Annotated in this window: 94 protein-coding genes, 2 tRNA genes, 4 pseudogenes, 2 riboswitches and 1 other annotated feature (1 of these 103 running past the window's edge); of the genes and pseudogenes, 17 read left to right on the forward strand and 83 right to left on the reverse strand. The window is 34.6% G+C overall.

Annotated features, from left to right (window positions below; translation table 11 throughout):
* Positions 1-219 precede the first annotated feature (219 nt).
* The 10 genes from GX308_07190 to GX308_07235 all read right to left on the reverse strand — a co-directional run bounded on the left by GX308_07190 (position 220) and on the right by GX308_07235 (position 7,147).
* Positions 220-311, reverse strand: a tRNA-Ser gene (locus GX308_07190).
* A gap of 14 nt (positions 312-325) precedes the next feature.
* Positions 326-414: transfer RNA gene (locus GX308_07195), tRNA-Ser, on the reverse strand.
* A gap of 73 nt (positions 415-487) precedes the next feature.
* Entirely contained in the window at positions 488-1,201 is a 714-nt protein-coding gene (ispD, locus tag GX308_07200; GenBank protein ID NLK21856.1) for a 2-C-methyl-D-erythritol 4-phosphate cytidylyltransferase, read from the reverse strand.
* A gap of 37 nt (positions 1,202-1,238) precedes the next feature.
* Positions 1,239-2,315, reverse strand: a complete 1,077-nt coding sequence (locus GX308_07205) for a TRAM domain-containing protein (GenBank protein NLK21857.1) — start codon at positions 2,313-2,315, stop codon at positions 1,239-1,241.
* Between the two features lie 83 nt (positions 2,316-2,398).
* Positions 2,399-3,424, reverse strand: coding sequence for a tRNA (adenosine(37)-N6)-threonylcarbamoyltransferase complex transferase subunit TsaD (gene tsaD / locus GX308_07210; GenBank protein NLK21858.1), 1,026 nt, complete (start codon positions 3,422-3,424; stop codon positions 2,399-2,401).
* 13 nt (positions 3,425-3,437) lie between these two features.
* The gene (locus GX308_07215) at positions 3,438-3,977 is read right to left on the reverse strand and encodes a hypothetical protein (protein ID NLK21859.1); all 540 of its coding nucleotides are present in this window, start codon (positions 3,975-3,977) and stop codon (positions 3,438-3,440) included.
* A gap of 4 nt (positions 3,978-3,981) precedes the next feature.
* Positions 3,982-4,998 carry a polymer-forming cytoskeletal protein gene (locus GX308_07220; protein ID NLK21860.1) on the reverse strand — a complete coding sequence of 339 codons (1,017 nt, stop codon included), beginning with the start codon at positions 4,996-4,998 and terminating at the stop codon, positions 3,982-3,984.
* On the reverse strand, positions 4,995-5,561 hold the full coding sequence (locus GX308_07225) for a zf-HC2 domain-containing protein (protein NLK21861.1): 567 nt from the start codon (positions 5,559-5,561) through the stop codon (positions 4,995-4,997). The genes GX308_07220 and GX308_07225 overlap by 4 nt, the downstream gene beginning before the upstream one ends.
* Positions 5,551-6,105 (reverse strand): sigma-70 family RNA polymerase sigma factor, encoded by a 555-nt coding sequence (locus GX308_07230; protein ID NLK21862.1) that lies wholly within the window; start codon positions 6,103-6,105, stop codon positions 5,551-5,553. Before GX308_07230 ends, GX308_07225 begins: the two co-directional genes overlap by 11 nt.
* Positions 6,106-6,208: 103 nt before the next feature.
* Positions 6,209-7,147, reverse strand: coding sequence for a ribonuclease Z (locus tag GX308_07235; protein NLK21863.1), 939 nt, complete (start codon positions 7,145-7,147; stop codon positions 6,209-6,211).
* 243 nt (positions 7,148-7,390) lie between these two features.
* Between GX308_07235 and GX308_07240 the strand changes: the two genes are divergently transcribed.
* The 3 genes from GX308_07240 to GX308_07250 are packed head-to-tail and all read left to right on the forward strand — an operon-like array spanning position 7,391 to position 9,926.
* Complete coding sequence (locus tag GX308_07240) at positions 7,391-8,323, forward strand: zinc ABC transporter substrate-binding protein (GenBank protein NLK21864.1); 933 nt, start codon at positions 7,391-7,393, stop codon at positions 8,321-8,323.
* 2 nt (positions 8,324-8,325) lie between these two features.
* On the forward strand, positions 8,326-9,075 hold the full coding sequence (locus tag GX308_07245; protein NLK21865.1) for a metal ABC transporter ATP-binding protein: 750 nt from the start codon (positions 8,326-8,328) through the stop codon (positions 9,073-9,075).
* A gap of 23 nt (positions 9,076-9,098) precedes the next feature.
* On the forward strand, positions 9,099-9,926 hold the full coding sequence (locus GX308_07250; GenBank protein ID NLK21866.1) for a metal ABC transporter permease: 828 nt from the start codon (positions 9,099-9,101) through the stop codon (positions 9,924-9,926).
* On the opposite strand, the gene GX308_07255 is transcribed toward GX308_07250, so the two are convergent.
* The 8 genes from GX308_07255 to GX308_07290 all read right to left on the reverse strand — a co-directional run bounded on the left by GX308_07255 (position 9,923) and on the right by GX308_07290 (position 18,229).
* On the reverse strand, positions 9,923-10,372 hold the full coding sequence (locus GX308_07255; GenBank protein NLK21867.1) for a transcriptional repressor: 450 nt from the start codon (positions 10,370-10,372) through the stop codon (positions 9,923-9,925). The two genes, GX308_07250 and GX308_07255, sit on opposite strands and share 4 nt — an antisense overlap.
* Before the next feature lie 44 nt (positions 10,373-10,416).
* Entirely contained in the window at positions 10,417-10,644 is a 228-nt protein-coding gene (locus GX308_07260; protein NLK21868.1) for a hypothetical protein, read from the reverse strand.
* Between the two features lie 160 nt (positions 10,645-10,804).
* Positions 10,805-13,234 (reverse strand): AAA family ATPase, encoded by a 2,430-nt coding sequence (locus tag GX308_07265; GenBank protein ID NLK21869.1) that lies wholly within the window; start codon positions 13,232-13,234, stop codon positions 10,805-10,807.
* Positions 13,235-13,379: 145 nt separating this feature from the next.
* A complete protein-coding gene (gene rimI, locus GX308_07270; GenBank protein NLK21870.1) occupies positions 13,380-13,820 on the reverse strand; it encodes a ribosomal protein S18-alanine N-acetyltransferase in 441 nt (146 codons plus the stop codon).
* Positions 13,817-14,551 carry a tRNA (adenosine(37)-N6)-threonylcarbamoyltransferase complex dimerization subunit type 1 TsaB gene (gene tsaB / locus GX308_07275; protein ID NLK21871.1) on the reverse strand — a complete coding sequence of 245 codons (735 nt, stop codon included), beginning with the start codon at positions 14,549-14,551 and terminating at the stop codon, positions 13,817-13,819. The genes rimI and tsaB overlap by 4 nt, the downstream gene beginning before the upstream one ends.
* Positions 14,548-14,985 (reverse strand): tRNA (adenosine(37)-N6)-threonylcarbamoyltransferase complex ATPase subunit type 1 TsaE, encoded by a 438-nt coding sequence (tsaE, locus tag GX308_07280; GenBank protein NLK21872.1) that lies wholly within the window; start codon positions 14,983-14,985, stop codon positions 14,548-14,550. Before tsaE ends, tsaB begins: the two co-directional genes overlap by 4 nt.
* 177 nt (positions 14,986-15,162) lie before the next feature.
* Entirely contained in the window at positions 15,163-15,789 is a 627-nt protein-coding gene (locus tag GX308_07285; GenBank protein NLK21873.1) for an ECF transporter S component, read from the reverse strand.
* Positions 15,790-15,889: 100 nt separating this feature from the next.
* Positions 15,890-16,006, reverse strand: a riboswitch (FMN riboswitch).
* A gap of 81 nt (positions 16,007-16,087) precedes the next feature.
* Positions 16,088-18,229, reverse strand: a complete 2,142-nt coding sequence (locus GX308_07290) for an RNA-binding transcriptional accessory protein (protein NLK21874.1) — start codon at positions 18,227-18,229, stop codon at positions 16,088-16,090.
* A 420-nt stretch (positions 18,230-18,649) separates the two neighbouring features.
* Between GX308_07290 and GX308_07295 the strand changes: the two genes are divergently transcribed.
* The gene (locus GX308_07295; protein ID NLK21875.1) at positions 18,650-20,383 is read left to right on the forward strand and encodes an ABC transporter ATP-binding protein; all 1,734 of its coding nucleotides are present in this window, start codon (positions 18,650-18,652) and stop codon (positions 20,381-20,383) included.
* 74 nt (positions 20,384-20,457) lie between these two features.
* Here the strand turns inward: GX308_07295 and GX308_07300 are convergent, their stop codons facing one another.
* From GX308_07300 to GX308_07355, 12 genes are all read right to left on the reverse strand, one after another.
* Complete coding sequence (locus GX308_07300) at positions 20,458-21,906, reverse strand: tryptophanase (GenBank protein ID NLK21876.1); 1,449 nt, start codon at positions 21,904-21,906, stop codon at positions 20,458-20,460.
* Positions 21,907-21,979: 73 nt separating this feature from the next.
* Positions 21,980-22,252, reverse strand: a binding site (T-box leader).
* 151 nt (positions 22,253-22,403) lie between these two features.
* Complete coding sequence (locus GX308_07305; protein ID NLK21877.1) at positions 22,404-23,618, reverse strand: aspartate kinase; 1,215 nt, start codon at positions 23,616-23,618, stop codon at positions 22,404-22,406.
* A gap of 19 nt (positions 23,619-23,637) precedes the next feature.
* The gene (locus tag GX308_07310; GenBank protein NLK21878.1) at positions 23,638-24,846 is read right to left on the reverse strand and encodes a cofactor-independent phosphoglycerate mutase; all 1,209 of its coding nucleotides are present in this window, start codon (positions 24,844-24,846) and stop codon (positions 23,638-23,640) included.
* Positions 24,847-24,872: 26 nt separating this feature from the next.
* Positions 24,873-26,111, reverse strand: coding sequence for a homoserine dehydrogenase (locus tag GX308_07315; GenBank protein ID NLK21879.1), 1,239 nt, complete (start codon positions 26,109-26,111; stop codon positions 24,873-24,875).
* Positions 26,112-26,116: 5 nt separating this feature from the next.
* Positions 26,117-26,560 (reverse strand): ACT domain-containing protein, encoded by a 444-nt coding sequence (locus tag GX308_07320; GenBank protein NLK21880.1) that lies wholly within the window; start codon positions 26,558-26,560, stop codon positions 26,117-26,119.
* A gap of 143 nt (positions 26,561-26,703) precedes the next feature.
* Positions 26,704-27,168: a purine-binding chemotaxis protein CheW gene (locus tag GX308_07325; protein NLK21881.1), complete on the reverse strand. Its 465-nt coding sequence runs from the start codon at positions 27,166-27,168 to the stop codon at positions 26,704-26,706.
* Between the two features lie 34 nt (positions 27,169-27,202).
* Positions 27,203-28,304 (reverse strand): peptide chain release factor 2 gene (gene prfB, locus GX308_07330; protein ID NLK21882.1). Its coding sequence is split into 2 segments (ribosomal slippage): positions 27,203-28,228 and positions 28,230-28,304, totalling 1,101 coding nucleotides; the frame shifts between segments, so codons are not numbered across the junction.
* Between the two features lie 35 nt (positions 28,305-28,339).
* On the reverse strand, positions 28,340-30,916 hold the full coding sequence (gene secA, locus GX308_07335) for a preprotein translocase subunit SecA (protein NLK21883.1): 2,577 nt from the start codon (positions 30,914-30,916) through the stop codon (positions 28,340-28,342).
* A 148-nt stretch (positions 30,917-31,064) separates the two neighbouring features.
* Positions 31,065-31,601, reverse strand: coding sequence for a ribosome-associated translation inhibitor RaiA (gene raiA / locus GX308_07340; GenBank protein ID NLK21884.1), 537 nt, complete (start codon positions 31,599-31,601; stop codon positions 31,065-31,067).
* Between the two features lie 283 nt (positions 31,602-31,884).
* The gene (locus tag GX308_07345; protein ID NLK21885.1) at positions 31,885-32,607 is read right to left on the reverse strand and encodes an amino acid ABC transporter ATP-binding protein; all 723 of its coding nucleotides are present in this window, start codon (positions 32,605-32,607) and stop codon (positions 31,885-31,887) included.
* Positions 32,600-33,310, reverse strand: coding sequence for an amino acid ABC transporter permease (locus GX308_07350; protein NLK21886.1), 711 nt, complete (start codon positions 33,308-33,310; stop codon positions 32,600-32,602). Before GX308_07350 ends, GX308_07345 begins: the two co-directional genes overlap by 8 nt.
* Positions 33,311-33,464: 154 nt before the next feature.
* Positions 33,465-34,223 (reverse strand): basic amino acid ABC transporter substrate-binding protein, encoded by a 759-nt coding sequence (locus GX308_07355; GenBank protein NLK21887.1) that lies wholly within the window; start codon positions 34,221-34,223, stop codon positions 33,465-33,467.
* A gap of 570 nt (positions 34,224-34,793) precedes the next feature.
* Between GX308_07355 and GX308_07360 the strand changes: the two genes are divergently transcribed.
* The 5 genes from GX308_07360 (at position 34,794) to GX308_07380 (ending at position 38,864) form a co-directional block, all read left to right on the forward strand.
* On the forward strand, positions 34,794-35,414 hold the full coding sequence (locus GX308_07360) for a GntR family transcriptional regulator (GenBank protein NLK21888.1): 621 nt from the start codon (positions 34,794-34,796) through the stop codon (positions 35,412-35,414).
* A gap of 147 nt (positions 35,415-35,561) precedes the next feature.
* Positions 35,562-36,683, forward strand: coding sequence for a betaine/proline/choline family ABC transporter ATP-binding protein (locus GX308_07365; GenBank protein NLK21889.1), 1,122 nt, complete (start codon positions 35,562-35,564; stop codon positions 36,681-36,683).
* A gap of 35 nt (positions 36,684-36,718) precedes the next feature.
* A complete protein-coding gene (locus tag GX308_07370) occupies positions 36,719-37,324 on the forward strand; it encodes an ABC transporter permease (GenBank protein NLK21890.1) in 606 nt (201 codons plus the stop codon).
* A 1-nt stretch (position 37,325) separates the two neighbouring features.
* Complete coding sequence (locus tag GX308_07375; GenBank protein ID NLK21891.1) at positions 37,326-37,925, forward strand: ABC transporter permease; 600 nt, start codon at positions 37,326-37,328, stop codon at positions 37,923-37,925.
* A gap of 12 nt (positions 37,926-37,937) precedes the next feature.
* Positions 37,938-38,864 carry a glycine/betaine ABC transporter substrate-binding protein gene (locus tag GX308_07380; GenBank protein ID NLK21892.1) on the forward strand — a complete coding sequence of 309 codons (927 nt, stop codon included), beginning with the start codon at positions 37,938-37,940 and terminating at the stop codon, positions 38,862-38,864.
* A 25-nt stretch (positions 38,865-38,889) separates the two neighbouring features.
* On the opposite strand, the pseudogene GX308_07385 reads toward GX308_07380, so the two are convergent.
* From GX308_07385 to GX308_07410, 6 genes and pseudogenes are all read right to left on the reverse strand, one after another.
* Positions 38,890-41,070: pseudogene (locus tag GX308_07385) on the reverse strand (DNA topoisomerase III).
* Positions 41,071-41,237: 167 nt separating this feature from the next.
* A complete protein-coding gene (locus GX308_07390) occupies positions 41,238-42,023 on the reverse strand; it encodes a transposase (GenBank protein ID NLK21893.1) in 786 nt (261 codons plus the stop codon).
* Between the two features lie 167 nt (positions 42,024-42,190).
* A complete protein-coding gene (gene tkt / locus GX308_07395; protein NLK21894.1) occupies positions 42,191-44,164 on the reverse strand; it encodes a transketolase in 1,974 nt (657 codons plus the stop codon).
* A gap of 22 nt (positions 44,165-44,186) precedes the next feature.
* Entirely contained in the window at positions 44,187-45,578 is a 1,392-nt protein-coding gene (asnS, locus tag GX308_07400) for an asparagine--tRNA ligase (GenBank protein NLK21895.1), read from the reverse strand.
* Between the two features lie 137 nt (positions 45,579-45,715).
* Positions 45,716-46,738 (reverse strand): aspartate--ammonia ligase, encoded by a 1,023-nt coding sequence (locus GX308_07405; GenBank protein ID NLK21896.1) that lies wholly within the window; start codon positions 46,736-46,738, stop codon positions 45,716-45,718.
* A gap of 98 nt (positions 46,739-46,836) precedes the next feature.
* Positions 46,837-48,350 (reverse strand): annotated as a pseudogene (locus GX308_07410) (FAD-dependent oxidoreductase).
* 110 nt (positions 48,351-48,460) lie between these two features.
* On the opposite strand from GX308_07410, the pseudogene GX308_07415 reads away from it, so the two are divergent.
* Positions 48,461-48,980, forward strand: a pseudogene (locus GX308_07415) (methylase).
* On the opposite strand, the gene nagB reads toward GX308_07415, so the two are convergent.
* The 3 genes from nagB to GX308_07430 all read right to left on the reverse strand — a co-directional run bounded on the left by nagB (position 48,977) and on the right by GX308_07430 (position 52,003).
* On the reverse strand, positions 48,977-49,738 hold the full coding sequence (gene nagB, locus GX308_07420) for a glucosamine-6-phosphate deaminase (protein ID NLK21897.1): 762 nt from the start codon (positions 49,736-49,738) through the stop codon (positions 48,977-48,979). The pseudogene GX308_07415 and the gene nagB sit on opposite strands and share 4 nt — an antisense overlap.
* Positions 49,728-50,870, reverse strand: coding sequence for an N-acetylglucosamine-6-phosphate deacetylase (nagA, locus tag GX308_07425; GenBank protein ID NLK21898.1), 1,143 nt, complete (start codon positions 50,868-50,870; stop codon positions 49,728-49,730). Before nagA ends, nagB begins: the two co-directional genes overlap by 11 nt.
* 404 nt (positions 50,871-51,274) lie before the next feature.
* Positions 51,275-52,003 (reverse strand): 4Fe-4S binding protein, encoded by a 729-nt coding sequence (locus GX308_07430; protein NLK21899.1) that lies wholly within the window; start codon positions 52,001-52,003, stop codon positions 51,275-51,277.
* A gap of 164 nt (positions 52,004-52,167) precedes the next feature.
* On the opposite strand from GX308_07430, the pseudogene GX308_07435 reads away from it, so the two are divergent.
* Positions 52,168-52,927, forward strand: a pseudogene (locus GX308_07435) (AzlC family ABC transporter permease).
* On the forward strand, positions 52,924-53,226 hold the full coding sequence (locus GX308_07440; protein NLK21900.1) for an AzlD domain-containing protein: 303 nt from the start codon (positions 52,924-52,926) through the stop codon (positions 53,224-53,226). The pseudogene GX308_07435 and the gene GX308_07440 overlap by 4 nt, the downstream one beginning before the upstream one ends.
* 111 nt (positions 53,227-53,337) lie before the next feature.
* Here GX308_07440 and GX308_07445 read toward each other — a convergent pair whose 3' ends face one another.
* Positions 53,338-55,173 carry a family 10 glycosylhydrolase gene (locus tag GX308_07445; protein ID NLK21901.1) on the reverse strand — a complete coding sequence of 612 codons (1,836 nt, stop codon included), beginning with the start codon at positions 55,171-55,173 and terminating at the stop codon, positions 53,338-53,340.
* Between the two features lie 180 nt (positions 55,174-55,353).
* Here GX308_07445 and GX308_07450 point away from each other — a divergent pair, with 180 nt between their 5' ends.
* Together GX308_07450 and GX308_07455 are read left to right on the forward strand one after the other, a co-directional pair.
* Positions 55,354-56,592, forward strand: coding sequence for an extracellular solute-binding protein (locus GX308_07450; protein ID NLK21902.1), 1,239 nt, complete (start codon positions 55,354-55,356; stop codon positions 56,590-56,592).
* Positions 56,585-58,504, forward strand: a complete 1,920-nt coding sequence (locus GX308_07455; protein NLK21903.1) for a diguanylate cyclase — start codon at positions 56,585-56,587, stop codon at positions 58,502-58,504. Before GX308_07450 ends, GX308_07455 begins: the two co-directional genes overlap by 8 nt.
* A gap of 110 nt (positions 58,505-58,614) precedes the next feature.
* On the opposite strand, the gene GX308_07460 is transcribed toward GX308_07455, so the two are convergent.
* A complete protein-coding gene (locus GX308_07460; protein NLK21904.1) occupies positions 58,615-62,385 on the reverse strand; it encodes a phosphoribosylformylglycinamidine synthase in 3,771 nt (1,256 codons plus the stop codon).
* A 107-nt stretch (positions 62,386-62,492) separates the two neighbouring features.
* Between GX308_07460 and GX308_07465 the strand changes: the two genes are divergently transcribed.
* Positions 62,493-63,377, forward strand: a complete 885-nt coding sequence (locus GX308_07465; GenBank protein ID NLK21905.1) for a LysR family transcriptional regulator — start codon at positions 62,493-62,495, stop codon at positions 63,375-63,377.
* 91 nt (positions 63,378-63,468) lie between these two features.
* Positions 63,469-64,545 carry a nitronate monooxygenase gene (locus GX308_07470; protein NLK21906.1) on the forward strand — a complete coding sequence of 359 codons (1,077 nt, stop codon included), beginning with the start codon at positions 63,469-63,471 and terminating at the stop codon, positions 64,543-64,545.
* 21 nt (positions 64,546-64,566) lie between these two features.
* Here GX308_07470 and GX308_07475 read toward each other — a convergent pair whose 3' ends face one another.
* From GX308_07475 to GX308_07565, 19 genes are all read right to left on the reverse strand, one after another.
* Positions 64,567-64,758, reverse strand: a complete 192-nt coding sequence (locus GX308_07475) for an aspartyl-phosphate phosphatase Spo0E family protein (GenBank protein ID NLK21907.1) — start codon at positions 64,756-64,758, stop codon at positions 64,567-64,569.
* 240 nt (positions 64,759-64,998) lie between these two features.
* Positions 64,999-66,258, reverse strand: a complete 1,260-nt coding sequence (gene purD, locus GX308_07480; GenBank protein ID NLK21908.1) for a phosphoribosylamine--glycine ligase — start codon at positions 66,256-66,258, stop codon at positions 64,999-65,001.
* Between the two features lie 18 nt (positions 66,259-66,276).
* A complete protein-coding gene (locus tag GX308_07485) occupies positions 66,277-66,906 on the reverse strand; it encodes a phosphoribosylglycinamide formyltransferase (GenBank protein NLK21909.1) in 630 nt (209 codons plus the stop codon).
* A complete protein-coding gene (locus GX308_07490) occupies positions 66,900-67,925 on the reverse strand; it encodes a phosphoribosylformylglycinamidine cyclo-ligase (GenBank protein ID NLK21910.1) in 1,026 nt (341 codons plus the stop codon). The genes GX308_07485 and GX308_07490 overlap by 7 nt, the downstream gene beginning before the upstream one ends.
* Positions 67,922-69,325, reverse strand: a complete 1,404-nt coding sequence (locus GX308_07495) for an amidophosphoribosyltransferase (protein NLK21911.1) — start codon at positions 69,323-69,325, stop codon at positions 67,922-67,924. Before GX308_07495 ends, GX308_07490 begins: the two co-directional genes overlap by 4 nt.
* A gap of 212 nt (positions 69,326-69,537) precedes the next feature.
* Positions 69,538-69,639: riboswitch (purine riboswitch) on the reverse strand.
* Positions 69,640-69,722: 83 nt separating this feature from the next.
* Positions 69,723-70,241 (reverse strand): 5-(carboxyamino)imidazole ribonucleotide mutase, encoded by a 519-nt coding sequence (gene purE, locus GX308_07500; GenBank protein NLK21912.1) that lies wholly within the window; start codon positions 70,239-70,241, stop codon positions 69,723-69,725.
* Positions 70,242-70,256: 15 nt separating this feature from the next.
* Entirely contained in the window at positions 70,257-71,414 is a 1,158-nt protein-coding gene (locus tag GX308_07505) for a 5-(carboxyamino)imidazole ribonucleotide synthase (protein NLK21913.1), read from the reverse strand.
* A gap of 56 nt (positions 71,415-71,470) precedes the next feature.
* On the reverse strand, positions 71,471-71,923 hold the full coding sequence (locus GX308_07510) for a hypothetical protein (protein ID NLK21914.1): 453 nt from the start codon (positions 71,921-71,923) through the stop codon (positions 71,471-71,473).
* 14 nt (positions 71,924-71,937) lie between these two features.
* Positions 71,938-72,579 carry a hypothetical protein gene (locus tag GX308_07515; protein NLK21915.1) on the reverse strand — a complete coding sequence of 214 codons (642 nt, stop codon included), beginning with the start codon at positions 72,577-72,579 and terminating at the stop codon, positions 71,938-71,940.
* A 129-nt stretch (positions 72,580-72,708) separates the two neighbouring features.
* Positions 72,709-74,973 carry a glycoside hydrolase family 95 protein gene (locus GX308_07520; GenBank protein ID NLK21916.1) on the reverse strand — a complete coding sequence of 755 codons (2,265 nt, stop codon included), beginning with the start codon at positions 74,971-74,973 and terminating at the stop codon, positions 72,709-72,711.
* 79 nt (positions 74,974-75,052) lie between these two features.
* The gene (locus GX308_07525) at positions 75,053-75,802 is read right to left on the reverse strand and encodes a TIGR02206 family membrane protein (GenBank protein ID NLK21917.1); all 750 of its coding nucleotides are present in this window, start codon (positions 75,800-75,802) and stop codon (positions 75,053-75,055) included.
* 181 nt (positions 75,803-75,983) lie between these two features.
* Positions 75,984-76,568, reverse strand: a complete 585-nt coding sequence (locus GX308_07530; protein NLK21918.1) for an orotate phosphoribosyltransferase — start codon at positions 76,566-76,568, stop codon at positions 75,984-75,986.
* A 95-nt stretch (positions 76,569-76,663) separates the two neighbouring features.
* Complete coding sequence (locus GX308_07535) at positions 76,664-77,575, reverse strand: dihydroorotate dehydrogenase (GenBank protein ID NLK21919.1); 912 nt, start codon at positions 77,573-77,575, stop codon at positions 76,664-76,666.
* The gene (locus GX308_07540) at positions 77,568-78,341 is read right to left on the reverse strand and encodes a dihydroorotate dehydrogenase electron transfer subunit (protein ID NLK21920.1); all 774 of its coding nucleotides are present in this window, start codon (positions 78,339-78,341) and stop codon (positions 77,568-77,570) included. Before GX308_07540 ends, GX308_07535 begins: the two co-directional genes overlap by 8 nt.
* Positions 78,328-81,549: a carbamoyl-phosphate synthase large subunit gene (gene carB, locus GX308_07545; protein ID NLK21921.1), complete on the reverse strand. Its 3,222-nt coding sequence runs from the start codon at positions 81,547-81,549 to the stop codon at positions 78,328-78,330. The genes GX308_07540 and carB overlap by 14 nt, the downstream gene beginning before the upstream one ends.
* Complete coding sequence (carA, locus tag GX308_07550; protein ID NLK21922.1) at positions 81,528-82,595, reverse strand: glutamine-hydrolyzing carbamoyl-phosphate synthase small subunit; 1,068 nt, start codon at positions 82,593-82,595, stop codon at positions 81,528-81,530. The genes carB and carA overlap by 22 nt, the downstream gene beginning before the upstream one ends.
* A 2-nt stretch (positions 82,596-82,597) precedes the next feature.
* Positions 82,598-83,518, reverse strand: a complete 921-nt coding sequence (gene pyrF / locus GX308_07555; GenBank protein NLK21923.1) for an orotidine-5'-phosphate decarboxylase — start codon at positions 83,516-83,518, stop codon at positions 82,598-82,600.
* Positions 83,515-84,801, reverse strand: coding sequence for a dihydroorotase (locus GX308_07560; GenBank protein ID NLK21924.1), 1,287 nt, complete (start codon positions 84,799-84,801; stop codon positions 83,515-83,517). The genes pyrF and GX308_07560 overlap by 4 nt, the downstream gene beginning before the upstream one ends.
* Positions 84,725-85,723, reverse strand: a complete 999-nt coding sequence (locus GX308_07565; GenBank protein ID NLK21925.1) for an aspartate carbamoyltransferase catalytic subunit — start codon at positions 85,721-85,723, stop codon at positions 84,725-84,727. The genes GX308_07560 and GX308_07565 overlap by 77 nt, the downstream gene beginning before the upstream one ends.
* A gap of 447 nt (positions 85,724-86,170) precedes the next feature.
* Here GX308_07565 and GX308_07570 point away from each other — a divergent pair, with 447 nt between their 5' ends.
* Positions 86,171-87,037, forward strand: a complete 867-nt coding sequence (locus GX308_07570; protein NLK21926.1) for an AraC family transcriptional regulator — start codon at positions 86,171-86,173, stop codon at positions 87,035-87,037.
* A 31-nt stretch (positions 87,038-87,068) separates the two neighbouring features.
* Here the strand turns inward: GX308_07570 and GX308_07575 are convergent, their stop codons facing one another.
* The 23 genes from GX308_07575 to GX308_07685 all read right to left on the reverse strand — a co-directional run.
* On the reverse strand, positions 87,069-89,375 hold the full coding sequence (locus GX308_07575; protein NLK21927.1) for a glycoside hydrolase family 31 protein: 2,307 nt from the start codon (positions 89,373-89,375) through the stop codon (positions 87,069-87,071).
* A 106-nt stretch (positions 89,376-89,481) separates the two neighbouring features.
* Positions 89,482-89,835: a hypothetical protein gene (locus tag GX308_07580; GenBank protein NLK21928.1), complete on the reverse strand. Its 354-nt coding sequence runs from the start codon at positions 89,833-89,835 to the stop codon at positions 89,482-89,484.
* A 27-nt stretch (positions 89,836-89,862) separates the two neighbouring features.
* Positions 89,863-90,273, reverse strand: a complete 411-nt coding sequence (locus tag GX308_07585) for a hypothetical protein (GenBank protein NLK21929.1) — start codon at positions 90,271-90,273, stop codon at positions 89,863-89,865.
* 19 nt (positions 90,274-90,292) lie between these two features.
* Entirely contained in the window at positions 90,293-91,516 is a 1,224-nt protein-coding gene (locus tag GX308_07590) for a cation:proton antiporter (GenBank protein NLK21930.1), read from the reverse strand.
* 188 nt (positions 91,517-91,704) lie between these two features.
* The gene (locus GX308_07595; GenBank protein NLK21931.1) at positions 91,705-92,745 is read right to left on the reverse strand and encodes a LacI family transcriptional regulator; all 1,041 of its coding nucleotides are present in this window, start codon (positions 92,743-92,745) and stop codon (positions 91,705-91,707) included.
* 94 nt (positions 92,746-92,839) lie between these two features.
* On the reverse strand, positions 92,840-94,294 hold the full coding sequence (locus GX308_07600; GenBank protein ID NLK21932.1) for an extracellular solute-binding protein: 1,455 nt from the start codon (positions 94,292-94,294) through the stop codon (positions 92,840-92,842).
* 68 nt (positions 94,295-94,362) lie between these two features.
* Complete coding sequence (locus tag GX308_07605; GenBank protein ID NLK21933.1) at positions 94,363-95,313, reverse strand: carbohydrate ABC transporter permease; 951 nt, start codon at positions 95,311-95,313, stop codon at positions 94,363-94,365.
* Between the two features lie 33 nt (positions 95,314-95,346).
* A complete protein-coding gene (locus GX308_07610; GenBank protein ID NLK21934.1) occupies positions 95,347-96,216 on the reverse strand; it encodes a sugar ABC transporter permease in 870 nt (289 codons plus the stop codon).
* A gap of 32 nt (positions 96,217-96,248) precedes the next feature.
* Positions 96,249-98,831, reverse strand: a complete 2,583-nt coding sequence (locus GX308_07615; GenBank protein ID NLK21935.1) for a hypothetical protein — start codon at positions 98,829-98,831, stop codon at positions 96,249-96,251.
* A gap of 12 nt (positions 98,832-98,843) precedes the next feature.
* A complete protein-coding gene (locus GX308_07620; protein NLK21936.1) occupies positions 98,844-99,461 on the reverse strand; it encodes a YIP1 family protein in 618 nt (205 codons plus the stop codon).
* Positions 99,454-100,875 carry a gluconolactonase gene (locus GX308_07625; protein NLK21937.1) on the reverse strand — a complete coding sequence of 474 codons (1,422 nt, stop codon included), beginning with the start codon at positions 100,873-100,875 and terminating at the stop codon, positions 99,454-99,456. The genes GX308_07620 and GX308_07625 overlap by 8 nt, the downstream gene beginning before the upstream one ends.
* 42 nt (positions 100,876-100,917) lie before the next feature.
* Positions 100,918-101,766 (reverse strand): carbohydrate ABC transporter permease, encoded by an 849-nt coding sequence (locus GX308_07630; protein ID NLK21938.1) that lies wholly within the window; start codon positions 101,764-101,766, stop codon positions 100,918-100,920.
* A 16-nt stretch (positions 101,767-101,782) separates the two neighbouring features.
* Entirely contained in the window at positions 101,783-102,739 is a 957-nt protein-coding gene (locus GX308_07635; GenBank protein NLK21939.1) for a sugar ABC transporter permease, read from the reverse strand.
* A 29-nt stretch (positions 102,740-102,768) separates the two neighbouring features.
* Positions 102,769-105,618 carry an extracellular solute-binding protein gene (locus tag GX308_07640; protein ID NLK21940.1) on the reverse strand — a complete coding sequence of 950 codons (2,850 nt, stop codon included), beginning with the start codon at positions 105,616-105,618 and terminating at the stop codon, positions 102,769-102,771.
* Between the two features lie 644 nt (positions 105,619-106,262).
* Complete coding sequence (prfA, locus tag GX308_07645; GenBank protein ID NLK21941.1) at positions 106,263-107,333, reverse strand: peptide chain release factor 1; 1,071 nt, start codon at positions 107,331-107,333, stop codon at positions 106,263-106,265.
* 10 nt (positions 107,334-107,343) lie between these two features.
* A complete protein-coding gene (gene prmC / locus GX308_07650; protein ID NLK21942.1) occupies positions 107,344-108,210 on the reverse strand; it encodes a peptide chain release factor N(5)-glutamine methyltransferase in 867 nt (288 codons plus the stop codon).
* Positions 108,194-109,111, reverse strand: coding sequence for a DUF1385 domain-containing protein (locus GX308_07655; GenBank protein NLK21943.1), 918 nt, complete (start codon positions 109,109-109,111; stop codon positions 108,194-108,196). The genes prmC and GX308_07655 overlap by 17 nt, the downstream gene beginning before the upstream one ends.
* A gap of 63 nt (positions 109,112-109,174) precedes the next feature.
* Positions 109,175-109,384: a 50S ribosomal protein L31 gene (rpmE, locus tag GX308_07660; protein ID NLK21944.1), complete on the reverse strand. Its 210-nt coding sequence runs from the start codon at positions 109,382-109,384 to the stop codon at positions 109,175-109,177.
* A gap of 159 nt (positions 109,385-109,543) precedes the next feature.
* The gene (locus GX308_07665) at positions 109,544-110,845 is read right to left on the reverse strand and encodes a transcription termination factor Rho (GenBank protein NLK21945.1); all 1,302 of its coding nucleotides are present in this window, start codon (positions 110,843-110,845) and stop codon (positions 109,544-109,546) included.
* Between the two features lie 19 nt (positions 110,846-110,864).
* Positions 110,865-111,563 (reverse strand): LysM peptidoglycan-binding domain-containing protein, encoded by a 699-nt coding sequence (locus GX308_07670; protein NLK21946.1) that lies wholly within the window; start codon positions 111,561-111,563, stop codon positions 110,865-110,867.
* Positions 111,564-111,661: 98 nt separating this feature from the next.
* The gene (locus GX308_07675) at positions 111,662-112,285 is read right to left on the reverse strand and encodes a hypothetical protein (GenBank protein ID NLK21947.1); all 624 of its coding nucleotides are present in this window, start codon (positions 112,283-112,285) and stop codon (positions 111,662-111,664) included.
* Between the two features lie 122 nt (positions 112,286-112,407).
* Positions 112,408-113,244: a DegV family protein gene (locus GX308_07680; GenBank protein ID NLK21948.1), complete on the reverse strand. Its 837-nt coding sequence runs from the start codon at positions 113,242-113,244 to the stop codon at positions 112,408-112,410.
* 153 nt (positions 113,245-113,397) lie between these two features.
* Positions 113,398-115,343, reverse strand: the 3' portion of a protein-coding gene (locus GX308_07685; protein ID NLK21949.1) for an EAL domain-containing protein. 166 nt of this gene lie beyond the right edge of the window; only the last 1,946 of its 2,112 coding nucleotides appear in the window; its start codon lies beyond the right edge, outside the window; it ends in the stop codon at positions 113,398-113,400.

Below are 115,343 nucleotides of genomic sequence, written 5' to 3' on the forward strand. Positions count from 1 at the left end.
CTGAGCCAGGATCAAACTCTCATGTTAATATCCTTTGCAAGATGATGCTTGCGTTTTGAAATCTTTTATACAATTCTTTAAGAATTGATGGGTTTGGTTTGTGCTGTTTAGTTTTCAAGGATCAATTCGCTATTTTGTTGACAGCGAAATCCATGATATCATATATTAAGCCACCTGTCAATATATTTTTTAAAATATTTTAAGGTTGATATCATAAATTGGCGGAGAAGGAGGGATTTGAACCCTCGCGCCGCTATTAACGGCCTACTCCCTTTCCAGGGGAGCCCCTTCAGCCGCTTGGGTACTTCTCCATATCTAAATATAATGGCGGAGAAGGTGGGATTCGAACCCACGGCCCCTTGCGGAGTCACTGGTTTTCAAGACCAGCTCCTTAAACCACTCGGACACCTCTCCACTTATTTTACCGCTCTTTCGGAGCGCTAATATAAAGTAACATATCTTAATCCTTATGTCAATATCTTTTTTGTTATTTTGTCGTAAGAAAAAATTGTAATATTGATTCCCCAATTATCAAATCGCTTGCTGTAGTGATTTTAATGTTTTCGTATTTTCCTTCTATAATCTTTACTTTATTCCCTAATCTCTCTACTAATATACCATCATCTGTTCCTAAAAAAGTATCTTCCTTAGCCTTATTATGTGCTTTGGTTATTATGTCTTTTTTAAATCCTTGAGGGGTTTGAATTGCCCATAATTTGTTTCTTTTAGGGGTGGCCTCTATATATCCATCCTCATCACTTACTTTAATTGTATCTTTTACTTTTACCCCTATGGCACAGGCTCCATATTTTCTTGCTCCCTCTATGGATTTTTTAATTTCCTCTTCTGATACAAAAGGTCTTGCTCCATCATGAATTAAGATAATATCTGTTTCATTAGAAATATTTTTCAACCCATTATATACGGATTCCTGTCTTTCTCTTCCTCCTACAACCAGCTTAATCTTTTTATTGAAGTCATATTGAAGAAGAATTACATCCTTGAAGTAATCCAAATCTTCTTTAGATATTACAACAATAATTTCATCTATTAATTTCGATTGATCAAATCTATCTATAGTATGAACAATAATAGGCTTATTCCCTATCATTAGATATTGCTTGCTGATTTTTGTGCCCATTCTTTTCCCCTGACCTGCCGCCGGGATGATAACTGAAGTATATTCTCTATCTTTCCCCATATCTCTCCCCTTTATATCTTGAAAAAACCCCAGAGTGTTACTCCAGAGTTCTTTCATCCCTTGTTTTAGTAAAAATCATTCTTCCTGCTGCTGTCTGAAGAACACTTGTGACTAAAACCTTAACTGTTTCACCAGTATAACGCCTTCCACCCTCCACTACAATCATAGTCCCATCGTTAAGATATGCAATACCCTGTCCATCTTCTTTTCCGTCTTTTATCACAGTTACCTCCATATCCTCCCCAGGAAGAACTACGGGCTTAACGGCATTAGCCAGCTCATTAATATTAAAAACAAATACACCTTGAAAATCTGCAACCTTATTTAGATTAAAATCATTTGTTACAATGATAGCATCCATTTGTTGAGCCATCTTCAGCAATTTACTATCAACTTCATCAATATCTTTGTAATCTGCTTCTACAATCTCTACAGTAATTTTAAGCTGCTTTTGTATTTCATTTAGAATATCCAATCCCCTTCTACCCCTATTTCTTTTAAGGGCGTCTGAAGAGTCTGCAATATGACGAAGTTCTTCCAAAACAAAGGTAGGAATCAATATTTTGCCCTCAATAAGTCCTGTTTTCAAGATATCTAAAATCCTTCCGTCTATAATCACACTAGTATCTAAAATTTTAGGTTTTGCAAACCCATGTTCATTGGTGGCGCAAAACTCAAACATCTTTATTTCTTCTTTTTTCCTTTGAACTATCGCATATCCTAGATATCCCAAAATGATATTAAGTCCTAATACAATCAGTGTACCTATAATACCATACTGAAGTACAGCAATCCCTAATAAATTAGCTACAATTAGTCCTATAAAAATGCCCCCAATATTAACGACTATTTCTTTTAAGGGCATATTAATGAAAAGGTCTTCTAGTACTTTCAATCTTCTTAGTATTCTTTCAGTAACCATAGATGATATTGTAATATAAGAAAAAATAATTACTAATAAGGTAATTCCTAAAGGAAAAATAAACCCTAGTTTCTGAGGTACTTGTCCAAAAAAATGTATCGGTTCTAGATATGCAGTATATAAAAAATCAAATAATAAGTAAAATAGACTTCCTAATATTGCAGAAAAAATTATTCTTAGTATTTTTTTCATTTTTTCACCCCCTCTTAGTATAAACAAATATTTACCATTTTAAACAGAGCTTATTTTAAAGAGTTTTTTAAAGTATAATATTATCATTCTTCTAATTTTAAACCCGGTACAGCATTTAAGTCAAGTCCATGGCGAATTCCTTTTATATATTTAAAGTATGCCGCAGAACCTATCATTGCAGCATTATCAGTACATAAAATATGGGATGGATATTGCAAAAATATGTTTTCTTTTCGACATACTTCATCCATGGCTTTTCTAAGGCCATTATTTGCAGAAACCCCTCCTGCTAATGCAATTTTATTTATCCCCTTTTCTTTTGAGGCTCTAACTGTTTTAGAAACCAAAACATCAATAACAGCCTGCTGGAAGCTAGCTGATATGTCCTTTTTGTTTATATCTTCCCCCATCATTTTGCAGCGATTTAAATGGTTTAATACGGAAGACTTTAATCCACTGAAGCTAAAGTCATAAGACCCCCCCTCTAGGTATGTCCTGGGAAAATCAATAGCACTGGGATTCCCTTCTTTTGCTAAACTATCAATTTTAGGTCCCCCGGGATAACCCAATCCGATTGCCCTTGCAACCTTATCATAAGCCTCCCCTGCAGCATCATCCCTCGTTTTTCCTATTATCTCATACTCACCGTAATTTTTAACATAAACCAAATGAGTATGACCCCCTGATACAATCAGGCATATAAATGGAGGTTCAAATTCTTTGTTTTCGATATAATTTGCGGATATATGGCCTTCTATATGATTTACTCCTATTAAAGGTTTTTTAACGGCAAAAGACATCGCTTTTGCTGCTGATAATCCTACTAACAATGCTCCTACCAATCCAGGACCATAAGTGACACCTATGGCATCTACACCATCCAAAGATATATGGGCCTGTTCTAAAGCCTCATGTACTACAGGATTAATCTTTTCCACATGTTTTCTAGAAGCAATTTCAGGTACTACCCCTCCATACTGCTTATGAAGATTGATTTGCGATGAAATTACATTGGATAAAACTTCTCTGCCGTTTTTTACAATTGATGCTGCAGTTTCATCACATGAAGTTTCTACTGCTAATATATATATATCCTTTTTAACGTTCATTTCGCAGCTCCTTTTAAATGTCAAATTCATCTATTGTTTCCCAGCCTAGGATTTTCCATGTATCATTAACTTGCTTCCTTAGGTAATACTCTAGATAATTATCTGTTTCCCCATTTGTATATTGAATCACTCTAATCCTAGATATGTTTGGATTTTCATCCTTATATTGTGCTGGAGTCTGTTTAATATCGATAATTCTAAATCCTTTTTCTTTATAATCCTCTACAAATACCTTCACTTTTTCTTGTTGAAGTTCTAGGGGATTGATATTCAAAAGTTCTGAGTCAAATAAATTTCTCTGAATATTTATTAGGGTTTCAACCTCCTCTAGTTTTGCTTTCCCCCCATATAAATATGATATAATCCTATTATTCCTTATTATTAGTTCATCTGGATTCTCAAATTCCTTGTTTTCAGAAGCCAATTCTATAATTTTATCGAATTCATTTAGCTTCTTTTCTTTTGAAATACTGTTGTTTTTATTAATATTAATATAGTAATAGTATGCACCTATACATATAAAAATAGCAACTATTGCCAACGTCTTCCTCATGTTTTCAACCTTTCCCCTTTACACCTTTTGTTATTATATTATAAAGTTCCGATTGCCGGTATGAACTTGCTCTATATTTATTATCGTCTTTTGTAGAAATATAAGTAGCGTTAAGTAATTTATTTATTAAGACTTGTGAAAGCATTCCCAAACTAATAAGCGGTATAAGAAACTTACTGCCAACCCACCCTAAAATAGGGGCATTCTTAATCAACTGGACCAATGATAAACCTACCCAAAATTCTATATATATATCCTTTTTTCCTTTCTTAAAAATCATATCTAGAATCCAATCCCCAATCGTAACAGCTAAGGCTGCCTCTCCTAGGGATGAGAATATCCAAATAATTAACATTAGAAGAATGGCAAAAGGAAAACCCACTATGGATAGGGTAAATATCAAAATAAGCGCAATGCCCATTAAATATATTACTAATCCCCTATATAAAACCTCCTTACTTTGACGAACTAAAAAAAATCCCTCTAAGAGAACCGTTCCCCTAAACAGAGATAAGAACAATAAACTTACTAACATCTGCAGAACAATTTTTATTAAGTTAAGTATAAACGGTGGAATATCATCTGTATAGTGAAGGAACAATGCCTTATTCCATTGTTTCTTAAAAATATTCAAGGTATTAAACATAGGCCCTACAAAACCCTTTATATTTGCATCTTGATGATATGCTGTTTTCGATGATATGGTTTTGATATCTCCTGTTATAATGGCATTTTCTCTTATATATACTTCCGCCCCATATGCATAGATATTACCATGGACTTCTCCATCTATCTTTATTTTACCATTAACAATATATAAACTTCCAGTATGTTCGCCTCGTATATGCACATTAGAGAACAAAAGGAGGGATTCTCCTTTTGTTCTCTTCTGCTGCACAATTTGTTTCATGAACTGCAACCCCGAAAGTTGCTCCTCTTCATCATCTAAAACTGAACCATATACAATAGATGCGGTTATTAATAAAAATAGAATCCCATATAGAATTCGGAACTTCCTCATAATTCTACCTTTTTCCTTCGGTAAATATAGTATTGAATACCTAAAAGAACAGTTAAAATAGATATTACAACTACCCTTAATGATGAAATCAGCGGCTTACTATAAATTAAAATGTCTCCTATCTCGTTTTTAATTTGATCAATGTAAGAAGATAAAACATAAGCCGTGGGTACTATAACTTTAGCCCAATGCCCTATATAAGGATTTTGTAGCATATATTCTAAAAAGGATTCTCTGTAAATAAACAATAATACCCCTATACCAAACATTAATGAGAATATTCCCCATACCATTGCTTTTATGGTTTCTAATGATGTTGTTTTTTTAGGCCTATAGTCTATTTCTATATTTTTAATTTTTTCCATTACCCCTACTTCAAAGTCTACTGGAGCCTCTATTGCCTTATCATTTTCCATTCCCTCAATAACCCTTTGATAAATAAAAAATTCTTCTTTACAAGAACTACATCCCACAATATGAGAATTTAGGTCTTTAGCCTCTCCCTTAGTCAGGGTGCCATCCATATATTTCATTATTAAATGATCTACCTTATTACAATTCATATGCTCCACCCTCCTTTGATTGAGTCAGATAATCCCTTAACATTCTTCTTGCTCTAAATATACGATTTTTGACCTTAGATAAAGGTTCATTTATTACATCAGATATTTCTTGATAAGACAAACCCTGCTGATGAAATAAAATAATTGGTATTTTGTACATATCAGGTAGGGAATTTAATGCATTCATCACTTCATTTGATTTTTCTTGTCTTATATATCCGTCTTCCGGCCCCTCCTCTGTGGAAGGCTCATAAATCATATCATCTATACTGACTGCAGTATATTTTTGCTTTCTTCTAGAATCTATAACTAAATTAGTAGTAATTCTTATAATCCAAGTAGAAAATTTATAAGTAGGCTCATACTTATCGAGATTGCGATACACTTTAATAAATACATCCTGTGCCAAATCATTAGCTTCCTCTGAATCATTAGTCATCCTGAGAATTATAGAATAAACTAAATTTTTATAGCGGGATACTAATTCTTCGAATATTTCTTTTTCACCTTGAAGGCAGCACTGAATAATTTCATAATCTTCCATACCATCACCGCCCATAAACAAACATAATATTAATTCACATACAGTATTTTGTAATAATAAATACGAATTTTATTGGTTAATGTCTGAAATAATTATACCATAGTCATTCGATTATTTCTTCACTAAATATCAGGTTCTTAACCATACCATCTTTGCCCAATCTTGTATTTGTAAAGATATTTAGTGCTATATCTAAGTATTCATATGGATTAGTTAGGGAAGGACTGTAATGAGTAAGCCATAACTCCTTTACATCCGCCTTATATGCTAATGTTGCAGCCTCAGAAAAAGTCATATGCTTATTTTTTTGTGCCTGAATTTTATCTTCTTCTGCCCCATACATTCCTTCACATATAAATAAATCTGCCTTGCAAATAGAGCCTATAAGATTTAAAACTGGTCTGCTATCTGTGCAGTAAGCAATTTTAATACCTTTCCTCTTATCTCCTAAAACCAAATCCGGTGTATAGATATTATCATTTACTTCCACATTCTTTCCCTGTTGAAGGTTTTTCCAAAGATAGGCGGGAATATTTAATTTAGCCGCCTTTTCCGGAATAAATCTAGGACGTCTTTCCAACTCTACAACATAGGCAAAGCAAGTAACCGTATGCTTAACTGGAACAGCTTTTATAAAAAGTCCTTTCATAATCTCAATTCTAAACTCATTTTGTAAAATCTCTTTTTCCGATAACTCTATATATTCTATTTCGAATGGTAATTCCTGTGCTATCACGGTTAATCCCTCTACAACTCTTTTAAGTCCCGTAGGACCAATAAGAGTAAGAGGCTTTTTTCTGCCTGAATTTCCAATAGTCAGGAGAAGCCCCGGTAATCCAGTAATATGATCCCCGTGATAATGGGTAAAACAAATAACATCGATTGTTTTAAATCCCCATCCTAACATTTTTAAACTTATTTGAGTTCCCTCACCACAATCTATTAAAATCTTTCTCCCATTATATCTAATAAGTAAGGCTGTAAGCCATCTATTTGGTAGGGGCATCATTCCTCCCGTGCCCAAAAGACAAACATCTAACATAAACTTTCTCCTTTTCACAAAGAATTAATATATAGTTTCTTTATAAATATTATAACCATAAATAGCTCTTAATTAAAGGCTCCTATAGAATTATAGATTTTTAATGAAGTAATCCTATATTTATGGTTGCTGCCCTTAAAAGATTACCCCTTGCATCTTCTTGTTTTTTATGATATTAAATAAGTAGTCTAAATGCAATGTGTTTGCATTTAGAAAATGATTTTTAACAAGGAGACTTTTATTATGAAAAAACTTCTGCCTATTATCATCTTAACTATTTTAACCTTATCTTTATATGGATGCTCAGCAAAAGATGCCCCTCCTAAAAATCAAACGGGAATCACAGTATATACTAGCATATATCCACTATATGATTTTGCTTCAAAAATTGGTCAAGATAAAGTTCACATCTATCTTATGACCCCTCCTGGAGCCGAACCACATGATTGGGAACCCTCTGCAAGACTCATGGCCCAAATGGAAAATGCAGATATCTTAATCTATAATGGTTTGGATATGGAACTCTGGATAGAAAAAGCTATCGCATCAATAAATAATCCTAATTTAACCATTGTAAATGCATCAAATAATGCAAAGCTATTGAAATTAGTTAAAGACAATCATGAAGATGGACGCAACCCTGTTCACGGAAATTATGACCCTCATATTTGGCTTAATCCCATTAATGCTATAGTTCAAGCTGAAAATATTAAAAATGCATTGGTTGAGGTAGATAGCGATCATAAGGACTTTTATGAAAATAACTTTGATGAACTGAAATCTCGTCTTGAGGACCTAGATGAAAGGTATAGCACTACGCTTTCACAACTTTCCAAAAAGGATATTGTAGTATCTCACGCAGCCTTTGGGTATTTGGCAAATAGATACGGATTAAACCAGTACCCTATTTCCGGCTTATCTCCTCAGGCAGAACCTACGCCTTCGCAAATGGCTGCGCTTTCAGATTTTATCAAAGAAAATAATATTGAATATATCTTTTTCGAATCTTTATCAAATCCTAAATTGGCTAATGTTATTGCTAAGGAAACGGGGACTAATATTTCTATTTTAAACCCTTTAGGGGGACTAACTCAAGAAGAAATTGATTTAGGAGAAGATTATTTTAGTATTATGGAAAAAAACCTAGTTTCTATAAAAAATGCTTTAGGAGAATAAATATGAGCCCTATACTAGAACTTACGAATGTATCCTTTGGATATGATAATAATTTAATATTAGAAGATATATCCCTATGCATCAATACGGGGGATTACCTGGGCATAGTAGGTCCAAATGGTTCTGGGAAAAGTACCTTAATTAAAATAATATTAGGATTGCTAAAACCAACTAGAGGAAGCGTTAAGTTGTTCGGGCAAGATATAAACCTATTTAAAGATTGGGGTAAAATAGGATATGTAGCACAAAAGGCTGCCTCTTTCAATGCTAGTTTTCCCGCCACAGTAGAAGAAGTCATAGCTGCTAATATGTACCCCCAAATTGGCTTGTTTAAACGAATTAAAAAAGAACATCTCCAAAGGGTTTATGATGTCCTTGAAGTCGTAGAAATGAAAGCTTACGGTAAGAGATTAATTGGAAACCTCTCCGGCGGACAGCAACAAAGGGTTTTTATAGCAAGAACTTTAGTAAGTTCCCCTAAAATTATCCTCCTAGATGAACCTACTGTGGGAATCGATATACAGTCACAAGACAGATTTTATAATCTTTTAAATGAATTAAGCACAAAAATGGGTATCACCATCGTAATCATTTCCCATGACATAGGTGTAATCACACAAAAAGTTAAGCAAGTAGCCTGCATGGGGGATAAAAAACTCATAGTACATAATAAATCCTCCGGTGAACCTCTCCCTAAAGTACTGACTAAAGTATATGGGGAAGGAATGGATCTGCTTCATCATCATCATTAACTTTTTTATAAGGAGTCGATACAATGTTAGAGCTATTACAATATGGTTTTATGCAAAGAGCTATGGTAGCTGGGATAATTGTAGGATTTTTATGTCCGCTTATCGGAATCTTCGTTGTTTTAAGAAGAATGTCCTTAATAGGTGATTGTCTATCCCACGTTGCCCTTTCCGGAGTTGCTGCCGGTATGCTTCTTAATATCTCACCTTTGGCAGTGACCCTTGTTTTTTCAGTTACTGCTGCCTTGGCAATTGAAAAGCTAAGAAAAAGCTATGAGAAGTATGCTGAACTTTCCATATCCATAATCATGTCCTTAGGAATCGCCCTAGCAGTTATCTTAATTAGCCTTGCTAAATCTATGACCTTTGATTTATTCGGCTATTTATTTGGAAATATAACAACAGTACTTCCTGCTGATTTGTGGTCAATTATAGGGCTAGGTATTGTTGTTATTGCAGCAATTTATCTTTTATATAAAGAATTATTTTATATATCCTTTGACGAGGAAGCCGCCTATCTATCAGGAATACCCGTAAAAGGTGTTAATTTATTTTTTGTAGTTTTGACAGCAATTACAATAACACTTTCCATGAGAATTGTGGGAATTCTTCTTGTATCTTCCCTAATGGTTCTCCCCGTTGCATCGAGTCTTCAAATTGCTCATAGTTTTAAACATGCTACTTTGCTGTCTATCCTGTTTGCACAGATTTCCGTTATCCTTGGAATTATTATATCCTATTATTTTGATTTAGCTTCTGGTGGAACTATCGTTATGATAGCTGTATTTATCCTTTTATCCACCTTCTTCATTAAAAACCTCAAAAGCCACTATATAAAAAGGAGCAAGGCCTAAATATTGCCTTGCTCCTTTTTATTCCTCTCAATGCACTTTTTGCAGTAACCATACAATTCAAAGTTATGATCCGTTAAAATAAAATCCTTGTTAACTAACTTTTTATCTATATTTTCTAAGGGACAAAAATCAATTATCTCTGACTTTCCGCAGTCCTTACATATAACATGGTGGTGGTGGCCGTGATTACAGATTACCTTATATTTCGAAGCCCGTCCATTCATATTAATTCTATGAATAAACTCAGTTTTTTCTAATATTTCCAGGTTTCTATAAATTGTAGAAAAATTGGTTTTGGGATACTTCTCCTTAGTCTTTTCATAAATTTGTTCTGCAGATAAGACGTGACCTTTATAACTTGCCAAGACCTCTAATATTGCCTTTCTTTGATTGGTCAATTTATAACCTCTTTGTCTTAAACTGTCCTTCATTTTATCCATATCCATCTTCTAACTCTCCTAAAAACAATGATACATTATATTAAACCACATTAAATAGGAAGTTTAAAGGTTTTAATCCACTTCTTATAACAATGCTGGCAAACGTCAAAGTCATCTTTTTGTCCATCTCTTTCTGAATTATAACCCCAAGTTTTTTCTATGTGAAGGTAATCCTCAAAATGATTGTGTATATCTTTCTCTATTTTTTCTCCGCATATATTGCAATATACTTCTTCTATCATCTCTTTTTCGACCGATATCATCTTATATTTTCTCATGCTTGCCCTCCAAGAAATCAATTTAATGCTGAAAAATCTTATTAATTGTCGAATTCCCTTATGTACATTATACCCTCCCCCCCTCTAACATGTATAGAGGTAAATTTTGATTTGATTTGTGGTTTTTGTAAAGAAAAAAGAAATACCCCAAAGGGCATTCCTATTTTCTTCTTGAACCTAACTTTTTACTTTCATGGATACTTCCTTTATGAAATCGATTTAATTTATTATATACTTTACCATGGATGGTATCCCCATCATATCTGCAATTTTTTTGTTTCTCCCCTGCCGGAACCCCTGTGAGTATTTCTATTCCTTCATCTATATGCCTTATGGGATATATATGAAAAAGCCCTTCTTTTACAGCTTCTATCACTTCATCTTTTAATACTAAATCCTTAATGTTTTGATAAGGTATTATTACCCCTTGATTTCCTGTTAATCCCCTAGCTTTGCAAGTTTTAAAAAAGCCCTCTATTTTATAGGAGACCCCTCCTATAGGTTGAATTTCACCTCTTTGATTTATTGAACCCGTTACTGCAATTCCTTGTTTTATCGGAACCTCACTCAAACTTGATAAAATTGCATATAATTCCGTACTAGATGCGCTATCTCCATCCACCCCATTATAATTTTGCTCAAAACATATTCTGCAAGAAAGGGAAAGTGGAAATTCCTGAGCGTAGGTTTGACCTAGATATCCTGCTAATACATGAACTCCTTTATCATGGATACTACCGCTCATCTCGGCCTCTTTTTCAATGTTTATTATTCCTGACTCTCCCATATAAGTTGTTGCCGTAATCCTAGAGGGTTTAGCAAATTTGTAATCTCCTGTATCTAATACTGCAAGACCATTAATCTGCCCTATTTTTCCCCCATCACAATCTATCATAATCAAATTATTCTTCATCATTTCTTCCATTTTCTCTTCATATAGATTGGAGCGTTTTTCTTTTTCTATAATAGCTTTCCTAACATCCTGAGATGTTACAACCTTTTTTTCTTCTATTTTTGACCATGTACTGGCCTCACATAATATTTCTACTATATTATTAAATCTAGTTGTCATTTTATTTTGATTTTCTGCTAATCTAGAAGCATATTCTGCAACCTTAGCAATAGCACCCGCATTAAAAGGAGGGGTTTTTTCCCTTTTACAAAAAGAATGAATAAATCTAGCTAGCATCTTAATATTTTCTGCTTTGTTTTCCATTTCTGAATCAAAATCCGCTCTGATTTTAAATAGCTTTTTAAAATCTTCATCATATTCATATAGCACATTGTATAAATAACTGCTACCCACTAAAACAACCTTCACATCTACTGGGATAGCTTCCGGCTTTAAAGAAGAAACTGCCGTAAGTCCAACAAGCTCTCTTAAGTTCTCTATACTGACCTCTTTAGTTTTTAGAACTCTTTTTAATGCCTCCCAGGACTGGGTATTATTTAGCACATCTGTCACTTGTAAAATCAAATACCCGCCATTTGCCTGATGGAATAATCCGGGTTTAATCTTAGTAAAATCAGTTCTCAGATTTCCAAACTCATTATCATATTCTATTTGACCTATTATTTTGTTATATGTCGGGTTAAAGTCTATAATGACAGGGGCACCTTTTGTTTCAGTATTATCTACAAAAAGATTGACCCTATATTTTACCACTACATCTTCTATATCTTTTTTTATTACAAAAGGTAATATAGATGCTACTTGCTGTTCCTCCACATCCTCCTCGTGATCTAGGAATTCTTGAATGTTTTCCAGTACATCTTCTTGAACAGCTTCTAAATGCTTTATCACCCTATCATATTCCTTATATCTTTCTTTTAAACAGCTAATATGATGACCTACTGCAAATAATCCTATTTTATAATCCAGGTCTTCTATCTTTTGCTTTGCCTTTTTTTCTATATCCCTTAATACTTTCATCGTCTCCGAAACTTCATCTTGTATTTCATCCGTAACTTCCGATAATTGTTCTTTTAATTCATCATCCAAACTTTCCAAATTTTCATCTTCGATGGCTTCTCCATCGACCACGGGCACAAAGTATATACCAGAATTAGTCATCTTGACCGCAAAACCTAATTCTTCTGCTTTATCCTTCATATTTTTTATTAATTCATCTCTTTTACTCTGATAAGATTTTATGATTTCAGTTTTTTCATTTTCATATTCCTCTGAACTAAAGGCCTTTGGAATATCTACTAACAAGTATTCTATAAGTTCATTCATATCATCTCTAAATTCTTTTCCTAATCCTGGTGGAAAACGAAGGGCTATCGGGTTGCCCGGTTTATTATAGTTATATACATAACACCAATCATAAGGAACTGCCTCATTAGCAGCAACCTTTTTAATATAAGATTTACCATAGCTGGTTTTACCTGAGCCCGTGGGACCCGACATATAAATATTATAGCCCCTCATTTTAATGTTAAGCCCAAACTCCATCGCCTTTACAGCTCTTTCCTGACCTATGATTCCTTCCATATAATCTAGTTCTTGGGTAGTTTTGAAATCAAATTCAGAGGGGTCGATAGTTTTTTTAAGTTCGGTATATTTTAATTCGGGAAACTTCCTCATATTTCCACTCCTTTCTCCATATTATTATATTCAATAAAACTATTTGATTTCCTTTTATTTTAGATTTATTTGCATTTTTTAGAGATATAGATAAAACGCCTTCTATGTTTAGAAGACGTTTTATCTAATAGGCTTGGCTAATTTTCTACAGGTTTTTCCACATTATAACCCCATCTTCCCCTGTATCCCGATAATATCCTTTTCTTACCCCTTCTGGTGTAAAACCTACTTTGGTATACAACTTTTGCGCCTTTATATTGCTTTGCCTTACTTCTAGGGTAAGACCTATAAGATCCCTCTTTTCTGCTTCTGTAATGATATTATCTATTAGATTAGTACCTATTCCCCGGTTCCAGTAGTTAGGATGTACTGCAATATTAGTTATATGACCTTCATCTATAATAATCCACATTCCTGCGTATCCCACAATATCAGTACCTGAAATTGCAACAATATAATATGCTAGGGGATTTTCATTCAATTCCTTTTTAAAGGAGTCTTTTGACCAGGGTATTTTAAAACATACTTTTTCTATCTCGCAAATTTTATCTATATGACTTTGGCCCATGGGTATGATCTCTATCATAAAAGCCCTTCCTCGGATAGGGAATGATTATTTAATTTAGCTTCGTATTCCCTTTCTGCTTGTGATTTTCTCAAATAAAATGGTATAAATTCCATGGGATTTTTCATTTTTCCCTCTTTTGCAAACAATAGTGCTAAAGCGCCTATAGAAGAGGCTTTTTGCATATCCGAAGATGGGGGGACAAACAAATACTCGTCTTGTTCCATTTTTTCTTCGATGTTTTCTTTATATGCCGATACCCCATCTCCCAAAAAAACTACCCTTTTTCCGTATTCCCTAGATTTTTTTATGCATTCATCAATTTCAATCGCAAGATATTCAGATTGTCTTTTTAAAACACCATTTTCCCATAAATAGAAGGCTGTATAAACTTGTTTTCTTCTTGCATCCATAATGGGGCAGATTAGGTAATCAGTATATGTAATATTATATGCCAACCCATCTAAAGTCGGAACCCCTATAATGGGTTTGCCTAATGCATAAGCCAATCCCTTTGCCGTAGATACTCCTATCCTAAGCCCTGTAAAAGAGCCCGGTCCACTTGAAGTAGCAATACAATCTAAAGATTTTAAATCTATATCAATCATATTGCATAAAGTATCTATCATAGGAAGCAATGTTTGGGAGTGAGTCTTCTTATAATTTGTTGTAATCTCCCCTAATAATTTATCACCCTCTATAATAGCGACTGATGCTACATTCCCCGATGAGTCCAATGCCAGTATCCTCAATTTTCTCCCTCCTTTTTATTGCAAATCATAATTTTTCGATAGTTTTCATCTTTATTTAAATCTTTTTGTATATTAACCCAAATTGCAGACTCAGGAATTAAATCTTCAATCATATTAGCCCATTCAATCAGGCATACACCGTTTCCATAAAAATATTCTTCATATCCGATTTCATCCATCTCATCGATATCAGTAATTCTATACACATCAAAATGATATAGGGGGAGTATTCCCTCATATTCATTTATCACCGTAAAGGTAGGACTTGTAATATGTTCTTTTATATTTAATCCTTGGGCTAATCCCTTGGCAAAAGCAGTTTTACCAACACCCAAGTCACCGATTAAGCAGTATATCTCCCCAGCATTGCTGTTTTTACCTATTTTTATGCCTAGTCTTTTAGTTTCCTCTTCGGAATAAGTCTCATATATCATTGGTATTTTCTTCCCTTTCAAAGTTAATTGTATATTAATTTATTCTAGGTATGCATATATTATTTCGCATAATAATATATTTATGAGTTGATATATCAATGTTTTTACCCTACACAATTGTATTATTTTTTATAATATTATGCAAGAAAAAAGAACGGCTTAGCCGTCCTCCTTACATTATTTCTTATGAAAAAGTGGTTGTAGTGCTTTATATGTTCCATAACTTAAAATAGAAATTACACTGGCCTTTAATAAATTAAAAGGAACAATAGAATATAAAATCAAGGTCTTTAAATCAGTAATATTTGAATTAATTTTAGTTCCCATACTAACGATACTATCTACTGTCATTCCAAACAATACTGCGTAAAATGGTATCATGACAAAATAATTCATTATTCCTGCAATAAGGGCCATAAATAATGTTCCAGCAAAACACCCTATAATAAATCCCTTTAAATTGCTTTTGTATTTATATATCAAACCTAGGGGAAGTACATATGCTACTCCTACAACGAAGTTTGCTGAAGATCCTACAACCCCTGTATTTGTACCGGAAATCATATACATAAGTACTTTAAGAAGCTGAATCATTACCCCTGCTGCAGGGCCTATTGCTAGTGTCCCAATAACTGCCGGCATATCACTAATGTCCATTTTTAGGAATGGTGGAAATCCGGGAATAGGGAAATCAAAAAATTTCATAATTACAAATGATAGCCCCGATAATAATCCCATTTTAACTAAATTACTTGTTTCAAATATCCGTTTCTTTTGTCCTGATACTGTCTGAACGTTTTGCATTTTGCATCCTCCTTAAAATAATTGATATTTTATCGGCTGCATAAAAAAACAGCCTGAGTATTCTTCAGACTGCTTGAATGTACAAAAATAAATGTATTCTAGCATTCTTCTCTCATCCAGACTGTACTGTCGGTTTTGGAATTTCACCAAATCAATGCTTTCGCACTCGCGGACTATCACCGCCGGTCGGGAATCTCACCCTACCCTGAAGAATTCTCTTATTAAATTTGTTATTATTATACTATATGCCCTTAGGACTGTCAACTTGCATACAATTTAAAAATTCTTCTTAAATATATTAAATACCTTTCATGGTCAATGCAATCCTTTTTTTGTTAATATCTATGCCTAATACTGCTACTTTTATAATATCTCCCACACTTACCACTTCCAAAGGATGTTTTATAAATTTATTTGCCATCTCCGATATATGAACCAGTCCATCTTGATGGACCCCTATATCTACAAAAGCTCCAAAATCTGTAATGTTTCTAACTGTCCCCATCAAAATCATTCCTTGTCTTAAATCCTTAAGGTCTAATACATCATTTCGTAAAATAGGTTTTGGCATATCTTCTCTGGGGTCCCTTCCGGGCTTTTCTAATTCCTTTATGATGTCTTTCAAGGTGGGGACTCCTACTTTTAATTTTTCTGCCAATAAACTTATCTCATTTATACTTCCTCTTATATTTTTTATTTTTTCTTCTTCTATGTCTTTTTTGGTATATCCTAACTGCTTAAGAAGCTCCTTCGTCACGTCATAGGATTCCGGATGAACCCCTGTCCTATCTAGGATATCATCGGACTCTGGAATCCTTAAAAATCCCGCACATTGTTCAAATACCTTAGGTCCTAGCTGTTTTACCTTTAATAGTTCTTTTCTTGATTTAAACTTACCATTGGTTTCCCTGTATTCTACAATATTTTTAGCTACGGTATTTCTAATCCCCGCTACATATTGAAGAAGGGAAACTGAGGCTGTATTCAGATCCACCCCAACACGGTTTACACTATCTTCAACGACCCCACCAAGGGTCTCTTCCAGTCTTTTTTGATTCATATCATGTTGATATTGTCCTACCCCAATAGATTTGGGATCAATTTTAACTAATTCCGCTAAGGGATCCTGGAGTCTTCTCGCAATGGATGCAGCACTTCTTATACCTACATCATATTCAGGAAATTCCTCTGAACCTAGGGGAGATGCGGAATATACAGAGGCTCCTGCTTCATTGACTATAATATAATGAACTTCTCGGTCTATCTCCTTTATCATTTCAACAACGAACATTTCTGATTCCCTAGATGCAGTTCCATTTCCAATAGAAACTATATCTACCTTATGTTTTTTTATCAATCCCTTTAGGACCTTCTTTGCTTCCTCTACTTTATTTTGAGGAGCTGTCGGGTATACCACCGTAGTAGCCAATACCTTTCCAGTCTCATCTACCACTGCAATCTTACAGCCTGTCCTAAAAGCAGGATCAAGACCCAGTACGATTTTATTTTTGATAGGGGACTGCATTAAAAGCTGCGAAAGGTTGCTTTTAAAAACAATCAATGCTCCACTTTCGGCTTTTTCTGTCAATTCATTTCTTACTTCCCTTTCGATGGATGGGGCAATTAACCTCTTATAACTATCTTCTATTGCATTTTTTAATATTTCTATAGCAGTATGCCTATTGTTTTTAAGAATTTGCCTTTCTAGAAATTCTATAATCCTTTCAACAGGAGCTTCCACCTTAACAGATAGGTTTTTTTCTTTTTCTCCCCTATTAATAGCTAATATCCTATGACTTGGAATACTTTTTACGGCTTCGCTGTAGTCATAGTACATTTCGTATACGGATTCTTCGCTTTCATCCCTTGCCTTTGTAAGCAAAACACCCATTTTAAAAGTTTCTTCTCTTATATGCTTACGATAATCGGCATTATCAGATATCCATTCTGCTATGATATCCATAGCCCCCCCTATGGCATCCCCTATGGTATTTACTTCTTCTTCGTCTATGTAATCCTTGGCAATTTCTTCTGGCGATACCTTCAAGTTTTGTTCCCATATAATTTGCGCAAAAGGTTCTAATCCCCTTTCCTTGGCTATGGTTGCCCTAGTTCTCCTTTTCGGCCTAAAAGGTCTATAAAGATCATCTAATTCTGTTATCGTTTCAGCCTTTTCGATTTGCCTAATCAATTCTTTGCTTAATTTACCCTGCTCTTCTATGGTCCTTGTAATTTGTTCCTTCTTTTCTTCTAAATTACGAAGATAGTTTAATCTCTCATACAAATTCCTAAGCACCACATCATCTAAAGAACCTGTAGCTTCCTTCCTGTACCTAGCAATAAAGGGAATTGTATTTCCTTCATCAATAAGTTTAATGGTACTTTCTACCTGAAAAGATTTAAGGTTAAGTTCTTCTTGCAACTTTTTTATAATATCCATTTTACCCACCATTTCATTTTTCTATTTGCACCGATATTATTATATATGATTTTTCTGGTTGTAACAACATTAAATCAACCGCCTAATTCATAGAGTTGTCCCTACTAAACTCAAGTTTCTTCCATGTGCTTAAAGTAACAAAATTAGTCCTTAATGGCAAAAAGGACTTTTTTTGAATGAATGCTGTAACATAAATACGCAATATACATATTATAGTATTATATAAAAATGTAGTTACAATAACGCCATTGTATGATCAAAAACAAGTAGGATAAAACCTACTGTTTATATAAAAACGGCTCCATGGATTTATATATGTCTATGGGGCCGCTGTGTATTTATTATTATTTAAAAGATTGACAAGCACTTATATTATATTGTACAATTATTTGTTCAAGAAAATATAGAAAAGGTGAAGATATGAGTAGTAAAGCAAAAGCATTTTTATCGTATTATAAACCATATATGGGGATTTTTATAGCAGATATGGTTTGTGCATTTATAGCTGCAGGGATTAATTTGGTATTTCCCCTCATAGTAAGGTATATAACGGGTGATGTACTTAATGCCAATTCTTCAATAGCAGTTGGACTAATTGTAAAAGCAACATTACTGATGTTATTTTTAACATTGGTGGAATACCTATGTAATTACTTTATTTCATCCTACGGACATATCATGGGTGTCAGAATGGAACATGACATGCGTAATGATATCTTCAGTCATCTGCAAAAACTGTCCTTTAGCTATTTTGATGACCAAAAAACTGGTCATATCATGTCCCGTATAACCAATGATTTATTTGATATCACCGAACTTTGCCACCATGGTCCAGAGGACCTCTTAATTTCTGTCACTAAACTTGTCGGTTCTTTCATTATTTTAATGAATATTAATTTAAAACTCACTTTAATTGTTTTTGCATTTATTCCTGTTATGTTTTTATTTGCTTATTATTATAATGGGAAAATGCATAGGGCATTTAAGAAAAACAGGGAAAAAATCTCAATCATTAATGCTGGAATAGAGGATAGCCTCTCTGGAATTAGGGTAGTTAAATCCTTCACTAATGAGGATATTGAGATGGAAAAATTTGAAGAAAACAATCTTCAATTCGTCCATACCAAAAGCAACAGTTATCATTATATGGCTAAATATCACAGTGGTATTAATGCCTTTGGCTCTTTGATTTATGTTGCTTTGATTCTTGGAGCTTCCCTGCTGATTAATAAGAATCAAATCAATACAGTTGATCTAATTACCTTCTTATTATATATAGGTTCATTCTTAGAACCTGTTAGAAAGCTGGTCAATTTTGCCGAACAATTTCAAAATGGAATTACCGGCTTTGAAAGATTTTACGAAATATTATCTATTCATCCAGATATCGGAGATAAAAAAAATGCTATATCTATAAAAAATGTAAAAGGAGACATTGCCTTCGAACAAGTTTCCTTCCAGTATCCTGGAACATTAAATAATGTTTTCTCAAATATTAATCTTAATATTAATGCCGGGGATTATATTGCCTTAGTGGGTCCTTCAGGGGTAGGTAAAACTACCCTGTGCAGTCTTATTCCTAGATTCTATGAGGTGTCTAGTGGATCCATCAAAATAGATAATAAGGACATTAAAGATATTAAACTGAAATCCTTAAGAAAAAATATAGGGATTGTTCAGCAAGATGTGTATTTATTTACCGGTTCAGTTATGGATAATATCCGTTATGGTAAACCGAATGCTACGGAAGAAGAAATTATTGCTGCGGCCAAAAATGCCAATGCCCATGAATTTATTATGGAATTACCCGATGGATATGACACTGATATCGGTCAAAGGGGAGTAAAGCTTTCCGGGGGACAAAAGCAAAGATTAAGCATCGCTCGAGTGTTTTTAAAAAATCCACCGATTCTTATATTTGATGAGGCTACCTCAGCTCTAGATAATGAAAGTGAAAAGGTAGTGCAAAATTCCTTGGAGAAATTAGCAAAAAATAGAACTACTTTTGTAATTGCCCATAGGCTTTCAACGATTAAAAATGCCCAAAAAATTTTAGTTTTGACAGAAGACGGAATAGCTGAAGAGGGCAATCATAAAGAACTATTAACCTTAAATGGCCTATATTCTCAGCTATACAATATGCAGTTTAAATAAAATGATGGCTCTATAAATTTATAGAGCCATTTTATATTCAATGGGGCAATCCAAAGTCGGATGACTATACTGGTTTAGAGACTCTTTGGAAAGGTCTTTCTAAATTTCTCAACCAATTTTTCTTGCCAGTTGGATACCGGCTCTAGACGTCCTACGAAGAAACGCAAGGTCTTAGGCTCCTCAGTAAATCTAAGTCCTTCTATGAGATTCCTATTCTCCCAAAGCCAATGAATTCTATCCACTGCATAATCCACCTGACTTAAGGTAAATACCCGTCTTGGCATCGCACATCGTACTAGTTCCATGGCTGCAATATGTTCGGTACCATCTGGATTTCTATCTTCACTCAGGGTGCCCCTTTCCATGGAGCGAATGCCTCCTGCTAGGTATAAGGCAGAACATAGGGCTGCTGCAGGATACGCCTCCCCCGGAACCTGCGGAATAAACTGCATTGCATCGATATGGCAACCCAAACCACCAGCAGGTTTTACCACTGGGATGCCTCTTTTATCCAGCTCATCTACCATATACTTTATAAATTGTGGCCCCTGTGAAATCATATCCATATCCAAGGTTTCATCTAATCCTACTACCATTGCTCCCATTTCACGAACAGACATCCCTCCATATGTGAGGAATCCTTCATATAAAGTAACTAGTTCTTTCATAGAATCCCAAAGTTCTTTCGTTCTAAGGCAAATTCCGCCTCCTCTTACAAAACCAAATTTTCTAGCAGAAAAATAAATAATATCAAAGTGTGAAGCTACTTTAAGTATAATTTCCTTTATACTTAAATCCTTACATTGCTCTTCTCTCATCTTCATGAAATAGGCATTATCTTGTAATAAACTGGCATCTAATAATGTCATAATCCCATAGGTTCTACAAATCTTTGCCACTACCTCTATATTTTCTAGGGAGATTGGCTGTCCACCGATGAGGTTTGTGCCTGCTTCCACTCTAACAAAAGGGATATGCTCCGCGCCCACTTCTTTAATAGTGTTTTCTAATTTATCTAAATCAAAGTTTCCCTTAAATAATTCTGTGCTATCTGAAATCAAACTATCATCGCTTAGTACCTCAACAACTCTCCCCCCATTTTCTACAATATGAGCTTTGGTTGTCGTAAAATGATAATTCATCGGCACTACATCACCAGGTTTAACAAAACATTGTGAAATAAGGTTTTCGCAAGCCCGCCCTTGATGGGCCGGTAAAAAATAATCCATTCCGAAGATTTCTTGGAGTTTTTCTTCTAATTCATAGTACGTCCTAGATCCTGCATAGGCATCATCAGAATTTAACATAGCGGCAACCTGGTTATCACTCATGGCATTGACACCACTATCTGTAAGCATATCTAGAAATATATCCTCGTTTTTTAATAGATATAGATTGTTGCCTGCCCCATTTAAGGCATTTAGTCTTTCTTCTATCGGAGGTAAAAATAGCTTTTGTATTACTCTTACCCTGTGCATTTCCAAGGGGACTTCTTTTCCACTAAAAAATTCAATACGGCTCATATTGCTCTCTCCTTTTTAAATAATATATTTCATTCGAACAAGAGGAGCATTAAAAAACGTCCTCTTGCTTTCACAAGAGGACGATCAAATATCGTGTTACCACCTCAATTTACATTTACCTCACAGTAAATGCCTCAGCAGGTACACCTAAAGCTACTTCTTTAAGGATACCCTGTCGCTATAACGGGCGAATTCCCGTAATCCTCTACTCGAAAAAACCTCATTTCTTTCAAGATTCTACTCCCAAGATGTATTCAATCATCTATATTTTCTTCTACCTTGCACCAACCGGCAGTTCTCTGACAAAATGACAGATGACCTACTTCTTCTTAATCATCATATTTATTTAATCTATTTGCTTTTTTTTAATAGTATCACTATATATTTTATATGTCAACTTTTATTAAAAAATTAAATGAAAGCGTTTGTATTTAGTTTTAGCCGAGATTACCTATGATATATAGTAACTTCATAAGGGTAAAGAAAATCAATATTCCTTATCTTTCTATTGCAAGCCTAAATTGTTCATGGATTGCATTCATTGCATCCTCTGTATATTTTTCATCAATCAGCACGGAAATTTTAACCTCCGATGTGGAAATCATACTTATATTGATTCCCGCATTATACATTGCTTCGAACATTGTTGCTGCTACTCCAGGGTTTGTAGCCATTCCTGCTCCTACTATGGAAACCTTTGCTACATCTTCTTTAAATACAACATCTTTTATTTGCATCCTTTCCTGGTTGTCTTTTATTACTTCTATTGCATCATGCAAATCATCTTTAGCTACTGTGAAAGAGATATCCTTTGAACCGTTACGGCCTATTGATTGTAGTATAATGTCTACACTAATTTTGTTTTTTGATAGTAAGGAAAATAGTTCAAAAGCCTTACCAGGGGTATCTGGTATTCCAACAACTGAAATTCTTGCTACATCTTTATCTCCTGCAACTCCGCTTACCAACATTTTTTCCATATTACATACCTCCCTAACGAATGTTCCTTCCGAATTGTTTAAACTAGACCTTACAACTAATTCTACATTATATTTTTTTGCTATTTCCACAGAGCGGTTATGGAGAACTCTTGCACCTAATGTGGCTAATTCTAACATTTCGTCATAGGTTATTTCACTTAGCTTCCTTGCATTTTTAACTATTCTAGGATCCGCTGTATAAACTCCATCTACATCAGTGTAGATTTCACATTTATCCGCCTTTAGAGCTGCGGCTATAGCCACTGCTGTAGTATCAGAACCGCTTCTTCCTAAGGTTGTAACATCATCATATCTATTGATACCTTGGAATCCTGTAACCAATACAATATTTTTTCTATCTAATTCTGTTTCGATTCTTTCCGTATTAATCTTTTTAAGCCTCGCATTGCTATGGGTACGGCTTGTATGCATTCCCACCTGAAAGGCATTAAGGGATACTGCAGGATACCCTAGTTTATTAATTGCCATTGCCATAAGTGCAACTGATTGCTGCTCCCCTACAGATATAAGCATATCCATTTCCCTTCTAGAAGGATGTTCATTGATTTCATGGGCTTTAGCAATTAAGTCATCGGTTGTATCTCCCTGAGCAGATAAAATTACTACAACATTATTTCCCTGCTTATAGGTTTCAATTATTCTTTTTGCAACATTTAATACTCTCTCAGCATTGGCAACGGAACTTCCTCCAAATTTTTGTACTATTAACAAGTCTGTTTCCCTCCTTAAATTATCCTAAAAAATAATCCATTAATTCATGACCTTTTGAAAAGCTATTATTATTTATATTCATATTAATTTCATCATAAACTTGCTTAGGGTTTAGTTTTTCCTTTTTTTTGTGATAAATGAGATAGGGTACCGGTTCGGATGTATGAGTCCTTAATCTAATAGGAGTAGGATGATCCGGCAAAATCATAAGTTTATAATCCTCTTCCAACAAGTCCAATTGTTCCTTTATAACTTTTATAACCTTTTTATCAAGAAGCTCAATAGATTTTATCTTATTTTCTAGTTCATTCCTATGCCCACATTCATCTGGCGCCTCTACATGAACATATACGAAATCCTGACCATTTTTTAATTCATTAATGGCTGCCATAGCTTTACCTTCAAAATTCGTATGGATATTACCTGTGGCTCCTTCTACATCAATAGATTTTAGTCCGGCACAAAGCCCTATTCCTTTAATCAAATCCACGGCAGAAATCACTGAGCCCTTTAGTCCATATTTTTTTTCAAATGAAGGCAACTTGGGTTTACTTCCTTCCCCCCAAATCCAAATTGAATTAGCCGGTTTTAAACCTTTTATAATTCTTTCTTTATTAATAGGATGTTGACTTAAAAATTTGTAACTTTCTTTCATCATCTTAAATATTATATCACTTTGTTTTCCTTCTGGGAGATAGTTTTTAATACTTTTGCCCAATATATCATGGGGGGGAGTTAAGTTAAATTCTTTACTACCCCCATGCCATACCATTAAGTGTCTATAACTAATTCCTGGGAAAAACTCTATCTCCTTAGTTTTAAAATGCTCATTAACATCTTTAATTAATATTTTTGCCTCTTCCGTAGAAATCTCGTCGGAACTATGGTCTAATATGACTTTTTCTTCATATTCGCCATCGTCAGTAACTGTCACCAAATTACACCGAAAAGTTACATCTGTATCCATAATTTCCACTCCCATACTGACTGCTTCTAGCGGAGACCTACCCGAATAATATCTCATGGGGTCATACCCCATTACAGATAGATTAGCCGTATCACTTCCAGGATTCATACCTTTTGGTATTGTATGAACTTTTCCCACTTCTCCATGTTCAGCCAAATAATCTATTGTAGGCTTTTTCGCATATTGAAGAGGTGTCTTGTTTCCCAACTCTTTTATAGGCTCATCTGCCATTCCATCTCCAAGGATTACAACATATTTCATTTTTCTCGCCCCTATTTCTATATTGCCTATTTTTCGATTCTAATTATACTTATTATCTCTTTTATACCCTCTTTTTCTTTTAATAAGTTAACCTTTTCACTAAGGGTTCCTTCTGCCTCATTTTTAGTAATAAACGAAAGTTCTTTTTCACTATTATCTAATTGTATAATTTCTTTCGTTTCAAATATCCTTTCTATCTCTTTTTTTGCTGATTCGAAATCGTCATATTCAATTCTAATAAAATAACGACTATGGACATCTTTTAAGTCCATTAAATTTACCTTTTCTGTACTCCAATGGGATACTATGTTGCAATTTAGATGTTTTATGGCATCTACAATATCTGCAACCACTGCGCTGGCGGTTGGGAGTTTTCCTGCTCCTTTTCCATAAAACATTACATCTCCTATTACATTTCCCTTAATAAATATTGCATTAAAGACCCCATTTACGGTTGCTAAGGGATGCTTTTTACTTATCATAACAGGGGATACCCTAGCAAAAATACAATGTTCAACCTTTTTGCTAGTAGCAAGAAGCTTAATCGTGTAGCCAATTTTTTCAGCATAGGCTATATCTTTTCTTGTTATCTTTGCGATTCCCTCTGTATATATGTCCTCATAATCTACATGCATACCAAATGCCAAAGAGGATAATATAGCAATTTTCCTACATGCATCGTGGCCTTCTACGTCGGCCCTAGGGTCCCTTTCTGCATATCCTTTATCCTGGGCCTCCTTTAAGACTTCTTCAAAATTCCCACCTTCATCAGCCATCTTGGATAAGATGTAGTTTGTTGTTCCATTTAGGATTCCTGTAATCTCATAAATCTCATCAGCAGTAAGGGATTGGTTAAGAGGGCGGATAATAGGGATTCCACCTCCGACACTGGCTTCAAACAAAAAATTAATATCTCTTTGTCTAGCAATCTCTAAAAGTTCAGCCCCATGTTTTGCTACTAATTCCTTATTGGAGGTCACAACACTTTTCCCCTTAAGTAGTGCCCTTTTTACAAATGTGTAAGCAGGCTCGACCCCTCCCATTACCTCTACTATAACCTTAACCTCATCGTCATTTAGGATATCTTCTATATTATCTGTTAAAATTTCTTCAATAGGATCTCCCGGAAATCTTCTTAAATCTAATACATGTTTGATACGGATGGGACTTCCTGCTCTTTTATCAATACTAAACTTATTAGTATTGATAACTTCCACCACACCGGACCCAACCGTTCCATATCCTAATATAGCAATATCTACCATAAAATTCACTCCCTAGCTAAAATTTTAAAGTTTAAAACACCTTCAACTTCCTCTACTTTATTAATGAGTTCCTTTATATCATCTTTTGTAGGATCTGTTTCCATAGTAATAGTTACATTAGCGATCCTATTAACGGGTATCGTTTGATTTATCGTTAATATATTTGCCCCCACAGTGGCAATAAGATTTAGTACATGGGATAAAAGCCCGGCCCTATCCTCTAGCTGAATGGATATGGTAATTGTTCTTCCCCTAGAATTTTCAAAGAATGGGAATACCGAGTCCTTATATTTATAAAACGAGCTTCTGCTAATACCAATAGCGTCAGCTGCCTCTTGAACTGTTTGAACTTTATCTGACTCTAGGAGCCTTTTTGCCTCTACAACTTTTATAAATACTTCTGGAAGCACAGTTTGGTCAACTATAAAATATGTGGCCTTTTCCTTCATAATATACCCCCTTGTATTTATATGATAGACATTTGTTCTTGTTACAAGGAATATATCATATTTTTATAAAATTTGCAAGGGAATGCGATTAAAATATCAAATAAAAAAATGCGGCTTTTGCCGCATTTTTTAGTAAAAATAACTTATGCATTTTCCTCTAGTACCTGTGACATTTCCTTTTTTTCTTCTTCTTCTAAGATTAAATCTACATCTAGAAGTATAACCATTCTATCATCTATTTTGGCTACTCCTGTAATATACCGTCTATCAATACCTGATATAAGTCTAGGTGCTGGTTTTATGTTTTCTTCTTCTATATGCCTTATTTCTATTACTGCATCAACTATAAATCCAATCATCATTTCATTGGAATTAACAATAATCATTTTTGTTTCATCGTCTATCGGTTTCTCAGGCATTTTAAACTTTTTTCTCAAGTTATAAATAGGGTGAACTTCTCCCCTTAGGTTTATAATACCTTCAATGTATTCTGGTGTATTAGGTATCTTTGTAACTTGATGATACTTTTCAATTCCGTATACCTTCATAATATCTAAGCCATACTCTTCCCCGCCTAATTTAAAAATAACCTCTTGTCTTGTTGCCATATCCTTTCCTCCCCTCAAAATTTGCCATCTAGGATTAATGAATCCATTTAAGATATGCATTGATAAATCTATCAATATCCCCGTCCATAACTGCTGAAACATTTCCTGTTTCTTCGCTGGTCCGGTGATCCTTAACCATATTATAGGGATGAAAAACATAGGATCTTATTTGACTTCCCCAACCGATTTCTTTGACTTCGCCCCGAATACCCTGTAGCTTTTCCAGTTGCTCTTCTAGCTTTCTTTCATGCAACTTTGCCCTTAGCATTTTCATCGCTCTATCTTTATTTTTATGCTGTGAACGTTCATTTTGACATTGAACTACTATATTAGTAGGTACATGGGTAATGCGAACAGCGGAATCCGTCGTATTAACATGCTGCCCACCTGCTCCGCTGGATCTATAGGTATCAATTCTTATTTCCTCTGGATTGATTTCTATATCCACATCATCATCTATTTCTGGAAGTACATCACAGGATGCAAAGGAAGTATGCCGTCTCCCAGAAGAATCAAAAGGCGAAATTCTAACTAGACGATGGACACCCTTTTCTGATTTCAAATACCCATAGGCATTTTCACCATTTATCTGAATAGTAACCGATTTAATCCCTGCTTCATCTCCCGGCAAATAGTCTAAGACTTCTACCTTATATCCTTTATCTTCTGACCATCTTATAACCATCCTGTAAAGCATGGATACCCAATCACAAGCCTCTGTTCCCCCTGCTCCAGAATGAAGAGTAAGTATTGCATTGTTCTTATCATATTCCCCATCTAATAAGGTGCCAATCCTCATATCTTCATAGTGCTTTATAAATTCTTTACTTAGACCTTTTGCTTCCGGAATTAATTCTTCTTCTTTTTCTTCTAGGGCCATTTCAATAAGCGTAATTATATCTTCAAATTCCTCATAGAGTTCTTCGAACTTTTCTATTTTTGTTTTTAAAAATTTTATCTCTTGAAGGATTTTTTGAGCTCCCTCCATGTCATTCCAAAAATCTGAATCCGATGACTTTTTTTCTAAAATTATGAGCCTTTTTTTAGCAGAAGCAATGTCAAAGTGAATCCCTCATTTCTTCTAGTCTATCCTTATAAGGCTGGAGCTCTAATTTTAATTGCTCAAGCTCTAACAACTATCTCAACTCCTCTATCTTTACTATACGATATATTATGCATTTTTTCCACAACAATGTTTATATTTTTTTCCACTACCACAGGGACAAGAATCATTTCGTCCTATTTTCCCCTCTTTTCTCTTATAAGGGGTTCTTACACTGGATTCTTCTCCCCTATTAGTCGAAGTCGGTTCTGCAACTCTTTCCCTTTCAGGTTTATATGCAACCTTCACATGGAAAAGCGCACGAACTGTATCTTCTTGAATATTAGCACTCATCTCTTCAAACATATCATAACCAACAAATTGATATTCTACCAATGGATCTCTTTGTCCGTAAGCACGCAGGCCTATACCCTGACGCATTTGATCCATATTATCTATATGATCCATCCATTTTTGGTCAATTACTCGAAGGAGAATCACCCGCTCAATCTCACGCATTTGTTCTTCTCCGATTTCCTTTTCCTTACTGTCATATAATTTTAATGCTTTTTCTATTAACTTATCTTTTAGGGTTTCTTTTGTTATATCTTCTCTTTCTTCCTTCGATACTTCTACTTCTTCTATCGGGATTATTCTCACTAGGTAATCCCCAAGCCCTGCTATATTCCAATCATCTGGATGTGGACTTTCTCCCGTGTTTATCTCTACTGCATGTTCCACGGTGTCTTTTATCATCTTTATGATATTACCTTTTAGATTATCTCCTTCTAACACCTTACGACGTTCCCCATATATGATTTCTCTTTGTTCATTCATAACCCTATCATATTCAAGTAAGTGCTTACGAATGGAGAAGTTATTACCTTCCACCTTTTTTTGTGCATTTTCTATGGCTTTAGTGAGCATTTTATGCTCTATGGGTTCATCTTCTGGCATATTTATGGTTTCAAATATCTTTGCTATCCTATCTGAACCAAAAAGCCTCATTAAATCATCTTCAAGGGAAATATAAAAACGTGATTCCCCGGGGTCTCCTTGACGACCAGAACGACCTCTTAACTGATTATCAATACGTCTTGATTCATGTCTTTCTGTACCAATAATCTTTAGTCCCCCTAATTCTACTACCCCTTCTCCAAGTTTAATATCTGTACCACGGCCTGCCATATTGGTTGCAATGGTAACTGCACTCCTTTGTCCTGCCATAGCAACTATTTCGGCTTCTCTTTCATGATATTTTGCATTTAATACTTCATGCTTTACGCCTCTTTTTCTAAGAAGTTGGCTAAGCATTTCGGATGTTTCGATAGTTATAGTACCTACTAAAACTGGTTGTCCTTTTTCATAAGATTCTTCAATTTCGTTAACAACAGCATTAAACTTTGCTTTTTCTGTTTTGTAAACTACATCTGAATGGTCAATACGGGCAACTGGTTTATTAGTAGGAATAACGATTACATCCATACCATAAATTTGGCGGAATTCCTCTTCCTCTGTTAATGCAGTACCCGTCATACCACATTTTTTGTTGTATTTGTTAAAGTAATTCTGGAAAGTAATTGTTGCTAGAGTCTTACTTTCCCTATTTACCTCTACGTTTTCTTTAGCCTCTATAGCTTGGTGAAGCCCATCCGAATATCTTCTACCTGGCATTAGCCTTCCTGTAAACTCATCAACTATTACGATTTCCCCATCATTAATGACATAATCTTTATCCAAATGCATAAGGTTATTGGCTTTAAGGGCTATGTTTATATGATGTTGTATTTCCATATTCTCAGGATCTGCCAAGTTATTTAGTCCAAAATATTGCTCTGCTTTTTTAACCCCTTCAGCTGTTAGGGTAACTGTTTTTGCCTTCTCATCAACTACAAAGTCTCCTTCTTCTTCTACCTCTTGGCGCATTAGGTTATTTAAGGATGATTCTTCTGTTAATGTTTTTCCCTTAATTAATCGTCTAACTAAGGTATCCGCTGCCTTATACAAATGAGTAGATTTAGAACTACTACCTGATATAATCAGTGGAGTTCTAGCTTCGTCTATTAATACTGAGTCCACTTCATCTATGATTGCATAGTTAAGTTCCCTTTGAACCATTTCCTCTTTGTATATGACCATGTTATCTCTTAGGTAATCAAAGCCATATTCATTATTTGTTCCATAGGTAATATCACAGTTATAAGCCTCTCTGCGTTCTTCAGGATCCATATCGTTCAGAATAACTCCTACACTAAGTCCCAAAAATTCATGGACCTTCCCCATCCATTCTGCGTCACGTTTTGCCAGATAATCATTAACCGTTACAATGTGAACACCTTTTTCTTCTAGGGCATTCAAATATGCAGGAAGGGTGGAAACTAGGGTTTTACCTTCCCCTGTTTTCATTTCAGATATTCTTCCTTGGTGCAAGATTACTCCCCCAACCAACTGAACTCTAAAATGTCTCATTTTTAATACTCTTGTAGCAGCCTCTCTTACAACTGCATAAGCCTCCGGTAGTATATCATCTAGGGTTTGTCCTGCGGATAATCGTTTTTTGAACTCATCTGTTTTAGCCCTTAGCTCATCATCTGTTAGTTTTTCCATCTGTGGAGCCAACTCTTCAATATCATTAACAATGTCTTCTATTCTTTTTAGTTCACGTTTGCTATGACTTCCAAATATCTTTTCTAAAAAACTTTTCACAGATTCACCTTCTTCATTATCTTGATATTAATCTATTATCATTCTTTCCCAAAATAGTATATCAAACATTAGGTTCATTTACAATACTACAGTATATTCTTGGATAGATTTGGTCATTAAAAAACCCACGAAATATCGTGGGAGTTTTCTAAAATTCTGGTTCAATTAACCCGTAGGTGCCATTTTTTCGTTTGTATACTACATTTACTTCTTCTGTTACCGCGTCTCTAAATACAAAAAAATCATGTCCTAGTAAATCCATCTGCATTGCCGCTTCTTCCACATCCATAGGCTTGATTGCAAAACGTTTGGTTTTTTCTATAATGATTGATTCTTCATCCTCATTATCTTTTTCAATATTTTTTATGAATTCTTTTTTAAACGGGCTATTCCCCCTATGTTTATCCTTAAGACGGTTTTTAAATTTTAGTAACTGCTTTTCTAATACATCTACAACCTCATCAATTGCAGCATACATATCCTTTCCTTCAACTTCAGCCCTTAATATTGTTCCTTGAAAAGGGATCGTTACTTCCACAATATGTCTTAACTTCTCAACACTAAGGGTAACCTGTGCTTCTGTTTCAGCTATAAAAAACTTTTCTAATTTAGTTAGTTTATCCATTACTTTTTGCTGAAGGGCATTGGTAATTTCTATATTTGTTCCACTAATAATATAACGCATAACGACCAACTCCTTTTATATAGTACTTTCCCAAAAAGGTTTTATCTTTTTGTATATATAATATATTCTACAAATTATATCATAATCCTTTTTTAAAATAAACATTTTCTTAATTGTAGTTTTATCATTTAATATTTCATAATACAATGTAAAATTATCCACAAAATATTATAATCTGCACTATATATAGTCATAGGACAGAAAAACAGCCTTATTCTTCTAAAAAAATGAAAACTCTTCAAATCAATAATAAAACAGGATTAGATTAAAATAAACATTTGTTTTACAAAACCTTACCCAAGAAAATCTTAGTTCTTTCTTCCTTAGGACTAGAGAATACCTTCTTTGGTCCTCCCTGCTCAATGATTTTTCCCTCATCCATAAAAAGCAGCCTTGTTCCTACTTCCTTTGCAAAACCCATTTCGTGGGTTACAATAACCATAGTCATACCTTCATTAGCCAAATCCTTAATTACCTCTAGCACTTCTTTTACCATTTCGGGGTCTAGAGCTGATGTGGGTTCATCAAACAACATAATCTCCGGGTTCATGGCAAGAGCCCTTGCTATAGCAATTCTTTGCTTTTGTCCCCCGGATAATTTATTAGGATATTCTTTGGCCTTTTCCCTAAGCCCTACCTTATCTAGTAATTTATAGGCAATATCTCTTGCCTGCTCCTTGCTGTAACCTTTTAATTTAATAGGTGCTAAGGTTAAATTGCTAATAACATCCATATGGGGAAATAGATTAAAGTGTTGAAAGACCATTCCTACCTTCTGGCGAACAAGATTAATATTGGTTTGCGGTGATGTTATGTCTATTCCTTCTACTTTAATCTGTCCTTTTGTGGGCTGTTCCATTAAATTGATGCATCTTAAAAAGGTGGATTTACCTGAACCGCTAGGCCCTATTACAACCACAACTTCTCCCTGCCTAATACACTCATTAATTCCCTTTAGCACTTTTAGGTTTCCGAAGTTTTTATACAAATCAATAACCTCAATCACTTTTTCTCATCCCCCTCTCTACAATACGCATAATCTTCGTAAATATTCCTGTCAGTATTAAATAAATAATTGCAACTGCCATCAATGGTTCAAATCCCCTGTATGTCTGGCTTGTAATTATATTAGCGGAACGAAGTAAATCCGAGCCTCCAATAAATCCAACAATAGATGTTTCCTTAAGTAAAATTATAAATTCACTTACCAATGTAGGTAAAATATTTTTTATAGCTTGTGGAATAATAATATGATACATTGCCATTCCATATCCCATACCAAGGGAACGAGCTGCTTCCATTTGCCCCTTATCAAGGCCTTGTATCCCTGCTCTAACTATCTCAGCAACATAAGCCCCACTATTAATACCAAAAGCTATCCCCGCCACCAATAATTTAGGGGCATTAATCCCTCCAAATATCACTGTATGCATAATCATAAGCTGCACAACCGCTGGAGTCCCTCTAATGATATCAATATACATTGTTGCCAAAAATGAAAGGGGATTAAACTCTGCTAGCTTTCTACATCCCTTCTTCCCCCTTAAGAATTTAAATGGTTTAAATTCTGTTACTCGAAACAAAGCAATTACAACACCTATAAAAACCCCAATAATAGCGGCAAATGCAGTTACTGCTAAGGAAAATCGAAGCCCATCTAAAATATATTTATATCTTTTATTCCCAAAGAATATTTCCCATACCGACATACTCCCACCTCACATTACTTTTATTCCTATATTATTGAAGAAGTCTAAAAATAATCAATGCCCATTTTTGTCATTCCTCTGACTTTTACATTCTATATTGTATCACAGAAAAAGGTCAGCAGTATATACTGCTAACCTTTTTAATTATTATTTTTTACTCATGAACAAAATATTTTTCTACCAGTTCATCGTACTCACCATTAGCTTTCATCTCTTCTAGTACAATATTTATAGTATCGATTAGTCCTTGGTCTCCCTTCCTAGCGGCTATTGCATACTCTTCTTGAGTTAGTTCCAGAGGCAAAATCTGTATTTTGTCATTTTGAGAACTAAAGTTTCTAGCTGGTTCAGAATCTAAAACAACCGCATCTACCTTACCATTTTGCAAATCCATAATGGCAGCAAACGCCGCGTTAAACTGGACAACTTCTGCTCCTTCTATGGTTTGTGCTTCTTTATCTCCCGTTGTTCCTAACTGAACACCAATTTTTTTATTTTTAAGTTCTTCAGGGCCTTTTATTTCCGTATTGTCTTTCATAGTAACAATTACTTGGCTTGCTTCATAATATCCACTTGAGAAATCGACATTCTTCTTCCTCTCTTCGTCAACACTCATTCCAGCAGCAATAAAATCAATTTTGCCAGCTTGTAGGGCTGGTATTAAGCCGTCAAATAACATGTCTTCAATTTGTAGTTCTACCCCTAATTTTTTTGCTACTCTCTTTGCAATTTCGACATCAAAACCCGCTACTGTATCCCCTTCCCTGTATTCAAAAGGAGGAAACTCCGCATTCGTCCCCATGACAATGACACCTTTTTGCGTAATATTTTTTAGAGTATCTATTTTTTTTCCACATCCAACCAATCCTACTAAAACTACTATTGTTAATATAAAACTTATTATTTTCTTCATTATATCCTCCCCTTCTGTTTTGTATAATTATACAACCTGCTGTATAAACAGTCAACTGTTTTTATTATTTAGTTTTATTATTTTTTGAGATATGTAAAAGAAATTTCCCTTGCAAAATTAAAACGATTAAAACTAAATATACATCTTTCATTCTCATTTTGTGAATAACTTTCTTAGTTTCCACAAAACATTTGTTTTGTGTACATAAAATCTGTGGATAATGTGGATAGTTTTGTGCATAACTATATTCATAGTACTTATAAGGTTTCTTTATGTGGATAAACTTGTGAGTTTTTTATAATTGTAAAAGATTATGTTAATCTCAGCCGTTTTTTAAATAAAAATACCTTAACTAATGAATATGATTATTAATTAAAATTATTATTGATGCATCAATTTATCCTTCTATATTTTAAATTGTGTCAAATTTCTCTACATTTTATTACAAATCAAACTAAAATATAAAGGTTGTCTGTTGTTAACACAAATGCTACAATTAAATCTAAGTTTTATTAGATGCTTTCAAATACAATATCCAATATAATTAAAGTGAAAATCCGAGGTGAAGATATGCAAAGCCGTGCAGGAGTTCCTGTGTATATGAAAATTGCAGTAGATATGGCAGGTAGAATTTATAAAGGAGAATTTTTAGAAGGAAACAAATTAAGGGGTCGCTCCACTTTAGCAGGGGAATATAATGTATCCCCTGAAACTATAAGAAGGGCTATGAGACTTCTCGAAGATATGGAAGTTGTTACTGTTACCCAAGGAAGTGGCATCTATGTAAAATCAAAAGAGAAAGCCTATAGATTTATGGAGCGTTTTAAACAAAAAGAAAGCATTGATGAATTGAAAATTAGTGTAAAAAATCTGTTAGAACAGAAAAAGAAAATAGAAATTGATATCTTGGATAAATTAAATACCATTATAGAGTATGCCGATAAATTAAAACATAGTAATCTTATTACCCCTATGGAAATTGTTATTCCTTTTGATTCTCATACCATAGGTAAAAATATTTATGATACAAAGTTTTGGCAAAATACAGGAGCAACCATAGTAGGAATAAAAAGAGGGCAGGAACTTATAGTCTCCCCAGGACCCTATACTGAATTCCAACAGGGTGATATACTTATAATAGTCGGGGACCCCTACGTTAGAAATCGAACCAAGGAGTTTTTATCCGAATGATTTACAAATTCATATATTAAAATCTCCCAACCTAATAGAAAATCTCTATTAGGTTTTTTATTGTGATTTGACACCTGACAACTTTGGTGTTAGTATAGGTTGTTGGTTGGCAAAGTTATCATAAAAATAAAGATAGGAGGATTGAATATGATTGTTTATGAAAATGTCACTAAAAGATATGATGATATAACTATTGTGGATAACCTTAACTTAACTATAAATAATGGAGAGTTTGTTGTTCTCATCGGCCCTTCCGGTTGTGGTAAAACTACAACTCTAAAAATGATTAACAGATTAATAAAGACAAATGAGGGAAACATTTATATCGATGAACAAAATATTATGGAAATGAATGCCGTTGAACTCCGTAGAAAAATAGGTTATGTCATTCAACAAATTGGCCTTTTCCCTAATATGACCATAGAAGAAAATATATCCGTTGTTCCAAAACTATTAAAGTGGAGCAAAGAAAAATGTAATAAAAGAGTTCATGAACTTCTAGAAATGGTTGATTTACCCTATGATGAGAATGCTAAAAAATACCCTAACGAGTTAAGCGGGGGGCAACAACAAAGAATCGGTGTCTTAAGAGCATTGGCTGCAGAACCCCCCATCATTTTAATGGATGAACCCTTTGGGGCTTTGGATCCAGTAACAAGGGATGGTCTTCAAGATGAATTGAAAACTTTACAAAAGAAATTAAATAAAACTATTATTTTTGTAACTCATGATATGGATGAAGCTGTTAAGATGGCAGATAAGATTGTCTTTATGTCTAAAGGTAAAATCTTACAAGCTGCCACTCCTGAAGAAATGCTTAATAAACCTGCCGACCCAATTATCAGTGACTTTATGGGAAGATTGTCTTATTCCCGTAGTGGCAGTGATTTAACCTGTGCAGATGTTATGAAAACCAGAGTTTTAACCCTCCCTGAAACTAAAAAAACCCTAGAATGCATTGAACATATGAAGCAAAAAGAACTTGATTCAGCCATAATAATCGATAATAATGATAAATTCAAGGGAATTGTCACTATAGAATATATAAGAGATCATGGAAATCCCGGTGAAATGATATCTAAATTAGTTAATTCTAAAGTTCCTACAGTTACTTTAAATACCAATGCAAAGGAAGCCTTTGATTTGTTAATTGAAACTAAGGCTAGTTATCTGGTTGTTTTAAATAGAAACAAAACAATAGCAGGTATTATAACAAAAACCAGTATGACCAAGTCCCTAGCAAGTGTAGTTTGGGGTGAAGCAAATTGAAGATGATTATAACCTTTCTAGAAAGATATGGAGATATGCTCATTAAATCAATACTTATTCATTTACAATATGTTTTTATCTCAGTAAGTATAGGATTTGTCGTTGCTTTATTTCTCGGAATATTATTATCTAGAGCACCTAAGGTTTCAAAAATAGTAATTCCCTTAATAGGGGTTTTTCAAACGATTCCCGGGTTGGTTTTTATCGGCGTGCTTTTTATATACCTAGGAATGAAACCTCTAACCGTTATCACAGCACTTTCTATATATGCCCTGTTTCCCATCCTTAAAAACACCTATACAGGTATTGTTAATGTTGATAAAAACCTGAAAGAAGCAGCTCGGGGCTGTGGGATGACCAAAATGCAAATTTTATTCAAAGTGGAGCTGCCCCTAGCAATGGGTTCGATATTTAACGGTTTAAGAATGTCTACCATATATACGGTAAGCTGGGCCGTATTGGCTGCCATGATTGGTCTTGGAGGATTGGGAGAATTCGTATATCGTGGAATTGAAACCAATAATCAAACCTTAATTATTGGTGGTGCCCTACCCTCTGCTATTCTAGCGATGGTTCTTGGATATATTATAGATACTGTTCATAAAAAAATAACCCCACGGGGTCTGCAAGGGAGGATGTAGTATGGAAATATCAAGAGTATTTGAACATTTGTACTTGGTAGCTATTGCTTCATCTATAACAACCTTATTCGGATTAATTCTTGGGGTTTTATGTCATATTTTTAAACCTACTAAAAAAGTTATTCTTTGGATAGTGGATGTGTTGCAGACTCTTCCAGTTTTAGCCCTACTTGGCTTAATAATGATTGTTTTTGGTGCCACAAGTACCACTGTAATAGTAGGACTTGTGCTTTATTCCTTGCTCCCCATTGTTAGAAATACCTATGTAGGTCTAGAAGATATCGAGCCTGGAATAAAAGAAGCAGCCAAAGGGATGGGAATGACCAAAATCCAAAGATTGTTCAAAATCGAGTTGCCCTTAGCCTTTCCTATGATTTTTACGGGAATAAGAATTGCTGTAGTCACGTCTATCGGTACTGCTGTATTTGGTGCAATCGTAGGTGGTGGTGGCTTAGGATCAACTATAAATAGAGCTATCCTTATTCAGGATATGACTACTTTAATGGAAGCAACCATAGCCCTTATGCTTATGGCAATTCTTTTTGATCTTGGTATGGGGTATATGGAAAGCCGATTAAAAACTCGACAATTCAAAAATTAAAAGGAGATTAACATGTTTAAATTCAAAAGAATGATTTCTGCTTTAATAATTATGTCTATACTTATGGCATCATCTACAGCGTGCAATTCTAGAGGGGACTCTAAAAATGAAATAATATTGCTTAGGGGGTATTTTTCTGAAATTGAAATTTTGATACAAATGGCAGGTATATTAATAGAAGAAAACACCGATTTAAAGGTTATCTTCCATGATTCCATGCAAACTATTCCAGCTTCAAAAGCTAATCGAGCGGGGGAAGTCGATCTCTTTGTATCTTATGATGGTACCCATCTTACAACCTTAATGGGCCGTGATACAAAAGATGTGCCGGAGGATGAAGAGCTTTTTGAATGGGTAAGAAAAGAAGGCGCTAAAGAATTAGGCCTTACATTAACTGATAAATTTGGATTTGAAAACACCTATGCCATAGCCCTTAAGAAGGAATTTACTGAGGAAAACAATATTGAAACTATCAGTGACTTAGTACCTTTTTCAAAAGACTTGGTATTTGGTGCTGAACATGAATTTTTCGATGATGAAGCCTCCATGCGTTTTAATCCGTTTAATGAATACTATAATACCCAATGGGCTGATAGTAAATCCATCGATATCGGTCTTAAATATGCTGCAATAGACAATGGTAATATTGATGTAACGATAGCTTTTTCAACGGATGGTTTAAATAGAAAGTCTGGTTTAAAGACTCTTATTGATGATAAATCCTTCTTCCCGCAATATTACGGGGCCTTTCAAATAAGAGATTCTTTATTCGAAGAATATGCCGAAACCGCACCGAATCTAGAGAAGGTATTAAATAGCTTGGCCGGTCTTATAGATAATGAAACGATGACCGAAATGAATTATCAGGTAGATGCAGAAGGTCGCAACCCCACTGATGTTGCTAAAGAATTTTTAGTAGAAAATGGCTTGTCTAAATAATAGCATAAGAAAAACTTTTGCAATTTCATTTTTTGAGTTTTAAAAGTTCGCTAAAGAGTCCCGAATTAATAGGTTCATCAGCCTCCTTCTTTTGTTTTTTCAAATAACTTGATACTTCTCTTTTTGAAAGGCTACTCTTCTCATTTTTCTTTCTTTTATTAAATGAGGAGAGTTTTTCTCTATATCCACAGATACATACAAATATCTGTCCCTCCCCTTCCCCACGAAGTTCCATCCTTTTGTGACAATTTGGGCATCTAGCATTGGTCTTTTTTGCAATGCCTTTACGATATCCACATTCTCTATCTTGGCAAACATACATCCTGCCCTTTTTACCATTGACTTCTAGCATATACTTTCCACATTCTGGACATCTAGTTCCTGTGATATTATCATGTCTAAATTTTACTTCACTATTTTTTATTTCACTGACAATCTCCTTGGTATACCCTTTCATTTCATTAACAAACTGCTACTTTGAAAGATTCCCCTTAGAGATATCATTTAATTTTTGTTCCCATTGTGCCGTTAGCTTGGGGGATTTCAAATCCTTCGGAGCCAAATCTAGAAGCTGTTTGCCTTTAGAGGTTATATAGATATCTTTTCCTCTTTTCTCAATTAAGAAACCACCGTATAACTTTTCTATAATATCGGCTCTGGTGGCTACTGTACCAAGACCCCCCGTTTCTCCTATGGTCTTTATTAAGTCCTTGTTTTTGCTATCCATATACCTTACAGGATTTTCCATGGCTTGTAGTAGGGTGCCTTCATTAAAATATGCTGGGGCCTTAGTTTGTCCTGTGGTTTCTAGTATAGAAGATAACTTTAGGATGGCCCCTCGTTCTATATTAGGAAGGACTTGTTCTTCTATATTTTCATTATCTTCCTCTTCTTGATAATGGTATACTGCCTTCCATCCTTCCTTTATGACTACTTTTCCCTTTACTATAAATACCCCATTCCCTGCTTTTGCCTTTATAAGAGTTTGTTCATATTCAAAGGGAGGAAATAACACTGCTAAAAACCGTTTTACCACCAAATCATATATTTTTCTTTCATTTTCAGATAAAGCATTCAAAGACGCCCTTTGTTCTGTTGGGATAATGGCATGGTGATCGGAAACCTTATTATCATCCACAAAGGATGGATTTCCTTTGATTGTAGTCTTTAGAATCTGGTTTGTAAGTTTATTGTAAGCTCCCACAGTACAGGCCTGAACTCTATCCCTTAGTGTCTCTACTATGTCCTTGGATATATATTTAGAATCTGTCCTAGGGTAAGTTAAAACCTTATGATTTTCATACAATCTCTGCATGATGGATAAAGTTTCTTTTGCAGAATAGCCAAAAATCCTATTAGCATCCCTTTGAAGCTCCGTCAAATCATAAAGCCCTGGGGGGTAACTTTTCTTATAAGCTTTTTTAACTTCTATCACTTTTGCACTTTTATCTTTAATTGATTGTATGACATTATCCCTGTAGTTTTTATCAAAGGTACTAGTGCTATTTGTTTTATCATCTTGCCATAGGAACTTTATGCCATGAGCCTGTGCGCTGATTCCGTAATAAGTTTTTGGCTTAAAGCTTTTTATTTCCTCTTCCCTTTGTGCAATCATGGCTAAGGTAGGGGTCTGTACTCTTCCACAGGAGAGTTGGGCATTGTGTTTACAGGTTAGCGCACGGGTGGCATTAATGCCTACAATCCAGTCCCCTTCTGCTCTGGCTATGGCAGAAGCATAAAGATTATCATAAAATTTCCCATCCTTTAGTTTATTAAATCCTTCTTTTATTGCCTTATCAGTAACCGAGGAAATCCATAACCTTTTTATTGGCTTTTTAATATATACCTTTTCGATAATCCATCTGGCAACCAATTCCCCTTCTCTTCCAGCATCTGTTGCTATTATGATTTCTTCCACATCTTTTCTTTCCATCTGTTCTTTTACAGCATAAAACTGTTTGGATGTTTTTTTGATAATTTCTAGCTTTAATCTAGAAGGCAGAAGGGGCAAATCTTCCATATTCCATGACTGATACTTATTATCATACTTTTCTGGTTCCGCCAAGGTAACCAAATGGCCTAGAGCCCAGGTAACAATATATTTATTTCCTTCTAGTGCACCATTTATCTTTTTAGAACAATTAAGGACTCTTGCTAAGTCCCTGCCTACGGAAGGCTTTTCTGCTAATACTAATGTTTTTCCCATATGTCCAATCCTCTCAAAATCATTTCGTCTTAATAGTAGCATACTATAACTCCTGTACCATTGGGTACCATTGGGTACCATTGGGGACGGTTCTTTTTTACCATTGGGGACGGTTCTTTTTGATTTGTCTTTGATTTATTTAGACTTTTAGACTTTAACCTCATATTTTATTTACCATCTCTCTGGTTTAAAGCTTGCACCACATTATAAGATATTTCTAGAAGATTAGCAACTTTCCTTAAGGATAACTTGCTTCCTTTTATTAGTCTTATGATAAGTTCCTTCATATACATATTATTGGCCTTTATCTGTCTTAAATCAATGATTCCTTTTTCATTACAGTATTTAGAAATAATGTATTGTGCATTTTCAAGTCTATACTGTTCGAGGTCTTCTATAATTTCCAAATATTCATCTCCATCTGATTTCAAGTGAAATTTGGCAAGTTCTTTGATATCATAGTTAAAATAACTAAGTATCAATTTCATCTGCCTAGATTTGTTTACACTTTCTTCATTAAGATAATTTTTATAACTACTCCACTTATAATCGCCTACTTCTTTTACTATCTTTGCTTTAACTGGATTATTATGAACATATCTCACTACTTGAAGCAAATATTTCTCTGTTTCAATAGGTTCACTCTTAAAACGATCTTGAAACACATGCCCCGTATTCTTTCCTTTTTGATTATATTTCATTGCAAATTTGATATTAATCTTCTTTATTGCTAATGACATTTCTTTAATTCTTGATTTCAATACTATATGTACATGATTATCCATAATGCACCATGCTACTGTTTCTATTAAATGATCTTCTTCTTGTTCTTTAAGCATGTTTAAAAATTCTGTTTTATATACTTCACTAGAAAAAATCCAACTTCTATTGTTTCCGCGCATTATAATATGATAATATCCTGTACTGCTTTCTTTTCTTGCCTCTCTTGGCATAAAATCACCTCCTGTCAAATTATTGACAAAAGGTATAATTTAATACACAAAATAATCAAAAAGAACCGTCCCCGATGACTAATATTAAAATAGGCTCTTTGTCAATAGTTGGAGTAAGATTACAATCAATCCTACCCCAACTATTGACAAAGAGCCTATTTTTTTATTTACATGATGCTTTCTACTGTTTTTACTACGTTATCTACAGTAAAGCCGAACTTTTCAAATAGTATTTCCGCCGGTCCAGAAGCTCCAAAGGTATCTATGGAGATTACTTTTCCCTCCAATCCTGTGTATTTATGCCAACCAAAGGAGGAGGCTGCTTCTACAGCAACTCTTTTGGTAATATTTTTTGGAAGAACGCTGTTTTTGTATTCTTCACTTTGTTTTTCGAACACTTCCCAAGATGGCATGCTAACTACTCTAGCATTAATACCTTTTTCTTTTAGGATTGTATAAGCTTCATTGATTAACTGTACTTCTGAACCTGTTGCCATAAGAAGAACATCTGGATTTTCTGAATCCTTTAAGATATAAGCACCCTTAAGAGCATCCTTTCCGTCTGTGCCTAAATCAGGTAGATTTTGCCTTGTAAGTACCAAAGCCGTTGGTCCATCATTAGTTAATGCCGTATACCATGCTGCTGCAGTTTCTTTTCCGTCTGCTGGGCGATATACTGTAAATCCTGGCATACTTCTAAGCGCTGCCAAATGTTCAATAGGTTCATGGGTAGGACCATCCTCTCCAACCCCTATGCTATCATGGGTAAGCACATAAGTAACAGGAAGGTTCATTAGGGAAGATAGTCTCATAGCACCTTTCATGTAATCACTAAATACAAAGAAGGTCGCTCCGAATGCTCTTAAGCCGCCATGAACAGCCATTCCATTAACTATGGCAGCCATAGCATGTTCTCTTACCCCAAAGTGAAGATTGGCACCTGTTCTATCTTCTGCAGAATAGTCTCCTTTCCCATCCATATAAGTCTTAGTGGAAGGAGAAAGGTCAGCAGAACCACCAATAAGGTTAGGGATAATCTTTGCCAGACGGTTAATTGCTTTACCTGAAGCTTGTCTCGTGGCTACAGAACCAGTTATATTCCATAGTTCTTCATCGTTTAGAAGATCTACTGGAAGTTCTTTGCTGTTCCAGATATCCCACTCTTTTGCTAACTCAGGATACGTTTCTTTATAAGAAGCAAATAATTTATTCCAAGCTTCTTCTTCCGCTTTACCTTTTTTAATAATATCATCCATGTGATTTCTTACTTCTTTAGACACATGGAATTCTTCTGCAGCATCCCAGCCTAAGAACTCTTTCATTGCAGTAATGTTTTCTGCTCCTAAAGGTTCCCCATGCGCTGAGGCTTTCCCTTGTTTTGCAGGAACTCCATAACCGATTTGAGTCTTGATTTCGATAAGGGTTGGTTTCTTTGTTTCTTTTTTAGCTTGTACTATTGCCCTATTGATGGCTTCTACATCTGTTCCATCTTCAACGGTTAAAACCTGCCATCCGAAAGCATCAAAGCGCTTTCCTACATTTTCTCTAAAAGCAATATCGGTGCTTCCTTCTATGGAAATATTATTAGAATCGTATAATACAATCAGTTTTCCTAACTCTAATGTACCCGCTAAGGATGCTGCTTCTGATGAAATACCTTCCATCATACATCCGTCCCCAGATAAAGCGTAGGTGTAGTGGTCAACTATCTTGTGTTCTGGTCGGTTAAAGTGAGCTGCTAAATAGCTTTCTGCCATCGCCATACCCACTGCAGTAGCAATCCCCTGCCCAAGAGGGCCTGTTGTAACTTCAACCCCTCTTGTATGACCGTATTCAGGATGACCTGGGGTTTTACTGCCATATTGCCTAAAGCTTTTTAAATCATCCATGGTAAGACCATATCCAAATAAATGAAGTAAAGAATATAAAAGCATAGAGCCATGTCCTGCGGATAGAACAAATCTATCTCTATCCATCCATTCCGTATTGTTTGGGTTATGCTTCATTTGTTTTGCCCATAGGCTATAGGCCATGGGTGCTGCACCAAGGGGTAGTCCTGGATGTCCTGAATTAGCCTTTTGAATCCCTTCAGCTGCTAAAACTCTAATGGTGTTTACACTCATTCGCTCGATATTATTCATTTTTAAATCCTCCTTATTTTGATTAAAATTCTGCATTCCTTACTGTTCTAGGGAAGGAAATAACATCCCTTATGTTGCCCATTCCTGTTATATACATAATTGCTCTTTCAAAACCCAAACCAAAACCTGCATGCTTCGTTCCGCCATATCTTCTTGTATCAAGGTACCACCAATAATCCTCTTGCTTCATGCCTAATTCCTGAATTCTACTTTCTAGTACTTCAAGTCTTTCTTCTCTCTGGCTTCCCCCGATAATTTCTCCTACCCCTGGGACTAATAAGTCCATGGCGGCAACAGTTTTACCATCATCGTTTTGTCTCATATAGAAAGCTTTTATTTCTTTAGGATAGTCGGTAACAAATACAGGCTTATTAAATACCTTTTCTGTTATATATCTTTCATGTTCTGTTTGAAGATCAATCCCCCATTCCACGGGATATTCAAATTTATTGCCAGACTTCTTTAATATATCGATGGCTTCTGTATAAGTAATCTGCCCAAAATCAGAATTTACAATATTGCTTAGTCTATCAAATAATGTCTTGTCCACAAATTGATTGAAGAATTCCATTTCCTCAGGAGCATGCTCCATAACAAATTGAATTATATATTTTAACATATCTTCTGCCAATTTCATATCATCTTTCAAGTCTGCAAATGCCATTTCAGGTTCAATCATCCAAAACTCTGCTGCATGCCTTGCTGTATTAGAATTTTCCGCACGGAAGGTAGGTCCAAAGGTATATACATTTCTAAAGGCCATAGCATAAGTTTCAGCAGATAGTTGTCCACTAACTGTAAGATTTGTTTCTCTTGCAAAGAAATCTTTTTTAAAGTCGACATTTCCCCTATCATCCTTTGGGATGTTGTTAAAATCCAGATTAGAAACCTTAAACATTTCTCCTGCACCCTCAGCATCACTTCCTGTGATTATTGGAGTATGTACATAAACAAATCCTTTTTCTTGAAAGAATTGATGAATAGCATAAGCCGCTAAAGATCTTACCCTAAAAACTGCTGAAAAAGTGTTGGTCCTTGGGCGAAGATGGGCTATATTTCTTAAAAACTCAAAAGTATGCCTTTTTTTCTGTAATGGATAATCTGAAGAGGAATTTCCTTCCACTGTAATGGTTTCCGCTTTAATTTCGAAGGGTTGTTTTGCTTCGGGGGTTTTGACCATAATCCCTTCTACTGTAATGGAAGCTCCTATATTTAGTTTTGTAATCTCGTTAAAGTTATTCATGCCTTCTTCAAACACAATCTGAACACTTTTAAAAAACGAACCATCATTTAGTTCAATAAATCCGAATGTTTTGGAGCTACGGACTGTCCTAACCCATCCTCCTACCGCAACTTTACTATGGGCATATTCTTCTGTATTCCTGTAAAGTTCTTTAACTAATGTATATTCCACCTGTTTTTCTCCTCTCTTTTAAAGCCTATGCATTAAAATTCTTCATGACCTTCAAAAGGGCAAGTTTTATCTTCGTTCATGTAGTGGTAGGTGACACATGGCCCCTACCATAACTAAAGAAGTACTTTCATACATCCTTATAGTAAATAAATATTAGCTTTTTGGCAAGCTTCTATCATTTCATCAGACCACACTGTTGCTTGTACTTCTCCAATATGAGCCTTTTTCAAAAAGAACATGCATAACCTTGATTGGCCAATGCCTCCCCCTACGGTATAGGGCAGCTGACCCTTAAGTAGCTGTTTGTGAAAGTTCAGCTCTTTTCTATCCTCGCACCCCGTTATGACAAGCTGTTTTAAAAGGGCATTTTCATCTACTCTTATTCCCATCGAGGATAATTCCATAGATTTTTCTAGTATGGGATACCAAAAAAGTATATCTCCATTTAAAGTCCAATCATCATAATCTGGGGAGCGACCATCATGCTCCTTGCCCGATGCCAGTTTTTCTCCAATACCTATGATGAATACGGCCCCTCTTTCTTTTGTAATAGCATCTTCCCTTTGTTTAGGAGATAAGCTGGGGAATCTATCTTCCAGTTCTTGGGTGGTTATAAAGGTAATTTCTTCAGGTAAAGCTGGTTTGATGTTGGGGTATAGCTTTTCTACATACCCTTCGGTCTTTTTAAAAACATTATATATTTTCTTAACTATCTCTTTTAATGTCTCTATATTTCTTTGTTCCTTTGTTATAATTTTTTCCCAATCCCACTGATCCACGTAGATAGAATGAAGATTGTCTAATTCTTCATCTCTTCTTATGGCATTCATATCGGTATATAAACCTTCTCCTACAGAAAAATTATATTGTTTTAGGGCCATTCTCTTCCATTTAGCTAGGGAATGTACTATTTCTACAGTTTTTCCTCCTATGCCATAAACATCAAAGGTTACCGGCCTTTCCACTCCACTTAAATTATCGTTTAATCCTGTTTCACTTTTAACAAATAAAGGTGCAGATACCCTCGATAAATTTAGCTCTTCCGCCAATGCTTTTTCAAAATAATCCTTTAATTTTTTAATTGCATCTATAGTTTCTCTAATGGAGAGAGGAGATACATATTCATTAGGTATTATTAAGGCTTTTATTGCGTCATTCATTAATTTTCCCCCTGACTTCTTTTTGCTTGCTTTAATTTTATCATTATATCATACTCAAAGTGAATTTTAAAATAGTTAATGCATATTTTTGCTACAATCTAGAAGTTTAATTCCAATCGTTGTAGGGGTTTTACAGCAGGCCCATCTAAAACTTCCCCCGTATAAGTAAACCTTGAGCCATGGCAGGGGCAATCCCAAGACTTTTCCGCATCATTCCATTTTAACTCACAGCCTAGATGAGTACAGGTTGTATCTACAAGATACACTTTCCCGTTTTTATCTTTGTAAGCTCCTATTCTTCTTCCCCCTATCTCAATTGTTGTCCCTTCTTCTTCTTTTATATCGTTAAGGGTATCTCGCGGAATATCTAGTTTCCCAGAAATCAGTTCCTTTGCAACATCTGCATTGATTTGCATAAACCTTTTGGCTGATTGTGTTAAAGTAACCCTCGAAGGGTTAAATACTTCTTCACAGGAATTTTTTTGTTTAAAATAATATCCCTAATAAGGGCCCCTGCTACTACACTATGGGTCATTCCCCATTTCTTAAAACCCGTAGCCACATACATATTATTTGCAGCCTTTGTAATTTTCCCAATATAGGGGATATCATCTAAAGGCATACAATCCTGAGTGGACCAATGGTATAATATTTTTTCTACGTTATAATTTTCATTGGCAAATTCTTCTAACCTTCGGTAATGTTCTGCCGCCTCCTTATGATGCCCAGTCTTATGTTCCTCCCCAACAAGAAGTACCAATTCTCCATTTTCATAGGGCTGTGAACGGAGAGAATGGCTGGGACTTTCTGCAGAAAGATACATCCCACCAGGAAACTTTTCCTTGATTTTCATTCCGAGGGCATAAGTCCTTGATTCATACATCCTAGCAAAATAGAACCCGTAATGATCATGCACTGGAAAATGTGAGGCAATAACAACATGTTTGGCAGTTATTTTACCCTTATCGGTAATTATGATATAAGGATCTTCACCCGTGATTTCTTTCATTCTCGTATTCTCAAATATAAAGCTACCTTCTTTAGAGATGGTTTCTGCTAAGGGGAGTAAGTATTTTCTCGGATGAAATTGGGCCTGATTATCGAATCTTATGGCACCCTTAATAGGAAAGGGCAGAGGCAGCTCCTTATCGTAAAAAGCATTTATACCTAATCTTTGGGCTGCTGCTACTTCTTTTTCTACCTTAATTATGTATTCATCGGATTGAGCATAAACAAATGACGGTTGCCTCGTAAAGTCACATTTTATATTGTTTTCATTTATAATTTTATTAATCTCTTCTATGGCCCATAGATTAGCGTCAGCATATAGTTTTGCCTTTTCTTCTCCAAATTTATTAATTAGAGTATCATATATAAGGTGGTGCTGTGCTGTAACCTTGGCAGTGGTATGCCCTGTTACCCCTTCTAGAATTCTTCTTGCTTCTATCAAACAAACTTTTAATCCTTCCTTTTTTAAATAGTAGGCAGTCTTTATCCCTGCCATCCCCCCACCGATAATAGCCGCATCCACCGATATATCTTGCGATAGCTCCGGGTAATTAGTCGGTGGAGTTGAAGAAATCCAATAAGATTTAGATTTTTCTTTTATCATCTTTTTTATCTCCTTTAAATAATATATTTCTAATTAGTTTGTGTAGGAATTCTTTCAGTTATGTATGCATACATTTAAAATGAATTAAATATATAAATAAAGGTGATTTTATGAGCAAAATATATAATCGCAAAGCAGCTTCTGAATATGCTATTAAATATGGTCTATCTCCAAATCCACAGTATGTGTATTATCAAGGGGATGATTGCACAAACTTTATTTCCCAATGTCTTGCAGCTGGAGGCGCAAAAAAATCATTACCATCCTACCCATCCTTGGTGGTATCAAAATGGAAGAACTTCTATCTGCTGGGCAGTAGCTGCTTCCTTATACTGGTATATTAAAGTAATGACAAAAGAAAATCAGCTAGGCATAAAAGCAAAAACCATCTCCATAAAGGGAGATGGTTTATATGACTCCTCCATTGCTGATTTATTAGAAATGGGGGATATTATTCAATATAGAAACAATCAAGATAGGATACAACATTCTGTTATTATTTCTGGATTTAATGTTGTTAATGGTATAAAAGAACCCCTTATATGTCAGCATACCTATGAGGCTATAAATATTCCTTGGAGAAAAAACTTCAAGGAAACCATATTTCATCATATTGTATCAATTAGTTAAATAAGTAAACTAATGACTTCAGAGGCCGCCGCCTTATCTAATACAATTGTTGTATCGTGATGAAGCTGTAAAATCGATGCAGGAACCTCGGGGGTAATATCCCCGGCAATAGTCCTTTTAATTATTTCTGCCTTCTTGGATCCATTGGCTAAAAGAACAATTTTTCTAGCCTGCATAATCGTCTTAATTCCCATGGTAATAGCTTTTTGGGGCACTTCTTCGATGGAATCAAAGAACCTACTATTTATTTCAATAGTATTTTCATCTAAGTTCACTAAATGGGTTAAGGCTTCGAATTTTTTACCCGGCTCATTAAATCCTATATGTCCATTTTCACCTATTCCTAATATTTGAAGGTCAATTCCACCGGCTTCTTTGATCTTATTTTCATAAGATTCACATTCCTTATTGATATCTTCTGCCATGCCATTAGGAATGTGGATGCGTTCCTTTGGTATATTGATATGGTTAAATAAATTATCTGCCATGAAATAATAATAACTTTGTAAATTATCCCTGGTGATAGGATAATATTCATCTAAGTTAAATGTGGTAATCCCTGATAGGTCTAGCCCCGCCTCTTTATGCATACGTACCAATTCCTTATACATACCCACAGGGGTTCCCCCCGTTGCAAGTCCTATGGTACCCTCTGGTTTAAGATGAACCTGGCTTGCCAGTATATGCGCTGCTCTCTTGCTCATTGCTTCATAATTCTCTTCTACATAAACTCTTAGATTGTTAAACTTAAAATTCATATAATATCTTCCCCTTTCCAAATGTCAAATAAATATCTACTGCTTCATCGAATATGGTGATATCGGCGTCTTTCCCTACTTCGATACTTCCCTTTTTCTTATCAATACCAAGAGCCTTTGCTGGGTTGATTGTAACAGTAGAAATAAGTTTGGGAAGAATCCAAGGAGTGTACCTACTAAAATTATATACCGCTTTATTTAATTTGAGAATACCCCCAGCCAAAGTTCCATCTTCTAATTTTGCATAACCATTCTTTACGAACACCCTTTGACCCCCTAAGGTGTATTCCCCATCTTCTTTTCCAGCTGCTCCCATACTGTCTGTCACTAAGATTATATTATCAAGGCCCTTCACCTTTAGAATCATTTCAAATAGCTCTGGGTGAATATGGATGGTATCTGCTATCACCTCACAGGTAATATCCCTCGTTAATGCCGCCCCTACTCCTCCAGGACTTCTATGATGCAGACCTGTCATAGCATTGAACAAATGAGTAACATGGCTAATACCACAGGAAATACCCTCTAGCGCCTCCTCATAGGAGGCATTTGTATGTCCCATGGAAAGTACAATATGGGTTTCATTTTTAACTTTTTTAATAAATTCCAAGGCTCCTTCAAGTTCAGGTGCTAAGGTAATTAAAGAGATGATATCTTTATACTCCCTAATGATTTCAAAATCAGGTGCTCTAATATACTGCTCATCTTGAGCCCCTTTAAACTTCCTATTTATAAATGGCCCCTCCATGTGAACGCCTAAAACCTCTGCTCCATTAACCCCCCTTTGCTTTACCTGACGTACCCTATAAAGGGCGTTATATATTTTGTCTAAGGGCATGGTCATGGTAGTGGGTAGGAAAGCTGTTACTCCATTTCTTGCTATCCCTTCACTTATTCTTTGTATAGCTTCCTCACATCCATCCATTGTATCGTATCCGTCATATCCATGAATGTGTAAATCAATAAATCCTGGGGAGATATATCTACCCCCTACATCTATTTTGTCCATATGGGCCATGGCATATATCTCTTTTTCATCAACAATAGCTCTAATCTGCTCATCAAAAATAACTGCTTTGTTTCGATATATTTCTCCCTTTATAATTAGTCTGCCATTATATAAACATTTCATATTTATTCCTACTTTCGTGTCTAAATACTTAACTGTTCATCAATGTCTTTGGTTAGAATCCCGTGGCAATTATAACCACTAATCATTGTAATAGACACAATTTCCTTACATTTTACCATATACCTTTTTCCTTTACTATATAAAAAAGAGTAAAATAAAAAACCAACTAAAACAGTTTATCCTAGTTGGCTTCTATTATTCTTTTTCTTTATTTTAAAACTAAATGCTGCCTATCAGATGGCGAAATCTAAACTCAATGAAAATATTCAAAAACACAAACTACCAATTTTGTCATTCTTGTTGTAGCGAATAGTCTCATTATTTACGGGTCTTCCAAGATTCTTCATTCCGCTTCATTCTATTCAGAATAGGATAACTTAGTTTCGAAACCTCCCCCTGATTCCCTACAATATCTCTCCTGTTGTGGTGATAATCACTTCCTTATAGTTTACAATCTTCTGTGAACTTAGCATTGCAGTCTTAACAGCGGATACAATTCCTCCACAGCAAGGTACTTCCATTCTGACTACGGTGATGCTTTTTGGATTATGAATTTTTAGCATCTCAGTAAGCTTATTTGTATAGTATTCATTGTCATCTAGTTTAGGACAGCCTATCATGGTAATATGATTTTTAATAAAATCTTGATGGAAATTGGCATAGGCAAAAGGAGTACAATCTGCAGCAATAAGCCAATCTGGATTATTAAGATATGCTGCACTTGGATTAATTAGTTTTAACTGTACAGGCCACTGCATTAACTCAGATTGAAGATCTTCTTTAGGTTCAGATTTAACTTCAACCTTTTCTTTAACTGCAGGCTGCTTTCTTTCTATGGTTTTTGCCATGGTTCCCGGACAGCCGCAAGGCATAGGTGAGGCTTTAGCTTTTTTTCTTTCTGCCATTTTCTTTTGAACCAGTTCTTCATCGTAGGGCTTACTTTCCCTTTCGATGATTTCTATAGCATTGGTAGGACATTGGGGTAGACAATCTCCCAAACCGTCACAGTATTCATCGGATATGAGTTTTGCTTTCCCATCAATAAGTTCTATGGCTCCTTCATGGCAAGCTTCAATACATAATCCACATCCATTACATTTTTCTTCGTGTATATGAATAATTTTTCTTAACATTTGAACTCCTCCCTTGTGATTATGGCCTCATTATAGCATTATTAAAATATAAATCTGTGATATATATTACAAAAATACCCCATTTGTTATATCTTTCTTCTAACTTGACTAATCATATCCATAAGTTATAATAATCTAAATGAAGTAGTGAAATGAGGATATCCATGGATTCAATAGAAAAAATCTATAAGAAAAACAGTATTATAAAAACCGAAAACCCCTCTCCTAATCATTATTTTTATAAGGGCTTTAAACTAGGTATTCCTATTGCCCTAGGGTATTTTCCCGTGTCTTTTACCTTCGGTCTAATGGCAGTTAATGGGGGTATTCCTGTTTGGCTTTCTATTTTTATTTCTTTTTCAAATCTTACCTCTGCCGGGCAATTTGCAGGTGCCTCCTTAATAATTCATAATGCCTCCCTGTTTGAAATTGCTCTAACTACCTTTGTAATAAATATTAGATATATGTTAATGTCTCTTTCTTTATCGCAAAAGATTGTTCCGGGGATGCCTCTAATTAAAAAATGTGTTATGGCCTTTGGAATTACCGATGAAACTTTTTCTGTTGCTTCCCTTGAAAAGGATGATATAACCTTTTCATATATGCTAGGCCTTATTATTGGACCTTTTTGGGGCTGGGTTTTAGGTACAGCCACCGGAGCCATAGCCTGTAATTTACTGCCAAGCCAATTACAAAGCTCTATGGGAATCGCCCTATATGCTATGTTTATAGCTTTGGTAATTCCAACAACAAAAAAAATCAAAAGCTGCTTTAATCGTAGTGCTTTCGGGGATATCTATAAGTTCCATGTTTAAATGGCTTCCTTGCATAAATCAAATATCTAGTGGCTTTAGAATCATTATCTCTACCATTATTGCCTCCACTATAGGCGCATTATTATTTCCGAAAGGAGAGGAAATATGAGTTATGCTTTTATCTCTGTCATAACAATGGCCCTAGTAACCTATATTCCTAGAGTCTTGCCTCTTGCAGTTTTTAATCGGAAATTGAAATCAAGATTTCTTCAATCATTTTTATCCTATCTCCCTTTTGCTGTTTTGGGTGCAATGACTTTTCCAGATATTCTTTATTCCACAAGTCATTTATCCTCTGCAATTGCTGGCATGATTACTGCCCTTGTTTTAGCCTATTTTGAAAAAGGGCTTATGACTGTCGCCATCAGTGGTATTATTATGGTATATCTTTGGGAATTATTTATTTAAATTTTGTTAAGTATGAATATTTATTTTGTATTTGGTAATACTACAAACACCTCCCTTTTTTATACATAAAAAAGGCGTCGACTCTCCCTTAGCCGACGCTTTTTTGATTATTCATTTTTTTATTTCATTCATTTCTAAATCTATTTGCTCCTTTAATGATGAAGGAGGATTAAATAAAGAGTCATACCTAAACAATATGAATCCAAGATAATTATCTTCTTTTCTTCCATCTTCAATCATCCTTTGAAGTATACTTGTAGCCTTCATCCATTCTGCCTTTCCGCTCCCCGCCCAGGAATCCTCACGGCCTACCTTATAAGCAGCGAGCCCTACATATAACTGAATATCCGGATTTTTCATCAGATTCACCCATTGTTTAACCACTTTATCGTAGGGGTAGGTAGAATGTTCATACCCAAAGTAAATTTGTGGGCATATATAATCAACATATCCCGGATTTGACAACCATTTATAAATGTCAGTATACTGCTCATTATAACTTTTTGAAATGATGGCCTGTGGGCTTATGCCAAATTTAATTCCCGGGTTATTGTCTTTAATCCCCTTATATACCGCTCTAACTAGCTGATTTACATTTTCTCTTCTCCAATCCGAAAGGTTTAAGATGCCCCCGTTTAATTTGTATCTTTCATAATCAACTTTATCAAAGTTAGCATCTGTTGTAGGATAAAAATAATCATCAAAATGTATCCCATCTACATCATATTTCTCTATTATTTCAATAACTCCATCCGTAATTAATCTTTGTACATCCATACTTGCAGGATTATAATATATACCATTGCCAACTTTAATCACTTTGTTACTTCCGTCTTCTAACCATTTTAGGGCTTTATTGTCTGCACTTAGAGGTTTTGTATTGTTCCTAATACGGTAGGGGTTAATCCATGCCTCAAAGTCTAGGCCTTGGGCATGGGCCTCTTCCACCATAATTCCAAGAGGATCGTAGCCCGGATTTATTCCTTCTATTCCTGTTATAATATAGGACCATGGGAAAATTTCCGAAGGATATATAGCATCCCCAAAGGGCCTTACCTGAACTATTACCGTATTTAATCCTGCTTCCTTAATATTTTTAAACATCCCCTTTATGGCTTCTTTGAATTGGCCTTCCGTTTTATTAGGAAAGATTGTCTGCAATTCTAAATATGAAATCCAAACTCCTCTTACCTCCCCATTCTTATGGCTTTCTTTTTCCGGATACCCTTCATCTAAGTAACCCTCCACTAACAAATTTAACCTTAGGAGATTATCGATTTTGCAGGCTTTTTCAACACTAATACCTGATATTGCTCCTCCTTTAACCAAAGTATAAATTAAACTATTATCCTGATTTTGTATTTTAGCATAAAGTGAATTATAAGATACCATAACTATGTAATCTCTTAAAAAATTATTATTCCCTATGGATTTTAGTACAGAAACTTCATTGTCATCTAGTATGTCTATCTTATTAGCAAAATCCAAGGCATTATTTATATTAAAATCTCCATCTTCATCACTATAACCTAGGGCCCTTAGAACCATAGTTGTATATTGGGCTGGGGTTATATCATTCTTCGAACCAAATAATATGGGGCTTACGCCATTGGTTAACCCGTTTTTATATAAGTAACCAACATATGAACTAGCCCAGGCAGGTACATCTATAAAGGGGTGGGCATGGGTATAAATCTCTTTAGAAGCTTCCTTTTCCTCCCCTAATAATCGCACCAGCATTATTGCTCCTTCTACACGATTGGCCTTTCTATTCAATTCAAAACCCCTATCGCTTCCCTTGAAAAGTCCCAATTCCTTTAAAATTTGAGCCTTTTCGTGGTAAATTCCTTCCTCATATCCATACACTAATGTTATGCCCGAAGAAGCAGTGACTACAATCATAATCACCATTAAAAATGTCTTTACTTTATTAGATAGCCCTTCCAAAATTTTTCCCCCTTAATCCAAGTAATTATATTTTTTAGTTATGCTTATAACATTATATCATGTTATATTAACTTGTTATTTTACATATTTATTAAATTATTTCTTTCACGATATGGTATAGACAGATGCCCATTAAAATATGGTATAATATTCTTAATAAAAACCTGAGGGTGATACAAAATGAATTCAAAATCTATTAAAGTATGGCTTTTATCTACCTATCAAAATAATGAAGTTTTTGTTTATAATGATGAGTTAAAAAGACTTGAAAAATATCTTGGTATAAATATCGATGTTAAAACGATTCCATGGAACAGGGCCTATGATATTATGATAAAGGCATTTAAAAATGGTTCTCCCCCAGACGTGCTTGAATTAGGCTCCACTTGGATCAGTATTTTTGCCCACTTAGGTTACCTTAAAGAGGTGCCTTCATATTTTAAAATTCGCCCCAGCCTTAGTAAATGGATGGATGATTGCTCCATATATAAAGGAATCCGTTATAGTATACCTTGGTTTATTGAACCGGTTGTCTTGGCAACTAACCAAGATTTTCTTGAAAAACATAATATAGATTATACCGATATTTGTAGTAGGGATATCCTTTATGACATCTGCCGGGAAATTTTCCTAAAAGAAAATACATCCAGTACTCAAAACGAGCATATTCCTTTTGGCTTTACTGCTAGACCTGATCCAGGAACCCTCCATTTTTATATGGCATGGTTATATAAGGAAGGATATGTTTTTCCTAATTTGACTAAGTATGAAAATAACCTCATTGACTTAAATTCTTTTGTCGAAACCTTTAAATATATTGTGAAGTTAATGAATATCAGTTCAACGAATATCAATGACCCTAATATATATTCAAGAATTCTTCACGAAAAATTTTATAATAAAAATAAATGTACTTTCCTTATGGATACGACGAATCGCTCTGTTGTAAACACACTAAAGTACAAAAAAAATCATACCGTAATCCCCGTTCCCGCTAAGTCTCCCGATATGAAGGCATATGCTGGGGGCGCACTCCTTAATGTGTCTTCAACAACAAAATACCCTAATGAATCTTGGGAAATAGTAAAACATCTAACTTCAGATTCTTTCATTGAAAAATGGGCCCCAGAAAGCGGAAACCTTCCGGCTTTTCATTCTCCTTTTTGGGATAAACATTTAGATAACCAAGCCATTAGGACCATTTATTCGGAAATCATCAATTCTAAATCCTATTCTTTTCATCCCTTATGGCGAAATATAGAATTGGTACTTTCTGAGGGTATTTTTAATATTTTTTGGTTTATAAAAAACTCTAATCCCGATTCGTCTTATAATAAATTATACAAAATCCTAAATAGGATCAATAAAAATACCTCTAGCATACTCAATATTGCATGGGAGATGAAATATTATGATTAAAGATTTAAAAGAAGAAATACTTTTAATAAGTATGGAAATCTGCAATATTTTGTCAAATCACAAGGATTATACCCTAGTCTATGAGCATGTGGGGGAATATATTTTAAACGAGCTCAATAAATCACTTGGGGACATCAGTTTTCTAAGCATATATATTATGGATGATTCAGGGAAGTTTTTGAAAGAAGAAGTTGTCTGTTCAAAAAATTCAACGACTCAGGGAAATAATTTACTTCCCATTTACCAAGTATCCCAAGAATTTAATGATACTTTAAACATACTTCAAATCGAAAATGGTGATGAATACTATATAAAACTACTTTTAAGAAATGCTGACCATTTAATTGGATTGTTACAAATTATAAGTAAAAAACAATTGACTACCGGGACATTAGATGTTCTGAACTATTTAGGCACCTCCATTTCCATAGGAATACTTCAAATTATTTTATCAAACAAAAATATCGAAAGTAAAAAACTTCTTAACGTAACCATAGACGTTTCTAGAAATCTACAACCCCTAGTGAGTATAGATGAAATTATTTCTACATTTGCTCATTTAGTAACTAAGCATCTTAATTTTGATCGTATTACACTGTTTCTATACGATGAATTTGATAAAAATATATCAATAAAACGCTGTATTGATTTTAATGGCAATACTTTTGATTTAGAAACAATTCCTAAAATACCTAATTTAAATAAGGGTCCAAAATCCCTTGATTATTTAGTTGGATATTGGGTTCCACTAATAAGTAATACACGAGTTGTCGGGGCCGCTCTTTTTGATAATATTTATTCCTCGTATCCAATATCTGATTTAATCCTTGAAATCCTTAGTCCTTTATGTAATCAATTTGCTTCTACGGTTGAAAATATTCGCCTTTTTAAAAACCTGCAGTATTCTGCCCAAAGGGATACCCTAACAGACCTATACAATAGAAGGTTTTTTGAAGAACAAATGATTAATCTAGATAAAGAAGATTTTCTTCCCCTTTCTCTTATTATCGGAGATGTTAATGGACTAAAAATAACCAATGATATCTTTGGTCATTATGAAGGAGATAAATTGCTTGTGCAAATTAGTAAAATCCTTAAAACTGTTTGTCCTTCTAAAGGAATTATTGCTAGGTGGGGTGGAGATGAATTTATTATCTTGCTTCCTAATACAGATAAAAAACAAGTAAAAAAAATATGCAATGATGTATACTCAGCCTGTTTATCCTACGAAAACTATAAATTCCAATTAAGCATTTCTACAGGCTATTCTACTAGGATTACCCTAGATAAAACCATCCCGCAAATTATTAAAACAGCCGAAAATCAAATGTATAGAAATAAACTATTAGATAGGGATAAGTTTAGAAGTTCCTTTATTGATTCTCTCAAAAAAACCCTAGAGAAAAACTGCAAAGAAACAGTCCAACATTTAGACAGAATGCATCATCTAGCAGAGAGCTTTGGATATCATTTTAACCTAACCGATAACGAAATATGTGATTTAAAACTTCTAGCCTTACTCCATGATATTGGAAAAGTAGCAATTAGTAAGGATATCCTTAATAAATCAGGCAAACTTACTACTGAGGAATGGGAACTATTAAAAACCCATTGTGAAATAGGTTGTAGAATTGCTCAATCTTCTACAGACTTGGCTCATATTGCCAATTATATATTGAACCATCATGAAAGATGGGATGGCACTGGGTACCCCACCGGGAAAAAAGGATTAGATATTCCTAAGTTATCCCGCATTATTGCAGTACTTGATGCCTATGATGTAATGCTTCATGGGAACCATTATAAGTCAGCCCTTTCTTTTGAAGAGACTATTGGTGAATTACAACGAGAATCTAGAAAACAATTTGATCCTCATATAGTTGATGTCTTTTGTAATGCTATCCTTACTTAGTTTTAACTCTTTTCGCTGTTACAAAGGGTATAAACAATTATGCCATTCCGGGTTTTAGGAGGAATGGCATAATTTCTATACTTTATATGACATAATAATTCTTCAAACTTTTATGCAAAATAATCTACCCCTGATTTGAATAATTTCTGGTCTTTTTCTCCTGGGATATTTTTAGATACATTTTCTCCCATTCTCTCTGAATGACCCATCTTTCCTAAAACTCTTCCATCAGGGCTTGTAATTCCCTCTATAGCATTCATGGATCCATTAGGATTAAAGGCTATATCGTAGGTAGGTTCCCCCCTAAAATCCACATATTGGGTTGCCACTTGTCCATTAGCAAACAATTTATCCATGATTTCATCACTGGCTACAAACCGTCCTTCTCCGTGGGAAACTGCTATTTGATGGATATCTCCTACTTCTATATTACTAAACCATGGAGATTTTACAGAAGTTACTTTTGTCGTGGCCATACAAGATACATGTCTTCCTATGGTATTAAAGGTAAGGGCAGGAAAATCCATATTCATATCTACGATTTCACCAAAGGGCACTAAACCTAGCTTTATAAGGGCCTGAAAACCATTACCTATGCCTAAGATCAAACCATCCCTATTATTTAAAAGATTCATAACTGCCTCTTTAATCTTTGGATTTCTAAATACTGTTGCAATAAACTTACCACTACCTTCTGGTTCATCCCCAGCACTTGCCCCTCCGGGAATCGTGATTATCTGCGAATTATCAATTGATTTAACCATCCTATCTATGGATTTTTCTATATGGGCAGGGGTTAAATTTTTAAATACAAAGGTTTCACCTATAGCTCCTGCATCTTCGAAAGTTTTTTGAGTTTCATATTCACAATTGGTCCCAGGGAATACTGGAATAAATACCCTTGGTTTTGCTATTTTTATATGGCTCTTATTGGTATTCTTGCCAATGAAAATTTTATTTATAGGCTTATTTTTTATTTCTTTTATTTTTGTCGGGAATACACTTTCCAATGGTTTTGTCCATTCCTTTAACATTTCTTCTATAGAAATTTTGACATTACTAATCTTGATGCTTCCATCTTCCATAGTAGTACCTAAAACTTTATACTCTACATCTCCTAGTAGTTTTATATCATCTTTACCCATTTCAACGATAATAGAACCATAATTAGGGGCAAAAAGCATTTCTTTTCCTATTTCTTCTGTAAAAATCATACCTATATTGTTACCAAAACTCATTTTACTGATGGCTTCTGCTATTCCACCGATTTTTACTGTATGGGCTGACACTATCTTTTTATCCTTAATAAGCTTAGTTATTTTAGAATAGGTTTTATCTAATTCTTCAAAGTCCGGAAGTTCAAATTCATCCCTCTTAAGAGGAATATAAACCACTGCATTATTTTCCTTTTTAAATTCAGGGGATATTACATTATCAACTTCAACTAAACTTACGGCAAATGCAGTTAAAGTCGGTGGCACATCCAAATCTTCAAAGGTTCCTGACATACTATCCTTTCCGCCTATTGCACCTATTTGTAATTTCTTCTGAACATAATACGCTCCAAGCAATGCACTAAAAGGCTTACCCCATTTTGCAGTATCGGTACCCAAGCGCTCGAAATATTCTTGAAGAGTTAGGCGAATACTTCTATAATCGCCCCCCGCTGCCACCACCTTAGAAACTGCCTCAATTATAGCATATACCCCACCATGGAAGGGACTCCACCTAGAGAGTTTGGGATTATATCCATGACTCATGATGGTTCCTGTTTTTGTCTCTCCATCTAATACAGGTATTTTACTTACCATAGATTCTGCTGGGGTTAATTGATATTTTCCCCCAAAAGGCATAAGTACTGTTCCTGCTCCGGCTGTGCTATCGAACCTTTCTACAAGACCTTTTTGACTGCATACATTTAAATCTCTAAGATTGGTCATCCAGGCTTCTTTAATATCTTCAAGTTTTTCTTTAACTTCTGTAGAAATAGTATTAAAATAATTTTTATTATCTTCAGGTTTTGTTACGAATACATTTGTTTTTTGAGTTGCCCCATTAGTATTTAGGAAATCCCTACTTATATCTACAATAGCTTTATTGTTCCAAAATATCTTTAATCTGTTTTCTGAAGTTACTTTAGCAACTACAACAGCTTCTAGATTTTCTTCCTCCGAAAGAGCTATAAATTCTTTTGCATTATCTTTCTCTACAACAACTGCCATTCTTTCTTGGGATTCTGAAATAGCTAATTCTGTTCCGTCTAACCCTTCATATTTTTTTGGTACTGCATTTAAGTCAATCTCAAGTCCATCTGCCAACTCGCCTATAGCAACAGATACTCCCCCTGCCCCAAAATCATTACAACGTTTAATCATTGTACTTACTTTAGGGTTTCTAAATAATCTTTGGATATTTCTTTCCGTTGGTGGATTTCCTTTTTGCACTTCTGCTCCACAACTGGTAAGGGATTCTTCTGTATGTTCCCTAGATGAGCCAGTAGCTCCCCCACAGCCATCACGCCCTGTCCTACCTCCGAGTAAAATTATTAAATCCCCTTCTTTTGGGACATCTCTTACTACATTTTTCCTAGGGGTAGCCGCAATAACGGCTCCTAATTCCATTCTTTTTGCTATATATCCTTCGTCATAGATTTCCGCCACATGACCAGCTGCCAGACCAATTTGATTTCCATAGGAACTATAACCGCGAGCGGCTTCTATGGTTATCTTTCTTTGGGGAAGTTTGCCTGGCAAGGTATCTTCAACTGAAGTTCTAGGATCCCCACTACCGGTTATACGCATAGCCTGATAAACATAGGACCTTCCCGATAAAGGGTCTCTAATTGCTCCTCCTAGACAGGTAGAAGCGCCACCAAAGGGTTCTATTTCTGTCGGATGGTTATGTGTTTCATTTTTGAACATTACAAGCCATTCTTCATCTTTTCCATTAACATCAACATTAACTATAATACTGCAGGCATTAATTTCACCAGATACTTCAAGGTCCTCCAGTTTGCCCAACTTTCTTAATTCTTTCATGCCTATAAGAGCTATATCCATAAGAGAGATATTCTTATCTTTTTTATCATAAACAAATCTTCTTCCTTGTAGATACGCTTCGTAGGCTGTTTTAATAGGGGTTGTAAAATGCCCATCTTCTATTTCTATATTTTCAATATTGGTTAAAAATGTACTATGTCTACAGTGATCGGACCAGTAAGTGTCTAGAACCTTAATTTCTGTAATACTAGGGTCCCTGTTTTCTTCATTTTTGAAATATCCTTGGCAGAACACAACATCGTCAAAACTCATAGCAAGGCCTAGGTTATTTTTCATTTCTTTTAATCCTTCTTTAGAAAGATTTATAAATCCTTTTACAATTTCCACTTCCTGTGGAATAGAAAATTCCATAATTAAAGTTTCAGGCTTTTCAAGGGAAGTTTCCCTTGAATCTACGGGATTTATACAATAATCTTTTATGGCGATGTATTGTTCATTGTCAATATTTCCTTTTAATTTTATTACCTTAGCTACCTGAACAATAGGTTTTTCTTTTTGTGTTAATATTTGAATGCATTGTGCCATCGAATCGGCCCTTTGATCGTATTGACCCGGAAGGTATTCCATGGCAAATACTCTTTCCCCTTCATTTACAGGAATTTCTTCATCATAAACATCATCTATAGTGGGCTCCGAAAAAATTGTAGTTCTTGCCCTATTATAAGTTTCATCATCTATTCCTTCTATATAATATCGTTGAATAATTTGTACATTTTCTAATTCGTTTATAAGCAGGTTTTCTTTTAGATCCTTATACAAGGCTTTAGCTTCTACATCAAAACCAGGTTTTTTCTGAACAAAAACGCTCTTAACACCACTCATTTATCTAACCCCCATGTTTTTATTTTTGTTTACAATCATATTTTAACATGATATTATTAATAAATAAAATTAATAATTTTAATATGTTTTATTAGGAGGACTAATAAATGGATGTAAATTTTGAACTTTATAAGGTTTTTTATTATGTAGCCTCTACCCTCAGTTTTTCTGAGGCAGCAAATAATCTTTTTATATCCCAATCAGCAGTAAGTCAGTCTATCAAAAACCTAGAAGAAAAACTAAATATACAATTGTTTTTTAGGAATACAAAACAGGTTAGGCTTACAAAAGATGGAGAAGTATTATTCCAACATATAGAACAAGCATATAATCTAATCAAAAACGCCGAGCGAACCATCGATGAAATACATTCTTTAAGCAAAGGAGAAGTTCGTATAGGAGCCAGTGATACTATTTGCAAATATTATCTTCTACCCTTTTTCAAAGAATTTCATAAGTTATATCCAGGGGTAAAAATCCATGTGACCAATGGTACTTCCCCTAAATGTGTGGAACTTTTACAACAAGGGAGTGTAGATTTTATAATATCTAATATTCCTAATCATTATGTAGATGTCTCGATGATTATAAAAAAGGTGCAACCCATTCAGGATGTATTTATAGCAGGAATGCAATTTAATGAGTTGAAAAATAGGCAAGTTTCTCTAAAAGATTTAGAAAAATACCCATTCCTTATGCTAGAAAGTAAGACTACAACTAGAGAGTTTTTCGATGATATGATAAAAGAAAAAAACATTAACATAATTCCCGAAATCGAGCTGGGGAGTATTGATCTTTTAGTTGAAATGTCAAAAATCGGCCTTGGTCTTACTTTTGTATGGAAAAATTGCATTAAAGAACAATTAAAATCGAAGGAGGTCTTTATGGTTCATGTAAAGGAAAAAATACCTGTACGTTATTTAGGCGTTATAACTCATAAACATATTCCCCTTTCAATTGGAGCCAAAAAGTTCATTGAACTCCTTTATTAAATAACGCAATTTCATTGACATAATTTTATTTTTACTATATACTTTGACTGTCAAAGTATTTGACATGCAAATAAAATTAAGGAGTGATAACATGAAACTTCCTTCATTAAATATCGGCAATCTCATTGCAGAGATTCCTATTATCCAAGGTGGCATGGGAGTCGGGGTATCAAGATCCGGTTTAGCTTCCGCCGTTGCTAACGAGGGGTGCATCGGAATCATTTCCGGTGTTCAAATTGGTTTCAACGAGCCTGATTTTGAGACCAATAGCAATGCTGCTAATATAAGAGGTTTGCAAAAGGAGATAAAAAAGGCAAGGGAACTAAGTCCAAAAGGAATTATAGGTGTAAATATATTAACAGCTATGAATAGTTATAAGGAATTAGTAATTACCGCAGTTAAAGAAAAAATAGACTTAATTATATGTGGTGCAGGCCTGCCTGTAGATCTTCCTGAACTAGTTAAAAATTCTGCTTCTAAAATTGTTCCTGTAGTTTCTTCCGGTAAGGCTGCATCTGTTATAACTAAGCTTTGGGATAAAAGATATAAGTATCTTCCCGATGCCCTGATTGTAGAAGGGCCCGATGCTGGAGGGCATTTAGGGTTTTCCTTAGAGGAACTTAGTTTAAATCCCCTACCTAATTTAACTTCTATAATAAAGGATGTACTTTCTGCTATAAAACCTTTTGAAGAAAAATACAATAAAAAAATACCCCTTATTGCAGCAGGGGGGATTTTTGATGGCAATGATATATCGAAGTATCTTAGAGCAGGGGCTACGGGAGTCCAAATGGCAACCCGGTTTGTCACGACCCATGAATGCGATGCTCATGAAAACTTTAAAAAAGCTTACATAAATGCCTCCAAAAACGATGTACAGATTATAAAAAGCCCCGTAGGTATGCCCGGCAGAGCCATAAGAAATGATTTAATTGAAGCCCTAGAAGAGGCAAATCAAAAGGTAACCAAATGCTATAAATGTTTAAAGCCTTGTAATCCTGCAACTACCCCTTATTGCATATCAAAAGCTTTAATTCAAGCAGTTAATGGGGACACAAAAAATGGTTTGATTTTTGCGGGAAGTAATGCCTATAAGCTAAATAAGATTATCTCAGTAAAAGAATTAATAAATAACCTAGTTTTAGAAACCAAGGCTGCATTAATTTAAAACATAAAATTAAAGAGGACATCATGATGTCCTCTTTAATTTTTTATCCTGCTCTTTTAGATATTCTACCAACAAATCATCCAGCATTTGGCTTACATCCATGATTTTCTTATTAGAAATAATACCTTCCTCTAAACCAATTAAATCATTAAGGTACTGTCTAGTCTCTTCTATCTTTTCTTTGAGCATTTCTAGTCTTTTACTGTCTGACATTTAGATTCCCCACTTTAAATAAATAGGCATGATAAAAGGTTAACCTTTCTTTATTATTTACAAAAGACTATAAAATAAACAATATTTCATAGGGTTTTTTTGTTAATAAAGAATTCTTAATACATTTCCAACAACATACTACTAAATATTAATAATAGCTTTTGATTGCAGATATTGCAATATTTTTCTAAAAAAATAGGGATATAGCATTATCATTTAGGCTATAGCCCTACTTTAGTCCTATTTAATTCCTATATCTTTTCTATAATGTTTTTTCTCAAAATAAATTTTATCTACTCCATTATAAGCTGTTTTAATTGCTTCGTCCAATGTCTTTGCGATTCCCGTAACTCCTAAAACTCTTCCCCCGTTGGTTATAATTTTTCCTTCTTTTTTAGCGGTTCCTGCATGAAATACGATTGTATCCTTATCATTGTTAAGTCGTTCTAATCCCTCTATGGGGTATCCCTTTTCGTAAGAAAGAGGATATCCACCGGAAGCTAATACTACACATACCGCAGCCTTGTCTTCCCATTCTACTTTAACTTCATGAAGCCGTTTATCAACACAAGCTTCTAAAATTTCTAATAAATCACCCTTTAATCTTGGAATTACTACTTGAGCTTCAGGGTCTCCAAATCTTGCATTATACTCCAATACTTTAATACCTTCATCAGTAATCATAAGCCCAAAAAATAATATTCCAGTGAAGGATCTTCCTTCCTCTTTCATGGCATTTAATGTTGGCTTGAAAATCTTTTCCATACAATACTCATCTATCTCTTTTGTATATACACGGCTTGGTGAAAATGTCCCCATACCACCTGTGTTTAGTCCCTCATCATTGTCTAAAGCTCTTTTATGGTCTTGGGCACTAACCATCGGAATAATAGTATTGCCGTCACAAAAGGATAGGACTGATACTTCATGACCAATCATAAATTCTTCTATAACTATCCTATTTCCTGCTTCTCCAAATTTTTTGTCTTTCATTATCTCATAAACTGCATCATAAGCCTCTTCATATGTATTACAAACAATAACTCCTTTACCTAAAGCAAGCCCATCAGCCTTTACCACTAAGGGAAAGGATTGGGTTTTTATATATCCTATAGCGGCTTCAAAATCTCCAAAAACCTCATAAGCTGCTGTAGGTATATTATATTTTTTCATTAAATCTTTTGAAAATGCTTTGCTTCCTTCTATTATAGCAGCCTTTTTATTAGGTCCGAAAATCCTTAAGCCTTTTTCCTGAAACTTATCCACAATCCCAAGCATTAAGGGGTCATCCATCCCCACAATAGTAAAATCTATCTGTGAATCCTGTGCAAACTTAACTAATGCTTCTACATCTGTAGCTTTTATATCAATACAATGAGCTAGGGTCTCTATCCCCGCATTTCCAGGTGCGCAATATATTTCGCTTATGTTTTTGCTTTGGGCAAGTTTCCATATAATCGTATGTTCCCTACCCCCACCACCAATAACTAATATTTTCATACCTCTACCTCCGCCTGTTTATTTATTACGGATTATTGTCTTATTATCCTTTATTTCTATTCTGCCCCCACAATATAGGGAAATTGCTTTAGGATATATTTCCCACTCCGCTTCTTCCATAACCCTCTTTTGGAGTATCTCTGGAGTATCATCTTGCATTACATTAACCGCCTTTTGTAAAATAATCGGTCCCGTATCTGTCCCCTCATCTACAAAATGGACTGTTGCCCCTGTAATTTTAACTCCCCTATCTAATACTGCTTCATGTACTTTTATTCCATAAAATCCATCCCCACAAAAGGAGGGAATTAGGGAAGGGTGGATATTCATTATCCTATTCTTGTAATGTTGTATAAAGCTTTCCCCCAATATCACAAGATATCCTGCTAATACTACCAGGTCCACTTTTTTCTCTTTAAAATGATTTATCAGATTTTGATTGAATTCTTCCCTATTATCAAATTGATTTGGGGCTATACATACCGCTTCTATTCTATTATTCTTTGCTCGCTCAAGTGCATATGCCTGTGGCTTATTACTTACAACCGTCACTATTTCAGCATTTTTAATTGTTCCATCTTTCATTCTATCTATTATGGCTTGTAAATTCGTTCCTCCCCCAGAAACTAAGATGCCTATTTTTAGCATAACTCCACCCCGGTTTTACTTTCAATAACTTCTCCTATTACATAGGCTTTTTCTCCTAAGCCCTTTAATATGGAAAGGGCTTTTTCTTTTTCACTGTTATCAAGAGCTATAACCATTCCAATTCCCATATTAAAGGTGTTGTACATATCTTTTTCACTAACGCCCCCTAACTCCTGCATTAATTCAAAAATAGGAAGCACATCCCACGCTCCTTGATAAATCTTTGCTCCAAGAGCTTCAGGAATCATTCTAGGAATATTTTCTATGAATCCTCCTCCGGTAATGTGACATATGCCTTTCATTACCACTTCTTCCTTTAATCTTTGTATAGCCTTTACATATATTTTTGTTGGTTTTAAGAGTTCTTCACCTAGGGTGCATCCTAACTTTTCGATATATTCATTCACATTTTTCCGATTGGGATTGAATATTTTTCTTACTAGAGAATAACCATTGCTATGGATTCCGCTAGAAGCTATCCCAATCAAGGTATCTCCCTTTTTAATTTTGTTACTATCTATTATTCTTTCTCTATCCACTATCCCTACACAAAAACCAGCAAGGTCATATTCATCTTCTTTATAGAATCCTGGCATTTCTGCTGTTTCGCCCCCTATAAGAGCAGCCCCTGATTGCTTACAACCTTCTGCAACACCTTTTACAATTTCTGCAATTTTTTCTGGTATGTTTTTTCCACATGCGATGTAGTCTAAGAAAAAGAGGGGTTCTGCCCCTGAACAAATAACATCATTAACACACATGGCAACGCAATCTATTCCTATGGTATCATGTTTATCCATTATGAAACTAAATTTAAGCTTTGTTCCAACACCATCTGTCCCCGATACAAGTATGGGCTCTTTCATTTTTTGGTTAGCTATGGAGAACAATCCCCCAAATCCACCGATATCTGTTAAAACCTCATCTCTAAATGTACCTTTTACATGTTCTTTCATTAATTTTACTGCCTTATAGCCCGCCTCTACATCTACGCCTGCTTTTTTGTAATCTAAACTCATTTTGTTTTCTCCTTCTCTATATCTATTGGGTATTTACCATCAAAGCATGCTGTACAAAATCCACATTCTGCTTTAGTAGGTGTTTTTTTCACGCCTTCTATTGATAGAAATCCTAAACTGTCTGCACCAATAATCCTTGCGATTTCCTCTACGGAATAGTGATTGGCAATTAAATGTTTCCTGTGGGGGGTATCAATCCCAAAATAACAAGGATATAGTACTGGTGGGGAGCTTATCCTTAAGTGAACTTCCTTAGCCCCTGCATCTTTTAGCATTTTAACAATTCTTTTACTGGTTGTACCTCTTACTATGGAATCATCTATTATAATGATTTTTTTACCTTCTATCTGACTTTTAATAGGATTTAATTTTAATCTTACAGCCTGCTCTCTCATGGCTTGACTAGGCTGTATAAATGTTCTTCCTATATATCTATTCTTCATTAGTCCATCCCCATGGGGTATACCACTTTCCTTTGAATATCCTATTGCTGCTGCAAGTCCCGAATCAGGAATACCTATAACCAAATCTGCCTCTACAGGATGTTCTCTTGCAAGTAATTTTCCTGCTTCCACCCTTGATTCATAAACCGAGGAACCCTCAATAACGCTATCTGGTCTGGCAAAATAAACAAATTCGAAAATACACATTTTAGACTCTTTAGGGGCCTCGGTTTGAATAGAAGAAAGTTCTCCTTCGTTTACAACCACAATTTCCCCCGGTCTTACTTCTCTTATAAAATCTGCACCGATTATATCTAAAGCCACCGTTTCCGATGCAAAGACATATGAGTCTTGTTTTTTACCTATACATAAAGGGTGCATTCCCAAAGGATCCCTTGCTGCTATTAATTTATGGGGGGTCATTAATAAAAGAGAATACGCCCCTTTAATCGTTTTCATCACTGTCACTAGAGCATCTTCGATGCAATGACATTTTATTCTCTCCCTAGATAGGAGAGCCGCTATTACTTCCAAATCCGAGTTTGTTTGAAATATGCTCCCGCTTTCCTCCAACCCGCTTCTTATTTTACCTGCATTAACTATATTACCATTATGTGCTAATGCCATATGACCCTTTGTATACTTAAGTATAAGAGGCTGTACATTTTCCCTTAAATTATCCCCAGTAGCAGAATACCTCACATGGCCTATAGCCGCCTTTCCATGTAAATGACGTAAAATCACATCATCAAATACTTCCGATACCAATCCTTGCTCTTTGTGATAAATAATGGTCCCATTATCATTGACCGCGATGCCAGTACTTTCTTGTCCCCTATGCTGTAATCCAAACAAGCCGAAATATGTCATTTCAGCTGTGTCCCAGTCGTCTTTGTTGTAAATTCCAAATACTCCGCATTCATCATGAAACTTGTCATCAAAAATATCGTAATCCATAGATGAACCCCTTCCTATTATGAACTGAATCTTCTCCTACACCTAAAATCACCATATATTAATTGTACCATGGTAAACAAAAGAAAAATCTATCATTCGATACGACAACAAATATCTTTAGATTAACTGCAATACACCAAAAGTAAAAAGACAGACTCCTATGCATGAAATCTGTCCAATTTATTTTAAGATGCCTTAAAACTCGAACATTACCCTTAGACATTTTCACCCATAGCCGAGAAATTTATGATTCCCAAGCAGATGCACTCAAGTCATATTGTTGAGTATATATGAGTATTATAATATTATTAGACATCTATATTTGTATCATAGGTAATAGATACTGTCAATATAATATTCGAATTTTATATTGTTTTATTGAATTAATGTTCGACTTTCATTCCTTCATTTTGGATAAATAAGATTCAAAGCCGATATCCTCCAAAACCTCTGCCTTTTCTTCTACCATGTTTTTAAGACCTTCTTTGTAACTTCTCACCTTTTTTTCTATCTCTTTATTAAAACTTCCAATAATCTGGGCTGCCAATATCCCTGCATTTTTTGCCCCGTTAATCGAAACGGTAGCAACGGGGATTCCAGGTGGCATTTGCACTATAGAATAAAGGGAGTCTATTCCGCTTAAGGTAGATGTTTTAACAGGAACTCCTATAACTGGTACCGTAGTAATTGACGCTACCATACCAGGAAGGTGAGCCGCCCCCCCAGCCCCTGCAATTATTACTTTTAACCCCTTATCCCTTGCCTTTTTTGCATATTCATACAGTCTTTCTGGGGTTCTATGGGCTGATATTATAGTAAGTTCATAGTCAATTCCTAACTCCTTAAGAACCCTCGCAGCTTCGCTCATAATGGGTAAATCTGAATCACTTCCCATAATAATTCCTACAGTTTTCATATAGACCTCCGTTTCTTACTCTTTGGGATAAATATCAATATACTTTATAGCTTCTCTTGCTCTTTCTATAGCTTCTTCTAAAGTTTCGCCGGTAGCTATTAAATGTCCCATCTTCCTTTTTGGACTGGCCATTTCCTTTCCATATATATGAAGTCTTACCCCGGGAATATTTAGGGCTTCGCATACACCATATATTACTGCACTTCCTTCTTCTTCACCTTTCGCTAATATGTTTCTCATAACCGTCGGATGGATAAGGGAAGTATCTCCTAGGGGAATCCCTGTAATTGCCCGGATATGTTGTTCAAATTGAGAAGTTATACAACCTTCTATGGAGTAGTGTCCTGAGTTATGAGGTCTTGGCGCCACCTCGTTAACTAAGACTTTCTTATCTTCTGTCACAAACATCTCAACACAAAACATCCCCACCCCCTCAAAAACCTTCATCACCCTATTGGCTATATTCATAGCCCTTTCCGTAAGACGTTTTGTAATTTGCGCTGGGACTATAGTCTCCTTTAATATATTATCAACATGTTCATTTTCTCCAACAGGATATACTACTATTTGTCCATCAATTCCTCTACAAGTAAGAACTGAAATTTCTTTAGTAAAATGTATGAGTTTTTCAGCCATAAGCTCCCTAGATTCTCCCCCAAGGATTTCGTATGCCTTTTTAATATCTTCTGCATCCTTTATAACGACATTGCCTTTTCCATCATAGCCCCCCCTACAGCTTTTTAACATAAATGGGTACCCAAACTTTTCACCAGCCTCTTTTATATCTTCTTCCTCAGATATATATATAAAGTCCGGTACGGGGATTCTTTTTTTCCTTAAAAGTTCTTTTTGTTCATATTTGTTTTGAATAACTTCAAGGCTTTTGGGGGAGGGGTATATTTTATGCCCTTCCTGTTCTAAGACTTTTAATATTTCTACTCCTATATGCTCAAATTCATAGGTTATTATGTCTACCCTATCTGCTAACTTTCTTATAGCGATATCGTCATCGAAGGCTGCCACTATATGTTCATCTGCTATGCTATGGGCAGGACAATTGAAGGTAGGGTCGAGGATAACAACATAGAAGCCCATTTTTTTAGCTTCTAAAATCATCATTTTACCTAATTGCCCACCACCAACGATTCCTATTTTTTGTTTTAGTAATTCCAATGTCTATTCCACCTCTATTTATCATTTATATTGTTATTTCATTAATCACCAATTGTTTAACCTATCTTTTGATATACTTCCATGATTTTAAGTATTTGATCGCCGTATTTTTTCACCCTTCTTTCTCCAAATCCCTTTATTTTATCTAAATCCTGTAGAGTTTTTACAGGTAGCATTACCATTTCTTTAATCCATTGATTATAGGATACTACATAGGATGGTAAGTTTTCATATTCTGCTTGGGTATCTCTCCACTTAATTAAAATATCGTATAGCTTTTTTTGAGCTGAAGTTAGAGTTATATCTTGGGTTAAAGTTGAATTAACAGGGTCTTTTATGGGTTCAACTTCATCATAATAAACAAGAATAGACCAATAGTTTTGCCCATCACCTATAAAACTAGACTGGATTTGATTTACCCTAACCGATTCTAAAAATTGGTTTAAGTTATCTTCATCTTCTTCTTGAAATTCCCCTACAACCCTTAATCTAAATATTTTACATTTCATATTTATCCCTCCTATTATTCAAAAATAAATTTAAGTATCTCAATACAATAGGAAAGCCTTTTACTTGAAGCTGATATTGCCATTATCATGCCTTCTGGATTATACCCAAGATCTTTAAATGCATCTAAATCTGTTACCTTGATTCCATATATATGTTCTTCGGTTTGCTCTTTTGGTATTAGCTTTTTTATATTACCTTTATTGTTTTCTATTATTACAGACAATTCAGGTAGGGTATCTAAAGGCATAAAGGTTCCAAGTTCCGCCTGACTTATAAAGAAGTCCTCATCTACACATACCACATCCAATTCCCCTACTGCAGCCAAAGTAACATATTTTTGCATGTTTGCAGTAGAATATTCATCAAATCCATCTAAACTTATGGAATAGAAGTCTACCCTGACCTTTTGCTGGGTATCGGCCTTTTTAATTTTTTGTGTAACCATGTCTTCCCAGGCTTCAATCTTTTCAAAGTCTGTGGCAACCCCTTGAAAAGAAAGGGTCCCTAAGGGAATATTCTTATCCTGTTCAATAAAACCTTTTATAAGAGAGCCACTAAATATCATAAGAAATATAGCTATTATAATATGCCATTTGTAATAGTAAATAATATGTTCAAGTTTTTCTTTAAACGATAGTTCTTTAAATTTCTGCAATTTTATCACTCCATTTATGTCTTAGATAAGATTGTCCTTTCTGTTTATCTTAATATTATATCAGATTTCTCCTAAATGATTAATACCTATATTTTTTTATCCATACATCTTGATAATATCTTTAATCACTCATTCTATTATATAAGTTAAGCCTTTCTTTGTCTCGAAAGAAATAATTCTATCTCCACTTGGATATGCGTATACTTCATTTTGGCCATCTAACACTTTTACTTTCCCGTCTATTTGCATATGACATGTGTTTCCCGCCTTAGAATGTATTTGTATTTTTACCGGCTTATTGTCTTTCCATTCGATATCTACTGTAAAACCTCCCCTAGCACATAATCCTTTAACATACCCCTCCTTAAATACAGAGGGTATAGCAGGTAAAAATGCAAGTTTACCTCCATGACTTTGAAGGAGCATTTCTGCAATTCCTGCAGTTCCCCCAAAATTTCCATCTATTTGGAATGGTGGATGAGTATCGAATAAATTAGCCAAAGTAGATTTTATAAGAAGTTGCCTTAGATTTTTATAGGCTAATTCCCCGTCTTTTAGTCTCGCCCACATATTTATAATCCAAGCCCTACTCCAACCTGTATGGCCACCTCCATGTTCTAGCCGTCTTTCTAAGGTCCTTCTTGCTGCTTTAAAAAGGTCCCTATCTTTTTCTGTGATTTGATTTGAAGGATATAACCCGAATAAATGGGATATATGACGGTGCCCTGGTTCCGCTTCATCATAATCTATAGCCCATTCTTTTACTTGTCCGTATTTCCCAATTTCCGGTTTTGGCAATCTATCTCGTAAGATTAATATTTCATCTATGAAGTCATCTTCTAGATTTAGGATTTCATTGGTTTTAATGCAAGCAGTAAATAAATCATAAATTATCTGGCTATCCATAGAGGGACCTATACATATATTCCCCTTTTGCCCATTGGGTAGTATATAAGTATTTTCCGGGGAAACTGATGGACATGTAACAAGGTAACCTTCTTCGTTTTCAATAAGATAATCCACGAAAAACAGTGCTGCTTCCCTCATGGTGTCATAAGCCTTTGCTAAAAACACCTTATCACAGGTAAAACTATAATGTTCCCACAAATGAAGGGTAAGCCATGCCGCTCCCATAGGCCATATAGTTGCTGGCATATAATGGTCCTGGGGGGCAGTATCTCCCCAAATATCCGTATTATGATGGCACATAAAACCCCTAGCCCCGTACATAAGCTCGGCACTTTTTCTCCCTGAGGGTCTCATCTTTTCAATTAACTCAAAAAGCGGACTATGACATTCTGATAAATTGCAACTTTCAGCTGGCCAATAGTTCATCTCTGTATTAATATTAATAGTATATTTCGAACCCCATGGGGGATCCATATCTTTATTCCAAATTCCTTGTAAATTACAGGGTAAACTTCCTTTTCTACTCCCAGCTATCAAGAGATATCTTCCGTATTGAAAATAGGTCTCGATAAGCCCGAAATCATCCTGACTATCTTTAAATCTTAATAATCTTTTATCCGTAGGAATGTTCTTGTATTTATCTTCCCTATTTAGCTTTAAGTTAACCCTATCAAATAAAGAAGTATAATCTTTAATATGTTCTTCCTGAAGGTTTTTAAAACTTAGTCTGCCTGCAATCTCTAAAATTTCATCACACCAATCACTAGGTTTATCTCCCCAGTAATCAGTTCTTGCAGTTAAGAGTATTAGGGCAGAATTAGCATTATTAAGATAAATCCTATCTCCCATAGTCCTAAGAGTTCCCCCCTCAGGGATTACTTTAAGTTTAGCGCAAAACTTAATCCCTTTTTCTCCTTGGCTTTCTCCTCCCATCTCTAGCCCATTCGGTTTTATAGCTTTGTTATAATCAATATTGATACCCCTATCTAAGTTTGTAATAAAAGAAATACTCTCTTTTTTATCAGCAGATATATGTACAGCTATTATTTTATGTTTATATGAAGCAAAAAACTTTCTAGTATAGGTTATATCCCCAATCCTATAAGAAACTTTAGCAATTGCCTTTTCTATATCTAATTGACGTTCATACTCTTCTGCCTTTTCATGGTTTAAAAAGTCAATATACAAATCTCCTAAGGGCTGGTATACCCTTTCATTGGCAGGAGTAGAGAACATTGCCATTTTTTCTAACTCCTCTGCTTTTTCAATTTCACCTTTTATTATAAAACCTCTAATATCATCAAGATATCTCCTTGCATCTGGGTTATGCCTATCTACCCCTCCTCCCCCGCTCCATAAGGTATCTTCATTTAATTGTATAATTTCTCTTTGAACTTGTCCAAAAATCATTCCACCCAAGTTTCCGCAACCAATAGGCAGAGCCTCATTCCAATCCTCTGCAGGATTCTCATACCAAAGCTTCATTCTTATTCCCCCTTTATATTATTATAACATCTCCTTAGGCTTATGTTAATGTATAGAATCCTATCATTAAATAAGAACTTTAAAGAGATAATAGATTTTTTAAAAAATGTATAACCTGTATGCCGATACTGCTAAAAGGCAGATAGAGCAGGGTAAACCCGATTAATGCTACTATCTCTAAAGAAATTATGTACAGAGGCCATGGTCCTAGATAATCCATAATCGATGCTGACTGCGGTTTGCTGCAAATAAAAAGATAGTTTCCGCCAGTAATAATGTTTATAAATGCTACAAAAACCATATAACTATTTGTTATACCCATAACTTTTATGATCGAAATGGCTTTAGGTCTGTATTTATTTACAAATGTCATAAATAATACTGATATTATTACTAGACCATGGGTTATAAAAAAATGATAAAAAATAAAATGGGTATGGTTATATCCATTTATATCTGGGGTTATAATTGCTGCTAATACTCCAGTCATACCCCAAAAATATAATATTTCATATAGTAAATATGACTTAGTAATCAGTAGGAAAATAGAAAGAATAACTGCTGCTTCGCAAAGATTTAAGGGGAGGGATATTGAGGATGTCCATGAATTATTTATATGATACCATAGGTATAATAAGCTCTGTTCTAGAAGGAGAATAGTACCTATGGTATATCTAAAACAAGTATTTACCTTTTCTTTTCTTAATTTATTTTTAGATAAATATATTATAATACAACTGATAAAAATAATACTTATAAGCAAAATATGATAGCTTGAGAATATTTCAAAGGGTTTTCCTATATAACTCTCTCCAAAAAAATTCCTCATATAATTCTCCTCTATAGGTTTATTTTCGAAACAAAAACAAATTTTTATTAATACATTTATATGAGGACATCTATGGTTTATTGCTATGAATCTTATTAATTACACCATGACTTTAAAATTTGTAAAAATTCGGGTTACTTTTTAGTAACCCGAATTTCTATAAAATCATTAGTTTATTTAATTATTGTTTAATATTACGGCTGCCTGGTTTAACTAGAGGGATTTTTCCATCTTTACACATTGGGCATTCCACTTCTTCATAGGCTAATACTTCAACTGTTAGGGCTGCCCTAAGTTTTGTATTAAAGTCTACTTTCCCATTGCTTCTATCTACTAACACGGCAACTCCTGCCACTTCTCCTCCCTGCTCTTTTACAACGTCAATTACTTCAAAAACGGATCCCCCTGTTGTTATAACATCTTCGGCTACTAATACTCTTGCTCCTTTGGGAATGGTAAAACCTCTTCTTAGGGTCATTTTCCCGTTATCTCTTTCTGCAAATAGGTTCTTTGTTTGTAATTGTTTTGCCAATTCGTAGGCTATGATTATTCCGCCTATGGCAGGTCCTATTACTATGTCTATTTTATCATTTTTGAACTCCTCAGCTAGACCTTTTGCTATTTCTTCCGCATAATTTGGATATTGTAAAATTTTTGCACATTGCATATACTGGTTACTATGTTTACCTGAAGTTAGTAGGAAGTGTCCTTCTTGAAGAACTTCGGTTTTCTTTAGAATCTCTATTACACGATTTTTATTTAACATGGGATTCCTCCTGATTTATGAATTATTTTGAAACAAGAATAATAGAATGACAATAAAAGTGCTCCACTTTTTAAATAGTGGGGGTATTTCGTGTTTTATAAAATACCTCGGATTTCTTCTAAGGATTTGATGCCATATTGATTCATATATTCTTTAATACCATCAAGTACATCCATTGTTGCCCTTGGATTTCTAAAATTAGCGGTTCCTACAGCAATACCGGTTGCTCCCGCCATAATAAATTCCATAGCATCTTCTCCGCTCTGTATGCCCCCCATCCCGATTATAGGAATAGATACAGCTTTAGCTACTTGGTATACCATCCTAAGTGCTACGGGTTTTATGGCAGGTCCCGAAAACCCTCCTACGGTATTAGCAAGTATTGGTTTTCTTTTATGGATATCTACTGCCATCCCAATAAGGGTATTAATTAGGGATAGAGCATCTGCTCCCCCTTTTATAGTTGCCTTTGCTATTTCTGTTATATCAGTTACATTGGGACTAAGTTTTACTATAACGGGATGCTTAGAATGTTTTTTTACCTCCCTTGTAACTTCTTCTGCCATCATTGGATCTGTCCCGAAGGCTACGCCTCCTTCTTTTACATTAGGACAGGATATATTAAGCTCTATTAAATCTATATCTTCAGAGGATAGTTTTTCTGCTACTTCGCAATATTCGGCTATGGTTCTTCCTGCTATATTCACTATAATTTTCGTATCGTACCTTCTAAGAAATGGAATATCTGTTTTTATAAACTCATCTACCCCGGGATTTTGTAATCCCACACTATTTAGCATGCCCCCATAAGTTTCTGCAATCCTTGGGGGAGCATTACCTTTCCATGGGATACTTGCCACCCCTTTTACTGTAACGGCCCCTAATTTATTTAAATCTATAAACTCTCCATACTCCCTACCAGAGGCGAAAGTTCCTGAAGCTGTAGTTATGGGGTTTTTTAGTTCTATCCCAGCAATATTAACTCTCAAATCTAGATTTTTATTCATCCCATATCACCTCATTGCTCCAAAATACGGGACCATCTTTACATACCCTTTTATGTTCCCAATCAGTATCATCTTTAGCCTTTGTTTTACATACGCAACCTACACAGGCTCCGATCCCACATGCCATTCTTTCTTCTAGGGAAACTTGCATGGGAATATTTTTTTCTTTTGCCCAGTTAGATACTGCCCTTAGCATTGGTTTAGGACCACAACTGTAAATTATTTCACCTTCTGCATTGTTCTTTTTCATCAATTCTAAAACATTTCCCTTAAGACCTACTGAACCGTCCTCCGTTGCTACATGGACTTCTTTACTATATTTTTTAAATTCTTCTATTAATATAGGGTCTGTTCTATAACCCAAATAAATATCTATTTGCCCTTTTAGATTTTTTACTAATTCGAGGAGCGGGGGAGTCCCCACCCCTCCCCCTATTACAATATTTTTTGTCTTGTTATTATCAATCATAAAGCCATTTCCCAAGGGGCCTAAAACTTCTATTTTTTCCCCTGCTAAAATTTTAGAAAATTCTTCGGTTCCTTTTCCTGCCACTGCATATATTAGTTTTATTGTGCCTTCTTTTTTATTTATCTCACATATACTAATCGGCCTTGGAAGAAGTCTTGCCTCCCCCCTGGAGTATATATTGATAAATTGTCCCGGTTTAGCCTTGTCTGTAATTTCTTTAGCATCCAAAATCATACTATACATATTAGGCGCTATTTCTTTGTTTTGTATTATAACTAGTTTATTAATTTCTTTCATGGTTCCCTCCTAAGTTATATACATCTACGTCTTCTATATTTAGGCTAGAGTCCATAACTTTTAACATTGCCTTTACCGTATCTAGGGAAGTAAATATATCTACTGAAGCCTCTATAGCTGCCCTTCTTATCCTAAATCCATCTCTTTTAGAATCATTTCCTTTAGTAGGTGTGTTAATGACCATATCAATCATACCACTTCTTGTAATGTCCAATATATTAGGTACCCCTTCACTAATTTTTTTAACTTCTGATACAGGGATATTTTCCTTTTCTAAAAGCCTTGCCGTTCCTTCCGTCGCCATAAACTTGCATCCTCTTTTCATGAAAGCTTTAGCAATAGGCACAAATTCCTCCTGGTCATAAGGTTTAATAGTTGCTAACATTGTACCCCCTTCTTTTGGTATCTTCATGCCAGCTGCCATAAATCCTTTGTATAAAGCCTCATTTAAAGTCTTTCCAACCCCTAGGACTTCTCCCGTAGAACGCATTTCAGGTCCTAGGCTCACTTCTACCATAGGTAGCTTTTCAGTGGAAAAGACAGGAACCTTTACTGCTATAAGTTCCGCCTCTTTATATATATTAATCCCATATCCCAAGTCCCTTAAGTTCTCGCCTAACATTACCCTAGTGGCAATATCTATTACTGGCACCCCTGTTACCTTGCTAATATAGGGAACCGTACGACTTGAACGGGGGTTTACCTCTATTATATAAAGTTCGTCTTCAAATTCTATAAATTGTATGTTTACCATTCCTATAACGTCTAAAGCTAAGGAAATTCTTTTTGTGTAATCGAGAATCTTTTCTTTTATTTTACCTGAAATATTTTGGCTTGGGTACATGGTAATACTGTCTCCTGAGTGAACCCCAGCTCTTTCTAAATGCTCCATTATCCCTGGTATTAATATATCTTTCCCATCACAAATTGCATCAACTTCTATCTCTCTACCTATTAGGTATCTGTCTATAAGAACAGGATTTTTAGTATCCCGTTCAAAAGCATCCCCAAGATAGTATTTTAGTTCTTTTTCATGGTAGGTTATTTCCATGCCCTGTCCCCCAAGAACGTAAGATGGACGAACCAGTACCGGGTACCCTAATTCCTTGGCTTCTTTTAAGCCTTCTTCTAGGGACCATACTGCTCTTCCTTTTGGGCGCTTTATATCCAGCTTTTCTAAAAGCTCCTCAAATTTTTCTCTATCCTCTGCAGCATCGATTTGTTCGGGTTTTGTCCCATAGATTGGGATATTCATTTCCCTAAAGAAATTCGCAAGTTTTATGGCTGTCTGCCCTCCAAACTGCAAAATAACCCCATCGGGCCTTTCTTTTTCTACAATATTTAACACATCTTCCTCTGTCAACGGTTCAAAATAAAGTTTATCCGATATATTAAAATCTGTACTTACAGTTTCTGGATTATTGTTTACAATGATGGTCTCTATCCCTGCTTTTTTAAGGGCTAAAACACTGTGCACCGAGCAATAGTCGAATTCTATACCTTGGCCTATCCTAATCGGTCCTGAGCCTATAACCATAACCTTTTTATTTTTGGAAACTTCTACCTCATCTTCTTTATCATAAGTAGAATAATAATATGGAGATTTAGCATCAAATTCCCCTCCGCAGGTATCAACCATCTTATATACAGGCTGTATATTCCATTTGTTTCTGAGGCCATAAATATCTTGAGGGCTTATTTTTAGTAAATCAGCAATCCCTTTATCTGAAAAACCTTTCTTTTTCAAAGTATAAAGGTATTCTTTTGTTAAATCTTCTACCTTTGTTTGCTTTAATTTTTCTTCCTGCTCCACAATCCCTTTTATTTTTTCTACAAAAAATGAATCCATTCCTGTAATTTTACATACTTTTTCTACACGGTAATTTCTTCTTAGCATCTCAGCCAAATCAAAAATTCTCTCGTCATCAGGAACTTGGACTCTCTTTTTTAATTCATCTAAGGTTCTTCTTGCGGAAGATTTACGCAATAGGGAATATTGTCCTATTTCAAGGGAGCGAATGCCTTTGAGAAAAGCTGCTTCGAAGTTATTACCTATGGCCATAATCTCTCCTGTTGCCATCATCTTAGTTCCGAGAGAACGTTTTGCCCCATGAAATTTATCAAAAGGCCATTTGGGTATCTTGATAACTACATAGTCCAAAGTAGGTTCGGAACAAGCATAAGTTATTCCCGTTACTGCATTTTGTATCTCATCAAGTCCATATCCTAAAGCAATTTTGGTTGCTACCTTTGCTATGGGGTATCCTGTTGCCTTAGAGGCTAGGGCCGATGAACGGCTAACCCTTGGATTTATTTCTATTACCGCATATTCAAAACTATCGGGGTCTAGAGCAAATTGAACGTTACATCCCCCTTGTATTCCAACTGCATTAATAATATCCATGGCAGCATTTCTGAGCATTTTGTTTTCTCTATCAGAAAGAGTCTGACTAGGGGCAACAACAATACTATCCCCAGTGTGGACCCCTACAGGGTCAATGTTTTCCATATTACATACAGTTATACAATTTCCATGTTTATCTCGTATTACCTCGTATTCTATTTCTTTCCAACCCTTTATGCTTTTTTCTAGAAGCACCTGCCCTACACGACTTAACTGTAATCCATGGGATAATATTTCTTTTAGTTCTTCTTCATCCTCTGCTATTCCTCCTCCAGTTCCTCCTAAAGTATAAGCAGGACGGATAATAAGAGGATAACCTATCTTCTTTGCAAAGTTTATTCCCTCTTCTAAACTGGTTACAATTTCACTTTCAACAAGGGGTTGTCCTATTCTTTCCATTAGGTTCTTAAAACCTTCCCTATCTTCCCCTTCTTTTATTCCTTCTATAGGTGTCCCGATAATATTTATACCATATTTTTTAAGTATTCCTTTATCAAAGAGTTCTACTGCCAAGTTAAGCCCTGTCTGTCCCCCCATCCCTGCAAGAAGACTATCTGGTTTTTCCTTTTGTATGATTTTTTCTATTACTTCTACTGTTAATGGCTCGATATAAATTTTATCTGCAATTTCTTTATCAGTCATAATAGTCGCAGGATTGCTATTTATCAAAACAACTTCTATTGCTTCTTCTTTTAGGGCTTGACAAGCCTGAGTTCCTGAATAGTCAAATTCTGCCGCCTGACCTATTATAATGGGACCTGAGCCTATAACGAGTACTTTTCTTATACTGTTGTCTCTTGGCATGGTTTTCCTCCTTCTAATATCTCCATAAATCTATCGTATATTCCGCCTTCATCTCTATCTCCAGGATAAAATTGCACACCAAATGCCAAAAGGTTCTTATGCCTTATCCCTTCAATAGATTTATCGTTTAAGTTAATATGGGTTTTTATTATATCATCGGCTAATTGTGTTACTGTGTAGGAATGCGCTTGGGATGTAATAAGGATTTTCCCTTCCCCTATGTCTTTTACCGGATTACTTGTACCCCTGTGACCGTATTTTAACTTTTCCACACTTCCTCCAAGACTTAGAGTTAAGAGTAGATATCCGAGGTTAATACCTAATATAGGCTTTTGACATATTAGCTCTTTAATGTTTTCGATTATCTGTGGGAGGTCATAGGGGTTTCCAGGCCCATTGGATAAAAGTATACCATCCGGATTTATTTCCAATATCTCTTTAGCTGAGGTATCCGCAGGAAAAACTGTTATTTGATAATCCCTTTCTTTAAAAAAGTTGATAATACTTTTCCTTACACCAAAATCTAAAATTGCAATATGTTTTTTATTTCCTTCTATTTTATAAACTTCTTTTGTTGTTACTTCTAACACAGCATTTTTATTATGGGTTACTTTTAATTTTTGCTCTATTTGGCTTTCTGTAAGCTCTCTTACTGTAATAATCCCTTTCATTGTCCCATGATTTCTTATAACTTTTGTTAAAGCTCTTGTATCAATACCTTCTAGACCAATAACTCGATTTTGCTTTAGATATCCATCTAGTTCCATTTCACAGCGCCAGTTACTGGGGTAATCAGATTTTTCTTTTACAATAAGTCCTCTTACCTTGACACTGTTTGATTCCATATCATCTAGATTTATTCCATAGTTTCCTATTAGGGGATAGGTCATAACCATGATCTGCCCATAATTCGTCGAATCCGTCAAAACTTCTTGGTATCCTGTCATGGCCGTATTAAATACTACTTCTCCCGCACTTTCTTTAATGTGACCAAAGGCTTTTCCTTCAAAAACCATACCATTTTCCAGTATAAGCTGTGCTTTCATTATTAAACCCCCTGTAAATCTTTTTTCATATCCAGTACTGCTTCTCTTGAAGCCTTTGCAAATTCTTTTTCACTGTATTTGTTCTTATATTTATCTAATTTATAAGCAGCAATAATTCCCCTTGAAGAATTAACTATTGCTCCTAACCCGTTTTTATCAAAGCATCCTCTTAAATCCTTTGCAGTAGCTCCTTGAGCTCCATAACCTGGTACTAGGAAAAAAGTATGGGGCATTAATTGTCTAAGTCTTATCCCCTGTTCTGGATAAGTGGCTCCTACTACTGCACCTATATGACTATAGCCTCTTTTACCCATAACCTCTTCTCCCCATTTTGAAACCAATCTTCCGACCCTTTCATATATTTTTTCTCCTTCAACTTCTAGGTCTTGGATTTCACCACTGTTGGGGTTTGAGGTTTTAACTAAGACAAATAATCCTTTGTCATAGGTTTTGCAATGACTCATATAGGGCTCTATGGAATCATATCCAAGATAAGGATTAAGGGTAATGCTATCTTCATGATATACTTCATACTCCTCATCCTCTACTTTAACCCTCCCTATATGCCCATCGGCATAAGCTTCTGCCGTGGATGCTATATCACTTCTTTTAATATCTCCTATGATTATTAATCCTTTTTTCTTAGCATATGAAATAGTATCGATATAAGCTTTTATTCCCACGGGACCATACTGTTCATACATCGCTACCTGAGGCTTGACCGCTGGTACTAAGTCATATACCTCATCTATTATGGCCTTATTAAATTCATAAAAGGCTTGGGCACAAGCTTCCGGGGTTTTGCCATGCATTTCATAGGCTCTTTCTTTTATAAAACTTGGAATAAAATTAAGCCTTGGGTCTAGTCCTACCACTGTTGGGTTATTGGTTTCCTCTATTTTTTGTATTAGTCTATCAATCATAATAATCCTCCTTCATTTAGTACGAGATTTCCTCTAACCATTGTATATTTAACTTTCCCTTTAACCTTATAACCGTTAAAGGGGCTATTTTTACTTTTTGATTCAAATTTGTCAACATTAATTTCATATTCTTCTTTAGGGTCTATTATTGTTATATCTGCTACTTTCCCTACTGCAAGTATTCCTCTATCAATCCCTAAAAGTTTTGCCGGATTAGTGCTCATTTTTTCTATAAGTTGAAGAGGAGTCAATATATCTTCTTCAACCAAGTGGGTAACCCCTAAGGGCAAGGCTGTTTCTAGGCCTACTATACCAAAGGCTGCCTTATCATATTCACAATTTTTCTCATCTTTATGATGGGGGGCATGATCTGTTGCTATTATCTCTATTGTATTATCTCTTAACCCTTCTTTTAAACTTTCAACATCTTTGGTACTCCTAAGGGGTGGATTCATTTTAGTATTGGCGTCATATCCTTCTACCACCTCATCTGTAAGTGCAAAGTGATGGGGGCAAACTTCGGCACTTACATTTTCCCCCCTTAATTTTGCTTCTCTAAGTAGCTGTACACTTCCTTTTGTACTTATATGGCAGATATGAAGTCTTACCCCTGTATTTCTCCCTAGGATAATGTCTCTTGCAACTATAACTTCTTCTGAATCAGCACTAATGCCTTTCATCCCAACCCTTTCCGATACTTCTCCTGCATTCATTACTCCACCACCCACAAGGGTATTGTCTTCACAGTGAGAGAATATCGGGATATCAAACATACCGGCGTATTTCATAGCCTTCTTAAGAAGTCCTGCATTTATAACACTTTTTCCATCTTCGCTGATGGCGCAGATTCCCGCCTTAGCCATTTTCCCTATATTAGAAAGTTCTTCTCCTTTTTGCCCCTTGGTAATGCTTCCAATGGGTAAAACATTTACGATGGCTTCCTTTTCTGCTTTCATTTTTATATATTCCACAAGAATTTCATTATCTATTACAGGATTAGTGTTTGGCATACAGCATATAGTTGTAAATCCACCTTTTGCCGCCGCCCTACTTCCTGTTTTTATTGTTTCCTTATATTCATATCCCGGCTCCCTTAAATGAACATGAACATCAATAAGCCCTGGAGTAACCCAAAAACCCTCTGCATCTATTACTTTATCTGCAAAGATTTCAATCTTATCTTCTATAGCCCTAATAAGGCCATCTTCAACCAGTATATCTTTCACTCCATCTGTTCTCGATAATGGGTCCAGAACCCGACCATTTTGTATTAATATTTTCATTTTGTTTTCTCCCCTCTGCTAGTAAATGTAGTAAAGACATTCTAATTGCCACTCCGTTTTTCACCTGTTCATTTATTACCGATTGATTTCCATCAATAATTTCTGTGCTTAACTCAATACCTCTATTTACAGGTCCTGGGTGCATGAGCAAGGCATCTTCTTTTGCATATTTCATCATTTCTTCATTTATACCAAAAACTTGCCTATATTCTCTAAGGTCGGGAAATAGCCCTCCCCTTTGCCTTTCTAATTGAATCCTAAGTCCCATTACTACATCTGCTCCATCTAAAGCTTCCCTTATATCGGTTGTAACTTTTGCTCCTAAGCATTCCATATTCTTATTTACTAATGTGGCAGGTCCTGCTACAACCACATTAGCACCTAGCTTTTTAAGTCCGAATATATTACTCCTTGCCACTCTACTATGGCTTATATCTCCTACAATAACTACTTTTAAATCTTTAAATCTTTTCTTTTTCTCATATATAGTATATAAATCTAAGAGAGCTTGGGTAGGATGCTCATTGACTCCATCCCCTGCATTGATTACAGAAGCATTAACATTTCTTGCTAAAACATTGGCTGCCCCTGACATGCTATGACGTATTACCATAATATCGATTCCCATCTGATCTAAGGTTACCCCGGTATCTACTAGGCTTTCTCCTTTATTGATACTACTATTTGCAACCCCTAAGTCAGATACATTAGCCCCCAAATATTGCCCTGCTAGTGAAAAAGACATTTTGGTTCTTGTACTATTCTCATAAAAAAGAGTAACCATACTAAAATCCTTTAGATTTTGCTCCCTTTGAGTTTTATTTTCTATCCTTGTTTTCATTTCTTCTGCAGTTTGTAAAATATATAAGATTTCTCCGTAACTCAAATCTCTAATTCCTAAAATATCCTTACCTTTCAGCATGACCCATTACCTCCTTTTTTTCCAATACATAAAAATAAAAAGGCAATAAAGAAATTCAAATGAATTTCTTTATTGCCTTTTGGTTGTATTCTAAAAACGAAAATATAAAACCGAGTAGACAATAGAGGACTGACATCTTTTCTACCATGGTTTTTATGTTCCTATATTTAATTAAACCTAAGTTGTTTCCATAATAAAAAAACGCACCGATGTCTCGCATCCTAAATATCTTCCTTTCCGGCCTCACAGGACCAATTTAAAGGTCAAAATGCGCTATCCATTTCAACTGTTTTTGATTTTTATTTATGATACCATGGGTTACACTCCTTGTCAAGGTTAAATCTAACTTTAGAACTGTTTTTTTGATATATAAAACAAATTTTACAACATATCCAAATATGATATAATAATTTTACTAGAAATAATTAATTGTTAGAAGGTGGCTTTATGAATGATTTAATTCTATATTCTTCTGAAGGAAAATTCATGTTGGAACTTTATAATTATCATCTTAAGCCCCCTTATGATGGAGCAAAAGGACATAGTCATCATTATCTGGAACTTTCCTGTATAAAATCGGGAGGAGGTTTGTATTATGTAGAGGATAAAGTTTATAAAATAGAAAAGGGCGATGTCTTTATCTTTAATAATACTGAACGCCACGGAATACATATTGATGATAATGATGAATTGGTAAATATGGTTATTCACTTTGAGCCCCAATTCATATGGAATGAAGGAGGTAATATGTTTGATTATCGATATCTTTCCATATTTTTTAATAGGGATGATTCCTTTGAAAATAGGCTTATTAGAGATTGTCCATCTACAAAGCATATATTCCACTTAATGCTAGAAATCGAAAAAGAGTTCAATAACAAATCCCCAGGTTATGAATTAATGGTAAAGGTTAAGCTCCTTGAAATACTTGTTAATATTATTAGAAGTCTTGAACATGAAACAAAGACTAATAATATATATAATTTAAATAATCCGCAATTAGCTGCCATTAATAAACTCCTAAGGCATATAGATTTTAATATTCAAGATGAAATAAGGCTTAAGGATTTATCACAAATCGTACATATGAATCCTTCTTATTTATCTACCATATTTAAGAAGTACAATGGCATAGGTCCTATAGAATATATATCCAGAAAAAGGATTCATAATGCAGTACAGCTACTTAAAACCACCGATAAAAGTATTATGGAAATATCGGGATTATGTGGTTTTAATAATATGGCTAATTTTAATAAGACCTTTAAAAAGTTTACAGGTATAACTCCTACCGAATCTAGAAGAAATAAATAAAAGACGCCAATTTTTTTATGGCGTCTTTTACTTATTTGAACCTTTCTCCATTTAATAATACTTCCTTAGATTCCATAGAGTTTATATTCACTTTAAAGCTTTCATATTTTTTATTATATTTCATGTGTTTATTTTTTATATTTATATTAATTTGTTCCCCATTTTCAACGGTTATTTCATAAAGGTTGTAAATGCCATTTTGATAATCAAAGGTTTCTCCATCGTCTTGATAATGGGTGTAGTAAGTTTTGGTATTATCTTTAGATAAATATATATCTAAGGTTAATTCTTTTATATCCTTTTCCCCAATATAATTTTGCTCTGGGTATATTGGTATTATAGAACCAGCCCTTATATATATAGGACAGACGTCTAAGGGAGCCTCTTTTATAATATATTGACCCCCTTCAAAACTCTCATTAGTCCAATAATCTACCCAATTATCACCCTTAGGAAGATAAACTAATCTTTGAGTTTTTCCTTGCTCAACCATGGGGGCTATTAATATATTTTCCCCACATAAAAATTCATCGTTTATTTCATAGGTTTCTTCATCGGATTGATATTGTAAAAGTAGAGGCCTTATAATTGGGGTACCCGTTTTTTCTGCATTCCACATAGCATCATATAAATATGGAATTAGCTTGTATCTAAGCTTTATATATTTTCTATTGATTGATTCTGTTCTTTCATCAAAAGCCCAAGGTTCCTGATCCCTAGTATTAGCAGCAGCATGATTTCTAAATAAAGGGGTAAATGCTCCAACCTGTACCCATCTGCTTAAAAGCTCAGCACTACAATCAAAACCAAAACCACCGACATCACACCCTGCAAAGCTCATGCCACTAAGTCCCAAATTCATAAGCATCGGTATAGACATTCTAAGATGCTCCCAAAAGCTTTGATTATCTCCTGTCCATACGGTAGAATACTTTTGTGTCCCTGCATAACATGCTCTTGTTATTACAAATGGTCTTTTATTAGTGGATTCTTTAATTCCCTCATAGGTTGCTTTGGACATATAATGTCCATACACATTATGAATTTCCCTATGTTCTGCTAAAATCCCATCTTCATTAAACATCACATCATCCGGTAGGGGCCCATTAAAGCTAGCTGGCTCATTCATATCATTCCATATACCCGCTGCCCCTATGTCCATCATGATTTTTTGATTTTTTGCCCACCATTTTCTTACTCCTTCATTGGCAAAGTCCGGATAAACTGAATCTCCCGGCCATACCCTATTTACATAAGTAATGCCATCTTTATCCGTGGCATAATAGTTATACTTAAGCCCCTTTTCATATATATCATATCCCCTGTCTTTTTTAACTCCAGGGTCTATTATAGTAACTATTTTGAAACCCTTTTCCTTAAGTTTAGATATCATTTCTTTTGGATTAGGAAATCTCTTATTATCCCAAGTAAATACCCTATACCCATCCATATAATCTATATCTAGATATATGGTATCACAGGGTATGTCTTTATTCCTAAAATTATCTGCGATTTCCCATACTCTTTTTTCAGTATCATAGGACCATCTGCATTGCTGATATCCTAAGGTCCATAGTTGCTGCATGGGAGCTCTTCCTGTTAGGGATGTATAACCACCCAATACTTCCTTTATGGAAGGACCATATATAAAATAATAATCCAAGTCCCCATCTACAGCAGCAAAATAATAATAATCTTTATTTTCCTTCCCCATATCAAAATGGGCCTCAAAAGTATTATCAAAGAATATTCCAAAAGCCTTTTTATCTTTTAAACCTATTAAAAATGGTATGGATTTATACAAAGATTCAAAAGACTCCACATGGGGGCTTGCATCATCTGTATTCCACATCTTGTAGTGATAGCCTTTTTTATTAAGATGACCGGTATTTTCCCCTAGGCCATAAAAATATAAATTTTCTTCCATTTTCTTTATAACTTCAACCTTATATCTATATTCTTCTGCTACATTATGGCCTTCCTCGGATATTATTTCATAATCGGCACTTCTTCTTATAAAAGGATTTCTATTTTCGCGATAATCTTGACACAAGATATTATAATCACTATCATATATATCCACTTTAAAATTATCGAAAATCTTTATATTAAGCATATCTGTTGAAATTAATATGTTTTGCTCTTCTTTGACAACATCAAAATGGCATTCTATTGGTTTTAGATTTTCTATCGCCTTAGATGCCCTCTTTTCCCTTAGTAATGCCGAAAAAAAGTTCACTATACTAGGACTTATGATTTCTATACTCACTTCTTTGTTTTCAAAATTAATGTATACTTTATTTTTTTTCCTAGTAAAACTTTCGAGTTTTCCAAACACAATATCCCTCCTAAAAAATCCATAGTCTTAAGTATAAGTTTACCCAAAAACGCATTTGAAAACTACAACTTTCTTTAGGACTCTTTAAACTATCTTTAGATGGATACTATAAAACCCCCATTGAAACATATATGGGGATTGAAAACATAATTCCTTTTCCCAAATCGTTGATATTTAAATCAAGGATATTTTCAAGTTCATCCATAGCTTTTATCAAGGTATCTTCATCTTTTATGACAGAAAACACAGTTTTACCATAACTCCTTACAGAATCCACACTTTTCATGGAACTAGCAATCATAGGCACATAGATATCATCAAAATTATATAAATTAGCGGAGCCTATGGAATCCATAACTGTAGCCCCCGATATACCTAATTCTTTCAGACATTTTAAAACGAGCTTCAAACTTTTTATATTGCTTAAAGTAGTAAAAAGAATATATCCCTTTGGCTTCATTTTATTGCTCCTTTTGGTTTTTATTACTTAATAATATTCACTTTTTAGCACTTTATTTATCATCTTTTTGTCTTCTCTTTTTTCAATATGCCTTTCAAGTTCCCCTCCACGCATATGAGTAACGGGAAGAACAAACATAATACCCTTATTAGGCCTATCAATATCTCCCCCTAGAATTTTTTCTATTTGATTCATAGAAGATTTTACCTGTTCCTCTTTTTCAATAACAGAAAAAATAGTTTTATTGCTCATAGTACCCCCGTCTAATGACTTCATAAATCCCCCTATTAGTGGAATATTGTACATTCCCTTATCCTGGATAGTTCTTGCTCCCATTGTCTCTATAACTGTTGCTCCCCGAATTCCCAATTGTCTTAACTTAATCAAGATATCTGATAGATATTCGACTTCATTTAATACAATAAATAATACATACATACCTATATCCCCTTTCATATTATTTTTTAATATTGCTAACCATAGTAGATGGGTCTTCATTGAACAAGTATTTTAAAAGAGGTGGAGCCACTAATGTTGAAACTGCTACTAAAAGGACAATACTTGTAAATGTTGCATCGGTAATAATATTTCTCGTTACTCCCTGATTGGCAATAATCAAGGTTACCTCTGCCCTTGCAATCATGCCCACACCTATTTGCAATGCTTCTTTTAGTTTAAATCCTGATATTAAAGCTCCAATACCACATCCTACAATTTTCCCTAATATCGCAATTATTACAATAACCAAGGCATATCCCCAGTATTTTAATATTTCTTCTGTAATATGGACTCTTAGTCCTATGCTTACAAAAAATATAGGAGTAAAAAGTGAATATGCCAACACCTGGATTCTTTTTGATACTTTTTGGTGATAAGGGGTTGTAGAAAAAATAACCCCGGCAATATAGGCCCCTGTAATGGCTGCGACTTTAAACACTTCGGAAAGGAAGGATAGAGTAAAACACAAAATAATCGCAAATACAATTACCCTTTCACTCCAAATTGAACCATGAGCAAAACGGGTTATAAGTTTAGATACTATAACCCCAAAGAAAAAGGAAAACACGAAAAAGATTGCCATTTTAACTATTAATCCTATAATACTACCACTTTCAGTAGGGTTAATCATCCCTGTAACTGCCGCAAGTAAAATAATACCTATCACATCATCTATAATTGCCGCCCCTAAGATAGATATTCCCTGTCTACTTCCCAATTGATTAATATCCCTTAACACAGATACAGAAATACTAACAGAAGTGGCAGTTAATATCGTTCCTATATAAAAGGCAAATAAAAATTGGTGTTGTTTTATACCCCCGGGTATATATTGATTAAATAAAAAGTATGGAACAACCGTTCCTAAAATTAATGGAACCATAACTCCCCCTAAAGCAATCAAAGAGTTTGCCTTACCAGAGGATTTTAATTCATTTATATCGGTTTCAAGTCCTGCAAGGAACATCAAAAATATCACTCCTATTTCAGACATAATACCAATTAATTCATTTTGGCCATTGAGCCATCCTAGTATTGTCGGCCCTAAAACGACACCTATAAGAATCTGACCTAAAACCTTAGGCATTTTTAATAAATTAACTATCCATCCCCCTATCGAGGCTGCACCCAAAATAAGTGCCAAATCTAGAAGAAACCTTTTTTCTTCCAGACCCTGAAACATTTCAAAAATATCCATCTTCGTCCTCCCATATGTATTTTAATTATTTATATTATACTCCTGTCATTTAACAAGTACAAATATCCCCTGAACCTTTTTAGAAAAAATTAAAAGATTACACACTTATCCTGCTTTTATAGCAAAACAAATGTGTAATCTTTTAATAATGTTTGAACTTATTGATAATAGCCTTATTTTTTCATTTCGGGAAAAGACCTACTATATCTTATATTGCCTTCAACAATTATAGTTTCATAAGGCATATTCTTATTATTTAGCCTCCATAGAAGTTCTTGAACAAGCCTACCCCCGAGGTTATTTCTATCAATCTCCACTGTTGTTAGGTAAGGTTCAATGGCAGCTGCTTCCCTCTTATTGTCAAAACCACAAACCGCTATATCTTCTGGGATTTTATATCCCTGTGACCTATAGTATTTGATTACCCACATAGCCACATCATCATTGCAGCATACAAATGCCTCAGGGACCAATTTAATATTTTCCAGATGACTGCGTACCTCTTCATATATATAATATTTTTCAGGAGTATGCTTAATTAAACAAATTTCATCAATGATAGGTATACCATTTGACTGCATTGCTTTTGCATATCCTTGATACCTATCATAGACTGTTCTGCAATAAGTAATGTCTCCTATAAATCCTATCTTTTTTCTACCTGTTTTTATGAGGGTATTGGTAAATTCATAAACATTTTTCACACCCTCTACCAAAATTACATCTCCTAAGGGTTTATCGTCATACGGATTTACAGGGGCATCCAAAAAGACCATAGGAAGTTTTAAATTTGATAGTTTTAAAACAAAATCCTTCTTAAATACATCTAATAAAATAATTCCAACTACATTATCATACTTTACGGAAGCGGGTATTATTCCCTTTTCTTCATCTTCACGACTTACAAAACTATAAAGTACATTATATTCATTTTTATCTATTTTATCGAAAATTCCTAGGGCAATTTCGTCCCAGAAGCTGGAGATATCCCTATGAACGAAAACTATAATATTCTTGATTTCTTTTTTTGTATAACTTAAAAATTCTTCTTTAATCTTGGGATCTAACTTTTTATATCCCATTTCTGCTGCCTTAACAATAACCCTATATCTTGTTTCATAGGCTACGGTATCACTATTATTCAAAGCTTTAGATACAGTGTTTCTTGATAAATTTAATTCTTCTGCTATAGTTTTTATAGATACTTTCTTCATGTCATACCTCCACTACCACTGCATCTTGTAGTCTATTTATGAACCTCTTAGCAGAATTATTCTGCTAAGAAGTTCATGTTAAAATTAAGCATGGTTATTTAGCTTTACTAAGAAGTTCATCAACTGCATCTTGTGCTACCTGTTTGTAAGCTTCCACTGCTTGTGAAACCGTCATTTCTCCAGAAGTTACATTACCAATAATATCTCCCATAGGGAAGTTTGGAACGTATTCGTACAATTCAATTTTACCATTATTTGCGGAAACATCAATAGAAAAGTCAACATCTTCTTGGGTTAAATAAAGGGTCTGTAACCATTCCATAGTACTATCATCTCTTATTGCTGGGTCATCCCCGAAAAACCATAACAATTCTTCCATTACTTGATATATCTTTTCAGGATCTTTGGTCCCTTTAGGAAGCGCAAATCCATCATAAGCAGCAGCATAGCATATATCCGGAGAACCACTTGGTCCTACTGGGAATGGAACTATACTGTACTCAAATGGGAGGGAGGCTTTTGCCTCTGCTAACATCCAGCTTAAAACTGGGAAGAATAAGATATTTCCTTCTTTATATGCATTAAAGTTGGCATCATAATTCCAGATATCATTTTCTGCATTGTATATAACCTTATCCACATTATACATCTTATTAATGAACTCTATAGTTTCCATGGTTCTAGGGTCATCTAAGTTTTGTTTTCCCGCGGCATCGTCGAAAATAGAGCCTCCATTTGCTACAACAAGACTAGCTAATCCAGTATTTATAAATCCTGAATAGCCATATGTATCCATAACTCCGTCTCCATCCTTATCTTGGGTTGCTGCCTTAGCAAGTTCTATGAATTTATCCCAATTCCAATCAGTTTTATTTCCATTGTATACTTCTCTTGGATCTTGTAATCCTAAATCCTGAATTATATTCTTATTGTATCCTAAGAATATGCCATTATTAGGTAAACCTATTGCATTAAATAGATATTCATCTCCAAGAATCTTTCCCAAAGATTGAACTGCTATTTGTTCTGTCTTAGCATCCGAATTACTTGATAGATATTCACTCATAGGCATTAATAAATCATTTGCCATTGCAGGTAAAGAAAAACTAGATGGTAAGAAAACCACATCTGCATATGGTTCCCCTGACATAACAGAAGTTGTTAACTTTGGCTGTATTTCATCCCAAGAAATAATCATCATTTCGATTTTACAATTGTACTTTTCCTCAACCCTTTTTAGGTTTTCATACTTAGCAATCTCTTCAGGCAATGCTGTTGCCGGATCGGGTTCTTCCATATCACTATGGGCTACCACATCCCACCATCCGGAAACTGTAATAGTTTTTCCGCCTAAATCAAAAGCCTCATATTTATCCCTGGGATCTTTAGGCTCTTCCACCTTTTCCGGTTCTTCCTTTTTTTCTGTCTCTGTTATATCTGCCTTGTCAATGTCTGTTGTCTCAACATCGTCCTTCTTCCCACATCCTGTAAAAGATAGGGTAAGAATAACCATCATTAATACTGAAACTAACCTAAAATACTTCTTCATTTTAAAACCCTCCTTGAAATTTGAATTTATTTTAAAAATAATAGAAATTATTTTTAAAACCTTATAAATTAACCTACAATACCACTTCTTTCGATGCCCTCCATAAAATATCTTTGTAAAAATACATAAACAATAATAATCGGAGTGATAGCTAAGAGCACTGCTGCATTCATTATTAAATCTACATGCAATGGGTCATATATCCTATCCACTGTACTAAGGGAACCAGCCATAGTCGTAAGTTTTAAGGCAAGCAAGTTAGAATTAGGCATAAACAAAGATGCATAAAAAGTATCATTATACTGCCATACTAGGGAAAACAATAATACAGTAACAATAGATGGAATCGCATTAGGAAGCATAATTCTAAAATATGTATAAAAACTCCCTGCCCCATCTATAAAAGCTGCTTCTTCTATTTCTTTAGGTAATCCCCTAAAAAACTGCCTAAAAATATAAATATAAAGACCAGATCTAAGCCCCATTCCCATTAACGTCATAAGGGTTATGGGAATCTTCGTATTTAATATACTTATTCCTTCTTTTCCTGTTACTAACTTGATAATCCCAAATAAATCAAAATATCTAAACTGTGTATAAAGAGGAACCATGATTGTATATATGGGAACTACAATGGTCAATATTACACAGCCAAATAATATATTCCTCCCCGGAAACCTAAACCTAGCAAATCCATATCCGACTAAAGAACATATAAAAGCCTGAATTATCATTAACAAGAACACAAAGCTAACCGTAGAAAATAGAGTCTTTAGATAATTCATCTTAGTGTAAGCCTTTTTTATATGCTCCAGGGTTGGAGTTATTGGTATTAGATAAACCAAAGGGTTGTATGCATCTTCTATACTTGTAAAGGAATTACTAATAATGGTTATTATGGGTCCTAGCACTATGTAGGATATCCCAATAATAATAATCCATTTAAACACATCTAATAAAATACTTTTAATTTTACTTTGTACCTTATGTTTATCGTTTTCAGTTATTTTAAACTCCATACCATAAGCTAATTTCATCTGCCCCCTCCTCCCTTAATTTTGATAGAATGTCTTTTTAGATATTAGATAACCTACAGTAATTAAAATAATACATACACTGGCAGAGCTAAGTATGGACATAGCAGAACTCAGACCAAAATTCATAGAAGTAAATGCCGTAGTATAAATCGTATTTACCACATCGCTAACTGTAAAAGAGTCTATAATTGTATATATGACATTAGTAAGGATAAGAGGACTTACCATAGGAAATGTTATTTTCCAAAAAGATTCATAGGTAGTTGCTCCTTCTATTTTTGCTACTTCATAGAGGGCTCCAGGTATTGCTTGAAGGGCCGCCAAAAATATTAATATCTGAACACTAGAGGCCTTAACTATATCGTATATTCTATTAACTGCACCCTCTATATAATCTAATAAAATCGTGGGAAACCCAAGTTCCATAAAAACTCTTAGTAGATATCTTGCACTAAAGCCTGATGCTTCCCTCATTTCAGGAGGAACAGAAGATACCCCTCCTATAATCATATTCATAGCCGCTTGCAAAGCATCACTAATAGCACTAGAAAGCAGTATCACAGGAAGAAAAAAGATTGCCCTTACTACGGTTCTCCCTTTAAACTTTTGATTTAATATCATTGCCATAAGCAAACTAAAAAACACTATAAGGGGAACATCAATTAACATATCAGTAATAGATGTTGTAAGAATCCTATTAAATTCCCCATGCTTTGTTAAAGCATATATATAATTGGATATTCCCGCGAATTCCAATCTATAGCCCCCTGCAGGATTAACAATAACATTACATAGGCTATAATAGACGGCATGAAGTAAATTAATGGCAAAAAAACAGATAAATCCAATCAGCCAGGGGGATATAAAAGTAAAGCCCAATACCATTTCTCTTTGTCGTAAGGTCAATCCTTTTTTCTTCACTTCCCTTCCCCCCCTATCATCACATAATCTTTTGCTTCAACAGTAATGCCAGATATATTTTCAGGCATATCATTATAGTTAATATAAATTTTTGCTCCATTCTCATAAACTATCTCTACCACGCCATTTTCGTGCCTAATATGTTCTGTGATGCTTACATTAGTTAGATGGTCTAAGGCCCTGGATACTTCTTCATATATTACCTTAGCATCGTTTACCCAATCTAAATACTGTGTAGAGTACATAAAGTTCAAGGAAGTATCCTTAAGCCTTGATGTTTCTTCGTAAGTCCATGTAAAATAAGGGGCACTACCACATTCAATCATTTTTAAAATATCTCTATCTCTTTCATAATCACTTTCTAAGTTAATTGAATTTCCTGCATAATCTATAAAACCATGAATTACCATTGGATAAAAAGGGACTTCTTCATCTACAATATAAAATTTATTATCTGTGATTGGTAAATTGACTATATCGGTAGCGTAGGGCAATGAATACGCATTCCCTCCCTTAATCATAAGCTTATGGGTATTATTTTCTAGTCTGCTTAATTGCCCTGTTACAATGTTTTTCGCAAATTCCCTATGTATTGGGCGTTTTCTTTTTTTATCAGATGCAATAACATCCCCCAAATCTCTTAATGATAATCCATCTATCCCTAACTTTGTATAATCTTTGATAAATGAACTAACATGCTTTGGCAAAACAGCAGGGGATAAAATATAGTATGCTGCTTCATCAAATCTTGTACCCATTCTCATAGTTGCTCTTAAATATGGAGATAGTTGAACGGTTATCCCTGAAATATAACGTGTTGCTTCAAAGGCTGGCATATAAGAATCACTTGTATAACTAACCCTTTGAAATGCAACATCGGGGTAGAGTTCCCCTCCTGTTTCTTTAATCTTTTTAGAAACATTTATAAGTTCTTTTTTACTTCCCAGTTTATTAATTATATCTACAGACTTTGCCACATCATGGTAATACCCGTCGTTAAACCATCCTGAATACCTTAAGTTAATATTACTTACTCCCATTTTTGAGAGCTCATCAATTATAATTCCAGCTTCATCAAAGGTAGTCATGGGATAACTTGCTTTATAAGGGATTCCTGCAATGGTCTTTCTTTTTTCTATTCCTCCTATTAACTCTAAATAAAAAGGTAACTTTCTATATCCTGATTTCTTTAATATTCCTTTATTTATAAGACAGTTTTGATAATACTTTGCCATTCCCGAGTAATTCGCCATATCTTTCGCAAGAAACCCATAACGAATGGTTATATTCCCGTCATACATCTTTTCTTCTACTACAGGCAAGTCTGATTCTCTTCCTGTTGCCCCGAACATTGATAAAAATTCATAATCCCTTACAGTGAAATAACTATAGGCATAATTGTAAGAATTAACTTTACCACTAATATCCGCACAAATAGTAGCTATTGTATCCCCTTCCTCAATCATAGCAAGTACTGCTCCATTATCTTTTTTTATTCCGAAAACGGGCAACCTTGCAGGCTCAATAGTCTGTGTCTGTGTATAACTAATAACTACAGGATCTAGAGAATATACTTGCTGCAAATATGCATCATTATTTATTTTCCCATTGTTAAAATAAATAAGTGAACCAGAACCATTGGGAACAAACATATATCCATCTTCACTGACATCCCCAGCACCAAAATACCTTAAGAGCTCTATGCTAGATAATTTTCCCACTGAGCTTTCTTTTATATGATTTGCTGCAATGCTAACCACCAATTCTTCTCCCTCTAATTTATAATCTAAAGGAATAGTAAAGTAAGCGGTTTCTCCCTTTTGTTTACCCCCGCTTGCTTCATTTTCATATGCTAAATCCTCTTTCGTGTATCCTGCCTCCTCAAAGGCTTCTAGAAGTTGTTTTAGAAGAATCTTAGATTTTACTGCATTTTCCCTTAATTCAAGGAAACCTTTGTTTGTTTTAGATTCTATATATTGTTTTTTAACTGTTTTTACTGACTCTTCGCCTAATTTACTTAACACCTTATCTTCTAATCTTTCAACCGTTATAAATTTTGGGAGACTGTCTTCTTCGGATTCTATCTTCCCTAAAGTGTATTTAATCCTAACACCATTTTCTATACTTTCCATAATAAATTGCCCCAGGGCTATACTATCCCTATAGTTTGTCATTGTGGCTTCTACTCTATTGACATCATAGTATTTTATAGCTAATTGTGATGAGAGCATATCCTTATTTGCTTGGTTTGCTATGGAATCATTTTCTCTATTAATAGGGTTTGAATAAAAGATTTCTTTTGTTCTCTTGTCATACACTGCTACTTCTGTGGTTTCTTCATTTATATACAGTTTCAAACTATCATTTTCAGCCGCCAATAGCATTTTATCAATACTTTTCAAGTTATCTTTAAGAGCATTGAACTCTTTACCTTCATCAAATTCATAAACCCCTTTAAAGCACATATAATCCTCTATTTTTACATATTTGAAATAAACATAGACGAAAGAAATAGCAGATACTATTAAGATGGTGCAAACTAATAAAAGTATAATTTGTTTAACGTTGATTTTTTTCACTGGTTTGCCCCCCTAAGCTCTAAAAATTAATTCTGTATAGATACTATATATAAACATATATACTTGTTGAAGCAGCAAGATTATAAGCAGAGATAAAAAGATGATTATTAAAATAGCTACAAAGGTCAAAAATATAGTAGCAAAGGTTTTAGAAACCGTATAATTATGAATCGACATAATCCCCATAAATAGCAGAAATATAAACCACACAACAGCAATCCAAATTACCATATAATAAAAAGCTTCTTCATTTCTTGCCACATAATTTCCTATAATTGTTGCCAGGGGAAATGCCAATATTAAAGGCGTTAAAGAGTAAGATGTAGCCATAGCTATTTCTTTAAACTTTCCTTCTCCCTCCATCAAGGTAGTAATAGACCAATTCCCTACGCACCACAAAAAGTACATAAGCAAAATTCCTGTCAAATCAACTAAACTATTAAGAGTTAATGGATATACCTTATTAACTACAAATCCAGCATACTGCCTATTTATGGAATAAACTACCCAAAATAAAATGAGATTTATAATGGTTACTTTCATACTTCCTTCTTTTTCATGTTTCATATCATAGAACCCACTTGCTGGATGAGTTATCACATAAAGAGGAAATTTAAACTTCTTAAGCATTGATTTTCTTCCCCCTTCTCTTAAACTTTCTATAAATCTTATAACCCATATATAAAATAACTAAAATAAAAATCCCATTCATAATGTAGACAAGATTAGATTTAAGGACTTCATTTCTATATCTTTTATATGCAATAGAATAATATTTTTGATCCATCCCTAATTTTAAGTACTTTAAAGCTTCTTTGTTCTTATTTTTTGCAAGAAGTGATTTACCAATTCCTACATAAGCTAATTCAAAATTCGCATCTAGCTTCAATACCTTCTCCCAATATTCTACCGCCTTTTCCTCTTCACCGTCATAACGAAGTCCGATTGCCTTATTAATCAAGTCTCCGTATTGAGTCGGCTTAAATATAATTAGTTCTCCCCTTTCTTTATCAACAACTATAATCTTATCCCCAATAGCTTCTATGGCACTAGGATTTTTAAAGGTCCCAACTTGACTTCCTATACTTCCAAAAATATAAAGTAAATTTCCCTCATGATCGTAGGTAAATATTCTTCCTCTCTGGGAATCAATAGCAGAATATAAACCTTTATCCCTGACGACAATATCTATAAATTGAGAGGGTCCCGTATAACGCCTTCCTGCCGGCCTAAAAAACAAATCCCCTTTTACAAATTTATCTTCTGGTCTTTTTAATACATCATCACCGCTAGGGTTTAACCTTTTAATAGTTTCATCGGATTTAATGTCAACATTAGTGGTGTAAACAAATCCACTTTCATCTAGATCAAGTCCAGTAAACTCTGTAGGAATATATAACTGTTGCCTTTGCCTTTGAGCTTTTGTCGATATGCTCCTCCATATAATATCCGTAATTCCGATGGTTACCTTAATGGTACCTAAATACCCATGGAATTCTCCCTTATCAGTAAAACTCATAATCCCCTCGAATACACCTTTCCCTACTACATATACTCTATCTGCATAATCTACCCCTACTTTTAAGGGGGTAAAGGAAAAATTCTCATCGAAGGTTTCTGATTTTGGATTATCAATACACAAAATCAAATCCAAATCTGGAGATAAAACAACTACTCTCTTGTTTTCCGTATCTGCTACATATATATTTCCTCTATCATTAACAAAGATTCCCTGTGGTTTATTAAATGTATCGCTTTTACCATCATTGCTAAATCTATCAATAATTCTTTCTACATTCCATTTATCATTAAAAACTATTATCCTATTATTGCCCGTATCTACTAGATAAATCTCCCCACCCTTTGTAATATAAATATCAGAGGGTTGATTGAGTCTTTCAACCCCTAAATCCGAACCGGATAAACTATCTTCGGGAACATATGGGGCAGGGGATGGTACAACTACCTCCCAATAATCATAGTTATAGCTTTCATAGGGTACCCCCGCAACTGCAACTGAATTTGAAAAAATTAAACTTAACATTATTAAGAAATATAAATATTTACGTTTCAAGGCCTACCCCCCTTACTCTTTCATGCCTGAGGTTGACATGGTTTCTATAATATTACTTTGAGCTACAACAAAGAAAATAATAGGTACGCTCATTAATATTAGTCCCACAGCGCTTCCTGCTCCCGCCCTTGCAACTCCTCCTTGCACTATCTGATTTAGGGCATAGTTTAGTGGTTTTAACTGCTCGCTTCTTAGAAAATTACTACCTGTTGTTCCCCATAACTGTTGAAACATAAGTATCGTAAGAGTGAGCCATGCAGGCTTTACATTTGGCATAATAATTGACCAAAATATCTTATATTCGCTGGCACCATCAAGCCTAGCAGATTCGATTAATGAATCGGGTATCTGTTCCATGAATTGCTTCATAAGATATAATCCCAAGGAACTGGCCCATGCCGGAAATATAACCGCTAAGTATGTATTATTTATTCCCATCCATGAAATAATCATATAGTTGGGAATTGCTGTTACGTTATAGGAAAACATAAGCGAAAGAACAACAATAGAAAATAATAAGTTTTTCCCAGGAATATCATGTTTTGCTAAGGGATAGGCAGCTGCTGATGCAATAATCACATGTCCCAATGTTCCGAAAAACGTAAGTATTACCGTATTAAGTATGTATCTGCTAAAGGGCACCCAAGAGCTAGACATTAAAATAAATAAATCTGAGAAATTATCCATAGTAGGATTTTGAACAAAAATCCTTGGGGGAAATATAAACAATTCATGCAATGGTTTAAACGCATTATTAATAATGTATATAAGGGGTAGGGCCATAAAAGAGCCCACCAAAGCTATAAATATAAATAATGCTAAGGTTCCACCAAAGGATCTATTCACTCTTTTCGGCCCCATAATTGGATTGCGCACACTACTCACCAACCTTTCTTAGAAGCCTTTGTACACCCTTGTTTACCCCTATCATTAGTAAAAATAATATGGTTGCGATAGCAGAGGCATAACCCATTTCAAAACGAATTGTACCAAAATCAATTAGATGAGTTACAACGGTTTCCCCTGCATAATTAACACTGGGGAATCCTGCCAAATTAATTGAAATGTCTGCAACAGCAAAGGCTTGAGTTAATTGAACAACTGCTCCAAACATGAGTTGTGGTTTCATAGAAGGAAGGGTAATGTACCATAATTCCTGCCATCTATTTGTAATACCGTCTACAGCTCCAGCCTCATAAAGGCTTCTATCCACAGTCTGAAGCCCCGCAATAAAGGCAAGAAAGCCTGTTCCTAAACTAAGCCAAAGCTGGACAATTATTAAAATAGGCAAGATATACTTTGCATCTTTTAGCCATTGGATAGGATCTATAACTAGACCTAAATTAATCAAAAAACCATTGGCTAATCCATATCTATCCCCAGAAAATATAATTCTCCAAATGAAATATACATTACCAGATATGGATGGAGCATAAAATATTAGGGTTAAAACTGCCCTTATCTTACTAGGAAATTCATTAATAATCCAAGCAAAAACAAAACACATAATATAGCTTAAAGGGCCTGTAATAACCGCAAATAGCAAAGTATTTTTTATGGATGTTATAAATATATCATCTTCTAGAAACAATCTTGTATAATTATCCCACCCTATAAAATCAGGCAGTTCAAGTATATTAAAGTTTGTGAAACTTAGGGCTATAGATGCAATAACTGGTAATATGGTAAATGCAAAAAATAGTATGAAATAAGGTATCATTAATATATAGGAATCCCTGTTTTTTCTCATTAAATTAAATTGGTTCTTAAAGTTAGTAGAAGGTTCATGTTTATTATTAAGATTTAACGCTTTATTCTTTTTGGCTTTTTCCATTACAACAGATTTCTGCATATGAACCTCCTTTATTGGGTTAGACCAAATTCTTTTCTCTTATATTCTATTTCATCGTTAATGTATCTTACATAGTCCATCAAAGCCTCTCTTGGGGCATTGTTCTCGTTAACAACAACCTCATAGAAGGCGTTATTTATATGTCTCGTAGTAAAATATCCCCCGGGAACCTGTGGAACTCCCCTAACATTTTTAAATTGCTCGTCTAATGCCTTATAATGCTCTACAGGCCATGGCAGACTTGAAAAAGCCTCTATATTTGCAGTAGGATATCTAGCCGCCGACCCCATCAATCCTTCCATTTCTCTTCCAAATCCAATCTGAACCTTGGCATCAGTCCACCATTTCATAAACTCCCAGGATGCTTCTTTGTTTTTTGAGTTTTCCATCATAATACATGCTGTCCCCGTGCTAGGAACATCATATTTTATGGTCCCATCCTTTAAAACCGTTCCAGGAACCGATGTGAATCCCCATAATCCCTTAATTTCAGGGGCAGACACCTGTAATGTGTTATAGGTTGTATAATCTGAAACCATAAGGGGCATTTCCCCAGTCCTAAATCGACTTACAGGATCAAACTCTCTTTCTAATTTAAAATCTGTATAGTATTCGGTAAAATCTTTAAAGGCTTGAATAGAAGAATCAGAGCTTAAACCTGAGGCTGTGGCATTTTCATTATAAAACTCTCCTCCGTTTTGGTATAGGAATATCCCAAATACGGCCTCTGAAACTGGTATCATACCTATTTGATCCTTATTAAAATATCCTGTAGGAAGTAATCCAAAAGCCATTTGGTTTTTACTAAGCACACTGAGGGCTACTTTAACTTCATCCCAGGTTTTAGGTGTTTCTAATCCCAGTTCCTTTAGAATATCCTTCCTGTAAAATAACATATTAAAGGTCTGCTGTTCCGGAAGGGCAAAACACCTATCTTCAAACATATAAGGTATCATTGCGCTTCCATAAAACCTTTCAGCGACTTCATCAAAACCCTCAAATTTTGATAAATCCGTTACGGCATTTCTCATGCCATAATTCATGGGAATGTCATTCCATACCTGCATAGCTACATCAGGTCCCTGTCCTGACAATGTTGCAGGTAGGAGGGTATTTATATCTACAAGCATTAAGTTTACATTAATTCCTGTGTTTTTAGTAAAATCTTCATCAATCAAAGATTTAATAGTATTTGCTTGGTCACGGCCTGTTCCAATCCATACAGTAATTGCTTTTTGTTCTTTTTCTTTTGCGACATTACCGATGGCATTATAATCAATTACAAAAGAATAATACAATGTCTTTAATTCGTGAAGAAGTTTATTCCAAAATGAGTCTTTTAACTTTGGCGGTTTTTCCGAAGGTGATATGATATAAATCTGATCTAGCTGCAGGGGCTGCTCGATTGCTTGGGTCATCCATGTCCCCATAGAACCAATGTTTTGTTTGAACTGGTTTAATCTTCTAGTTATGGTTTCAACATCTTTTGAAAGAGCATTAAGTTCATCCCTCATTGTGATAAGACCTACTTCTCTATCACTTATTTTCCCTGCCATCCTTTCCAAATCATTTATAACTTTATCCACCCTATCCCTTTCAGTATTAATGGCATCAACAATTCCAGGAAGATTTTTTTCTATCTGGTAATCCCTGTATCTATCAGGGGTGGTTCCGGTTATACTTAAAAACTGTCTATAGATTTCATTTAGATTTCTAACACCAATTTCAACTTCCCTAATGACAGAAGATAATTCCCCTAGGACAACTTCCATCCGGATGGTATGTTTTCCCTCTTCTAAATAAAACAAATAGGGCTCATCTCCCCCGAGAACTTCTACTCTCCAATCCTTTTTATATCTAAAAGGTATTTCCTCCATCTCTTTAAATGGAACTTTTCCATCTATATATAATTTCCTAGATGAATAAATTCCTCTTATAAAGTTTTGTTTTGCATTGAAGGCTACTTTATATAATCCACTTTCGGGTACATCCACTTCCCATTGTACCCATTGTCCGGCGTCTCTCCAATTACTTCCTCCCATGGTGTTGTTTAGGTATACCTTAGGGCTATAAGGGGTAACCGCAGGACTTGAATGTTCCATGGTTGGATATAACATTTGTGAAGACTTCGAAGATGGTTTTTCTGCTTCTATTGTAATAAACTGATTATGTGTTTCTTTATATCCATTATTTTTATACTCTTCAAGTTTTTCCTCATAGGTAAGTACTTCCTTCTCCTGATAAATCTTAATGTTTCTAAGAACCATCGGCTCTCTTCTTGAAACTATACTTAAGCTGTGCATTCCTTTTGATAAATAAAATTTGAAAGGTGTTGTATGGTACCCTTGATAATCCTGAACTACTTTTTCTAACCAAATAGGGCTTTCTACCTGACTAGGTCTTAAATCATTACCCTGATTATCTTTTAATGCCTCTCCTTGTTTATCAATCCATATTCTATCAAATTCAATGTTGTTTGCTTCTGAGAATGGAAGTTTACCATCTATGAAAATTGCTCTTTGTATAGCAGAACTCTTACCTTCTACAGGATAATATAAAAAAGATATATTGTAGAAGCCTTCTTCCTCAATATATAGCTCATATTTAACAAATCCTTCTTCCCCTGTAAATACAGATTTCCCCTTCATCCCCTGGTAATCTTCTAAGATTTCTATATCCATATTACTGTAATCTTTAAATTTATCCGCATCTATTATATATTCCTTATTTGGGAGATTATCTTTATCATAATTTTTGTTGTACTCATCATATTTTATAATGTCCATATAAGAGTTCAGTACCTCATTGTATTCATCCATTGTATTTTGGGCATATGTATCTTGAATAGGCAACAATCCCATGGTAATAAAAACTATATTCACTATAGTTATTGCAATAATTCTTTTAAGCTCTCTAATCCTCCTCAAGGTTTTAGTCCCCTCTTTAATAATTATCTTTCATTTAATGGTGCAATACTGCGATATATTGTGCAACAATTTGTCTTATGTCATAAATTTATTATCACATATTTAAGTTTGACTTGTCAAGTGTATTTATAATATTCAACAAATTTTCAATAGTAATTATCTAATTTAATATATCATTTTTTTGATATAAAGACTGACTAATTATATATGTTATTGATTAACAACTATTTATTTCAATAATCAACCGTATTTTTTAGTAATTTATATCAAAACGCACAAATTAGATAGTAATTTGTGCGTTTTGCATTTTTATAGTAGATTCCTATTCTATTTAATTTATAATTACCTATGGCATATTAAAATTAAGCTTATATTCTGTATGGATGAACATACAAAATGACCTTGGCATAAATGAATAGTAAGTATTTTTTATCCTCAATTATTGTTTACTCATAATTTATATTAATATAATTCGGTAAAATATTATACCCCAAAAAATATATAATAATTGCTATAAAAATTAGTGACAATATAAAATGCTGTAAATCTAATAGATTTACAGCATTTTATATTGCCTTTTATTGGTTTTCACTTTTGAGTTTTTCTGTCTGATCTACGGTAATTAGGTTATCTATAATTTCATCGATATCTCCATCTAAAATAGATTCTAATCTGTGAAGGGTTAAGCCTATCCTGTGATCTGTTACCCTTCCTTGTGGGAAATTGTAGGTACGGATTCTCTCATTTCTGTTTCCTGTACCTACTTGGCTTTTCCTTTCCGCCGCTAGTTCTTTTTGCTGCCTTTCTTGTTCTATTTCATATAGCTTTGCTCGAAGAACCTTTAATGCCTTATCTTTATTTTTAAGCTGAGATTTTTCATCTTGACAACTGACAACTAATCCTGTAGGCAAATGGGTAATCCTTACGGCTGAATCTGTTGTATTAACACTTTGCCCCCCATTCCCTGAGGAACGAAATACATCTACCCTAAGGTCATTGGCATTAATTTCTACATCTACATCTTCAGCCTCAGGAAGTACCGCAACCGTAACAGTGGAAGTATGGATTCTTCCGCCGGATTCCGTAATGGGGATTCTTTGAACACGGTGAACACCGCTATCGTATTTAAGTCTTGAATAAGCACCATTTCCTTGAATCATAAATATTACTTCTTTAAATCCACCGACACCTATTTCATTGCTATCCATGATTTCTACTTCCCAGCGTTTTCTTTCTGCATACCTTGAATACATCCTAAACAAATCTCCTGCAAATAAGGCAGCCTCATCTCCTCCTGCCCCTCCACGGATTTCAACAATAACGTTTTTTTCATCATTAGGGTCTTTGGGAAGAAGGAGTACCTTTAATTCCTCTTGTATATCTAGTAGTTTTTGCTTATTGTCTGCCAGTTCTTCTTTCACTAACTGACGAAACTCCTCTTCTAAATTGTCTTCTAGAAGCATATCAGCTTCCTCTATATCATCCTTGGCCTTCTTATATTCCTTATATTTTTCAACTAAGGGTTTAAGGTCGCTATATTCTTTCATTAATTTCTGCCATTCACTTTGATGATTTATGACCTCTGGGTCACTGACCTTTCCTGAAAGTAATTCATATCTATTAAGAATTTCTTCTAATTTATCAAACATTCTATCACCTCTATTTAAGTTCATTGATTCCAAAAATAACCCTATCAAACCCTGCTAAATCTTTTTTTATCTCTATATTTGAAAAACCATAATCCTTTAGTAAGTTTTCTACTGGTTCTGCTTGGTTATAACCTATTTCAAAAGCAAGCACGCCTCCAGGTCTAAGATATTCCATGCAATCATTTATAATCGGATGATAAAATCTCAAACCATCCTCTCCCCCATCTAATGCCTGATTTGGCTCATAATCTCTTACTTCCCTCATAAGATCTTCCATATCCTTCGTGGGGATATATGGGGGATTGGACACGATAATATCTATCTTCTCTTTAAGCGTTTTGGGAAGTCTTTCAAATAAATTGCTTTTAATAAAGAAGATTTGTCCATCCACATTATTTAACCTTGCATTATGCTTTGCTACCTTTAAAGCAGAATCTGAAATATCTACAGCAGTAATTTTACTATTAGGAAGGTAGTAAGCCAAACTCACGGCAATACACCCCGAGCCTGTACACATATCTAATATATGAACATCTTTCTCTTTATCTATTAGACCTAGGACTGTTTCCACCAAATTTTCCGTATCTGGTCTTGGAATAAGAACATTTTCGTCAACAAAAAAAGGGAGGGCCATAAACTCCTGTTTGTTTATAAGGTATTGGGTCGGAACATTTTTGCTCCTTTTGTATATAAGTTCCTTGTATTTTCTTTCATCTTCTTTTAATATTTCGTTTTTAGGATGAGTAAAAAGCTGAACTCTAGAAATGGAAAGAATATGACAAAGAAGAAGTTCCCCATCCAATGACCAACTTTGAATTCCCTTATCTTTTAAAAAGCTTTTCCCCTCAATCAAGGCTGTCTCAATCGACTTTCTCATCCTCTAGAACTCCCTCCAGTGCAGCAATTGCCACCTCAATTTGGGCATCATCTGGTTCTTTTGTTGTAAATGATTTTTGGAGCCACATTCCTGGAACACTAACTAATGAAGCAAGCCTAGAATCCGATCTTCTTGCCCATCTAATAATTTCATAAGATATGCCTGCAATCAAAGGTACCAATACAATTCTGCTTAATAATCGCAACCATATGCTTTCTACATTAAAAATAACAAATACTATAACACTAGTTAGCATAACTATGAGAAGAAAGCTGGTACCACAACTCTTATGAAGACGGCTGTATTTTTTTACATTTTTCACGGTCAATTCTTCTTCATGTTCTAAACAATTAATAGTCTTATGCTCTGCTCCATGATATTCAAATACTCTTTGAATATCTTTCATTTTGGAAATCAAAATAATATATATCATAAATATACTGATTCTAATAGCCCCTTCAAGGAGATTTTGTACCCATATATTTGTAATAATATTCCTAAATAACCTAGATACCAAAAGGGGGGTTACCATAAATAAGGCAATACCTAAAATAATAGATAAAAAAATAGAAAACCCTATAATATAATCCTCTAATTTACTGCCAAATTTATCTTTAAGATATTTTTCAAATTTGGAGGATTCAACTTCTTCTTCAACGTCAAAAAATTGTGCAGAATAGGTTAACGTCCTAATACCTAAAACCATTGAATCGATAAACATAGCCACACCTCTAAAAATAGGAAGTTTAAACAGGAAATATTGTGTCGTTACCGCTGTAACTGGCTTTTTATCCATTACTATTTCCTTATCTGGTTTTCTTACTGCTACTGTGTATGTTTTTGTTCCCCGCATCATAACTCCCTCTATAACGGCCTGCCCACCGATACTTGTACGTTTCATTTCTCCACCCCCATAATCACTAAAATTTATGAACAAAAAAGGTTGAGACACCGCCTCAACCCCTTACTGTTCTTGCTCAATCCCATATCTTTTGTTAAATTTGTCAATACGTCCCTTAGCTGCTGCTAATTTTTGCTTTCCTGTGTAAAAAGGATGACATTTAGAACATACTTCTACGCGTATTTCTTTCTTTACAGAACCCGTTGTGAAAGTATTTCCACAGTTGCAGGTTACTGTAGCCTCTTCATAATTAGGATGAATAGCTTCTCTCATTGTTAATTTCACCTCTTTCAAAATAGTCAATTACAGACCTTTATCCATAAGCTTCATCTATTTTTCAACCATTTACGCTTATCTCTAGCGACAACGTTCATATTATAACATAACCCGATAATTGATGCAAGGGTAGTTATTTATTTCTAAATAATTTATCTAAAGTTTCTTTTCTATTATACTTATGAATTCTTGGTTGCTTTTTGTATGCATTAGAGTATCTATAATATTCTCTGTCACATCGGTAGGTGTCATCTTACTCATTGCCCTTCGAATTCCATATACTACTTCTAATTCATTTTGAGCTAGAAGCAATTCTTCCTTTCTTGTTCCCGATTTATATATGTCTATGGCAGGAAAAATTCTTTTTTCTGAAAGCCTTCTATCTAATACAAGTTCCATATTACCAGTTCCTTTAAATTCTTCAAAAATCACTTCATCCATTTTACTTCCTGTTTCTATTAGGGCAGTTCCTAGAATTGTAAGACTACCTCCTTCTTGTATATTTCTTGCAGCACCAAAAAACTTTTTAGGCATATGTAATGCAGCAGGGTCAAGCCCCCCCGATAAAGTTCTTCCACTAGGAGGAATAGTTAGATTATATGCTCTTGCTAGGCGGGTGATACTGTCTAATAAAATAATTAAATCCTTTTTTTGTTCCACCAATCTTTTTGCTCTTTCCAAAACCATTTCAGCAACCCTTTTATGATGCTCTGGCTGTTCATCAAAAGTAGAATATACCACTTCCACATTGTCCCCACTGATAGAATCTTTCATATCTGTTACTTCCTCGGGTCTTTCATCTATCAGAAGCACAATAAGCCTTGCTTCGGGATGATTTTTTGTTATTGCATTGGCAATTTTTTTGAGAAGTACCGTTTTCCCAGCCTTAGGAGGCGCGACTATCATCCCCCTTTGTCCTTTTCCAATAGGAGCTATAAAATCTATAAGCCTAGTTGATAACTCTAACTTATCATATTCTAGGTGTAGTTTTTCCTTAGGATATATGGGGGTTAATTCTTCAAAACTAGGACGTTTTGCAGCGATTTCTGGATGATCTCCATTTACTTCCTTAACATACAATAGGGCACTGAATTTTTCACCTTCCTTAGGAATACGGATATTTCCTTTGACTAGGTCTCCAGTTTTTAAATTAAATCTCCTTATTTGAGAAGGAGATACATAAATATCCTTGTTCCCCGGAAGATAATTTTCCGAACGTAGGAATCCATATCCATCTAGTAATACTTCTAGGACTCCCTCTTCTATAATTCCGCTATCTAGCTGCCCGATTGCAGTTGGAACCTTTGTATCTGCCTGAGGTATGCTGGTTTTACCATCTAATTCTTTTATTAATTCTATTAACTCAGGCTTTCTATATTTCGTAATATTTTTAATACCTGATTTCTTTGCAATATCTCTTAATTCTGCAAGGGTTTTATTGCTCCAATCATTATCCATTGTTAACCACCTTTATGCTTTACAATTTTGGTATTGCCAATCTCATTCCTCTATATATATCATTTTCATCTTTTAAATTGTTATATTCTATAATATTCTTATAGTATTTTCCTGAACCGTATAGTTTCTTACTTATATTCCACAAAGTATCCCCAGTTTTAACAATATAATACTCTGGCTCAGAGGCCGAGGAATCGTTATCATTATTATCTTCGGGTTCTTCTATGGGCTGGTTTAGTTCTGTTTCAGGGGTATCAATTTCTAATGGAAACTTTAATTGTTCCAATTCTGCCCGAAGTTCGATATTTTCTTGGTATAAGGCTTCATTTTCTTGTTTTAAGCGATTAATTTCATTGTTAAGTAATTCTATAGTTGAATTGTCTGATTGTAATGTTTCATGGTCTTTGTTTTTAAATAATAATTTCCCTAAACCCAAAAACATCCATATAATCGATACAATAAGTATTATACCTATAACTAAGATAGATGCACTAACTATCTTATCTTTTAATTTATCCCTTTTTTTGCTTCTTCTTTTTGCTGAAATAGAATAAAAACTTTCTAATTCTTCTTTTGTAACTTCTGAAGCCTTATTAAGGGGATTTGTGTTTTTTAACAAACTATCTAGTTCTTCTCTCATTCTTTTCTCTTCTTCTTTTTCGAAAAAGTCTTTTTCCTCTAATACATCATCTTCTTCAATCCAATTTTTTTTATCCACAGAATGCATCTCCTTAATTTTCTTCAGCATATGGCAAAAATATACCATCATTTGTGATATCTGTCCACCAAAGATGGCTTTACCCACATAAGTGTCAATCATAATACATTTTCGTTTTTTTGTAAGAGAATAACAGATTGGGCATGTATATATCTTAGGTCCTCATTGTTTCTAGTTGGTAGATTTATTTCATTACCACAATCATAACATTTCAATTTTATTTTATTTGTCAAAACGTCCATTTCTAATTTGTTATTTCCACATTCACAACGTATTTTCCCTTCCTCTGCTAAATCGTGTATATAGTTAATGCTTTCTATTACAACCTCAATATTTTTACATAACCTAGGCATTCCCATTTCTTTTAGAATATCATTTAAAGCATTTTCATGACAATCTAAGGCATCGCTAACACTACTTTCATTTCCGATAAATCCTATTTTCATGTTTTTTTTGGGACATTTAAGAACTTTTAAATCATCGGAGAACATTTGATTTATAGAAAAGATATAGGTATGTGTTTCATTACATAAGAAACATGGAATTGACAATATCATTTGTTTTCTTCTTTTAATGGCAATTTTAAGTGAATTTTTATTGCATTTGCAGCTTATGGATATTTCTTTTTTACCAGAGAATTCAAAAGGTGAAATATCATCAAAATAAAAGACCCCACAGGTTGCACATTGAAAAACTATAGTCTGTATGTTTCCAATCGTCATACCTATCACCTGCCTTTATTAATTAATTCTTCAAAGGGATTAAAAATCCTTTTTAGGGGTAATAGAAAGACGAAAATTATATATATTTTAGGGCGAACTATGTCCGCCCCAAAGTATATTAATTAGAATGCAATAACGAGTCCTCCATCATCGGCATAGGTAGAACTAAGTCCCTGCATTTCCACAATAACAATATCTTTAAAGTTATATTTTTTAAGTACTTCTTCTTTAAACTTTAAAGCCCTATCTAGACAATTGCAATGGGCTATTCCCAAAATCTTTTCCTCAAGATTTTTGCCTTCTTCACCAATGGTATCGACGAATTTATCAAAGGCCCTTTTATATCCCCTTACTTTTTGAACTAACCTAATGGTGCCTTCTTCTGTCGCTCCCATAATAGGTTTAATTGATAATACCGAAGCTATCTTTGCAATTATTGGATTCAATCTCCCGGCTTTTGCTAGGTGTTCTAAGCTTTCTAATAGAAAAAAGGTTTTCATCTCTTTGATATATTTATTAACTCTTTTTACAATTTCGGCATCTTCAATATTTAATTTTGATAGTTCATGAATCTTTAAGCTAATTAATGTTTCCCCAGCGGAAGCACTTAAAGAATCAAACACATGAATAAATTTATTTCCTATTTCCTCTAAAAACATGTTTTTAGCTATCATCGCACTATTATAAGTGCCACTTAAGGCAGAGGATAATGTCACTACAAAGATACTTTCTTCCCCTTTATAGGCTTCCATAAACTGCTCCGGTGAAGGACATGCTGTTTTAGGCGAAGTCTTGCATGCATTCATATCCTTTACATATCCGGATACATCTAAATTCTCATCGTCAATATATCTTTTATCTTCTAATATAAGGGTTAGCGGAACAATTTCAATCTTCATTGTTTCTTTTATTTTATTATTTAAATCACAACTACTATCCGCTACAATTTTAATACTCATACATATACCTCCCATAACCTAGCATTTATTATATGTTATTCATATTATATACCATTATATTAATAGATTCTTATTAATAATGCAAGTATATGTATATTAAATATAATAATAGCCATTCGTAGTACTCAATACTACATGTTCTATATATTATATCTAGTTGTTTTCTTTGTATAAATTAATATTTTCTGTTGTTACACTTAGAAAAGATTCCACCATTTCTGGAGGGACTGGTTTACTCCAATAATAGCCCTGCCCAATGTCACATTTAAGATGAAACAATTCCCTTAGCTGCTCTTCCTCTTCTATACCCTCTGCTATGGTTTTAAGGTTTAAATGATGTGCCATGGATATAATCGCATTTACAATAGCTTTATCATCTATATCCTTGGTAATATCCCTAATAAAGGATAAATCAATCTTAAGGTGATCTACGGGAAATTTTTTGAGGTAGCTTAAAGATGAGTATCCTGTGCCAAAATCATCTATAGAAATGGTAAATCCATATTTTTTCATGGTTTTTAATAGTTCATAGGTTATTGCGATATCCTGCATAAAGGTGGATTCTGTAATCTCAAATACTATTAAACTTGGATCTAAATCAAATTCTTCAATAGAATCCATGATTCCTTTTAATAGGTTGTTGTCTCTAAACTGCACCGGCGAAAGGTTAATAGCAATCGGTACAATTGGAAAACCCCTATCAAGCCATTCCCTAAGCTGCTTGCAGACCATCCAAACTATTTGGCGCCCTACTTCTTTAATCAAACCAGTTTCCTCCAAGATAGGTATAAAAACTCCTGGGGAAATGATTCCCTTTTCTTTGTCATTCCATCTTACTAATGCCTCAAGTCCCTCCAACTCATGGGTTCTTAGGTCATAATAAGGCTGATAAAAGACCACAAATTCATTATTTTTTAATGCCTTTAAAAGTTTGTTCTCCATAAGTAAAAAGTTTTTGGCATCTTCATTCATGTGATTTCCATAGAACATATATTTGATAGATTCACTTCGTCTTGCTTGAGAAAGAGCAATTTCTGCCCTGGATAATATTTGTTTTGTATTTTCACCGTCATTGGGATACATAGCAATTCCCATTGACATGGCGAGTACAATTTCTTGTTCCTTTATATTTATTGGCTTTTCTATTACCTTTAAAATTTTATCGATATGAATAAATACATCTCCAGGATTTTTAACGCCTTTTAGTATAACCCCAAATTCATCGCCGCCAATACGGGCAACAAGGTTTTCCCTTCCTACTGTTTCAGTTAGTCTATTAGCTATTATCTTTAGGACCATATCTCCGCTTTCTATACCGAAAGTTTCGTTAATAAAGATAAACTTATTAATGTCCATAATAATAATGGCTAATGCCTTTTCCTCTAACTCTGCATTATTAATTTCTTGGGTAATTCCTCTAAAAAAAGCTGACCTATTAGGGATTCCTGTTATTATATCATACTGCGAGACATAATTAAGCTTATCTTCTAATCTCTTGTTTTCTGTAATATCCTTACCCGTTGATACAAAATATGATATTTCTCCATTTTCGTTTTTTAACGGCGATATGCTTTGATCTAAATAAAACAATTGTTTATTCTTTTTTCTGTTTATAATTATATTCCTATATGGTTTTCCACTTAAAATTGTATCCCACATTTTTTTATAGAATTCTGAAGGATATTTGTCAGATTTCCAGATGGAAGGATCCTTGCCTATAACTTCTTCTACCTTATAACCCGTTATCCTTTCTACAGAATCATTAGCATATTCTATTATGCCATTTTTATTAGTTATCACAATCCAGTCGACAGTTTGACCAACTGCCATCATAAATTTTTTCATTTCTAGTTCTAGCTTTTTATTCTTTGTAACATCTTTAATGCTAACAACCTTGTAATAGTTATTGTCTAAATCCTTAATTTTTTTCATAATAATGGATACGTTAATATTTTTTCCATCCTTACATCTTATTATGCTTTCTTCACTTACTATTTCCTTATACTTCATAAAATCATAATGATTTTGAAGAACTTTTTCGTGATTGTTAGGATGAATAACAGCTAAAAACAACTTGCCTGTCAATTCTTCCTTTTGAT

The sequence above is a fragment of the Candidatus Epulonipiscium sp. genome (assembly GCA_012519205.1).
In the GTDB taxonomy this organism is placed as follows: Bacteria; Bacillota; Clostridia; order Lachnospirales; family Defluviitaleaceae; genus JAAYQR01.

Coding starts and splice junctions, on each gene's coding strand:
- ispD (NLK21856.1), bottom strand. CDS start 1,201: ATGGGGAAAGATAGAGAATATACTTCAGTTATCATCCCGGCGGCAGGT.
- GX308_07205 (NLK21857.1), bottom strand. CDS start 2,315: ATGAAAAAAATACTAAGAATAATTTTTTCTGCAATATTAGGAAGTCTA.
- tsaD (NLK21858.1), bottom strand. CDS start 3,424: ATGAACGTTAAAAAGGATATATATATATTAGCAGTAGAAACTTCATGT.
- GX308_07215 (NLK21859.1), bottom strand. CDS start 3,977: ATGAGGAAGACGTTGGCAATAGTTGCTATTTTTATATGTATAGGTGCA.
- GX308_07220 (NLK21860.1), bottom strand. CDS start 4,998: ATGAGGAAGTTCCGAATTCTATATGGGATTCTATTTTTATTAATAACC.
- GX308_07225 (NLK21861.1), bottom strand. CDS start 5,561: ATGAATTGTAATAAGGTAGATCATTTAATAATGAAATATATGGATGGC.
- GX308_07230 (NLK21862.1), bottom strand. CDS start 6,105: ATGGAAGATTATGAAATTATTCAGTGCTGCCTTCAAGGTGAAAAAGAA.
- GX308_07235 (NLK21863.1), bottom strand. CDS start 7,147: ATGTTAGATGTTTGTCTTTTGGGCACGGGAGGAATGATGCCCCTACCA.
- GX308_07240 (NLK21864.1), top strand. CDS start 7,391: ATGAAAAAACTTCTGCCTATTATCATCTTAACTATTTTAACCTTATCT.
- GX308_07245 (NLK21865.1), top strand. CDS start 8,326: ATGAGCCCTATACTAGAACTTACGAATGTATCCTTTGGATATGATAAT.
- GX308_07250 (NLK21866.1), top strand. CDS start 9,099: ATGTTAGAGCTATTACAATATGGTTTTATGCAAAGAGCTATGGTAGCT.
- GX308_07255 (NLK21867.1), bottom strand. CDS start 10,372: ATGGATATGGATAAAATGAAGGACAGTTTAAGACAAAGAGGTTATAAA.
- GX308_07260 (NLK21868.1), bottom strand. CDS start 10,644: ATGAGAAAATATAAGATGATATCGGTCGAAAAAGAGATGATAGAAGAA.
- GX308_07265 (NLK21869.1), bottom strand. CDS start 13,234: ATGAGGAAGTTTCCCGAATTAAAATATACCGAACTTAAAAAAACTATC.
- rimI (NLK21870.1), bottom strand. CDS start 13,820: ATGATAGAGATCATACCCATGGGCCAAAGTCATATAGATAAAATTTGC.
- tsaE (NLK21872.1), bottom strand. CDS start 14,985: ATGATATATGAGACTTATTCCGAAGAGGAAACTAAAAGACTAGGCATA.
- GX308_07285 (NLK21873.1), bottom strand. CDS start 15,789: ATGCAAAACGTTCAGACAGTATCAGGACAAAAGAAACGGATATTTGAA.
- GX308_07290 (NLK21874.1), bottom strand. CDS start 18,229: ATGGATATTATAAAAAAGTTGCAAGAAGAACTTAACCTTAAATCTTTT.
- GX308_07295 (NLK21875.1), top strand. CDS start 18,650: ATGAGTAGTAAAGCAAAAGCATTTTTATCGTATTATAAACCATATATG.
- GX308_07300 (NLK21876.1), bottom strand. CDS start 21,906: ATGAGCCGTATTGAATTTTTTAGTGGAAAAGAAGTCCCCTTGGAAATG.
- GX308_07310 (NLK21878.1), bottom strand. CDS start 24,846: ATGAAATATGTTGTAATCCTTGGAGATGGAATGGCAGATGAGCCTATA.
- GX308_07315 (NLK21879.1), bottom strand. CDS start 26,111: ATGGTAGATATTGCTATATTAGGATATGGAACGGTTGGGTCCGGTGTG.
- GX308_07320 (NLK21880.1), bottom strand. CDS start 26,560: ATGAAGGAAAAGGCCACATATTTTATAGTTGACCAAACTGTGCTTCCA.
- GX308_07325 (NLK21881.1), bottom strand. CDS start 27,168: ATGGCAACAAGACAAGAGGTTATTTTTAAATTAGGCGGGGAAGAGTAT.
- raiA (NLK21884.1), bottom strand. CDS start 31,601: ATGCGTTATATTATTAGTGGAACAAATATAGAAATTACCAATGCCCTT.
- GX308_07350 (NLK21886.1), bottom strand. CDS start 33,310: ATGTCGGTATGGGAAATATTCTTTGGGAATAAAAGATATAAATATATT.
- GX308_07355 (NLK21887.1), bottom strand. CDS start 34,223: ATGAAGAAAATAATAAGTTTTATATTAACAATAGTAGTTTTAGTAGGA.
- GX308_07360 (NLK21888.1), top strand. CDS start 34,794: ATGCAAAGCCGTGCAGGAGTTCCTGTGTATATGAAAATTGCAGTAGAT.
- GX308_07365 (NLK21889.1), top strand. CDS start 35,562: ATGATTGTTTATGAAAATGTCACTAAAAGATATGATGATATAACTATT.
- GX308_07370 (NLK21890.1), top strand. CDS start 36,719: ATGCTCATTAAATCAATACTTATTCATTTACAATATGTTTTTATCTCA.
- GX308_07375 (NLK21891.1), top strand. CDS start 37,326: ATGGAAATATCAAGAGTATTTGAACATTTGTACTTGGTAGCTATTGCT.
- GX308_07380 (NLK21892.1), top strand. CDS start 37,938: ATGTTTAAATTCAAAAGAATGATTTCTGCTTTAATAATTATGTCTATA.
- GX308_07390 (NLK21893.1), bottom strand. CDS start 42,023: ATGCCAAGAGAGGCAAGAAAAGAAAGCAGTACAGGATATTATCATATT.
- tkt (NLK21894.1), bottom strand. CDS start 44,164: ATGAATAATATCGAGCGAATGAGTGTAAACACCATTAGAGTTTTAGCA.
- GX308_07405 (NLK21896.1), bottom strand. CDS start 46,738: ATGAATGACGCAATAAAAGCCTTAATAATACCTAATGAATATGTATCT.
- nagB (NLK21897.1), bottom strand. CDS start 49,738: ATGAATTTTAAGTTTAACAATCTAAGAGTTTATGTAGAAGAGAATTAT.
- nagA (NLK21898.1), bottom strand. CDS start 50,870: ATGAAATGTTTATATAATGGCAGACTAATTATAAAGGGAGAAATATAT.
- GX308_07430 (NLK21899.1), bottom strand. CDS start 52,003: ATGTTAAGAAAAATTATTCATATACACGAAGAAAAATGTAATGGATGT.
- GX308_07440 (NLK21900.1), top strand. CDS start 52,924: ATGAGTTATGCTTTTATCTCTGTCATAACAATGGCCCTAGTAACCTAT.
- GX308_07450 (NLK21902.1), top strand. CDS start 55,354: ATGAATTCAAAATCTATTAAAGTATGGCTTTTATCTACCTATCAAAAT.
- GX308_07455 (NLK21903.1), top strand. CDS start 56,585: ATGATTAAAGATTTAAAAGAAGAAATACTTTTAATAAGTATGGAAATC.
- GX308_07460 (NLK21904.1), bottom strand. CDS start 62,385: ATGAGTGGTGTTAAGAGCGTTTTTGTTCAGAAAAAACCTGGTTTTGAT.
- GX308_07465 (NLK21905.1), top strand. CDS start 62,493: ATGGATGTAAATTTTGAACTTTATAAGGTTTTTTATTATGTAGCCTCT.
- GX308_07470 (NLK21906.1), top strand. CDS start 63,469: ATGAAACTTCCTTCATTAAATATCGGCAATCTCATTGCAGAGATTCCT.
- GX308_07475 (NLK21907.1), bottom strand. CDS start 64,758: ATGTCAGACAGTAAAAGACTAGAAATGCTCAAAGAAAAGATAGAAGAG.
- purD (NLK21908.1), bottom strand. CDS start 66,258: ATGAAAATATTAGTTATTGGTGGTGGGGGTAGGGAACATACGATTATA.
- GX308_07485 (NLK21909.1), bottom strand. CDS start 66,906: ATGCTAAAAATAGGCATCTTAGTTTCTGGGGGAGGAACGAATTTACAA.
- GX308_07490 (NLK21910.1), bottom strand. CDS start 67,925: ATGAGTTTAGATTACAAAAAAGCAGGCGTAGATGTAGAGGCGGGCTAT.
- GX308_07495 (NLK21911.1), bottom strand. CDS start 69,325: ATGGATTACGATATTTTTGATGACAAGTTTCATGATGAATGCGGAGTA.
- purE (NLK21912.1), bottom strand. CDS start 70,241: ATGAAAACTGTAGGAATTATTATGGGAAGTGATTCAGATTTACCCATT.
- GX308_07510 (NLK21914.1), bottom strand. CDS start 71,923: ATGAAATGTAAAATATTTAGATTAAGGGTTGTAGGGGAATTTCAAGAA.
- GX308_07520 (NLK21916.1), bottom strand. CDS start 74,973: ATGAAGCTTTGGTATGAGAATCCTGCAGAGGATTGGAATGAGGCTCTG.
- GX308_07525 (NLK21917.1), bottom strand. CDS start 75,802: ATGAGGAATTTTTTTGGAGAGAGTTATATAGGAAAACCCTTTGAAATA.
- GX308_07530 (NLK21918.1), bottom strand. CDS start 76,568: ATGTTAAATAAAAATCGTGTAATAGAGATTCTAAAGAAAACCGAAGTT.
- GX308_07535 (NLK21919.1), bottom strand. CDS start 77,575: ATGAATAAAAATCTAGATTTGAGAGTTAATATTGCTGGGATAGAACTA.
- GX308_07540 (NLK21920.1), bottom strand. CDS start 78,341: ATGAAAGAAATTAATAAACTAGTTATAATACAAAACAAAGAAATAGCG.
- carB (NLK21921.1), bottom strand. CDS start 81,549: ATGCCAAGAGACAACAGTATAAGAAAAGTACTCGTTATAGGCTCAGGT.
- carA (NLK21922.1), bottom strand. CDS start 82,595: ATGAAAGCACAGCTTATACTGGAAAATGGTATGGTTTTTGAAGGAAAA.
- pyrF (NLK21923.1), bottom strand. CDS start 83,518: ATGATTGATAGACTAATACAAAAAATAGAGGAAACCAATAACCCAACA.
- GX308_07560 (NLK21924.1), bottom strand. CDS start 84,801: ATGAAAATATTAATACAAAATGGTCGGGTTCTGGACCCATTATCGAGA.
- GX308_07565 (NLK21925.1), bottom strand. CDS start 85,723: ATGCTGAAAGGTAAGGATATTTTAGGAATTAGAGATTTGAGTTACGGA.
- GX308_07570 (NLK21926.1), top strand. CDS start 86,171: ATGAATGATTTAATTCTATATTCTTCTGAAGGAAAATTCATGTTGGAA.
- GX308_07580 (NLK21928.1), bottom strand. CDS start 89,835: ATGAAGCCAAAGGGATATATTCTTTTTACTACTTTAAGCAATATAAAA.
- GX308_07585 (NLK21929.1), bottom strand. CDS start 90,273: ATGTATGTATTATTTATTGTATTAAATGAAGTCGAATATCTATCAGAT.
- GX308_07590 (NLK21930.1), bottom strand. CDS start 91,516: ATGTTTCAGGGTCTGGAAGAAAAAAGGTTTCTTCTAGATTTGGCACTT.
- GX308_07595 (NLK21931.1), bottom strand. CDS start 92,745: ATGAAGAAAGTATCTATAAAAACTATAGCAGAAGAATTAAATTTATCA.
- GX308_07600 (NLK21932.1), bottom strand. CDS start 94,294: ATGAAGAAGTATTTTAGGTTAGTTTCAGTATTAATGATGGTTATTCTT.
- GX308_07605 (NLK21933.1), bottom strand. CDS start 95,313: ATGGAGTTTAAAATAACTGAAAACGATAAACATAAGGTACAAAGTAAA.
- GX308_07610 (NLK21934.1), bottom strand. CDS start 96,216: ATGGTATTGGGCTTTACTTTTATATCCCCCTGGCTGATTGGATTTATC.
- GX308_07620 (NLK21936.1), bottom strand. CDS start 99,461: ATGCTTAAGAAGTTTAAATTTCCTCTTTATGTGATAACTCATCCAGCA.
- GX308_07625 (NLK21937.1), bottom strand. CDS start 100,875: ATGTTAAGTTTAATTTTTTCAAATTCAGTTGCAGTTGCGGGGGTACCC.
- GX308_07630 (NLK21938.1), bottom strand. CDS start 101,766: ATGGGGCCGAAAAGAGTGAATAGATCCTTTGGTGGAACCTTAGCATTA.
- GX308_07635 (NLK21939.1), bottom strand. CDS start 102,739: ATGGAAAAAGCCAAAAAGAATAAAGCGTTAAATCTTAATAATAAACAT.
- GX308_07640 (NLK21940.1), bottom strand. CDS start 105,618: ATGGGATTGTTGCCTATTCAAGATACATATGCCCAAAATACAATGGAT.
- prfA (NLK21941.1), bottom strand. CDS start 107,333: ATGTTTGATAAATTAGAAGAAATTCTTAATAGATATGAATTACTTTCA.
- prmC (NLK21942.1), bottom strand. CDS start 108,210: ATGAGAAAGTCGATTGAGACAGCCTTGATTGAGGGGAAAAGCTTTTTA.
- GX308_07655 (NLK21943.1), bottom strand. CDS start 109,111: ATGAAACGTACAAGTATCGGTGGGCAGGCCGTTATAGAGGGAGTTATG.
- rpmE (NLK21944.1), bottom strand. CDS start 109,384: ATGAGAGAAGCTATTCATCCTAATTATGAAGAGGCTACAGTAACCTGC.
- GX308_07665 (NLK21945.1), bottom strand. CDS start 110,845: ATGGATAATGATTGGAGCAATAAAACCCTTGCAGAATTAAGAGATATT.
- GX308_07675 (NLK21947.1), bottom strand. CDS start 112,285: ATGACGATTGGAAACATACAGACTATAGTTTTTCAATGTGCAACCTGT.
- GX308_07680 (NLK21948.1), bottom strand. CDS start 113,244: ATGAGTATTAAAATTGTAGCGGATAGTAGTTGTGATTTAAATAATAAA.